This is a genomic window from Streptomyces sp. NPDC045678 (assembly GCF_056432085.1).
Window position 1 is genome coordinate 169556 of the sequence record NZ_JBWKJS010000003.1, and the last position, 114279, is coordinate 283834.

The 114279-nt window shown below is 69.6% G+C and carries 103 protein-coding genes (2 of these 103 only partly in view); 57 read left to right on the forward strand and 46 right to left on the reverse strand.

Going from position 1 to position 114279, the window contains the following annotated elements; all coding sequences use genetic code 11:
- Positions 1-1223 carry the 5' portion of a S1C family serine protease gene (locus AC07DO_RS11705; RefSeq protein ID WP_479058817.1) on the reverse strand. 391 nt of this gene lie to the left of the window's left edge, so 1223 of the gene's 1614 nt are visible here — the first part of the coding sequence; the start codon lies at positions 1221-1223; its stop codon lies beyond the left edge, outside the window.
- Between the two features lie 233 nt (positions 1224-1456).
- Between AC07DO_RS11705 and AC07DO_RS11710 the strand changes: the two genes are divergently transcribed.
- The 3 genes from AC07DO_RS11710 (at position 1457) to AC07DO_RS11720 (ending at position 4034) form a co-directional block, all read left to right on the forward strand.
- Positions 1457-2305, forward strand: coding sequence for a glycerophosphodiester phosphodiesterase (locus AC07DO_RS11710; RefSeq protein WP_479058818.1), 849 nt, complete (start codon positions 1457-1459; stop codon positions 2303-2305).
- A gap of 53 nt (positions 2306-2358) precedes the next feature.
- Positions 2359-2976, forward strand: coding sequence for an ATP-binding protein (locus AC07DO_RS11715; RefSeq protein WP_479058819.1), 618 nt, complete (start codon positions 2359-2361; stop codon positions 2974-2976).
- Between the two features lie 68 nt (positions 2977-3044).
- The gene (locus tag AC07DO_RS11720; protein WP_479058820.1) at positions 3045-4034 is read left to right on the forward strand and encodes a DUF5926 family protein; all 990 of its coding nucleotides are present in this window, start codon (positions 3045-3047) and stop codon (positions 4032-4034) included.
- A gap of 242 nt (positions 4035-4276) precedes the next feature.
- Here the strand turns inward: AC07DO_RS11720 and AC07DO_RS11725 are convergent, their stop codons facing one another.
- Complete coding sequence (locus tag AC07DO_RS11725) at positions 4277-4780, reverse strand: hypothetical protein (RefSeq protein ID WP_479058821.1); 504 nt, start codon at positions 4778-4780, stop codon at positions 4277-4279.
- Positions 4781-4835: 55 nt separating this feature from the next.
- Entirely contained in the window at positions 4836-5513 is a 678-nt protein-coding gene (locus AC07DO_RS11730; RefSeq protein WP_479058823.1) for a bifunctional DNA primase/polymerase, read from the reverse strand.
- Positions 5514-5966: 453 nt separating this feature from the next.
- Here AC07DO_RS11730 and AC07DO_RS11735 point away from each other — a divergent pair, with 453 nt between their 5' ends.
- Together AC07DO_RS11735 and AC07DO_RS11740 are read left to right on the forward strand one after the other, a co-directional pair.
- Positions 5967-7502: a PP2C family protein-serine/threonine phosphatase gene (locus AC07DO_RS11735; protein WP_479058825.1), complete on the forward strand. Its 1536-nt coding sequence runs from the start codon at positions 5967-5969 to the stop codon at positions 7500-7502.
- Positions 7503-7641: 139 nt separating this feature from the next.
- Complete coding sequence (locus AC07DO_RS11740; protein ID WP_479058826.1) at positions 7642-9102, forward strand: aminopeptidase P family protein; 1461 nt, start codon at positions 7642-7644, stop codon at positions 9100-9102.
- 54 nt (positions 9103-9156) lie between these two features.
- Here the strand turns inward: AC07DO_RS11740 and AC07DO_RS11745 are convergent, their stop codons facing one another.
- Positions 9157-9663 carry a carboxymuconolactone decarboxylase family protein gene (locus AC07DO_RS11745; RefSeq protein WP_479058828.1) on the reverse strand — a complete coding sequence of 169 codons (507 nt, stop codon included), beginning with the start codon at positions 9661-9663 and terminating at the stop codon, positions 9157-9159.
- Between the two features lie 47 nt (positions 9664-9710).
- Between AC07DO_RS11745 and pdxR the strand changes: the two genes are divergently transcribed.
- Positions 9711-11177: a MocR-like pyridoxine biosynthesis transcription factor PdxR gene (gene pdxR, locus AC07DO_RS11750; RefSeq protein WP_479058830.1), complete on the forward strand. Its 1467-nt coding sequence runs from the start codon at positions 9711-9713 to the stop codon at positions 11175-11177.
- 56 nt (positions 11178-11233) lie between these two features.
- Here the strand turns inward: pdxR and AC07DO_RS11755 are convergent, their stop codons facing one another.
- Positions 11234-11710, reverse strand: a complete 477-nt coding sequence (locus AC07DO_RS11755) for an ATP-binding protein (protein WP_479058832.1) — start codon at positions 11708-11710, stop codon at positions 11234-11236.
- Between the two features lie 252 nt (positions 11711-11962).
- Between AC07DO_RS11755 and AC07DO_RS11760 the strand changes: the two genes are divergently transcribed.
- The 9 genes from AC07DO_RS11760 to AC07DO_RS11800 all read left to right on the forward strand — a co-directional run bounded on the left by AC07DO_RS11760 (position 11963) and on the right by AC07DO_RS11800 (position 22078).
- The gene (locus AC07DO_RS11760; protein WP_479058833.1) at positions 11963-12871 is read left to right on the forward strand and encodes a hypothetical protein; all 909 of its coding nucleotides are present in this window, start codon (positions 11963-11965) and stop codon (positions 12869-12871) included.
- Between the two features lie 170 nt (positions 12872-13041).
- A complete protein-coding gene (locus tag AC07DO_RS11765; RefSeq protein ID WP_479058835.1) occupies positions 13042-13767 on the forward strand; it encodes a YcnI family copper-binding membrane protein in 726 nt (241 codons plus the stop codon).
- An 88-nt stretch (positions 13768-13855) separates the two neighbouring features.
- Complete coding sequence (locus AC07DO_RS11770) at positions 13856-14521, forward strand: SCO family protein (RefSeq protein WP_479058837.1); 666 nt, start codon at positions 13856-13858, stop codon at positions 14519-14521.
- Positions 14518-15060, forward strand: coding sequence for a copper chaperone PCu(A)C (locus AC07DO_RS11775; RefSeq protein ID WP_479058839.1), 543 nt, complete (start codon positions 14518-14520; stop codon positions 15058-15060). Before AC07DO_RS11770 ends, AC07DO_RS11775 begins: the two co-directional genes overlap by 4 nt.
- Positions 15061-15074: 14 nt before the next feature.
- Complete coding sequence (locus AC07DO_RS11780; RefSeq protein WP_479058841.1) at positions 15075-17108, forward strand: copper resistance CopC/CopD family protein; 2034 nt, start codon at positions 15075-15077, stop codon at positions 17106-17108.
- A 14-nt stretch (positions 17109-17122) separates the two neighbouring features.
- Complete coding sequence (efeB, locus tag AC07DO_RS11785; protein WP_479058842.1) at positions 17123-18373, forward strand: iron uptake transporter deferrochelatase/peroxidase subunit; 1251 nt, start codon at positions 17123-17125, stop codon at positions 18371-18373.
- 88 nt (positions 18374-18461) lie between these two features.
- Complete coding sequence (gene pheA / locus AC07DO_RS11790; RefSeq protein WP_479058843.1) at positions 18462-19397, forward strand: prephenate dehydratase; 936 nt, start codon at positions 18462-18464, stop codon at positions 19395-19397.
- 582 nt (positions 19398-19979) lie between these two features.
- Positions 19980-21257, forward strand: a complete 1278-nt coding sequence (gene serS, locus AC07DO_RS11795; protein WP_479058845.1) for a serine--tRNA ligase — start codon at positions 19980-19982, stop codon at positions 21255-21257.
- Positions 21254-22078 carry an HAD family hydrolase gene (locus AC07DO_RS11800; RefSeq protein WP_479058847.1) on the forward strand — a complete coding sequence of 275 codons (825 nt, stop codon included), beginning with the start codon at positions 21254-21256 and terminating at the stop codon, positions 22076-22078. The genes serS and AC07DO_RS11800 overlap by 4 nt, the downstream gene beginning before the upstream one ends.
- Positions 22079-22375: 297 nt before the next feature.
- On the opposite strand, the gene AC07DO_RS11805 is transcribed toward AC07DO_RS11800, so the two are convergent.
- The 4 genes from AC07DO_RS11805 to AC07DO_RS11820 are packed head-to-tail and all read right to left on the reverse strand — an operon-like array spanning position 22376 to position 25903.
- Positions 22376-23095 (reverse strand): ABC transporter permease, encoded by a 720-nt coding sequence (locus tag AC07DO_RS11805; RefSeq protein ID WP_479058849.1) that lies wholly within the window; start codon positions 23093-23095, stop codon positions 22376-22378.
- Positions 23096-23106: 11 nt separating this feature from the next.
- A complete protein-coding gene (locus AC07DO_RS11810; protein ID WP_479058850.1) occupies positions 23107-24018 on the reverse strand; it encodes an ABC transporter ATP-binding protein in 912 nt (303 codons plus the stop codon).
- On the reverse strand, positions 24015-24899 hold the full coding sequence (locus AC07DO_RS11815) for an ABC transporter permease (protein ID WP_479058851.1): 885 nt from the start codon (positions 24897-24899) through the stop codon (positions 24015-24017). The genes AC07DO_RS11810 and AC07DO_RS11815 overlap by 4 nt, the downstream gene beginning before the upstream one ends.
- Positions 24896-25903: an ABC transporter ATP-binding protein gene (locus AC07DO_RS11820; protein WP_479059715.1), complete on the reverse strand. Its 1008-nt coding sequence runs from the start codon at positions 25901-25903 to the stop codon at positions 24896-24898. Before AC07DO_RS11820 ends, AC07DO_RS11815 begins: the two co-directional genes overlap by 4 nt.
- Positions 25904-26163: 260 nt before the next feature.
- Between AC07DO_RS11820 and AC07DO_RS11825 the strand changes: the two genes are divergently transcribed.
- From AC07DO_RS11825 to AC07DO_RS11845, 5 genes are all read left to right on the forward strand, one after another.
- Positions 26164-27015: a M24 family metallopeptidase gene (locus AC07DO_RS11825; protein WP_479058852.1), complete on the forward strand. Its 852-nt coding sequence runs from the start codon at positions 26164-26166 to the stop codon at positions 27013-27015.
- Complete coding sequence (locus AC07DO_RS11830; RefSeq protein ID WP_479058854.1) at positions 27012-28814, forward strand: SDR family oxidoreductase; 1803 nt, start codon at positions 27012-27014, stop codon at positions 28812-28814. Before AC07DO_RS11825 ends, AC07DO_RS11830 begins: the two co-directional genes overlap by 4 nt.
- A complete protein-coding gene (locus tag AC07DO_RS11835; RefSeq protein WP_479058855.1) occupies positions 28811-29743 on the forward strand; it encodes a metal-dependent hydrolase in 933 nt (310 codons plus the stop codon). Before AC07DO_RS11830 ends, AC07DO_RS11835 begins: the two co-directional genes overlap by 4 nt.
- An 80-nt stretch (positions 29744-29823) precedes the next feature.
- The gene (locus AC07DO_RS11840) at positions 29824-30729 is read left to right on the forward strand and encodes a MerR family transcriptional regulator (RefSeq protein ID WP_479058856.1); all 906 of its coding nucleotides are present in this window, start codon (positions 29824-29826) and stop codon (positions 30727-30729) included.
- Between the two features lie 168 nt (positions 30730-30897).
- Positions 30898-31485 carry an RNA 2'-phosphotransferase gene (locus AC07DO_RS11845; RefSeq protein WP_479058858.1) on the forward strand — a complete coding sequence of 196 codons (588 nt, stop codon included), beginning with the start codon at positions 30898-30900 and terminating at the stop codon, positions 31483-31485.
- 54 nt (positions 31486-31539) lie between these two features.
- On the opposite strand, the gene AC07DO_RS11850 is transcribed toward AC07DO_RS11845, so the two are convergent.
- Entirely contained in the window at positions 31540-32451 is a 912-nt protein-coding gene (locus AC07DO_RS11850; protein WP_479058860.1) for an LLM class flavin-dependent oxidoreductase, read from the reverse strand.
- Between the two features lie 94 nt (positions 32452-32545).
- Here AC07DO_RS11850 and AC07DO_RS11855 point away from each other — a divergent pair, with 94 nt between their 5' ends.
- Entirely contained in the window at positions 32546-33478 is a 933-nt protein-coding gene (locus AC07DO_RS11855; RefSeq protein ID WP_479058861.1) for a Cof-type HAD-IIB family hydrolase, read from the forward strand.
- 89 nt (positions 33479-33567) lie between these two features.
- On the opposite strand, the gene AC07DO_RS11860 is transcribed toward AC07DO_RS11855, so the two are convergent.
- The 5 genes from AC07DO_RS11860 to AC07DO_RS11880 form a co-directional block, all read right to left on the reverse strand.
- On the reverse strand, positions 33568-34602 hold the full coding sequence (locus tag AC07DO_RS11860; protein WP_479059716.1) for a M23 family metallopeptidase: 1035 nt from the start codon (positions 34600-34602) through the stop codon (positions 33568-33570).
- Between the two features lie 133 nt (positions 34603-34735).
- A complete protein-coding gene (locus AC07DO_RS11865; RefSeq protein WP_479058863.1) occupies positions 34736-36475 on the reverse strand; it encodes a sensor histidine kinase in 1740 nt (579 codons plus the stop codon).
- Positions 36476-36539: 64 nt separating this feature from the next.
- Complete coding sequence (gene cydD / locus AC07DO_RS11870) at positions 36540-40205, reverse strand: thiol reductant ABC exporter subunit CydD (protein WP_479058865.1); 3666 nt, start codon at positions 40203-40205, stop codon at positions 36540-36542.
- Positions 40206-40253: 48 nt separating this feature from the next.
- Positions 40254-41258 (reverse strand): cytochrome d ubiquinol oxidase subunit II, encoded by a 1005-nt coding sequence (cydB, locus tag AC07DO_RS11875; RefSeq protein ID WP_479058867.1) that lies wholly within the window; start codon positions 41256-41258, stop codon positions 40254-40256.
- Positions 41259-41277: 19 nt separating this feature from the next.
- Complete coding sequence (locus AC07DO_RS11880) at positions 41278-42822, reverse strand: cytochrome ubiquinol oxidase subunit I (RefSeq protein ID WP_479058869.1); 1545 nt, start codon at positions 42820-42822, stop codon at positions 41278-41280.
- Between the two features lie 320 nt (positions 42823-43142).
- Between AC07DO_RS11880 and AC07DO_RS11885 the strand changes: the two genes are divergently transcribed.
- A complete protein-coding gene (locus AC07DO_RS11885) occupies positions 43143-43511 on the forward strand; it encodes a cyclophilin-like fold protein (RefSeq protein WP_479058871.1) in 369 nt (122 codons plus the stop codon).
- Between the two features lie 26 nt (positions 43512-43537).
- Here the strand turns inward: AC07DO_RS11885 and hisC are convergent, their stop codons facing one another.
- Positions 43538-44620, reverse strand: coding sequence for a histidinol-phosphate transaminase (gene hisC, locus AC07DO_RS11890; RefSeq protein WP_479058873.1), 1083 nt, complete (start codon positions 44618-44620; stop codon positions 43538-43540).
- A 410-nt stretch (positions 44621-45030) separates the two neighbouring features.
- Here hisC and AC07DO_RS11895 point away from each other — a divergent pair, with 410 nt between their 5' ends.
- The 3 genes from AC07DO_RS11895 to AC07DO_RS11905 all read left to right on the forward strand — a co-directional run bounded on the left by AC07DO_RS11895 (position 45031) and on the right by AC07DO_RS11905 (position 48526).
- Complete coding sequence (locus AC07DO_RS11895; RefSeq protein WP_479058875.1) at positions 45031-46152, forward strand: LacI family DNA-binding transcriptional regulator; 1122 nt, start codon at positions 45031-45033, stop codon at positions 46150-46152.
- A 225-nt stretch (positions 46153-46377) separates the two neighbouring features.
- On the forward strand, positions 46378-47448 hold the full coding sequence (locus AC07DO_RS11900; protein WP_479059717.1) for a metallophosphoesterase: 1071 nt from the start codon (positions 46378-46380) through the stop codon (positions 47446-47448).
- A 181-nt stretch (positions 47449-47629) separates the two neighbouring features.
- Positions 47630-48526: a hypothetical protein gene (locus AC07DO_RS11905; RefSeq protein ID WP_479058877.1), complete on the forward strand. Its 897-nt coding sequence runs from the start codon at positions 47630-47632 to the stop codon at positions 48524-48526.
- 78 nt (positions 48527-48604) lie between these two features.
- Here AC07DO_RS11905 and thiC read toward each other — a convergent pair whose 3' ends face one another.
- A complete protein-coding gene (thiC, locus tag AC07DO_RS11910; protein WP_479058879.1) occupies positions 48605-50392 on the reverse strand; it encodes a phosphomethylpyrimidine synthase ThiC in 1788 nt (595 codons plus the stop codon).
- A 219-nt stretch (positions 50393-50611) separates the two neighbouring features.
- On the opposite strand from thiC, the gene AC07DO_RS11915 reads away from it, so the two are divergent.
- Positions 50612-51997, forward strand: a complete 1386-nt coding sequence (locus AC07DO_RS11915) for a YibE/F family protein (protein WP_479058880.1) — start codon at positions 50612-50614, stop codon at positions 51995-51997.
- Positions 51998-52088: 91 nt separating this feature from the next.
- Here AC07DO_RS11915 and AC07DO_RS11920 read toward each other — a convergent pair whose 3' ends face one another.
- The 4 genes from AC07DO_RS11920 to AC07DO_RS11935 all read right to left on the reverse strand — a co-directional run bounded on the left by AC07DO_RS11920 (position 52089) and on the right by AC07DO_RS11935 (position 54420).
- Positions 52089-52532, reverse strand: coding sequence for an SsgA family sporulation/cell division regulator (locus AC07DO_RS11920; RefSeq protein WP_479058882.1), 444 nt, complete (start codon positions 52530-52532; stop codon positions 52089-52091).
- 114 nt (positions 52533-52646) lie between these two features.
- A complete protein-coding gene (locus tag AC07DO_RS11925) occupies positions 52647-53372 on the reverse strand; it encodes an IclR family transcriptional regulator (RefSeq protein WP_479059719.1) in 726 nt (241 codons plus the stop codon).
- A gap of 262 nt (positions 53373-53634) precedes the next feature.
- On the reverse strand, positions 53635-53856 hold the full coding sequence (locus AC07DO_RS11930) for a DUF5326 family protein (protein ID WP_479058884.1): 222 nt from the start codon (positions 53854-53856) through the stop codon (positions 53635-53637).
- 246 nt (positions 53857-54102) lie between these two features.
- Entirely contained in the window at positions 54103-54420 is a 318-nt protein-coding gene (locus AC07DO_RS11935) for a cupin domain-containing protein (protein WP_055565768.1), read from the reverse strand.
- 130 nt (positions 54421-54550) lie between these two features.
- On the opposite strand from AC07DO_RS11935, the gene AC07DO_RS11940 reads away from it, so the two are divergent.
- The 4 genes from AC07DO_RS11940 (at position 54551) to AC07DO_RS11955 (ending at position 57904) form a co-directional block, all read left to right on the forward strand.
- Entirely contained in the window at positions 54551-54928 is a 378-nt protein-coding gene (locus AC07DO_RS11940; RefSeq protein ID WP_479058886.1) for a phage holin family protein, read from the forward strand.
- A 91-nt stretch (positions 54929-55019) separates the two neighbouring features.
- Positions 55020-56189 carry a cystathionine gamma-lyase gene (locus tag AC07DO_RS11945; protein WP_479058888.1) on the forward strand — a complete coding sequence of 390 codons (1170 nt, stop codon included), beginning with the start codon at positions 55020-55022 and terminating at the stop codon, positions 56187-56189.
- A 267-nt stretch (positions 56190-56456) separates the two neighbouring features.
- Entirely contained in the window at positions 56457-57362 is a 906-nt protein-coding gene (locus tag AC07DO_RS11950; protein WP_479058890.1) for a LysR family transcriptional regulator, read from the forward strand.
- 59 nt (positions 57363-57421) lie between these two features.
- Positions 57422-57904 carry an NUDIX domain-containing protein gene (locus AC07DO_RS11955; protein ID WP_479058892.1) on the forward strand — a complete coding sequence of 161 codons (483 nt, stop codon included), beginning with the start codon at positions 57422-57424 and terminating at the stop codon, positions 57902-57904.
- A gap of 4 nt (positions 57905-57908) precedes the next feature.
- On the opposite strand, the gene AC07DO_RS11960 is transcribed toward AC07DO_RS11955, so the two are convergent.
- Together AC07DO_RS11960 and AC07DO_RS11965 are read right to left on the reverse strand one after the other, a co-directional pair.
- A complete protein-coding gene (locus AC07DO_RS11960; protein ID WP_479058894.1) occupies positions 57909-59285 on the reverse strand; it encodes a globin domain-containing protein in 1377 nt (458 codons plus the stop codon).
- Between the two features lie 411 nt (positions 59286-59696).
- Positions 59697-60329 carry an HAD family hydrolase gene (locus AC07DO_RS11965; protein ID WP_479058896.1) on the reverse strand — a complete coding sequence of 211 codons (633 nt, stop codon included), beginning with the start codon at positions 60327-60329 and terminating at the stop codon, positions 59697-59699.
- Positions 60330-60470: 141 nt separating this feature from the next.
- Here AC07DO_RS11965 and AC07DO_RS11970 point away from each other — a divergent pair, with 141 nt between their 5' ends.
- Positions 60471-61352, forward strand: a complete 882-nt coding sequence (locus AC07DO_RS11970; RefSeq protein ID WP_479058898.1) for a GNAT family N-acetyltransferase — start codon at positions 60471-60473, stop codon at positions 61350-61352.
- A 130-nt stretch (positions 61353-61482) separates the two neighbouring features.
- Here the strand turns inward: AC07DO_RS11970 and AC07DO_RS11975 are convergent, their stop codons facing one another.
- Together AC07DO_RS11975 and AC07DO_RS11980 are read right to left on the reverse strand one after the other, a co-directional pair.
- Positions 61483-61911, reverse strand: a complete 429-nt coding sequence (locus tag AC07DO_RS11975) for a GlcG/HbpS family heme-binding protein (protein ID WP_479058900.1) — start codon at positions 61909-61911, stop codon at positions 61483-61485.
- A gap of 74 nt (positions 61912-61985) precedes the next feature.
- Entirely contained in the window at positions 61986-63194 is a 1209-nt protein-coding gene (locus AC07DO_RS11980; protein WP_479058901.1) for an MFS transporter, read from the reverse strand.
- Between the two features lie 139 nt (positions 63195-63333).
- Here AC07DO_RS11980 and AC07DO_RS11985 point away from each other — a divergent pair, with 139 nt between their 5' ends.
- Positions 63334-63786 (forward strand): MarR family winged helix-turn-helix transcriptional regulator, encoded by a 453-nt coding sequence (locus AC07DO_RS11985; protein WP_479058903.1) that lies wholly within the window; start codon positions 63334-63336, stop codon positions 63784-63786.
- A gap of 23 nt (positions 63787-63809) precedes the next feature.
- Positions 63810-64262 (forward strand): N-acetyltransferase family protein, encoded by a 453-nt coding sequence (locus tag AC07DO_RS11990; protein ID WP_479058905.1) that lies wholly within the window; start codon positions 63810-63812, stop codon positions 64260-64262.
- A 108-nt stretch (positions 64263-64370) separates the two neighbouring features.
- On the opposite strand, the gene AC07DO_RS11995 is transcribed toward AC07DO_RS11990, so the two are convergent.
- The 3 genes from AC07DO_RS11995 to AC07DO_RS12005 form a co-directional block, all read right to left on the reverse strand.
- A complete protein-coding gene (locus AC07DO_RS11995; RefSeq protein WP_479058907.1) occupies positions 64371-65747 on the reverse strand; it encodes a serine hydrolase domain-containing protein in 1377 nt (458 codons plus the stop codon).
- A gap of 51 nt (positions 65748-65798) precedes the next feature.
- Positions 65799-66263 carry a carboxymuconolactone decarboxylase family protein gene (locus AC07DO_RS12000; protein WP_479058909.1) on the reverse strand — a complete coding sequence of 155 codons (465 nt, stop codon included), beginning with the start codon at positions 66261-66263 and terminating at the stop codon, positions 65799-65801.
- 63 nt (positions 66264-66326) lie between these two features.
- Positions 66327-66806, reverse strand: a complete 480-nt coding sequence (locus AC07DO_RS12005; protein WP_479058911.1) for a MerR family transcriptional regulator — start codon at positions 66804-66806, stop codon at positions 66327-66329.
- A 70-nt stretch (positions 66807-66876) separates the two neighbouring features.
- On the opposite strand from AC07DO_RS12005, the gene AC07DO_RS12010 reads away from it, so the two are divergent.
- On the forward strand, positions 66877-67830 hold the full coding sequence (locus tag AC07DO_RS12010; protein WP_479058913.1) for an SDR family NAD(P)-dependent oxidoreductase: 954 nt from the start codon (positions 66877-66879) through the stop codon (positions 67828-67830).
- Between the two features lie 32 nt (positions 67831-67862).
- Here AC07DO_RS12010 and AC07DO_RS12015 read toward each other — a convergent pair whose 3' ends face one another.
- Positions 67863-68477 (reverse strand): TetR/AcrR family transcriptional regulator, encoded by a 615-nt coding sequence (locus AC07DO_RS12015; protein ID WP_479058915.1) that lies wholly within the window; start codon positions 68475-68477, stop codon positions 67863-67865.
- Between the two features lie 70 nt (positions 68478-68547).
- On the opposite strand from AC07DO_RS12015, the gene AC07DO_RS12020 reads away from it, so the two are divergent.
- On the forward strand, positions 68548-69456 hold the full coding sequence (locus AC07DO_RS12020; RefSeq protein ID WP_479058917.1) for an NADP-dependent oxidoreductase: 909 nt from the start codon (positions 68548-68550) through the stop codon (positions 69454-69456).
- A gap of 315 nt (positions 69457-69771) precedes the next feature.
- The gene (locus tag AC07DO_RS12025; RefSeq protein ID WP_479058919.1) at positions 69772-70335 is read left to right on the forward strand and encodes a dihydrofolate reductase family protein; all 564 of its coding nucleotides are present in this window, start codon (positions 69772-69774) and stop codon (positions 70333-70335) included.
- A 24-nt stretch (positions 70336-70359) separates the two neighbouring features.
- Here AC07DO_RS12025 and dnaB read toward each other — a convergent pair whose 3' ends face one another.
- Positions 70360-71841 carry a replicative DNA helicase gene (gene dnaB / locus AC07DO_RS12030; protein ID WP_150185078.1) on the reverse strand — a complete coding sequence of 494 codons (1482 nt, stop codon included), beginning with the start codon at positions 71839-71841 and terminating at the stop codon, positions 70360-70362.
- 451 nt (positions 71842-72292) lie between these two features.
- On the opposite strand from dnaB, the gene AC07DO_RS12035 reads away from it, so the two are divergent.
- Complete coding sequence (locus AC07DO_RS12035; RefSeq protein WP_479058921.1) at positions 72293-73639, forward strand: MATE family efflux transporter; 1347 nt, start codon at positions 72293-72295, stop codon at positions 73637-73639.
- Positions 73640-73767: 128 nt separating this feature from the next.
- Here the strand turns inward: AC07DO_RS12035 and rplI are convergent, their stop codons facing one another.
- The 4 genes from rplI to rpsF form a co-directional block, all read right to left on the reverse strand.
- Positions 73768-74214, reverse strand: coding sequence for a 50S ribosomal protein L9 (rplI, locus tag AC07DO_RS12040; RefSeq protein ID WP_359352905.1), 447 nt, complete (start codon positions 74212-74214; stop codon positions 73768-73770).
- A gap of 18 nt (positions 74215-74232) precedes the next feature.
- Entirely contained in the window at positions 74233-74469 is a 237-nt protein-coding gene (gene rpsR, locus AC07DO_RS12045; protein ID WP_003949403.1) for a 30S ribosomal protein S18, read from the reverse strand.
- A gap of 73 nt (positions 74470-74542) precedes the next feature.
- Positions 74543-75139 (reverse strand): single-stranded DNA-binding protein, encoded by a 597-nt coding sequence (locus AC07DO_RS12050; RefSeq protein ID WP_362988287.1) that lies wholly within the window; start codon positions 75137-75139, stop codon positions 74543-74545.
- A gap of 78 nt (positions 75140-75217) precedes the next feature.
- Positions 75218-75508, reverse strand: a complete 291-nt coding sequence (rpsF, locus tag AC07DO_RS12055) for a 30S ribosomal protein S6 (protein ID WP_016644628.1) — start codon at positions 75506-75508, stop codon at positions 75218-75220.
- A 266-nt stretch (positions 75509-75774) separates the two neighbouring features.
- Here rpsF and AC07DO_RS12060 point away from each other — a divergent pair, with 266 nt between their 5' ends.
- From AC07DO_RS12060 to AC07DO_RS12070, 3 genes are all read left to right on the forward strand, one after another.
- A complete protein-coding gene (locus AC07DO_RS12060) occupies positions 75775-76089 on the forward strand; it encodes a hypothetical protein (protein WP_479058923.1) in 315 nt (104 codons plus the stop codon).
- 147 nt (positions 76090-76236) lie between these two features.
- The gene (locus AC07DO_RS12065; protein WP_479058925.1) at positions 76237-77358 is read left to right on the forward strand and encodes a lipid II:glycine glycyltransferase FemX; all 1122 of its coding nucleotides are present in this window, start codon (positions 76237-76239) and stop codon (positions 77356-77358) included.
- 61 nt (positions 77359-77419) lie between these two features.
- A complete protein-coding gene (locus tag AC07DO_RS12070; protein ID WP_479058927.1) occupies positions 77420-78451 on the forward strand; it encodes an alanine racemase in 1032 nt (343 codons plus the stop codon).
- 76 nt (positions 78452-78527) lie between these two features.
- On the opposite strand, the gene AC07DO_RS12075 is transcribed toward AC07DO_RS12070, so the two are convergent.
- Positions 78528-80051, reverse strand: a complete 1524-nt coding sequence (locus tag AC07DO_RS12075) for a glycosyltransferase family 87 protein (RefSeq protein ID WP_479058929.1) — start codon at positions 80049-80051, stop codon at positions 78528-78530.
- 136 nt (positions 80052-80187) lie between these two features.
- Positions 80188-82959: a transglycosylase domain-containing protein gene (locus AC07DO_RS12080; RefSeq protein WP_479058931.1), complete on the reverse strand. Its 2772-nt coding sequence runs from the start codon at positions 82957-82959 to the stop codon at positions 80188-80190.
- 373 nt (positions 82960-83332) lie between these two features.
- Between AC07DO_RS12080 and AC07DO_RS12085 the strand changes: the two genes are divergently transcribed.
- From AC07DO_RS12085 to AC07DO_RS12100, 4 genes are all read left to right on the forward strand, one after another.
- Positions 83333-84019 (forward strand): PadR family transcriptional regulator, encoded by a 687-nt coding sequence (locus AC07DO_RS12085; protein ID WP_479058933.1) that lies wholly within the window; start codon positions 83333-83335, stop codon positions 84017-84019.
- A 59-nt stretch (positions 84020-84078) separates the two neighbouring features.
- Positions 84079-85161: an inositol-3-phosphate synthase gene (locus tag AC07DO_RS12090; protein WP_479058935.1), complete on the forward strand. Its 1083-nt coding sequence runs from the start codon at positions 84079-84081 to the stop codon at positions 85159-85161.
- Positions 85162-85240: 79 nt separating this feature from the next.
- A complete protein-coding gene (locus AC07DO_RS12095; RefSeq protein WP_479058937.1) occupies positions 85241-86497 on the forward strand; it encodes an MFS transporter in 1257 nt (418 codons plus the stop codon).
- 114 nt (positions 86498-86611) lie between these two features.
- Positions 86612-87136: an LppU/SCO3897 family protein gene (locus tag AC07DO_RS12100; RefSeq protein WP_479058939.1), complete on the forward strand. Its 525-nt coding sequence runs from the start codon at positions 86612-86614 to the stop codon at positions 87134-87136.
- 112 nt (positions 87137-87248) lie between these two features.
- On the opposite strand, the gene AC07DO_RS12105 is transcribed toward AC07DO_RS12100, so the two are convergent.
- Entirely contained in the window at positions 87249-88691 is a 1443-nt protein-coding gene (locus AC07DO_RS12105) for a CCA tRNA nucleotidyltransferase (RefSeq protein ID WP_479058941.1), read from the reverse strand.
- A gap of 189 nt (positions 88692-88880) precedes the next feature.
- On the opposite strand from AC07DO_RS12105, the gene AC07DO_RS12110 reads away from it, so the two are divergent.
- The 7 genes from AC07DO_RS12110 to trxA all read left to right on the forward strand — a co-directional run bounded on the left by AC07DO_RS12110 (position 88881) and on the right by trxA (position 98971).
- Positions 88881-91289: a DUF6049 family protein gene (locus AC07DO_RS12110; RefSeq protein ID WP_479058942.1), complete on the forward strand. Its 2409-nt coding sequence runs from the start codon at positions 88881-88883 to the stop codon at positions 91287-91289.
- Between the two features lie 46 nt (positions 91290-91335).
- Positions 91336-93786, forward strand: a complete 2451-nt coding sequence (gene murJ / locus AC07DO_RS12115; protein WP_479058944.1) for a murein biosynthesis integral membrane protein MurJ — start codon at positions 91336-91338, stop codon at positions 93784-93786.
- Between the two features lie 118 nt (positions 93787-93904).
- A complete protein-coding gene (locus tag AC07DO_RS12120; protein WP_479058946.1) occupies positions 93905-95617 on the forward strand; it encodes a protein kinase family protein in 1713 nt (570 codons plus the stop codon).
- 42 nt (positions 95618-95659) lie between these two features.
- The gene (gene sigM, locus AC07DO_RS12125) at positions 95660-96406 is read left to right on the forward strand and encodes an RNA polymerase sigma factor SigM (protein ID WP_479058948.1); all 747 of its coding nucleotides are present in this window, start codon (positions 95660-95662) and stop codon (positions 96404-96406) included.
- A complete protein-coding gene (locus AC07DO_RS12130) occupies positions 96403-97401 on the forward strand; it encodes an anti-sigma factor family protein (RefSeq protein WP_479058950.1) in 999 nt (332 codons plus the stop codon). The genes sigM and AC07DO_RS12130 overlap by 4 nt, the downstream gene beginning before the upstream one ends.
- A gap of 238 nt (positions 97402-97639) precedes the next feature.
- Positions 97640-98599, forward strand: coding sequence for a thioredoxin-disulfide reductase (gene trxB, locus AC07DO_RS12135; RefSeq protein ID WP_479058952.1), 960 nt, complete (start codon positions 97640-97642; stop codon positions 98597-98599).
- A 42-nt stretch (positions 98600-98641) separates the two neighbouring features.
- Entirely contained in the window at positions 98642-98971 is a 330-nt protein-coding gene (gene trxA, locus AC07DO_RS12140; protein ID WP_150217426.1) for a thioredoxin, read from the forward strand.
- Between the two features lie 68 nt (positions 98972-99039).
- On the opposite strand, the gene AC07DO_RS12145 is transcribed toward trxA, so the two are convergent.
- The 9 genes from AC07DO_RS12145 to rpmH form a co-directional block, all read right to left on the reverse strand.
- A complete protein-coding gene (locus tag AC07DO_RS12145) occupies positions 99040-99657 on the reverse strand; it encodes a GNAT family N-acetyltransferase (protein WP_479058954.1) in 618 nt (205 codons plus the stop codon).
- Between the two features lie 306 nt (positions 99658-99963).
- Positions 99964-101085 (reverse strand): ParB/RepB/Spo0J family partition protein, encoded by a 1122-nt coding sequence (locus tag AC07DO_RS12150; protein ID WP_479058956.1) that lies wholly within the window; start codon positions 101083-101085, stop codon positions 99964-99966.
- Complete coding sequence (locus tag AC07DO_RS12155; RefSeq protein ID WP_479058957.1) at positions 101082-102158, reverse strand: ParA family protein; 1077 nt, start codon at positions 102156-102158, stop codon at positions 101082-101084. Before AC07DO_RS12155 ends, AC07DO_RS12150 begins: the two co-directional genes overlap by 4 nt.
- A 262-nt stretch (positions 102159-102420) precedes the next feature.
- Entirely contained in the window at positions 102421-103137 is a 717-nt protein-coding gene (rsmG, locus tag AC07DO_RS12160; RefSeq protein WP_479058959.1) for a 16S rRNA (guanine(527)-N(7))-methyltransferase RsmG, read from the reverse strand.
- A 99-nt stretch (positions 103138-103236) separates the two neighbouring features.
- Positions 103237-103752 carry a Jag family protein gene (locus AC07DO_RS12165; protein WP_479058961.1) on the reverse strand — a complete coding sequence of 172 codons (516 nt, stop codon included), beginning with the start codon at positions 103750-103752 and terminating at the stop codon, positions 103237-103239.
- Positions 103753-103766: 14 nt separating this feature from the next.
- Positions 103767-105092: a membrane protein insertase YidC gene (yidC, locus tag AC07DO_RS12170; protein WP_479058963.1), complete on the reverse strand. Its 1326-nt coding sequence runs from the start codon at positions 105090-105092 to the stop codon at positions 103767-103769.
- Between the two features lie 3 nt (positions 105093-105095).
- The gene (gene yidD / locus AC07DO_RS12175) at positions 105096-105452 is read right to left on the reverse strand and encodes a membrane protein insertion efficiency factor YidD (protein ID WP_479058965.1); all 357 of its coding nucleotides are present in this window, start codon (positions 105450-105452) and stop codon (positions 105096-105098) included.
- Positions 105449-105820: a ribonuclease P protein component gene (rnpA, locus tag AC07DO_RS12180; RefSeq protein WP_479058967.1), complete on the reverse strand. Its 372-nt coding sequence runs from the start codon at positions 105818-105820 to the stop codon at positions 105449-105451. Before rnpA ends, yidD begins: the two co-directional genes overlap by 4 nt.
- 21 nt (positions 105821-105841) lie before the next feature.
- Positions 105842-105979, reverse strand: coding sequence for a 50S ribosomal protein L34 (rpmH, locus tag AC07DO_RS12185; protein WP_006381191.1), 138 nt, complete (start codon positions 105977-105979; stop codon positions 105842-105844).
- Between the two features lie 367 nt (positions 105980-106346).
- Between rpmH and dnaA the strand changes: the two genes are divergently transcribed.
- The 6 genes from dnaA to gyrB all read left to right on the forward strand — a co-directional run.
- Positions 106347-108212, forward strand: coding sequence for a chromosomal replication initiator protein DnaA (gene dnaA, locus AC07DO_RS12190; RefSeq protein ID WP_479058968.1), 1866 nt, complete (start codon positions 106347-106349; stop codon positions 108210-108212).
- A 909-nt stretch (positions 108213-109121) separates the two neighbouring features.
- Positions 109122-110252: a DNA polymerase III subunit beta gene (gene dnaN, locus AC07DO_RS12195; RefSeq protein ID WP_150169944.1), complete on the forward strand. Its 1131-nt coding sequence runs from the start codon at positions 109122-109124 to the stop codon at positions 110250-110252.
- Positions 110253-110341: 89 nt separating this feature from the next.
- Positions 110342-111226, forward strand: a complete 885-nt coding sequence (gene gnd / locus AC07DO_RS12200; protein WP_479058970.1) for a phosphogluconate dehydrogenase (NAD(+)-dependent, decarboxylating) — start codon at positions 110342-110344, stop codon at positions 111224-111226.
- Positions 111227-111305: 79 nt separating this feature from the next.
- Positions 111306-112427 carry a DNA replication/repair protein RecF gene (gene recF / locus AC07DO_RS12205; protein ID WP_479058972.1) on the forward strand — a complete coding sequence of 374 codons (1122 nt, stop codon included), beginning with the start codon at positions 111306-111308 and terminating at the stop codon, positions 112425-112427.
- Entirely contained in the window at positions 112424-113011 is a 588-nt protein-coding gene (locus AC07DO_RS12210) for a DciA family protein (protein ID WP_479058974.1), read from the forward strand. Before recF ends, AC07DO_RS12210 begins: the two co-directional genes overlap by 4 nt.
- A gap of 265 nt (positions 113012-113276) precedes the next feature.
- Positions 113277-114279 carry the 5' end (the start) of a DNA topoisomerase (ATP-hydrolyzing) subunit B gene (gyrB, locus tag AC07DO_RS12215; RefSeq protein WP_479058976.1) on the forward strand. Its footprint extends 1067 nt past the window's final position, so the window shows 1003 of its 2070 coding nt (coding positions 1-1003); it begins with the start codon at positions 113277-113279; the stop codon falls past the right edge of the window.

Genomic DNA, 114279 nt, shown 5'->3' on the forward strand with positions numbered 1-114279 from the left:
CCCTGGCCGCCCAGGCCGCCGCTCTCGGCGGGCTTGATCGCGGAGTTGATGCCGATGACCGCGCCGCGCGCGTCCAGGAGCGGACCGCCGGAGTTGCCGGGGTTGATCGACGCGTCGGTCTGCAACGCGCTCATGTACGAGCTCTTGCCGCTCTGCCCGCCGTCGCTGGAGGTCACCGGACGGTTCTTCGCGCTGATGATGCCGGTGGTGACCGTGTTCGAGAGGCCGAAGGGCGCGCCGATCGCGATGGTCGAGTCGCCGACGGCCACCCGGTCGGAGTTGCCGAGCTTGAGCGGTTGCAGGCCGGACGGGGCGTTCTTGAGCTTGATGACCGCCACGTCGTACCCCTCGGCGCGGCCGATGACCTCCGCGGCGTACTTCTTGCCGTTCGAGAACGTCACCTGGAGCTTGCCGCCCTCGGCGGCCGACGCCACGACGTGGTTGTTGGTGAGGATGTGGCCCTGCGTGTCGTAGACGAACCCGGTGCCCGTGCCGCCCTCGCCGCCGCCGCTCTGCGCCTCGATGGTGACGACGCTGGGCAGGGCCTTGTTCGCGATGTCGGAGACCGATCCGGGCTCGCGCTTCAGGTCGGCGGGCGTGTCGGGCGCGGAGACCGTGGTCGAACTCGTGTCGCTGTCGCCGCGCTCGGCCGCCCAGTAGCCGACGCCGCCGCCGATGCCGCCCGCGAGCAGGGCGGCCGCGAGCACCGCGGCGACCAGCCCGCCGCGTCGGCCGCCGGGCTTCGGCTCCTGCGGGTGGTACGAGGCGCCCCAGCCCGAACCGGAGCCGCCGTCCGTGGCGTACGACGGCACTGCGGGAGGCTGCGGCGGAGGCCAGTTACCGGCGCCGGAAGCGGCCTGCGGGGCGGGGTGCGGGGTGGGGTGCGGCGCGCCGTGGTGAGGGTGAGCGGTGCCGTGCGGAGCGCCGTGCGGAGTGTTCTGCGGCGCGCCCTGAGCCGCACCGTACGGCGCGCCCTCCGGAGCAGCCGCCGACGGAGTCGCCGGAGCATGGCCCGGCGTCTGACCGGGAGCCGCCTCGGCGGGAGCGTGCGCGGGGGCGGAAGGCGCCCCCGCGTGCCCCTGCTGCCCGGCGGACCCGACGGACCCGGAGGCGGCGGAGTCGGTGGAGGCGGCGGAGTCTGCGGGAACAGCGGGAGCGTCCACCGGCGCAGGGGGCGCGGACGGGGCCTGGGGTACCTCGTTGCCCTCGTTCTCGGTGCTCACAGCTCTTCTCCTCGGTCCATGCTGTCGTTACGGCGTTCTCGGTCACGGCCTGGTGGTGCCGGCTGTGCGGACCCTGCGGCTGTCATGCGGTCGCACGGTTACCTTCGCAGTTGTCTGCAGTCAGCTTTTCCCATGGGCTGTCAGGGCACCATAAGCCGATCCTGTGTGTCCGGCTCCCCCGGAGGGCCTCGCCCGGCGAGCCTCCGGGTACCCCGTGATGGCACCATGACGCGGTGACCCTCGCACGACAGCACCAGATTCAGGTCGTCGCCCACCGCGGAGCCTCCGAGGACGCTCCCGAGCACACGCTCGCCGCCTACAAGAAGGCGGTCGAGGACGGTGCCGACGCCCTCGAATGCGATGTACGGCTCACCGCCGACGGCCACCTCGTCTGTGTCCACGACCGGCGCGTCAACCGTACGTCGAACGGCCGCGGCGCCGTCTCCGCCCTCGAACTGGCCGACCTCGCCGCCCTGGACTTCGGCTCCTGGAAGAAGCACCACGGAGAGGCCGAGGAAGACCCGGACTGGGCGTCCGCCACGGGGGAGGCCACGGGTGCGGACACCTCGGTCCTGACCCTGGAGCGCCTCCTGGAGCTCGTGGCCGAAAGTAATGCCTCGGGCCGCCGCGTACGGCTGGCGATCGAGACCAAGCACCCCACCCGCTGGGCGGGACAGGTGGAGGAGCGCCTGCTCCTGCTGCTCAAGCGGTTCGGCCTGGATGCGCCGCCCGCGGAAGGCCCTTCGCCGGTACGTGTCATGAGCTTCTCGGCACGTTCGCTGCACCGTGTCCGGGCCGCTTCCCCGACGCTGCCGACCGTTTACCTGATGCAGTTCGTCTCGCCGCGCCACCGGGACGGACGCCTCCCCGCGGGAGTACGCACCGCTGGTCCGGCCATGCGGATCCTGCGCAGCCACCCTTCGTACGTCGCGAAGCTGAAGCGCGCGGGACACCAGGTGCACGTGTGGACGGTGAACGAGCCGGAGGACGTCGAACTCTGCGCCGAACTGGGTGTCGACGCGATCATCACCAACCGCCCGAAGCAGGTTCTGTCACAGCTGAACCAACTGGGACTCCATTAACTCCGGTTACAGGGAGTGCACCGGCGCGTTCGGTCCGTATTCGATCGTCACGAGTGCGTCACCGGACGTGGATTGGCCGGTTTCCGGTCCAGTCCAATGGGGCATCCACACCGTGGCGTGGGGCGAAGGAGGTCTCGGGGGTGGCGTTGGTGGTGGCACGGGAGGTGCCCACGTCGTCGAGCATGGCCGTTCCCCATGGCCCTGCGGGCGTGGGGGAAGCAAGGCACCACATGCGCAATCAGCTGCGCATGAGCGGGGTGTCCGAGTCGGTCGTCGACGATGCCGTACTGATCCTGTCGGAATTGCTCAGCAACGCCTGCCGGCACGGCAGGCCGCTGGGCCGAGGAATGGTCGGCGACGGCGACGTGCGCGTGGCGTGGCACGTCGACGAGGCGGGCCGGCTGACGGTCGAAGTGACGGACGGCGGCGGCCCGACCCGCCCGGTGCCGGCGACTCCGTCGGTCACGGCGCACGGCGGCCGTGGGCTCAACATCATCACGGCGCTCTCCGACGCCTGGGGCGTCCGCGACGACGTGCACGGCGAGGTCACCGTGTGGGCCGTCGTGCAAGGAGGACACCACCACGAGGATTTCGCTACGCGCGTCGCCGCTCCGTCGGCGGCCGCGATATCCGAGCTCGCCTTCGTGGACCCCTTCGACGATCTGGACTGAATCCGTGAACGGCTAGGCTCGCGCCCGTACGGAAGAGTGCAACAGAGCCGCAGCCGGGAGACACCCAGATGGCCAAGAAGCGCCCTCAGACCAAGGGCAAGCAGCAGTCGCAGGTCAAGGACGGAGCCCGCACCGGCGGCGCTGAGAACTATCCGGTCGTCGGCGCCCGTGAACCCTGCCCCTGCGGCTCGGGCCGGCGCTACAAGGCGTGTCACGGCCGGGCCGCCGCGCACGCGGTGACCGAGCTGGTGCAGCGCCCCTTCGAGGGCCTGCCCGGCGAGTGCGACTGGATCGCGCTGCGCGAGCTGGTGCCCGCGGCTACGGTCGAGCTGACCCTCAAGGAGAAGCTGCCCGACGGCATTCCGTCGGTGTCCCTCGCCACCGTGCTGCCGATGGCGTGGCCCGCGCTGCGTCGCGACGACGGTTCGGTCCTGCTCGGTCTGCAGAACGACACCTCGTCCGGCGACATCAGCCGCGACCTGGCCGACACCCTCCAGCGCGCCCTGGAGGCCGAGCCGGGTACGCCGGTGAAGGGCCGCCGCGCCCCGGCCGACGGTCCGCGGCTGCAGGACCTGATCGACCCGGAGGGCCGTTTCGAGCCGGTCGTGCACGCGGGCTTCGAGTTCTGGGTGCCGGACGCGGAGAACGCCACGCCGGAGGTGACCGCCTCCCTCGAACGGGCGAACGACGCCGCCATTCCGACGGTGAAGCTGACCGGAGTGGACGCCGCGTACTGGTGCGAGGCGACGGACAAGAACCACCTGCGCTGGGTCATGCCGCACCCCGAGGAGCAGCTCCTCGACGCGCTGGCCCGGCTGCACGCGGCCGGTACGTCGAGTCTCGGCGAGGGCACCCGGCTGGTCGGTTCCTTCCGTGCGCACGGTCTGACCGTTCCGGTGTGGGACCTGCCGAGCGGTGTCACGGCGGCGGATGTCGAGAAGCCCGCGGCGGAGTTCGCCGAGCGGCTCGCGACGGCGCTCGCCTCGCAGACCCCGCTGACCGCGGACGAGCGCCGGGCGCGCGGTGGCCTCACCAACCGCCAGGTCACGCTCAGCTGACCGCACCGTTCCCACGCTTACCGTCCCGTACCGGCTGACGCACCAGTCAGTCGGTACGCCTATGAACGGAATCGGTGACTCCAGTCACAACTCCCCGTAGCGGTAAGTAAATCCCTGTCCGGATAACTTGGATCGAATTTGCCAAGAGCCGATCTCTTGTTACCGTTCAGGTAGCCCGGTTGCTGGTGCATCCCCCGTCGCCAGCAACCGGGCCCTTTCATGCCCGGGAACCGGTCAAGGGCTCAACTGTCCTGCGGGGCTGCCGAGTTGCTGCCCGAGCGCAGCAGCAGTCCGTCCGCCTGGCCCGCCGCGTACTCCGCCACGGCCGAGTACGCCGCCGCGGCGCCCGCCGACCGCTCGCGCGGGGTCTCGCACGCTGCCGGTTCGTCACCCGCCTCCACCTCGCAGTGCATCTGCACGGTGCGTCCGCCGGGGCCCATCAGGGTCAGGACGGCGGTCAGCTCGTCGCCGGTGGCGTTGCGGTAATAGGTACGCGCCCAGGTGTCGCGGCCCAGGGTGAGCACACAGGTCTGGGCCTCGATGCCGTCGGGTGAGGAGAGTTCGGGGCCGCACCGGGAGGCGCTTTCCGCGCGCGGCTCCGAAGAGGCGTTCGAAGGGGCGGTTGCGGGGGTGGGGAGGGCCGACTTCGCGTCACCTTCGCCCACCGGCCCCGCGGACGCCCCGGCGAGCGGCAGGAGAACCGTGACGGCCGCGACGCCCAGGAGCATGATCAGGCGGGGTTGCATGAGCCGAAGATAACGACAGTGGGCGCGCGGTCGGCTCGCCGCGCGCCCAATTCCCCTACAACTCGGGCGCGCTCACACCCGTACGAGTGAGGGCGTCGACGACGGCGTCCACGACGGCCTCGACGTCCGGCACCCAGGGTGCGGCCGATCCCGGCAGCGGCGCGCGCTCCCAGCGGACCGGACCCTGGCCGGTCACGGAGGGCGGCAGGGCGATGTAGCCCCCTTCTCCGTGGAAGCGCAGGGAACCCGGGACGTAGTCCTTCGTGTAGAGGAGTTCGCCCAACTGGGCCATGGAGTACGGCGCGACCAGGATGTGGAGTCTGGCGTCGGTGGCGACCACCGGGCCGAGCCTGATGCCCGCCTCGTCGAGCACGGCGAGGGCGCGCGCGCCGGCTTCCGCGGGGAGGCTGACGGCGCACGGGGCGCGGTCTCCGGTGGCGAGGACGATGGGCGCGCCGGGTCGGTTGGTCCACCACCAGCGGACCATCCGCTCGTCGGTGGTGGCGGCGAGGAGGCCGGGGTCGAGGGGGTGCGCGCCCGGTACCGCGCAGTCGGGGTCGGGGCAGGCGCACCGGGTGCCGTCGCGTCGGTCGAGACCGACTCCTGGCAGTACGGGCCACCGCCATGCGGTCGCGAAGGTCAGAGCCGCGCCGAGCTGTCCGGCGCTCCGGCCGGGCTTCCTTCCGATTCGCCAGGACAGGAGCCTGCGTCGCCTTCCGAGGATCTCGCGCATGAGCGCTCGTTCCTTTCCGTTGCACGCCGGCGTTAGCCGGGGAGACTGCGGGCCACATCACACCATGTGTGGATCACTTCGCTGTACGTACGAGCTGGCACATCTGCACCCAGCCTGCGGCATGGGGAACCACTCTGAACCGAGCGTTGACGTGGCGTGGGGTGGCGGCGCCTGGCGTTTGCCGTCCCGCGATATTGCTTGCCGCCTCCGCCACGGGAGGATGGGGCACGGTCGTCGTGAGTTAGGACGCCCGGGTCCTTCGACAGGTTCCGGATCGATCCCAACTGCCCCTGGCCATCACTGAGTACGTACCCAGCGCGACCACTGCAACGCTTTACCGAGCAACCTCAGTCGATCCTAATATGCCCCAACCCGGCGCTATTTTCAGCCATCTTTCCAAGATCTTTTACAGTTCACCGAACTCCCCCGAACACCATGAATCCCGGCAGGGCAATGCTGGACATCCCCTCACCAGTGCGTGTACATCTGGAGACATTGCTAGCGGCGCATAACGACATGGGGGTTTGCGATGCTTTTGAGCATTACGCACCGGCCGGAAAGCCGTCAGCCATGAACGCCCCGCACCTTCCGAAAGTGGCCGGAATCGATTCCACAGTTCCGCCACCGGCACACACTGTCGCGCCCACCGCGCAGACCACACCCGCCGCGGCACGCCCGGAGGGCACTCCCGCCGCCGGCGCACCCGGCGCCGTGATCCAGGACCGGCTCGCGGGCTGGGTCTCCGACCTCACCACCCTGCACGAACTCACCGAGCGCCTCGCCCGCACGGCCACCCTCGACGAGGCGCTGCGCGAGCTCCTGCGCGCCGGAGCGGCCCTCGTGGGCGCCCGGCGCGGCCTCGCCGTCATCGAACCGGCCGACGGCCTCGGCCCCGAGACCACGATCGGCCTGGGACTCGGCCGCGCCGACCTCGGGCACATCGAGACGGTGCCGCGCCGCGCCACCTCGTACGGCAGGATCCTGGACGCCGCCGAGGGCAGACCCGGCACCGTGCCGGACGAGATCGCGCAGCCCGACCTCCTCGCCGACGAGAGCCTCGACCCCCGCCACCGCGAGGTCGCCGCCGTCCTCGGCTACGCCGCGAGCTACGCACTGCCCCTGGCCACCGGGACGGCAGGCCGGCTCGGCGCCGCCGTCTGGCTGTACGACGAACCCGCGGAGCCCGACGAGCGCCGACGCCACCTCGTGGGGCTCTACGCACGCCAGGCCTCCGAGCACGTGGCGCAGCTGCTCGTCCTGGACCGCGCCCGCACGACCGAGGCCACGCTCCGCGAGGAGCTCATGCCCTCGCGGCTGCCGCGGGTCGCCGGAGTGCGGCTCGCCGCCCGGCACCGCACCGGGCCGCGCGGCGGCGGCGACTGGCACGACGCGCTGCCGCTGCCCGACGCGGCACTCGGCCTCGCGGTCGGCTCCGTCACCGGGTCGGGCCCCAGCGCCGTGGCCGCGATGGGCCGCCTGCGCGCCTCCCTGCGGGCGTACGCGGTGATGGAGGGCGAGGACCCCGTGGCCGTCCTCTCCGACCTGGAGCTGCTGCTGCGGCTGACCGAGCCCGCGCGGTCGGCGACGGCACTCTTCGCATACTGCGAGCCCGCCCAGCGCAAGATCGTCCTCGCCGGCGCCGGGCACAGCCCGCCACTGATCATCGGGGAGCGGCGCACGGAGTACGTGGAGACCTCCCTGTCCGCGCCGCTCGGCATGCTCGCCTGCTGGGAGGCGCCGAGCGTGGAGTTCTCTCCGGAGCCCGGAGAAACGGTGCTTCTCTACACCGACGGTCTCCTGCACCGCACCGGCGACCCGATGAACCGGGCCTTCGCGCGGCTGCACGCGGCGGCGGCGAGCGTCCCCAAGAGCATCAGGGACGACCCCGGGGCGATCGCCGACCACGTGCTGCACACCGTCCTGCCCGACGGGCTCGACGCCGTGGACAGCGACGAGGACGTCGTGCTCCTGGCGGCACGCTTCGAGTGACCGCGCGTGGGCACGCGCGCGTGGCGGGCTTCCGGGTGAGACTCCGGGCACGCTGTGTAAGTGGCCTTCCGGCCCTGGGACCCCTTCCGTACGCCCGTACGATGGAGGGTGGCCCAGTGTCGTACATAGGAGGCAGATCGTGTCGGAGGCGCTCAACCCGGCGACCCCGGAAGAGACCGAAGAAGAGCCGATCAAGCAGCGCAAGAACGGCCTGTACCCGGGCGTTTCCGACGAGCTTGCCGAGAACATGAAGTCCGGCTGGGCCGACACGGAGCTGCACGACCTGCAGCCGGTCGCGCAGGCCGACAACACCGCCGCCCGCCGCGCCGCGCTCTCCGCGCGCTTCCCGGGCGAGCGTCTGGTGATCCCCGCCGGGAACCTCAAGACCCGCTCGAACGACACCGAGTACGCCTTCCGCGCCTCCGTCGAGTACGCCTACCTCACCGGCAACCAGACCGAGGACGGCGTCCTCGTCATGGAGCCGGTCTCCGACGGGCACAAGGCCACGATCTACCTGCTGCCGCGCTCCGACCGCGAGAACGGCGAGTTCTGGCTGGACGGCCAGGGCGAGCTCTGGGTCGGCCGCCGCCACTCCCTCACCGAGGCCGAGCGGCTCTACGGCATCCCCGCGTCCGACGTGCGCGAGCTGGCCGGCAAGCTGCGCGAGGCCACCGGCCCCGTCCGTGTCGTGCGCGGCTACGACGCCGGCATCGAGGCGGCCCTGACCGACAAGGTCACCGCCGAGCGCGACGAGGAGCTGCGGGTCTTCCTCTCCGAGGCCCGCCTGGTCAAGGACGACTTCGAGATCGGCGAGCTCCAGAAGGCCGTCGACTCCACCGTCCGCGGCTTCGAGGACGTCGTGAAGGTCCTCGACAAGGCCGAGGCCACCAGCGAGCGCTACATCGAGGGAACGTTCTTCCTGCGCGCCCGCGTCGAGGGCAACGACATCGGCTACGGCTCGATCTGCGCCGCGGGCCCGCACGCCACCACCCTGCACTGGGTGCGCAACGACGGCGCCGTCCGCTCCGGCGAGCTGCTCCTGCTCGACGCGGGCGTGGAGACGCACTCGTACTACACCGCGGACGTCACGCGCACGCTGCCGATCAACGGCCGCTTCGACGCGCTGCAGAAGAAGATCTACGACGCCGTATACGAGGCGCAGGAGGCCGGCATCGCGGCGGTGAGGCCCGGCGCCAAGTTCCGGGACTTCCACGACGCGTCGCAGCGCGTGCTCGCCGAGAAGCTGGTCGAGTGGGGCCTCGTCGAGGGCCCCGTCGAGCGCGTCCTCGAGCTGGGTCTGCAGCGCCGCTGGACGCTGCACGGCACCGGTCACATGCTCGGCATGGACGTCCACGACTGCGCCGTCGCGCGCACCGAGACGTACGTGGACGGCACGCTGGAGCCCGGCATGTGCCTGACGGTCGAGCCCGGCCTGTACTTCCAGGCGGACGACCTCACCGTGCCCGAGGAGTACCGCGGCATCGGCGTCCGGATCGAGGACGACATCCTCGTGACGGCCGACGGCAACAAGAACCTGTCAGCCGCGCTGCCGCGTACGTCCGACGACGTCGAGGCGTGGATGGCGCGGCTCAAGGGCTGAGCATCCACGGCTGTACGGCGGAAGGGCCGGTCCCCCGGAGGGGGACCGGCCCTTTCAGTGCGCGACCCGCTCGTCCTCTACCGCGACCTTCGCGGTGCTCAGAGCGATGCGGTTCCAGGTGTTGATCGTGAAGATCAGGGCGAGGACCCGGGCGAGTTCGGACTCGTCGAAGTGCCGAGTGGCCTCTATGTAGACATCGTCCGGGACGCCGCCCTGCGCCACGAGAGTGACCGACTCGGTCAGGGCGAGGGCGGCCTGCTCCTTCTCCGTGAAGAAGTTACGGGCTTCGCGCCACACACCGATCATGTGCAGCCGCGCCTCGTCCTCGCCTGCCTTGCGGGCGTCGGAGGTGTGCATGTGGAGGCAGTACGCGCAGCCGTTGAGGAGCGAGGCGCGGATCTGGATGAGCTCCACGAGCGCCGGGTCGAGGCCGTCGCGGGCGGTGGCGTCGAAGCCGATGAGGGCCTTGAAGGCCTTGGGGGCGGCCTGGGCGAAGTTGAGGCGGGGGGCGGGGGCGGAGGTTGCGGTGGCGGTCTGAGTGGTGTTCGTGGTGTTCGTCATGACTATGAATCTAGGCGTGTGAAAGACCTCCAGTAGGGTGCATTCTCATGCCGGATTCATGGGTCAATTTGGCGGAGCGCATCGGCAGTGACCTGCATGTCGACCTGTCAGGTCCGGGCAGCCGCCGGGCCGTTCTCACGCGCGCGCTGCGGGATGCCGTACGCGAGGGCAGGCTCGCCCCCGGCACCCGTCTGCCGCCCTACCGTTCACTCGCCGCCGACCTCGGCCTGGCGCGCAACACGGTCGCCGACGCCTACGCCGAACTGGTCGCCGAGGGCTGGCTGACGGCGCGCCAGGGGTCGGGAACGCGCGTGGCGGAGCGCGCGAAGCCGCCCAAGCGCCCGCGGCAGCCGAAACCCGCCCCCACGCGCCCCGCGGCACCCGCGTACAACCTGCGCCAGGGCCAGCCGGACGCCTCCTCCTTCCCCCGCACGGCCTGGCTCACGGCCGCCCGGCGCGCCCTGAACGCCGCGCCGGGCGACGCCTTCGGACCCGGCGACCCGCGCGGCCGCGTCGAGCTGCGCACGGCGCTCGCCGACTATCTGACGCGGGCGCGCGGAGTGCGCGCCGACCCCGAACGCGTCGTGGTCTGCTCGGGGGTCGCGCACGCGCTGCGGCTGCTCTTCGCGGGCGCGCGCGGGGCGGGCGGCGGTGCGCTGCGCGGCCCGTTCGCCGTGGAGTCGTACGGCCTCGGATTCCACCGCGAGATCCTGGAGGACTCGGGCGTACGGACGGTGCCGTTGGGTCTGGACGAACAGGGCACGCGCGTGGCGGAGTTGACCGGGAGAGCGGCGGCGACGACCGGGAAACAGGCTCCACGCGTGCGTGGCGTTCTGCTCACGCCCGCCCACCAGTTCCCGACCGGCGGCCCGCTGCACCCCGCCCGGCGCGCGGCGATCGTCGACTGGGCGCGTACCGGTGGCGGCCTCGTCCTCGAGGACGACTACGACGGGGAGTTCCGTTACGACCGCGAACCGGTCGGCGCCGTGCAGGGCCTGGACCCCGAACGGGTCGTCTACCTCGGCTCGGTCAGCAAGAGCCTGTCCCCCGCGGTGCGCATCGGCTGGATGGTCCTGCCCGAGCACCTCGTGGCGGGCGTCCTCGCGGCCAAGGGGGAGCGGGAGGCGTGGGCGGGCGTCCTCGATCAGCTCACGCTCGCCGAGTTCATCGCCTCCGGACAGTACGACCGGCACATCCGCCGGATGCGGCAGCGCTACCGGCACCGCCGCGACCGGCTCGTCACCGCCCTCGCCGAGCGGGCCCCGCACATCACGGCCACCGGTATCGCGGCGGGCCTGCACGCGGTGCTGCGGCTGCCGCCGGGGACGGAGGCGTCCGCGGTCAAGGCGGCGGCCTGGCAGGGGGTCGCCCTGGACGGACTCGCGGCGTTCCGTCACCCCCGGGCGACGATGCCCGCCGGGGACGGGCTCGTCGTCGGCTACTCGACGCCGACGGAGCACGCGTACGGGGCGGCACTGGAGGCACTGCTGCGGACACTGCCGCCGGCCTCCTGAGGCATGCGATGCGCGCGGGTCACTCCCCGGAGCGGACTCCTCGAAGCACGTGACGCCTACGCCGTGAGCAGCGGCATCATCAGCGGCGCGTCCTCGCGCCACTTGAGCATCTTGTCGAAGCTGATCACCGCTCCGCCGCCCCTGCCCGGCGTGTTGCCGAGGTGGACGTGGTCGGCGAGCTCCTCGATCAGGCCGAGGCCCCGGCCGTGCTCGTCCGTCTCCGTGGCGGCGGGCCGCGGCGCCGGACAGCCCCGTGGCGTACCGGGGAAACCGGGCCCGGAGTCGGTCACCTCGATGCGGCACTTCTCGCCGTCGAGGTAGGCGGTGACCCGGTATCCGCCCGGCGTACTCCCGGGGGCGCCCGGGCCCCCGTGCTCGACGGCGTTCGCGCACGCCTCGCTGAGGGCGACCGACAGGTCGTAGGAGACGTCCGGGTCGACGCCCGCGGTCTCCATCGTGCCGATCAGCAGGCGGCGGGCGAGCGGGACGCTCGCGGCTTCGCGCCGCAAATGGAGAGACCACCACATGCTCATGCTCCAGCCTCCTGGCTGCGGCTCGACATACCGATACGTATTGCCGCCCGCGCACCCGAATAAGCGCGCGATGGACGTGATGCCGCCCATACGGCGGACGCGCGCCACCCGCCACTCGGTGTAGGACGCCGGGGCGAGGGCGGCCCGACATGCCCCGTCTGTTCCCCGTCCATGCCCCACCTATCACCTGGAACGGGACCTTCCGGACCTGCCGTGTGCACGGGGTGGGCCCAGTGCGATGATGGCCCGGCCATGACTGCCCCCCACCAGCGCCAGCCGCGCGACGGAGCCGATTTCCGGCTGTTGAGGGCCGCGACGTTCGCCGCGGTCTGCGTCGCGCTGTCCGCCGGGGGCCATGTGCTCGCCTCCTGCGCCACCGTCCCGCTGTGGACGCTGGGCGTGGGCTTCCTCGCCGTCTTCGCCGTCGCACTGCCGCTCGCCGGGCGGGCCCGCTCGCTGCCCGGCATCGCCGCTCTGCTCGCGGCCGGACAGCTGGGCCTGCACGCACTGTTCGGGCTCGGCCAGCACGGCACGGCGGTGACGTCCGCCGCGGGCGGTGACGCCTCCCTGGTGGAGCGGGCCGCGCGCCTGGTCTGCGGGGCGGGCGCCGCGACGATCACTCCGGCGCAGGCCCACCGGATCCTCACCACCGCCGGGCTCGGCCCCGGCGGAGCGGGGGGTTCCGGAGCGGCCGGGGCCGGCGCGGGCGGTTCCGCGGGGCACCAGCACGGCAGCTCCGCCGCCGCGGCCGCGGACTCGGCACTGGACTCGATGACGGCCGGTACGCCGGGCGGAGGCATGGGGTCGATGGGCGGCATGGGACTCGTGCCGTCCCTGCCGATGCTCATCGCGCACGTCCTCGCGGCCCTCGCCGCGGGGTGGCTGCTCCGGCGCGGCGACCTCGCGCTGCTCCGCCTCGTCCGGCTCGCCGACGGGGCGCACGGGGTGGCCGAAGGGGCGCTCGTACGTTCCCTGCGCTCGGCGCTCACTCTCGTACGCGCCCTCCGGGCGGGTCTGCCCGGCGCACCCGAGACGACCGGGCCGCCCGCTCCCCGCACCGCGCTGCTCGTCCCCGCGAAGCCGCGCACGGTCGCGCTCGAGGACGCGGTGATCAGGCGCGGTCCCCCGGCCGGCGCCCGCGACGTCGAACTCGCCGCCTGAGCGACACACTCCACAGCGCAGTACGGAGGGGTCGCTCGGCGCGCACGCGAGCGTGCCTCCCGCGGCCGCACGCATGATCCCCGTATCCCGTACTACGCATCCCGTACCCGGCACGGTGCCCTTCGCGCGCCCTGCCCGGTCACCACTGACGAAAGTGGAGTGTTCCTGTCATGAAGATGTCCCGTATCGCCGCCGCAGGCACCGTCGCCGCCTCCGCCGTTCTCGTTCTCTCGGCGCCCGCGTTCGCGCACGTCAGCGTCTCGCCGGAGGGCCAGGCCGCCAAGGGCGGTTACGCCACGGTCAACTTCAAGGTTCCGAACGAGATGGACGACGCCTCGACCAACAAGCTCGAGGTCTCCTTCCCGAGCGAGCACCCGCTCGCCTCCGTCATGACGACGCCCGTCCCCGGCTGGACCGCGAAGGTCACCAAGACCAAGCTCGACAAGCCGCTGGAGATCCACGGCGAGAAGATCGACGAGGCCGTCTCCAAGGTCACGTGGACCGCCGACGGCAAGGGCATCCAGCCCGGCACCTTCCAGAAGTTCCCGGTCTCCCTGGGCCAGCTCCCCGAGGACGCCGACGAACTGGTCTTCAAGGCCGTCCAGACGTACGACAACAAGGAGGTCGTCCGCTGGATCGAGCCGCAGCAGAAGGGCCAGGAGGAGCCGGAGCACCCGGCGCCCGCCCTCGCGCTGACCGCCGCGTCCGACGGACACGGCGCCGCCGCCGACACCGCCAAGGCGGACGACAAGGGCGGCAAGACCGAGAACGCGTCGTCGGACTCCTCCGACAGCAGTGACACCACCGCGCGCGTGCTCGGCATCGTCGGCATCGTCATCGGTGTCGCGGGTGGCGCGTTCGGCGTGCTCGCGAACCGTCGCCGCGCCACGAGCTGAGCCGCCGGCTGAGCCCCTCGGGGTGCGCCGACGCGGCCCACAGCCGCCCCGGCGCACCCCGGCCCCCTCACATCTGGGACATTTTCGTATGCGCACCAAGAGCACGAACAAGAAGCTCGCCGCCGCTGCCCTGCTGGCCGTGGCCGCCCTCACCCTGACCGCCTGCGGCGGCGGTGACGACAACAAGAAGCCGGTCGCCGAGGTCTCCGTGGAGACCGACTCCGGCAAGGCCGCCACGGTCCTGGACAAGCCGTACAAGAAGCCGAACCTCGTCCTCACCGACACGCACGGCAAGAAGTACGACCTGCGCGAGGAGACGAAGGGCAAGCCGACGCTCATCTACTTCGGCTACACGCACTGCCCCGACGTCTGCCCGCTGACGATGAACAACATCGCGGTCGCCAAGAAGGCGCTGCCCAAGGCCGACCAGGACAAGCTCAAGGTCGTCTTCGTCACCACCGACCCCGAGCGCGACACCCCCGCCGAGCTCGGCAAGTGGCTCAAGGGCGTGGACGCCGACTTCGTCGGTCTGACGGGTGACTTCGCCACCATCCAGGCCGGCGCACGCCAGCTCGCCATCAGCATCGAGCCGTCCAAGAAGGACAAGAACGGCAAGATCGTCTCGATGCACGGCACGCAGGTCCTCGCCTTCTCGCCGAAGAACGACGCGGGATACGTCCTCTACGGAGAGGACGCCACCGCCGGCGACTACACCAAGGACCTCCCCAAGCTCCTCAAGGGACAGACTCCGTGAACCACCGCACCACCAGGCACCGCGCGCTGACCGGCGGGGCCCTGGCACTGACCGCCGTCCTCGCCCTCGCCGGCTGCAACGACGACTCGGGCTCCGGCTCCGGCTCCGGGGACACCGCGAAGAAGCCCGACCTCAAGGTCAGCGGGGCTTACGTCCCCGAGCCCACCATGGCCGGCATGGCGGCGGGCTTCTTCACGCTGACGAACGACGGCGGCGCCGACAAGCTCACCTCCGCCACCAGTGACATCGCGGGATCCGTCACGCTGCACAGCACCAAGGGCGGCGCGATGAAGGAGGAGAAGTCCTTCGCCGTGCCCGCGAACGGCGAGCTCTCGTTCGTGAGCGGCGGCAACCACGTCATGTTCGAGAAGCTCGACCACAAGCCGAAGAAGGGCGAGAAGGTCGCCCTGACGCTGCACTTCCAAAAGTCGGACCCGATCACCGTCGAGATGCCGGTCAAGGAAGCGACGTACAACCCGAAGCAGCACGGCGACGCCACCGCCTCGCACGGCTCAAACGCCTCGCACAAGTCGCACTGAGGGACGGACCGTTGATGCAGACCATCGCTCCCCGCTCCAGGCACGCCCTCCGCACCGCGCACGCCCCCCACTCCGGGCCGGCCGCCCGGACCGGGACCGCTCCGCGTCTGTGGCGGCTCCTTCTGGTGCTCATCGCCGCGACCGGCGTCTTCTTCGCCGGCGCCGCGCCGTCGTCCGCGCACGCCGCGCTGACCGGCAGCGACCCGAAGCAGGGAGCGGTGGTCGAACGGGCCCCCGACCAGGTCAAACTCACCTTCTCGGAGAAGGTCGCCATGTCGGACGGCTCCGTGCGGGTGCTCGACCCGTCCGGCAAGCGCGTCGACACCGACAAGACGACCGACCTGGGCTCCAACACGTACGGCGTGAAGCTGCGCGCGGGCCTGCCCGACGGCACCTTCACCGTCGCCTACCAAGTCGTCTCCGCCGACAGCCACCCGGTCGCCGGCGCCTACACGTTCTCCATCGGCGCGCCCTCCGACACGAAGGTCGCGCTGCCCGACCAGGAGGCCGGCGGCGGCCTGGTCGGCGCGCTCTACGACCTCGCGCGCTACCTGTCGTACGCCGGGTTCATCCTCCTCGTCGGCGGCGCCGCGTTCGTCCTCGGCTGCTGGCCGCGGGGCGCCGGGGCGCAGCCCGTGCAGCGGCTCGTGACGGGCGGCTGGGTCACGCTCGCCGCCTCCACCCTGGCCCTGCTGCTCCTGCGCGCCCCCTACACAGGCTCCGGGAAGCTCGCGGACGCCTTCGACATGGGCAAGCTCGGCGACGTACTGAACACCAAGACCGGTGCGGCCCTGGTCTCCCGGCTGCTGCTGCTCGCCGCCGCCGCGCTGTTCATCGCGGTGCTCTTCGGGGCGTACGTGAAGCGTGAGGGGCCCGGTCAGGCTGCCGAGAAGAAGGACCTCACCTTCGGGCTCGCCATCGGCGGCACCGTCGTCGCCCTCGGCATCGCCGCCACGTGGGCCATGGCCGAGCACGCCTCGACCGGCATCCAGGCGGGCATCGCCATGCCCGTCGACGTGCTGCACCTGCTGGCCGTCGCCGCCTGGCTCGGCGGGCTCGCGGCGCTGCTCGTCGCGCTGTTCCGCACGACCGCGGTGGACGCGTCGGCCGTGCGGCGGTTCTCGACCGTCGCGTTCACCAGCGTCGTCGTGCTGGCCGCCACCGGCACCTACCAGTCGTGGCGGCAGGTCGGCTCGTGGTCGGCGCTGACCGGCACCTCGTACGGGCAGCTGCTCCTCGTCAAGATCGGTCTGGTCGCCGTCCTGGTGGGCGTCGCCTCCGTGTCGCGGCGGTGGACCGGGCGGATCGCCGCCGAGGCGAGCGGTCTCGCTCCGGAGGCCGCGGCCGCCGCGGTCGTCGAACAGCGCACGAAGCAGGCGTCCACGCAGACGGCGAAGCAGACGGCGAAGAAGCCCCAGAAGAAGGCGGCCATGAAGCCGGTCACCGTGCCGGCCTCCGGGCGGGACGGTGACGACCCCGAGCGCTCCGCCCAGCTGGCGCGCCAGCGGGCCGCCATGGACAACGCCCGCGAGAAGCGCATCCGCGACGCCGACCCGCACCGCTCCGGCCTGCGTCGCTCGGTGCTCACCGAGGCGGGCATCGCCGTCGTCCTGCTGGGCGTCACGACGTTCCTCACCACGACCGAGCCGGGCCGCACCGAGGAGGAGGCCGCCAAGGCCACGTCCGCGGCGGCCGCGCAGCGCTCGGGCCCGCTCCAGCTCAAGATCCCCTTCGACACGGGCAGCACGGACGGCAAGGGCACCGTGCAGCTGGACCTCGACCCCGGCCGTACCGGCAGCAACACCATGCACCTGTACGTGAAGCGGCCCAACGGCAGCGCCTTCGACGTCCCCGAGGTGAAGGTCTCCCTCACCAACGAGGCCAAGGACGTCGGCCCGCTGCCCGTCGCCCCGGACCACATCGCCACCGGACACTGGAGTGCGAACGGCGTGCAGGTCCCGATGGCAGGCACATGGAAGATCGCGGTGACGGTGCGGACCTCCGACATCGACCAGATCACCGTGAAGAAGAACGCGCAGATCGGCTGAACGGAACAACCACCATGGCGGACAACGGGATTTCCAGGCGGCAGCTGATCGGCACCGCCGGCGCGACGGGCCTCGCGCTCGGCGTGGCGGGCGGCGCCGTCGGGTACGCGGCGGCCCCCTCGGACGACGCGGAGGCCACGGCCGCCGCCGGCTCGCAGGCCGAGCTGGCCTCCCTGGGCTCCGATCAGGTGATGTTTCACGGGAAACATCAGCCCGGCATCACCACGCCTCTGCAGTCCCGCGGCCATCTGATCGCCTTCGACCTGACGGCCGGAGCGGGCCGCAAGGAGGCGGCGGCCCTGCTGCGCCGCTGGTCGGCCACGGCCGAGCGGCTGATGGCGGGCGAGGCCGCCGACGGCCGGGACACGGCGGTCGCCCGGGACGCGGGTCCGTCCTCGCTGTCGGTCACGTTCGGGTTCGGCGCGTCCTTCTTCTCCCGTACGGGTCTGGAGAAGCAGCGTCCGGCCGCGTTGGATCCGCTGCCCGACTTCTCCTCCGACCATCTGGACAAGGCGCGCAGCAACGGCGACCTGTGGGTGCAGATCGGCGCGAACGACCCGCTCGTCGCGTTCCACGCCCTGCGCGCCGTCCAGCAGGAGGCGTCGGGGACCGCGCGGGTGCGCTGGCAGATGAACGGCTTCAACCGTTCACCGGGCGCCACCGCGCGGCCGATGACGACCCGCAACCTGATGGGCCAGGTCGACGGCACGAACAACCCGAAGCCTTCGGAGAAGGACTTCGACGAGCGGATCTTCGTGCCCCCGAACGGCGACCCTTCCTGGATGGCGGGCGGTTCCTACGTCGTCGTACGCCGCATCCGGATGCTCCTCGACGACTGGGAGAAGCTCGGCACGAAGGCGCAGGAGGCGGTGATCGGCCGGCACAAGTCGGACGGCTCGCCGCTGACCGGCGGCACGGAGACGACCGAGCCGAAGCTCGACAGGACCGGCCCGGACGGCAAGGTCGTCATCGCGGCCAACGCGCACGCCCGCATCACCCGCCCCGACCAGAACGGGGGCGCCGCGATGCTGCGCCGCCCGTTCTCGTACCACGACGGCTTCGACGACAAGGGCGAGCCGGACGCGGGGCTGCTCTTCGTCTGCTGGCAGGCGGACCCGATGCGCGGCTTCGTGCCGGTGCAGCGCAAGCTCGACCGGGGGGACGCCCTGTCGGAGTTCATCCGGCACGAGGCGAGCGGGCTCTTCGCGGTGCCGGGCGGCGCGGGGAAGGGCGAGTACGTGGGACAGCGGCTGCTGGAGGGGTAGGCGCGCGCCCGGAGTGCGCCTACTGAGGGCCGGTGCCGGTTCGTGAGACGCGTGAGCCGCGCCACGTCGGGCCCATTAGGGTGACGGTATGTCGGCGACGCGCTATACGTTCCTGGGCCCCGAGGGCACCTTCACCGAGGCGGCTCTCCGTACGCTGCCCGAGGCCGCCACCCGGGAGCTCGTCCCGATGGTCTCCGTCCCGGCCGCGCTGGACGCGGTCCGCAGCGGTGAGGCGGCGGCCGCGCTGGTGCCGATCGAGAACTCGGTCGAGGGCGGTGTCACGACGACGGTCGACGAGCTCGCCAAGGGCGGGCCCTTGATGATCTACCGCGAGGTGGTCCTGCCGATCGCCTTCGCGCTGCTCGTGCGGCCCGGCACGAAGCTCAAGGACATCAAGACGGTGACGGGTCACCCGGTGGCCCAGCCGCAGGTCCGCAACTGGCTGGCCGCTCATCTGCCGGACGCCGTGTGGGAGTCGGCGGCCTCGAACGCGGACGGTGCCCGGCTGGTCCAGGAGGGCCGGTTCGACGCGGCCTTCGCGGGGGAGTTCGCGGCGGCCACGTACGGCCTGGAGGCGCTGGTCGGCGAGATCCACGACGCGGCGAACGCCGAGACCCGCTTCGTGCTGGTCGGCCGTCCGGCCCGGCCCGCCGCGCCGACGGGCGCCGACAAGACCTCCGTCGTCATCTGGCTGGGCGACGACCACCCCGGTGCCCTGCTCGAACTGCTCCAGGAATTCGCCGTGCGCGGCGTCAACCTGATGCGGATCGAGTCGCGGCCCACGGGTCAGGGCATCGGCAACTACTGCTTCTCGGTGGACGCCGAGGGTCACATCACGGACCGCCGGGTCGGCGAGGCCCTGATGGGGCTCAAGCGGATCTGCCCGCAGGTGCGCTTCCTCGGGTCGTACCCGAGGGCCGGGGTGGCGACGGAGGACGTCCGACCGCCGCGGCCCGGTACGACGGACCCCGAGTTCATGGCGGCGTCGGACTGGCTGACGCGCTGCCAGGACGGCCGTTTCTAGCCAGTCCCTGCGGTCCTACCTGCAGATTTACGTTATCCACAGAAGTTATCCACAGGCTTGCGTCTCGACCTGGGGACAAGTCGACAACGAAGCGTGACATGGTCGACAAATCGCCCTGGAGCACCTAAGACCGTCCACAGTCCCGCACGTCACCCCTCGTCCACTCTTTTCCATTGATCAACTCTTTGGGGCGAGGTATTTACACTCGAAAGTGGGTGTGTGCGTGGTTTGGGAAGGGAATCCCTGGGTGCACGAACGGCTGACGGAATGGGACGTTCCAGCATCCACAGATCTTTCGCACACCCTGTGGATAACCGTCCGGATCCCTTGACTCCTGTGGACAACGGCGGTGGACAAGCGGCCCAAGTCCCGCTCCGCGCAAGGCCTTCCGGTCAAAGCACCGCGCGCACTCTGCCCCGTTTCGGGGAATGGCGCCCTTTTTATTGACCGAGGGATTCCAGACCTCTCGGGAACCGCCCGGAGACCCGCAACCCGGGAATTCACATTCCGGCAAATCGGGCATACCGCGCACACTGGAATATGGAGTCGTGGGCCGGAACCGCGCGACGGTAGCCTTGAGGGGTGATTGACCTTCGCCTGCTCCGTGAGGACCCCGACCGTGTTCGCGCCTCCCAGCGCGCCCGTGGAGAGGACGTCGCGCTCGTCGACGCCCTGCTCTCCGCCGACGAGCGGCGCAGGTCGTCCGGCCTCCGCTTCGACGAGCTCCGCGCCGAGCAGAAGGCGCTCGGCAAGCTCATCCCCAAGGCCGCGCCCGAGGAGAAGCAGGAGCTCCTGAAGAAGGCGGGCGAGCTCTCCGCCGCCGTCAAGGCCGCGGACGCCGCCCAGGACGAGGCCGATGAGGAGACCAAGCGCCTGCTGCAGCAGCTCGGCAACCTCGTCCACCCGGACGTCCCGGTCGGCGGCGAGGAGGACTTCGTCGTCCTCGACACCATCGGTACCCCGCGCGACTTCGCCGCCGAGGGCTTCGAGCCCAAGGACCACCTGGAGCTCGGCGAGGCGCTCGGCGCCATCGACGTCGAGCGCGGCGCGAAGGTCTCCGGCTCGCGCTTCTACTACCTGACGGGTGTCGGCGCCCTCCTGGAGCTGGCCCTCGTCAACGCGGCGATCGCCCAGGCGACGGAGGCCGGGTTCATCCCGATGCTGACGCCGTCGCTGGTCCGCCCCCGCGCCATGGAGGGCACTGGCTTCCTCGGCCAGGCCGCGGAGAACGTGTACCACCTGGAGAAGGACGACTACTACCTGGTCGGCACCTCCGAGGTCCCGCTCGCGGCGTACCACATGGACGAGATCATCGAGGCGGGCAAGCTCCCGCTGCGGTACGCGGGCTTCTCGCCCTGCTACCGCCGCGAGGCCGGCACGTACGGCAAGGACACCCGCGGCATCTTCCGCGTCCACCAGTTCGACAAGGTCGAGATGTTCTCGTACGTCGACCCCGAGGACGCGGAGAACGAGCACAAGCGCCTCCTGGAGTGGGAGAAGCAGTGGCTGACCGGCCTCGGCCTGCCCTTCCAGGTGATCGACGTGGCGACGGGTGACCTGGGCGCTTCGGCCTCGCGCAAGTACGACTGCGAGGCGTGGATCCCCACCCAGGGCAAGTACCGCGAGCTGACCTCGGCCTCGAACTGCGACAGCTTCCAGGCCCGGCGTCTCTCGGTGCGCATGCGCGAGGGCAAGAAGGTGCAGCCCCTCGCGACGCTGAACGGCACGCTGTGCGCCGTCCCGCGGACGATCGTGGCCCTCCTGGAGAATCACCAGCAGGCCGACGGCTCCGTGGTGGTGCCCGAGGTCCTGCGTCCGTACCTCGGGGGTCGAGAGATTTTGGAGCCCATCGCCAAGTGAGCCACCCAGCTCCGGTCACGCCCTCCTTCCCGTACAAGCTGGTCGCCACCGACCTCGACGGGACGCTGCTGCGCCCCGACGACACGGTGTCGGAACGTACGCGCCACGCGCTCACCGCGGCCACCGCGGCGGGCGCGGCGCACATCGTCGTCACCGGCCGTGCGGTGCCCTGGACCCGCCACATCCTCGACGACCTCGGCTACGACGGCATCGCGGTCTGCGGCCAGGGCGCGCAGGTCTACCACGCGGGGGAGCACCGTCTGCTGACCTCGGTGACGCTCGACCGCCAGCTGGCCGGGCTGGCGCTCGCCAAGATCGAGGCGGAGATCGGCCCGCTGGCTCTCGCGGCGAGCCGTGACGGCATCGACGGCGAGGTCCTGGTCGGGCCGGGGTACGCGGTCCAGGACGGTCCGCTGCCCGCGACCCCCTTCACGGACATCGCCGACCTGTGGGCCGCGCCGCTGAACAAGCTCTACATCCAGCATCCCGGCCTGGGCGATGACGCGCTCACCGACGTGGCGCGGCAGGTCGCGGGCGACCTGGTCGGCGTGACCATGGCGGGCGAGGGGATAGTCGAACTCCTCCCGCTTGGCCTCTCCAAGGCGACGGGGCTCTCGCTCGCGGCGCGGCGTCTGGGCGCGAAGGCCGTGGACACGATCGCGTTCGGCGACATGCCCAACGACATCCCGATGTTCGCCTGGGCGGCGCACGGTGTGGCGATGGCCAACGCCCACGAGGAGCTCAAGGCGGTCGCCGACGAGGTGACGACGTCGAACGAGGCGGACGGCATCGCGGTGGTGCTGGAGCGGTTGCTCGGCTGAGGCCCCCCGGTCCACTCCGGCTGAGGTTCTGGCCCCCTCTGGGGAGGGGCGGCCCGCGCAGCGATGCGGATTCTGCGCGCTCGAAGCGGCCGCCCCGGGCAGCTCCCCCGTGCGCGGGACCCGACGGAGCGAGTAACTGCTCCGGAGCCTCTCACGGCTGCCCTGCCGGGAACTCGACGGACCGTGCTGACGGTCGCGTCGGCTCCTCTCCCAGAAGGTGAGCGCCAGATGTGCCTGGCGCGCCGGCACCAACTACTCTGCCCGCGCGCCGACTTCACCGCCACCGAATAAAATCGGTTACTCCTCGCCCGCCAGCGTCAGCGAACGGAGCTTCTGGCCCGCGTACCAGGTGGCGGCCGCCGTGACCGCGAGCAGCAGGACCGTCGCGGTCGTCAGGCCGACGTCCGAGGTGATCAGGTCGCCCTCGCCGACCTTCTGTGCCACGGCGAGGGACCACTGCTGGACGCTGAGGGTGCGTGCTCCGGAGACCAGCGAGCCGAAGAGGGCCTCCCACACCAGGGCGTAGACGAGGCCGAAGACCACGGCGTGCCGGGTGATCGTGCCGAGGAGCAGGAAGATCGCGGCGTACGTGATGGAGGCGACGAGCGCCGCGATCGTGTAGGCGATGGCGATCTGCTGGCCGTTGCCGTTGAGGATCATCCCCGCCACGAACGTGGGGATCGCGGAGAACGCCATGGTCACGGCGATGGCGACGATCAGCTTGGTGAAGATGATCGTGGGCCGCTTGATGGGCTTGGAGAGCAGGTAGACGACCGAGCCGTCGTCGATCTCCGGGCCGATCGCGCCCGTGCCCGCGATGACGCCGATGATCGGCACCATCGTGGCGAGCGCGAATCCGCCGAGGACGTCGACGGCCACTTGGTCGTCGGCGCCGCTGAAGCCGCGTACCGCCGCGGAGATGGCGATCAGCAGGACGGGCAGGGCGAAGAGGATGAGTGCCCGGCGGCGGCCGAGCAGGGCCCGGTAGGTGAGCCGGGCGACAGTGGGGTCGTACATGATGGCTCCCTTCAGGCCGCGACGAGGTAGGAGAAGACCGACTCGAGGGACTCGTCCGAGGGCGAGACCGTCAGGAGCCGGATGCCGTGCTCCCGGGCGACCCGGGGCAGCAGTGTCGTGAACCGCCCGAAGTCGACTGCCTGGATGCGCAGGGCGCCTTCCTCGAGGTCGACTTCGATGCCGGCCGTCGAGGGGTCGGCGATCAGCGCGGCGGCCAGGGCGCGGTCGTCGCTCGAGCGGATCAGATAGCGGTGGGGCCGGTCGGTCATGAGCCGGCGGATCCGGCGGAAGTCACCGCTGGCCGCGTGCCGTCCGGCGACGATCACCTCGATGTGGGAGGCCAGTTGCTCGACCTCTTCGAGGATGTGGGAGGAGAAGAGGACCGTGCGGCCCTGGTCCCCCATGGTCCGCAGGAGCTCCATCAGCTGCATGCGCTGGCGCGGGTCCATGCCGTTGAAGGGCTCGTCGAGGAGCAGCACGGCCGGATCGTGGACCAGGGCGGACGCCATCTTCACGCGCTGGCGCATGCCTTTGGAGTACGTGGAGATCTTCCGGTCCTGCGCGTACTCCATCTCGACCGTGGCCAGCGCCTTCCGGGCGGCCCGCTCGTCGAGCCCGTGCAACTCGGCGTTGGCGACGACGAATTCGCGGCCCGTGAGGAAGTCGTACATGGCCTCCCGCTCGGGGACGATGCCGATGTTCTTGTAGATCTGTTCGTTCCGCCAGATCGGCTTGTCGTCGAGGGTGACGCTGCCGGTGGAGGGGGCGAGGAAGCCGCCCATCATGTTGATGAGGGTGGACTTGCCCGCGCCGTTCGGGCCGAGGAGGCCCGTGACGCCCGGGCCGATGTTCATGGTGATGTCGTTGACGGCCACCACGTTCCCGAACCAGCGGGAGGCGTGGTCGATGTTGATCGTGCTCACAGCCCGACCTTTCGGTAGCGGCGCATCATCGCGCCGTAGCAGCCCGCGATGAGGCCGAGGACGACGACTACGTAGACCACGCCCACGCCGGACGAGGGGCCTTCCCCTCCGGGGAAGGCGGAGGTCGCGCCGAGGAACGCGGTCTGCACGCCGTCGATGAGCGTGATCGGCGAGAAGAGTCCGAGCCAGCTGATGGCGTCGGCGCTGCTGCCCTGCTCGAACGCGATGGCCTGGACCGTGGACACCGCTCCGTAGGTGATGGTCAGGACGGCGATGACGGCGGCGATGCCGAATCCGCGACGGGGTGTGATCGCCGAGATGACGAGGGCGATGCCGGAGAAGAGCAGGGAGAGCAGCGCCACGGAGACCAGTCCCTGGGCGAATCCCTTGCTCTGGTCGGCGAAGTCGAGCTTGGCGAGCAGTGCCCCTGCGTAGAGCACGAGGAGCGGGGCGGCCGTGAGGACGAAGAGCGCGGAGGTCATCGCGGCGAACTTGGCCAGGACGTAGTCACCGCGCTCGATGGGCCGTGAGAAGTAGAGCGGGACCGTCTTGAAGCGCAGGTCGCGCGACACGGTCTGGGGGGCCTGGGCGGCCAGGAAGAGGCTGATGACGGCCTGCATGACGATGGCGTAGCGCGTGTAGTCCACGGGGAGGTCGTCGGCCTTGGTGGCCACGGCTACGGCCACCATGATCGCCGCGGGCAGGCACATCACCGCGAAGAGGATCATCGGCAGGACCTTGGACTTGGCGGAGCGCCCGAGTCCGTACGCGCCGCGCAGGCTCTGTGAGAAGAGCGAACGGCGGGCGTAGGCACGGCCGAGGCGGGGGCCGTCGTAGTTCCGGTAGCCGATGTTGTGGATCTGGGTGGACTCGGTGCTCATCGCGCCCCTCCCTCCTTCTGCTGTGCGGCGGCGGTGGCCACCTGGGCGGCCGCGCGCCCGGTCACGGGCTCCTGCCGCGGCTCGTCCTTGAAGACCTCCGCGATGTGGTGCCTGCGCTGTTCCATGCGGACCAGGCCGAGGCCGAGGTCGGCGGCGAGGTCGCGCACGGTGTCGTACGTCTCCTCGCCCTCCGCGGTGAGCAGGATCGTGTGCCCGGCGCCGGGCAGTTCGCCGCCGGTCTCCGTGTCGATGCCGCGCGTCCGGAGCGCGTCGCGCAGCGCTCGGGTGCCGTCGGGGTGTTCGTCGTTGTCCGTGACCTCGACGGCGAGCGTCGTCGTGGTCTGGGTGAAGTCGGTGGTCGAGCTGGACCGCAGGAGCTTGCCGCCGTCGATGACGACGACGTGGTCGCAGGTGCGTTCCAGCTCGCCGAGGAGATGGGAGGTGACGAGGACCGAGATGCCGAAGTCGGTGTGGACGCGGCGGATCAGGCCGAGCATCTCGTCGCGCCCGACCGGGTCGAGGCCGTTCGTCGGCTCGTCGAGGAAGACCACCTGTGGGTCGTGGACGAGCGCCTGGGCGAGCTTCACGCGCTGCTTCATGCCGGTGGAGTAGCCGCCCATGGGGCGGTACCGCTCTTCGTAGAGCCCGACGTGGCGCAGGGTGTCCGCGGTGCGTTCGCGGGCCGCGGTGGGCGGGAGGCCGGACATGCGCGCCATGTGGACGACGAACTCGGTGGCCGAGACGTCGGGGGGCAGGCAGTCGTGTTCCGGCATGTACCCGACGCGTTCGCGGATCTCGCCGCCGCGGGTGGCGACGTCGAGTCCGAGCACGGCGGCGCGGCCCTCCGTGGCGGGCGACAGACCCAGCAGGATCTTGATCAGTGTGGACTTGCCGGCTCCGTTGGCTCCGACGAGTCCGGTCACACCGGGCCCGATATCCATGGAGAGCCGGTCAAGGGCGGTCACCCTCGGGAACCGCTTGCTCAGGCTTTCGGTCACGATCACAGTCACGGTTCGACCGTAGTGGCGCGCACCACATCGGGTCGTCAGACCATGGGCTTGCCCTGCCCTCACTCTGGAGTATTACGGGCCCGTAAGGGTCGTCCTGAAGTCGACCCCTGAGGGTTCTTCCGGACCTTGCCCGCAGGGTTGGACAGAACTATTGACGTAGCCGCCGGGCATTGTCACATTCATCAGTGTCAAGTTACGACCGCGTACGGCGATGGACCGGACACGGGAAGACCGGACTCGGGACGGACGGTGGCATGACCTCAGCAGTGGCAGGCGAACTCTCCGCGGACCTGCGGGGGTTCAGAGAGGTTCAGACTCTGGCGTACGCATGCGCGGAGGCGGTCGCGGCACAGCTCAAGCCGGGTGTGACGGAGCGCGAGGCGGCGCGGATGCAGCGCGAGTGGCTGCGCGAGCGGGGCGTGCGGGACTGGTTCCACCTGCCCTTCGCCTGGTTCGGTGACCGCACGGCGTTCGTGAACTTCCGTGTCCCGCTGCAGTTCTTCCCGACCAACCGCAGGCTGGAGCCGGGGATGCCGTTCATCCTCGACTTGGCTCCGGTCCACAAGGGGTTCACTGCGGACATCGGCTATTCCGGCTGTCTCGGCCTCAACCCGGTGCACGACAAGCTCCTCGCCGACCTGGAGGCACACCGCGAGCTGATCCTGAGGGAGGTCCGCGAGCGGCGCCCGCTCCGTGAGATCTACGAGGACGTGGACCGCCTCATGGTCCGCCAGGGGTACGCGAACCGGCATCGGGCGTATCCGTTCGGCGTCATCGCGCACAAGGTCGACCGGGTCAAGGAGCGCCGGCTGACCCCGCACCTGTTCGGGTTCGGCACGCAGTCGCTGAAGGGCCTGGCGAGCGACGCCCTCCGCGGTCACCGGGACGGCTGGTCGCCGCTGTGGTCCCCGTACAAATTCTCCGACCACCCGCCCCGGAAGGGGCTCTGGGCGGTCGAACCGCACCTCGGCTTCAGGGGTACGGGCGCGAAGTTCGAGGAGATCCTCGTCGTCACCGACTCCAAGGATCCCGAACAGAGCGCGTTCTGGCTGGACGACGACCTGCCGCATGTGCGGCGCTGGGCTGAGGAGAGGGCCGCCGCATGACGACCGGAGACATCGCCAAGGGCACCGGCAGGGGCCTGCGGGACGCGCGTGAACGCTGGGTGCGGACGGGCGGCGTGGAGCTATGCGTCGCCGAGCTCGGCGACCCGGAGCGGCCCACGGTCCTGCTGGTGCACGGCTATCCGGACTCCAAGGAGGTGTGGTCCGAGGTCGCGGAGCGCCTGGCCGACCACTTCCACGTCGTGCTGTACGACGTCCGGGGACACGGCAGGTCGACCGCTCCGCGGCCGCTGCGCGGTGGCTTCACCCTGGAGAAACTGACCGACGACTTCGTGGCGGTCATCGACGCGGTCAGCCCGGACGAGCCGGTGCACGTGGTCGGGCACGACTGGGGTTCGGTGCAGTCCTGGGAGTTCGTCACGGTCAAGCGGACGGAGGGCCGCATCGCGTCCTTCACGTCGATGTCGGGGCCCTCGCTCGACCACTTCGGTCACTGGATCAAGAAGCGCGTGGCACGGCCGACCCCCCGCCGGGTCGGCCAGCTCCTCGGCCAGGGCGCCAAGTCCTGGTACGTGTACATGCTGCACACGCCGGTCCTCCCCGAGCTGGCCTGGCGCGGACCGCTCGGCAAGCGGTGGCCGAAGATCCTGCAGCGCATGGAGAAGGTCCCCGCGGGCGACTATCCGACGGCGTCACTGCCCCAGGACGCCGCGAACGGCGCCTGGCTCTACCGGGACAACATCCGCGCGCGGCTGCGCAGGCCGCGCACCGATGCGTACGCCCACGCGCCCGTGCAGCTCATCACGCCCTCCGGGGACATCTTCCTGTCCGAGCGGCTCTACGACGAGCTGGAGCTGTGGGCCCCGCGGCTGGTCCGGCGCACCTTGCCGGCCAAGCACTGGGTGCCGCGCACCAGGCCCGACCGGCTCGCGGCGTGGATCGGGGAGTTCGTGACGGCGCACGAGGGCGGCCCGGACGGCCTGCCCACCCGGGCCGGCGCGGCCACCGGGAAGCACGCCGACCGGTTCGGCGGCCAGCTCGTCCTGGTCACGGGGGCCGGCAGCGGCATCGGGCGGGCCACCGCCTTCGCGTTCGCCGAGGCGGGCGCGCGTGTGGTGGCCGTCGACCGGGACGCGGAGAGCGCGTCCCGTACGGCGGAGATGTCCCGCCTGATAGGCGCTCCGGACGCCTGGGGCGAGGCGGTCGACGTCTCCGACGAGCAGGCCATGGAGAAGCTCGCGGCCCGGGTCGCCGCGGAGTACGGCGTGGTGGACGTCCTGGTGAACAACGCGGGCATCGGTCTCGCAGGATCCTTCCTCGACACCACTGGTGACGACTGGAAGAAGGTCCTGGACGTCAACCTGTGGGGCGTTATCCACGGCTGCCGGCTCTTCGGCAAGCAGATGGCCGAGCGCGGGCAGGGCGGTCACATAGTGAACACCGCGTCGGCCGCGGCGTACCAGCCGTCCAAGACCCTGCCCGCCTACAGCACCTCGAAGGCGGCGGTCCTGATGCTCAGCGAGTGCCTGCGCGCGGAGCTCGCGAACCAGGGCATCGGCGTCTCCGCGATCTGCCCGGGCTTCGTGAACACCAACATCACGTCGACGTCCCGTTTCGTGGGTGTCGGGGCGGAGGAGGAGAAGCGCCGCCAGAAGAAGTCCGCCCGGCTGTACGGCCTGCGGAACTACCCGCCGGAGAAGGTCGCCGACGCGATCCTGCACGCCGTGGTCAAGAACCAGGCGGTGGTCCCGGTCACCCCCGAGGCGCGCGGCGCCCGCTTCATGTCGCGCTTCAGCCCGAAGGCCCTGCGTGCGATCGCCCGATTGGAGCCGCCGTTGTGAGCACGGAGGAGCGGCCCGGCACACACGCCGAGGAGCACTACGCGATCGTTCCGCGCCGGGTCTCGTTCGACTGGGACGGGACACCGCTGCACTGGATACCGGACGAGCCGACCGCCACGCACGTCATCAACGTCCTGCATCTGCTGCTTCCCGCGGGGGAGCGGTGGTTCGTGAAGGTCTTCAAGGAGGGCCTTCCGCTGATCACCGATCCGGTGCTGCGGGGCGACGTGAAGGGGTTCATGGGCCAGGAGGCCACGCACAGCGTGCAGCACGCGCACGTGCTGGACCATCTGGCGGCCCAGCGCCTCGACACCGCCGCCTTCACCAAGTACGTCGACTTCCTCTTCGAGAAGCTCCTCGGGGAGAGGCCGCCGCTGGGGGCGCCGGTGCCGACGCAGGAGTGGCTGCGTTTCCGGCTGTCGATCATCGCCGCGATCGAGCAGTTCACGGCGGTCCTCGGCAACTGGGTCCTGCACGCCGAGGGTCTCGACCGCGCGGGGTCCGACGAGGTGATGCTCGACCTGCTGCGCTGGCACGGCGCGGAGGAGGTCGAGCACCGCGCGGTCGCCTTCGACATGTTCCAGCACTGCGGCGGGCGCGGCCTGCCCCGGTATGCCCGACGCGTCGCGGGCATGACGGTCACGGCGCCGGTGATGCTGTACCTGTGGGTGTGGGGCACCGCCTATCTGATGCGCCACGACCCCCAACTGGCGGGCCTCTTGCGGTACTCACCGGCCGAACACAACAGGGCGGTCCGGAAGGGCCTGCTGCCCACCTGGCGGGAGCTCGGCACGGCGATACCGCGCTACCTGCGACGGTCGTACCATCCCTCGCAGGAAGGCTCGTTGCGCAAGGCCGTCGAGTATCTGGCGCAGTCGCCCGCGGCGCGGGTGGCGGCGGGCGCGATCGGCCGGACGGCCACCGCCTGAGTCCCTGCGCCCGGGAACACGCTTCGGCGCAGGGCTTCGGCACAGGGCCACGGCACGAGTCATCACGGAGGACGGGCAGCGTGGAGTACCGCATCGAGGACCTGGCGCACCACAGTGGTGCGACGGTCCGGACCATCCGCGCCTATCAGGACCGCGGTCTGCTCCCCCGCCCGGAGCGCCGCGGCCGGGCCAATGTGTACGGGGACGCCCACCTGGCACGGCTGCGGCAGATCGCGGACCTGCTGGACCGCGGCTACACCCTGGCCTCCATCAAGGAGCTCCTGGAGGCCTGGGATGCCGGGCGCGGCCTCGGTGGGGTGCTCGGTCTGGTCGCCGAGGTCGACGGGCCGTGGACGGACGAGAAGGCCGACCGGATCACCCGGGCCGAGCTCGACGCGGCGTTCGGCGGCACCCCGGACGAGGCGGCGGTGGCCGACGCGGTCGCTCTGGGCGTGCTGGAGCCGGTGCCGGGGCGCGAGGACGAATACTTGGTGCCAAGCCCTCAAGAGCTTTCTGTTGCGGTGGAGTTGTATGCGGCCGGTGTTCCACTACTTGCGATCTCGGGGCATTTGCGTGAGTTGAGGGGACAGGTCGAGCACATAGCGTCTCGTTTCCTGGAGTTCACGACCGAGCACGTCTTCGCCCGCTATCTCGACCATCACCCGCCGACGGAGGCGGACGCGGCCGAGGCGGCGTCTCTCGTACGCAAACTGCGTCCGCTCGCCCAGCAGTCGGTCGACGCCGAACTGGCCCGCGCGATGAGGTTGTTCGCCACGCAGCACCTGCGTCGACACCTGGAGCCGGGTGCCGCCCCGACCGTGTCGGACGAGCCGCATTATGTGGAGCTTCCCCGCTCCACAATGCGGGCTGTTCAGGCATTGGTTGGCGATGAGAACGCGGCGGCGTTCATCGCCGCGGCCGCCGAACGCGAGGTCCAGACACGGACATTGGACGCGCTCGCCGTAACTCGTGGTGAAAGTGGCTAACTTGGGCAAATGGCGTTTATCGACTGCGAGTTGTCCACAGAATTGTCAACTGGCCTGTGGATAACTCGACTTGGTTGTGGATCAAACCTTTGGGCCGGAATCTCTCGATGAAAAAACGATGGACGAAAATCGAGTGCGCGGAGAACGGGTGACCGGGACGCTGAACGCATGAAAGAAAGACGTACCGCAGAAAAGGGGCCCCGAGCGGCGGACGAACAGCGCACCGTGAAGGTGTCCAAGTACCTGTCGAGACACCTGCGTCACAGCCCGGACCGAATCGGACTCACCCTCGACGCGAACGGCTGGGTGGAGATCGACGCGCTCCTCGCCGCGGCCGCCGCCCACCGCTTCCCGGTCACCCGGGCCGAGCTCGACCACGTGGTGGCCGTCAACGACAAGCAGCGCTTCGCCGTCGAGGGCGGCCGGATCCGCGCGAGCCAGGGCCACTCCGTGGAGGTCGACCTGGACCTGCCCTCCTCGGCCCCGCCCGCGTACCTCTACCACGGCACCGTCGCCGCCCACCTGGCCGCGATCCGCGCCGAAGGCCTGCGCCCCATGAACCGGCACGCCGTGCACCTCTCGCCCGATCGCGCGACCGCGACCCGCGTCGGCGCCCGCAGGGGACGGCCCGTCGTCCTGTCCGTCGACGCGGGCGCGATGCACCGCGCCGGGCACGTCTTCCAGGTCAGCGCCAACGGAGTCTGGCTCACGGCCGCGGTACCGCCCGCCTTCCTGCGGCTTCCGGAATCGCGCTGAGTGTCTCCTCCGGCCGGGGCCTTCGGCGGGGTCCTTCGGCGGGAACCTTCGGCCTCAGCCGAGCTGGGCGGTCGCCTCGGTGGCGATCTGCTCGAACACCGACTGGTCCGCGGCGAAGTCGGAACCGGGGATCGGCCAGTGGACGGCGATCTCGGTGAAGCCGAGCTCCTGGTGGCGACCCGCGAAGTCCACGAAGGCGTCCAGCGACTCCAGCGGGCGGTTGCGGTCCGGGGTGAAGCCCGCCAGAAGGATCTTGTCGAGCTCGGCCACGTCGCGGCCGGCCTCCGCGCACGCCTTGCCGAGCTTGTCGACCTGGCCGCGGATCGCCTCGCGGGACTGCTCGGGCGTACCCGACTCGTAGAGCTTCGGGTCCCCCGTGGTCACCCACGCCTGCCCGTGCCGGGCCGCGAGCCGCAGACCGCGCGGGCCGGTGGCCGCGACCGCGAAGGGCAGCCTCGGCCGCTGCGCGCAGCCCGGGATGTTGCGCGCCTCACGGGCCGAGTAGAAGGTCCCCTCGTACGTCACCGCGTCCTCGGTGAGCAGCCGGTCGAGCAGCGGCACGAACTCACCGAAGTGGTCGGCGCGCTCGCGCGGGGTCCACGGTTCCTCGTCGCCCTTGAGGAGCGTCGTCGCGTCGAATCCGTTGCCGCCCGCGCCGATGCCGAGCGTGATCCGGCCGCCGGAGATGTCGTCGAGCGAGATGAGTTCCTTGGCGAGCGTCACGGGGTGCCGGAAGTTGGGCGACGTGACGAGCGTCCCCAACCGCAGCCGCTCGGTGACCGTCGCGGCGGCCGTCAGCGTCGGTACGGCGCCGAACCACGGGCCGTCACGGAACGAGCGCCAGGCCAGGTGGTCGTAGGTGTACGCCGTGTGGAAGCCGAGCTCCTCGGCCCGCAGCCACTGATCGCGGCCACCCTCGTTCCAGCGGTGCACGGGGAGAATCACGGTGCTCAGGCGCAGACTCATGCCTCAGAGCTTACGGGGGCCCGGCGCGCGCCCGCCCACTCAGATGTGCGCCCCAGCGCACGCCCGTGCAGACATGTGCGGGACAATCGGCGGCGTGACCTCAGCTACCCCTGGGCCCCGGACCCCGGCCCCCTCCGCCCCCGCAGCCGGCAGCCCGGCCGCACCGCGGCCGCGGCCGCGGCCGCGGCTGATCGCGACGGACCTGGACGGCACGTTGCTGCGCGACGACAAGACGGTCTCCGACCGCACGGTCGCCGCCCTCGCCGCCGCCGAGGCAGCGGGGATCGAGGTCTTCTTCGTGACCGGCCGCCCGGCCCGCTGGATGGACGTCGTCAGTGCTCACGTCCACGGTCACGGCCTCGCCATCTGCGGCAACGGCGCCGCGGTCGTCGACCTGCACGGCGGCCCCGGCACCCACAGCTTCGTCAAGATCCGCGAGCTGTCGCGGGAGTGCGCGCTCGACGTCGTGCGCCGGCTGCGCGCCGCCGCACCGGGCACGTCCTTCGCGATCGAGCGGACCGGGGGACTGCACCACGAGGAGACGTACCCGCCGCTCCACATGGAGCCGGGTGAGAGCGTCGCGCCCGCGGAGAAGCTCCTCGCCGAGACCCTCGCGGACTCCGCGGTCGCCGAGCAGCCCGTCCTGAAGGTGCTCGCCTTCCACCCCGGCCTCGCGCCCGACGAGTTCCTGGTCCTCGCCCGCGCGGCCATCGGCGACCGGGCGACGGTCACGCGGTCGAGCCCCAGCGCCCTCCTGGAGATCAGCGGCCCCGGCGTCTCCAAGGCGAGCACCCTGGAGCTGTGCTGCGCCGAGCGCGGCATCACGCCCGCGGAGGTCGTCGCCTTCGGGGACATGCCGAACGACATCGAGATGCTCGCCTGGGCGGGTACGTCGTACGCGATGGGCAACGCCCACCCGGACGTCATCGCCGCGGCCTCCGGGCGCACGGTGGCCAACAACGACGACGGGGTAGCGGTCGTGATCGAGCGGATCCTGGCGGACCGCAGGGCGTCGGACGGCGTCTGACACCGGCTGGTACCGGGCGTCCTGCGGGAGCTGACACCGGCTGGTACCGGGCGTCCCGCGGGAGCTGACACCGGCTCGGAACGCGCGCTTCACAGAACGACCCCCCGTTCCGCAAGCCACTTCCTGGGGTCCACCCCCGAACCCAGGTAGGGCGTGAGCCGGACCTCGAAGTGCAGGTGAGGACCGGTCGAGTTGCCGGTGGTGCCTGCCTGCCCGATCCACTGTCCCGTCCGCACCCGGTCCCCCTGGTCGACGGTGACGGCCGCGAGGTGCGCGTACTGCGTGAAGTACCCGCCCGCGTGCCGCACCACGACCTCGATGCCGAAGCCCCCGCCGCACGACACACTCACGACCCGTCCGGCACCGACCGACCGCACCGGCGCCCCGATGCCGACCGCGAAGTCCTGCCCGGTGTGCCGGTGCGCCCAGCGCTCACCGGCACTGTCGAAGCCCGCCGAGAGCTCGTACGACGCCACGGGCGTCACCCACGCGCGCGTGGCGGGCGTCCGCCGCTGGTTCAGCCGTACGGCACCACGGCAGCGCCCCGCGGCGACCGACCGGTCCGCCTCGCCCTGCAAGGTCCACCGCGCCGTCTCCAGCTTCCGTTCGATGCCGCGTTTGAGGTCCCCCAGGCGCGCGTTGCGCCGGTCGAGGGAACGTTTGGCGCGGTCCGCCCTGCGCTGGGCGACGGCGAGGCCCGACGCCGCACGCCGGGTCCTGGCGACGGCACTGTTGACGGCCATGTCCGCCTGCAACATGGCCTGCTTGCCGCGCATCAGAGCGTCCGGGCTGTCGGCCAGGAGGAGTTGCACGGTGTAGGGCAGGTCGCCTCCGGAGCGGTACTGGGCGCTGGCCAGCCTGCCCAGGTCGGTGTGGAGCACCGCCATGCGGCGCCGCTTCGCCGCGAGCAGTCGGTCCAGTTTCCGAACTTTCGTCTTCTGGGCGCGGGCCGCCCGACGCCCCTCTACGTAGCGTGCGGTCGCGGCAGAGGCCTCTTCGTAGAGCCGCGCCACGTCGGCGCTCGTGCCCGGTCCCTCGGAGGACGATGCGGGCAGGGCTGACCCGAGCAGCGCGCACAGCAGCACCGGCACACAGACGAACGGGTGCGGACGGCGGAGGCGCAGAGGCATGACACGGATCGTTTCCCGCCGGGGCGGCACGGGTCCCGTGGCACTCGTGCACCGGGGGACGCGGTACCCCGTACGGCCCAGACACGTACCGCCGAACAGGGGCGGTCGGCACGGCGCGCAGAGACGCTCAGTACGGCGCTTCCCACACCACCGTCGTACCGCCCCCGTCCTCACCGAGACCCGGCCCGTACCAGCTGTCGCCGCCCAGCGACTCGGCGCGCCGCTTGAGGTTCTTCAGGCCGCTGCGCCGACCGCCCTCCGCGATGCCCACGCCGTCGTCGGCGACCGTCAGGCGCACGCCGTGCTGCCCGTCCGCGAGGACCACGGTCGAGTCGACCACGACGTCGATACGGGCGGCCTGCGCGTGCCGGAACGCGTTGGACAAGGCCTCCCGCAGCGCCGCGATGAGGTTCTTGCCCGTCAGTTCGCCGACCACCGCGTCGACGGGTCCCACGAAGTGGTGGGAGGGCTTGAAGCCCAGCGGCACGGCGGCCATGTTGATCTCGCGCAGGACGCGGGTGCGCAGCCCCGAGGGCGCCTCCGCGGGACCCTGCTGCAGCGCGAAGATCGCCGTGCGGATCTCCTGGATCGTCACGTCCAGCTCGTCGACGGCCCTGCCGACACCGACCTGCACCTCTGGCACGACCGACCTGCGCTGCGCGCTCTCCAGCATCATCCCGGTCGCGAACAGCCGCTGGATGACGAGGTCGTGCAGGTCCCTGGCGATCCGGTCGCGGTCCTCGTACACCGCGAGCCGCTCCCGGTCCCGCTGGGCCTCGGCCATCATCAGCGCGAGCGCGGCCTGCGAGGCGAACTGGGTGGCGAGGGTCCGCTCCGCCTCGCTGAAAGGGCGTGCCCCACGCGCGCGGGGCGTCACGAGCGTCCCCAGAACGCGGCCGTCGCTCTGGAGGGGCAGCATCATGACGGGGCCGTAGGCGCGGGCGATCTCGGTCATGATGCGGGGGTCGGACGCGGCGTCGTCGATGAAGACCGACTCTCCCTCGAGGAGGTCGGCGACGATGCGGCTCTCCGGAGGGACGATCACGCCGAGCGCCCCGTTGGGCTCGTCGGAGGAGACCGCGACGATCTCCATGCCACCTTCGTCGTCGGGCAGCAGCACGATGCCGGCGGCGGAGTCCGCGAGATGTCGGGCCTGCTCGGCGACGACCGCGAGCGCCTCCTCGGCGTCGCTGCCGGACAGCAGCGCGGTGGTGACCGCCACGGAGCCGTCGATCCACCGTTCGCGCTGTTTGGCTGCCTCGTAAAGGCGCGCGTTGCCGATGGCGATGCCCGCCTCCGTGGCGAGGACACGGACCATGTGCACGTCGTAGTCGTTGAATTCCGCGCCGTCGCGCTTCTCGGTCAGGTAGAGGTTTCCGAAGATCTCTCCCTGTACGCGGATGGGGACGCCGAGGAACGTCCGCATCGGCGGGTGGTTGGCCGGAAAGCCGCAGGAGCGCGGGTCGGCGGAGAGGTCCGCCAGGCGCAGCGTCCTCGGCTGGTGGATGAGGGCGCCGAGGAGCCCGCGGTGCCCGTCCGGCAGGCGCCCGATCCGCTCCGCCGTCGCCCCGTCGATGCCGTGGTAGACGAAGTCGGAGAGGCCCTCACCGTCCTCGGCGACGACGCCGATCGCGGCGTAGTGCGCGTCCGCGAGCTCGGCGGCGGTCTCGCAGATGCGGTCCAGGGTGATGTGCAGTTCGAGCCCGGTGCCGACCGACCGCATGGCTTCGAGCAGCTGCGGCACCCGCGACGTCAGCTCGGGGGACAGCCCTTGGAGGCTGCGGGTCGCCCGCGCCGCCGCGCCTTCCACCGTGTCCGGTGAGCCGTCGGGGGGCGGGGAGTCGGCGGAGGCCGAGGGTGCTGACATGCCTTTGAGCCTAGTAAGTCCTATTTACTGGGGAAAGTCGAAGCCGTACGCACCGAGCCGCCCATCACCCGGCCACCAGCAGATCTGCCGCCCTCTCCACGTCCAGCATCCGCCGCAGCGGCCCCTCCACCGCCGCCAGCTCCGCGTACGTGCCGCGCTGCACCACCCGGCCCGCGTCCAGGACGATCACCTCGTCCACGGCTTCGAGCCCGGCCAGCCGGTGCGTGATGAGCAACGTGGTGCGCCCCTCGGTCGCGGCCAGGAGGTCCGCGGTCAGGGCGTCGGCGGTCGGCAGGTCGAGGTGTTCGGCGGGCTCGTCCAGTACGAGGACGGGGAAGTCGGCGAGGAGCGCGCGGGCCAGCGCGAGCCGCTGCCGCTGTCCTCCGGAGAGCCGCGACCCGTGCTCGCCGACGAGCGTGTCGAGACCGTCGGGCAGCGCGTAGGCCCAGCCGTCGAGCCGTGCCCGCTCCAGGGCGTCGCGCAGTTCGTCGTCCGTGGCGTCCTTCTTGGCGAGCAGCAGGTTCTCGCGCACCGAGCTGTCGAAGATGTGGGCGTCCTGCGCGCACAGGCCGACCATGCGGCGCACGGTGTCGCCGTCCAGCGCGGCCACGTCACCGCCACCGGACGCGTGCGCCCCACTGAGCGCATGCGCCCCACTGAGCGCGTGCGTTCCACCGAGCATGTACGTCCCTTCGTACGCTCCGAGGAACCCCAGCAGCACCTGCGCCAGCGTCGTCTTGCCGGATCCGGACGGGCCGACGACGGCGATCCGCCGCCCCCGGTCCAGCGTGAGGCCGACGCCCGCGAGCGCGTCACGGTCCTGGCCCTCGTGGCGTGCGCGCAGCCCTTCGACACGGAGCGGGAAGGGCGTCTGTGGCGCCTGTGCGGGCTCGGCGGGCTCGGGTACCGGCACGGGCGCGTCGAGGACTTCGTAGACCCGCTCAGCACTCTTCAGGACCCGCTGGCGGTACTGCATCGCGAGCGGCAGGCCCATCACCGCTTCGAAGGCGGCGAGCGGGGTGAGGACGACCGCGGCGAGGGCGACGCCGCTGAGCCGGCCGTCGTGGACACCCTGCACGCCCACGAGCGCGGCCGCGGCCACGGTGAGCCCGGTGACGAGGGCGCCGAGTCCGTCACCGAGGGCGGTGGCGGTGGCGCCCCGTGCGGCGATGCGGGTCAGCTCGGCGTCGGCCTCACCGGCCCTGGCCGTACGCCGCTTCAGCGCACCGGCGACGGTCAACTCGGCGGTCCCCGTGAGCAGATCGGCCACCCGCGTGGCGAGCACCCCGCGCGCGGGAGCCAGCTTCCGCTCCGCACGGCGGGCCACGGCGCCGCTCACCAGCGGCACGGCGACACCCGCGGCGAGCAGTCCTGCGGCGAGCACGGCGCCCGCTTCGGGCAGCAGCCAGGCGGTGAACCCGACGGCTCCCGCGCCGACGACGGCGGCGGAGGCGGCGGGAAGCAGCCAGCGCAGCCAGTAGTCCTGCAGCGCGTCGACGTCGGCGACCAGCCGGGAGAGGAGATCGCCGCGTCGGGCCCCGCGCAGTCCTGCCGGGGCAAGGCGCTCCAGGCGCCGGTAGACGGCGACCCGGGTGTCGGCGAGCATCCGCAGCACGGCGTCGTGCGAGACGAGGCGCTCGGCGTACCGGAAGACGGCGCGGCCGATGCCGAAGGCGCGGGTCGCCGTCACGGCGATCATCAGGTACATCACCGGGGGCTGTTCCGAGGCGCGCGAGATCAGCCACCCGGAGGTGGCCATGAGCCCGACGGCGCTCGCGAGCGCGAGGCTTCCCAGGAGCAGAGCGAGTGCCAGCTGCCCACGCCGCGCCTGGGCGGCGTCCCGGACCCTGGCCAGCACGGCACTCGAAGGAGACGCTTCGCCCGTGGTCCCGCCCTTCGAAACGTCAGGCGTCACCGTCCCGCCCTTCGAAACGACAGGCGTCACCGTCCCGCCCTTCGAAACGACAGGCGTTACCGTTCCGCTCCTCGCAACGTCAGGAGTCACCGCGTCACCGACCACGGCCTCCGCACCACGAGCGGCCGGACCGGCCTTGCTGCCGGCAGCCGGGGAGGCGGCCCCGTCGCCTGCTGCCACTGCGTCCACTGCGTCCAGCCGCACCACACGATCCGCCACGGCCAGCAGCGCGGGCCGGTGCACGACCAGCAGAACCGTCCGCCCGACAGCCAGTCGGCGAACCGCCTCCACCACGCCCGCCTCGGTCCCGCCGTCCAGCGCCGCAGTCGGCTCGTCGAGCAGCACCACGGGACGGTCCGCGAGGAACGCGCGGGCCAGCGCGAGCCGTTGCCGCTGCCCTGCGGAGAGTCCGGCGCCGTCCTCCCCGAGCAGCGTCTCCGCCCCGTCGGGCAGCGCGTCCACGAACTCCAGGGCACCGGCGTCCCGAAGGGCGTCCCGCAGCCGCGCGTCGTCCGCGTCCGGCCGCGCGAGGCGTACGTTCTCCGCGACGCTCCCGGCGAACAGGTGCGGCCGCTGCGGCACCCACGCGACGCGCTCGCGCCACCGTTCCGGCGAGACGTCCGCCAGGTCGACGCCCCCGACACACACCCGCCCCTCGACGGGCCGCACAAAACCGAGCACCACGTTCAGCAGCGTCGACTTGCCCACCCCGCTGGGCCCCACGAGCGCCACGGTCTCCCCCGGCGCCACCTCGAAGGACGCCCCGGAGACGGCATCGGCCGTCCGCCCCGGATACCGGACCGTCACGCCCTCCACGCTCAGGACACCGGCCGGCGCCGCCCCGCTCCCGGCAGTCGGCACCGGAGTCTCCAGGACCTCGAAGATCTCCTCGGCCGCCGAGAGCCCCTCCGCCGCCGCGTGGTACTGCGCACCGACCTGGCGCAGCGGCAAGTAGGCCTCAGGAGCGAGGACGAGGACGACGAGTCCGTCGTACAGCTCCATCTCGCCGTGGACGAGCCGCATGCCGATGGTCACCGCGACGAGCGCGACCGAGATCGTCGCGAGCAGCTCCAGGGCGAACGACGACAGGAAGGCGATGCGCAGCGTCCGCATCGTGGCCTGCCGGTACTCGCCGGTGATCTTGCGGATCGACTCGGCCTGCGCCTTGGCGCGGCCGAACACCTTCAGGGTCGGCAGCCCCGCGACCACATCGAGGAAGTGTCCCGACAGGCGCGAGAGGAGCCGCCATTGGCGGTCCATCCGGTTCTGTGTGGCCCAGCCGATCAGCATCATGAAGACCGGGATGAGCGGCAGCGTCACGACGATGATCGCCGCCGACACCCAGTCCTCGGTGACGATGCGGGCGAGCACCGCCACCGGCACCACCACCGCGAGCCCCAACTGCGGCAGGTAGCGCGAGAAGTAGTCGTCGAGCGCGTCCACGCCGCGCGTCGCGAGCGACACGAGCGAACCGGTCCGCTGACCGGTGAGCCACCCCGGCCCGAGCTCCCCCGCCCGCTCCAGAAGCCGCCCCCGCAGCTCGGACTTGACCGCCGCGCTCGCCCGGTGCGCGGCGAGCTCGGTCAGCCAGGAGACCAGCCCCCGCCCCGCGGCGACCACCGCGAGCAGCACCAGGGGAGTAGCCAGGTCGCCCACGGAACGCCCGTCCTGGAAGGCGCCCACCACGATCTCGGCGATGAGCATCGCCTGTCCGACGACCAGGCCCGCTCCGGCCAGCCCCAGGACCACGACCGCGACAAGGAAGAAGCGAGTGGCGCGGGCGTACCGGAGCAGACGCGGGTCGATCGGTTTCACGTGAAACACACCCTCCGAAGAACAGAGAACCGTCAGGTCGAAGCAGCCTCAGTGCGCGGCATCCGCGATGTGCTGCGTCCCGATCCGCTTGCGGAACACCCAGTACGTCCACGACTGGTAGAGCAGCACGACCGGCGTCGCGATGCCCGCGCACCACGTCATGATCTTCAGGGTGTACGGGCTGGACGAGGCGTTGGTGACCGTGAGGCTCCACTCCTCGTGCAGCGACGACGGCATGACGTTCGGGAAGAGCGTGAGGAAGAGCATCGCGACGGCCGCCGCGATCGTGATCCCCGACAGCGCGAACGACCACCCCTCACGGCCGATCCTGATCGCCGCGATGGCTCCCACCAGGGCGACCGCCGCCACGACCATCGCGATCAGGCTCTTTCCGTCGCCCTGGTCGGCCTGGGTCCAGATCATGAAGCCCAGGGCGAGCACGGCCGTGACGAGACCCAGACCGAGCGCTGTCTTCCGCGCCCGCATCCGGATGTCACCCACGGTCTTCAGCGAGGCGAACACCGCGCCGTGGAACGTGAACAGTGTCAGGGTGACCAGGCCGCCGAGGATCGCGTACGGGTTGAGCAGGTCCCAGAAGTTGCCCACGTACTCCTTGTGGGCGTCGATCTTCACGCCCCGCACGATGTTGCCGAACGCGACGCCCCACAGCACCGCCGGGATCAGCGAGGTCCAGAAGATCGCGTGCTCCCAGTTGGTCTGCCAGCGCTCCTCCGGCCGCTTGGCGCGGTACTCGAAGGCCACACCGCGCACGATCAGGCAGATCAGGATGATCAGCAGCGGCAGGTAGAACCCGGAGAACAGCGTCGCGTACCAGTCGGGGAAGGCGGCGAAGGTCGCGCCGCCCGCGGTGAGCAGCCAGACCTCGTTGCCGTCCCAGACGGGCCCGATGGTGTTGATGAGGACCCGCTTCTCGACCCGGTCGCGGGCGAGCAGCTTGGTCAGAATGCCGATCCCGAAGTCGAAGCCCTCCAGGAAGAAGTAGCCGATCCACAGGACGGCGATCAGTACGAACCAGACGTCGTGAAGTTCCATGTCCTCGTCACTCCTTCCTTCAGTACGAGAAGGCCATGGGCCGGTCGGCATCGGAATCGGAGTCGGAGTCCGAGCCGGTGCCCGCTCCGGGTCCGCCGATCTTGGTGGGCGGGTTGAGGTCCGCCTCCGTCAGCTCGGGCGGGCCCTTCCTGACGTACTTGAGCAGCAGCTTCACCTCGATCACGGCGAGGATCGCGTAGATCAGCGTGAACCCGATGAGTGAGGTGAGCACCTCGCCCTGCGAGACCCCGGGGGAGACCGCGTCCCGGGTGCGCAGGACTCCGTAGACCACCCAGGGCTGGCGTCCCGTCTCGGTGAAGATCCAGCCCCAGGCGGTGCCGATGAGGGGGAAGATCAACGTCCACTGCGAGAGGCGCCACCACCAGTTGCCGAGCTTCGGCGAGAGCTCCGTGTTCTTGGTGAGCATCAGTTTGGGGATGTCGTCGGCGCCGGTGCGGTGCTCGGGCGCGAGCCAGAACTTCTTCCGCGTCAGCCACAGGCCCGCGGTGCACAGCGCCATCGAGACCCCGCCGAAGCCGATCATCCAGCGGTACGACCAGTAGGCGGTGGGGATGTTGGGCCGGTAGTCGCCGGGCCCGTACTTCTCCTGCGCCTGCTTGTTCAGGTCGTTGATGCCGGGGATCTCGGCGTTGAAGTTGTTCTTGGCGAGGAAGGACAGGACGCCGGGCACCTCGATGGCGACGTCGTTGTGTCCCTTGGCGACATCGCCGTACGCGAAGAGCGAGAAGGGGGCCGGCTTCTCGGTCTCCCACAGCGCCTCGGCGGCCGACATCTTCATCGGCTGCTGCTCGTACATCACCTTGCCGAGGGTGTCGGCGCTGACGACGGTGAGCAGGGTGCCGACGAACGCGGTGACCAGACCGAGCCGCATCGACATCCGCATGGTGCGGATGTGCTGCTTCTTGCGCAGGTGGACGATGGCGATGCCGGTCATGAAGGCGCCGCCGACCAGGATGGCCGCCGAGATGACGTGGAAGAAGTTGACGAGCGTCGTCTCCTGGAAGAGCACCTTCGCGAAGTCGGTGAGCTCCGCGCGCTTGGTGCCGTCCCTTTCCACGATCTTGTAGCCGACCGGGTGCTGCATGAAGGCGTTGGCGGCGATGATGAAGTACGCCGACAGGACGGTGCCGATGGAGACGATCCAGATCGTCGCGCAGTGCAGCTTCTTCGGCAGCTTGTCCCAGCCGAAGATCCACAGGCCGATGAAGGTCGACTCGAAGAAGAAGGCGATCAGCGCCTCGAAAGCGAGCGGCGCCCCGAAGACGTCACCGACGAAGCGGGAGTAGTCGGACCAGTTCATGCCGAACTGGAACTCCTGCACGATGCCCGTGACGACACCCATGGCGATATTGATCAGGAACAGCTTTCCCCAGAACTTCGTCGCTCTGAGGTAGTGCTCCTTGCCCGTCCGCACCCACGCCGTCTCGAGGATCGCCGTCAGTGCGGCGAGCGAGATCGTCAGGGGAACGAACAGGAAGTGGTAGACGGTCGTGATGCCGAACTGCCATCGCGCCAGGGTTTCCGGCGCCAGAGCCAGGTCCACTGCGGCTTCTCCTTACTCACCGTGCCCGCGGCACCTCCGTGCCGGCAGCGGTCGGGTTGCCCCTTATGTCCCGCTGATCTCCGGACGAACCGGTACACGCTTGTGAACGCGTTCACATTCACAAGCATTATGTCGTACGAGCTGCCGAAACCCGAAAGGGGGGTCCCCTTACCGACAGGAACGACCGTCCCGAACGGCCGGACCGAACGGCCGGCTGCCCGACCGGACCGAATAGCCGGACTGCCAGAGGGCGCGAAAGAAGGCCCCGGGCATCGCCCGAGGCCTTCCCAAGAACTTCAACATATTGTTGAATCCGCGCCATGCAGATACGGATCTCCTGGCCTGCGGGCCACCTCACCGCGACCCTCGCCGAGACTCCGACCAGCCAGGCGCTCGGCACGGTCCTGCCGCTCTCCGCCACCGCCAACACCTGGGGCGAAGAGGTCTACTTCGACACAGGCGTGAGCGTCCCGCGCGAACCCGACGCCCAGCAGATCGTCGAGCCCGGCACGGTCGCCTTCTGGACCGACGGCGACGCCCTCGCGCTCCCCTACGGACCCACCCCGATCTCGCGCGGCGACGAGTGCCGCCTCGCGAGCCCGTGCAACCTCCTGGGCCGGATCGACGGCGACCCGGGGAAGCTGGCCTCCGTGCGCGCCGGCGACCCCGTACGGGTCGAACTCGTCTGAGACTCCGCAGGCCCTACGGGAAGGCCCTATAGCTCCTTGCGGAAGGCCTCCGCCGCCTGCAGGAAGATGTCGTTGGCCTCGGTCTCACCGATCGTGGCCCGCATGCCCTCGCCCGCGAACGGCCGCACGACCACGCCGGCCTTCTCGCACGCCGCCGCGAAGTCCGCCGTACGGTCCCCGAGCCGCAGCCACACGAAGTTCGCCTGCGTCTCGGGCACCGTCCAGCCCTGCCCGCGCAGCGCCTCGACCACCCGCGTGCGCTCGCCGACCAGCGAACCGACCCGGCCCATCAGCTCGTCCTCGGCGCGCAACGACGCCACCGCCGCGTCCTGCGCCAGCTGGCTCACGCCGAAGGGCACCGCCGTCTTGCGCAGCGCGGCGGCCACCGGCTCATGGGCGACCGCGAAGCCGACGCGCAGCCCCGCGAGTCCGTACGCCTTCGAGAACGTACGCAGGACGCAGACGTTCGGACGGTCGCGGTAGATCTCGATGCCGTCCGGCACCTCGGGGTCACGGATGAACTCGCGGTACGCCTCGTCCAGGACGACCAGGACGTCGCCCGGCACCCGGTCGAGGAACCGTTCCAGCTCGGCCCTGCGGACGACGGTGCCCGTGGGGTTGTTGGGGTTGCAGACGAAGATGAGCCGGGTGCGCTCGGTGATGGCGTCGGCCATCGCGTCGAGGTCGTGCACCTCGCCGTCCGTCAGCGGCACCCGCACCGACGTCGCACCGCTGACCTGCGTGATGATCGGGTACGCCTCGAAGGAGCGCCACGCGTAGATCACCTCGTCGCCCGGACCCGAGGTGGCCTGCAGCAGCTGCTGGGCGACGCCGACGGAACCGGTGCCGGTGGCGATGTGCGACGTGGGCACGCCGAAGCGGTCGGCCAGCTCGCTCATCAGGGCCGTGCACGCCATGTCGGGGTAGCGGTTGAAGGCCCCGGCGGCGGCGAGCGCGCTCTCCATCACACCGGGCAGCGGCGGATAGGGGTTCTCGTTGGAGGACAGCTTGTAGGCCGCGGGACCGTCGGCCGCCGCAGCGGGCTTGCCCGGCTTGTAGGTGGGGATCCCCTCCAGCTCGGCGCGCAGCCTCGGGTTCGTCTCGCTCACCGCAGTCCTCCTCTGAGCCATTCACACTCGTGCCGTCACATCAGTTCGAATACTGCTTACCTTATGAGGATTCGGCCCCGGTGCGAATGGGCTGCCGGAATCCGCGTACGAACCCCGGATCCGTCCCCCGCGCAAGGCGCGCGGAGAGGGGGGAGCGCCCCATGCTCCCCCACGCGCCGGTGGCTCACTCCGTGGCGCGCGTCCCTCGTGAAGGTGAGTTGAGACCTCTTCGAGACCTGACACCTTTGGCAGGCCCGCGCGCGACGATCAGGGGCAGCTACCCATTGCACCCACCAACTCCCTTGCATTCCAAGGTCATTGACCCGCTTTCGCCATGCAGAAACGTGCCTGTCAACGAGTGAATATGCGCCCCTGCTACCCACCCTCATGAGCCCTACTATCGGCTCGCCATGACAGCAGCAGGGAAGCACCAGGTGAGCCGAGCGGAGACCGCGCGCCGGGGCAACCGGCAGAGTCGAGCGGGCATCAGAGACGTCGCCGCCGCCGCCGGTGTCTCCATCACGACTGTCTCCGACGCCCTCAACGGCAAGGGTCGGCTGCCCGACGCCACCCGACGCCACGTCCGCGAGGTCGCAGAACGGCTGGGCTACCGCCCGTCCGCCGCGGCCCGCACCCTCCGTACCGGCAAGTCCGGCCTCATCGGCCTGACCGTGACGACGTACGGGGATGAACCTTTCACCTTCACCGAATTCGCCTACTTCGCCGAGATGGCCAGAGCCGCCACCTCGGCCGCCCTCGCCCGGGGCTACGCCCTGGTCATCCTGCCCGCCACCTCCCGCCGCAGCCCCGTCGACGTGTGGTCCAACGTCGCGCTCGACGGCACCGTGGTCGTCGACCCCTCCGACCACGACCCCGTGGTCAGCGAGCTGGTCCGACAGGGCCTGCCCGTGGTCTCCGACGGCCGCCCGGCGGGGTCCCTGCCGGTCACCGCCTGGGTCGACAACGACCACGAGGCCGCGGTCCTGGAGATCCTCGACCACCTGGCCGCCGCCGGCGCCCGCCGGATCGGCCTGCTCACCGGCACCACCACGGACACGTACACCCACCTGTCCACGACCGCCTACCTGCGCTGGTGCGAACGCGTCGGCCAGGACCCGGTCTACGAGTCCTATCCCGCGCACGATCCCTGCGCGGGCGCCGTCGCCGCCGATCGGCTGCTCGCCAGACCCGACCGGCCCGACGCCGTCTACGGCCTCTTCGACCCCAACGGCACCGACCTGCTCGCCGCCGCCCGGCGGTACGGCCTGCGCGTCCCCGACGACCTGCTGCTCGTCTGCTGCAGCGAGTCGACGGTGTACGCCACCACGGAACCGCCCATCACCACGCTCTCCCTCAAGCCGCGGCGCATCGGCACGGCCGTCGTCCAGCTGTTGATCGACGCCATCGAGGGCCTCGATTCGGGGCATCCCGTCGAGCAGGTGATACCGACCGAACTGATCGTGCGCACCTCGTCCGAGCGACGTCCGCCGCGCACGACGGTCAGCCCGCCCCGCTCGCCCGGCTCCGGCTGATCACTCCCGCCCACACCCCGATCCGGGCAGAGGTAGGTGTCCAACCCGCCACCAGCGGGGAAACCTCTGCCCAATTCGGGAGAAAAGCGCGGTGAATCGTGGTCCGGCACCGATTCACCACCCCTGGTGCACCACACAGCGGGAGCCGCATTCCTATGATGGGCGGACGACACCGCGGGCCGCTGCGACCAAGCAGTCCGATCTCGGTGCAGATGCGGCGCAATGGTGGTGGAGGGGTCGATGACTCAGGGGGCCGGTCAGGGACCCGATGTGCGGACGGCGACGCTGCGCGACTTCCGCGTTCCCGCGTACATCCATGAGACGGCCGGACCCGCCCCGGTGAGCCCCGGCGCGCCAGGTGCGGCGCCGGAGGAGGGGTACACCCCGACCCAGCGCGACCTGCCCGTCATCAACCGCGGCGACACCGTCCAGGTGCAGGTCATGCCGGAGCCTCCGCAGCCGCGGGCGAGCGAGGAGTACGGCCCGCTGTTCGTCGTCGGCGACGTCCACGGCTACCTGGACGAGCTCGTCGCGGCCCTCCAGGAGCAGGGTCTCCTCGACGCCGAGGGCAACTGGTCCGCGGGGAACGCGCGCCTCTGGTTCCTCGGCGACTTCACCGACCGCGGGCCCGACGGCATCGGCGTCATCGACCTCGTGATGCGGCTTTCCGCGGAGGCCGCCGCCGCCGGCGGCTACTGCAAGGCGCTCATGGGCAACCACGAGCTGCTCCTGCTCGGCGCCAAACGCTTCGGCGACACCCCGGTGAACTCGGGCGCGGGCACCGCCACCTTCCAGGCCGCCTGGCTCCTGAACGGCGGACAGAAGACCGACATGGAGCGCCTGGAGGACCACCACCTTCAGTGGATGGCCCGCCTCGACGCGATGGAGGAGGCCGACGGCCACCTGCTCGTGCACTCCGACACCACCGCCTATCTGGATTACGGTGACTCGATCGAGGCGGTGAACGACACCATCCGGGAGACCCTCACGCGCAACGACGCGGACCAATGCTGGGACCTCTTCCGCAAGTTCACCAAGCGCTTCGCGTTCCGCGACGAGTCGGGCCCCTCGGCCGTGCGCGAACTCCTCGACATGTACGGCGGCACACGCATCGTCCACGGTCACAGCCCCATCCCCTACCTCCTGGGTGACGTCGGCTCCGAGGACGAGTCGGACGGCGCGGGGCCGGTCATCGAGGGTCCGCACGTGTACGCCGACGGTCTGGCGATCGCCATGGACGGCGGAGTGACCATGGCCGGAAAGCTGCTGGTCTGCCAACTCCCGCTGTCCGTCTGAGCGTTCCACGAGCAGCCGCCCCCCCTACACGATCACGCTGGCCAGGGGGGCAATTTCCGGAAACCCCCTGTCACCGCGTGCCGTCACGGCTCTACCATCGGCTTATCCGTAGCAGGCTCCCCTCCGTTTCTGCCCAACGGCTCGTAGCCATGCGAGCCTCAGCCCTACGGAGCATCGGGGGATGCACATGAACAGCGCTCCACACCTGCTCAATGAGGACCGCCCCGAGTACGAGCGGATCCTCGACGAGGCGCTGCGCACCGCACCTGACCGTCCCGAACTCGCCGCAGTGGGCCGGCGGCTCAACACCGAACAACTGCGCACCATGGCCCTGAACGCGACAGCACTGATCACGGCCGCTGCCGCGGCCGAGTACGCGCACTACGTGAAGGTTCGCGAGGAGTTGCGCGAACCTCGACCGTCATCCACCTCGATCCGCGAAGGGAGCGGACAGAGCGCCGCGGAGTCGGGCTCCGGCGGCGTGGGCCTCGCCACCACGATGGGTGAGGTCGCCGAACCGGCGGCAGCGGCGGGCGCCGGAGCGATCGCCGTGGTCGCGGTGCTCGCACCCGTCCTCGCGGGGACGGCCGCCGCGATCTTCCTGCTCGTCGGCTACATCCTGAAGATGCTCAACCCCGAGCCCGCCTTCGCGGACACCCTGCTCACCGCGGGATGGCTGTTCGGCGCGCTCACCGCGGGGGGCATCCTGGTCGCCGCGGTCGGTCTGCTCCTGACCGCCCTGCGCAACGGGTCCACCTCGCTCCCGGCGGGGCTCCACGGCGAGCAGCACGAGGAGGTGTCCCGGGCCAGGGAAGACTGGGGCCGGGCTCTCCTCGAGCGGGGCGTCGTGCCGTTCCTCCGGGAGGCCCTGACGGAGCCGGGCGGCGCTCCCGCCGTCCGTACGTCGTCGGGGAAGCCCAGCGGCTCCGGCAACCATGGCCGTATGCCGCAACTCGGCTACAACAGGCCGGGGTTCAGCAGCCCGGACGGCGGCGGCCCGGCGGGCCCGCGGCCGAGCTACTCGAGCCCCGACTTCTCCAGCCCCGACTTCGGCGGGCCCGACCACAAGCCGGAGTAACGGGCCAAACCGAACCGCCTCGGGGCCGCACCACCGCTTCGTGGCCCCGCCACCCATCGGGGGCGGGACCACGGAGCCTCAGTCGGCGATCGGCAGATAGACCCGGTTGCCGGAGGCCGCGAACTCCTTGGACTTCTGCTCCATGCCCGCCTCGATGTCCTCGGAGCCGAGGTCACCGCCGTGCTGGCGCCTGATGTCCTGCGAGATCTTCATCGAGCAGAACTTCGGGCCGCACATCGAGCAGAAGTGCGCCGTCTTCGCGGGCTCGGCCGGCAGGGTCTCGTCGTGGAACTCCCGCGCCGTGACCGGGTCGAGGGCCAGATTGAACTGGTCCTCCCAGCGGAACTCGAAGCGCGCGTCCGAGAGCGCGTCGTCCCAGTCCTGTGCGCCGGGGTGCCCCTTGGCGAGGTCTGCCGCGTGCGCCGCGATCTTGTACGTGATGACGCCCGTCTTCACGTCGTCGCGGTTGGGCAGGCCCAGGTGCTCCTTCGGCGTGACGTAGCAGAGCATGGCCGTGCCCCACCAGCCGATCATCGCGGCGCCGATGCCGGAGGTGATGTGGTCGTAGGCGGGCGCGATGTCCGTGGTCAGCGGGCCGAGCGTGTAGAACGGCGCCTCCTCGCAGATCTCCTGCTGGAGGTCGATGTTCTCCTTGATCTTGTGCATCGGGACGTGACCGGGGCCCTCGATCATCGTCTGCACGTTGTGACGCTTGGCGATCGTGTTGAGTTCCCCGAGCGTCCGCAACTCGGCGAACTGCGCCTCGTCGTTGGCGTCCGCGATCGAACCGGGCCGCAGGCCGTCGCCGAGCGAGTACGTCACGTCGTACGCCGCGAGGATCTCGCAGAGCTCCTCGAAGTGCTCGTAGAGGAAGCTCTCCTTGTGGTGCGCGAGGCACCAGGCGGCCATGATCGAACCGCCGCGCGAGACGATGCCGGTCTTGCGGCGCGCGGTGAGCGGTACGTACGGGAGGCGCACGCCCGCGTGGACCGTCATGTAGTCCACGCCCTGCTCGGCCTGCTCGATGACCGTGTCCTTGTAGATCTCCCAGGTCAGCTCCTCGGCCTTGCCGTCGACCTTCTCCAGGGCCTGGTAGAGGGGGACGGTGCCGATCGGCACGGGGGAGTTGCGCAGGACCCACTCGCGGGTGGTGTGGATGTTGCGGCCGGTGGAGAGGTCCATGACCGTGTCGGCGCCCCACTGGGTCGCCCAGGTCATCTTGTCCACCTCCTCCTCGATGGAGGAGGTGACGGCGGAGTTGCCGATGTTCGCGTTCACCTTCACCAGGAACTTCTTGCCGATGATCATCGGCTCGATCTCCGGGTGGTTCACGTTGGCGGGGATCACCGCGCGGCCCGCGGCGACCTCTTCCCGCACGATCTCCGGGTCCATGCCCTCGCGGATCCCGATGAACTCCATCTCGGGCGTGATCTCGCCACGCCTGGCGTACGCGAGCTGCGTCACCGCCTGACCGTCGCGGCCGCGTCGCGGCTGTCGGGGGCGGCCGGGGAAGACCGCGTCGAGGTTCTTGAGCCCGCCGCGGGGCGAGGTGTGCTTTATGCCGTCGTCCTCGGGACGCGGCGGACGGCCGACGTACTCCTCCGTGTCGCCGCGGGCGATGATCCAGTTCTCCCGCAGCGGCGGCAGACCGCGGCGGACGTCGGTCTCGGCCGACGGGTCGGTGTACGGGCCCGAAGTGTCGTACAGGGTGACGGCCTTGCCGTTGGTGAGGTGCACCTGGCGGACCGGCACACGCAGATCGGGGCGCGAACCCTCGACATACGCCTTGTGCCAGCCGATGGACTTCCCGGCCTCGTCGCCCTGGTTCTGCGTCGAGGCAGGCGTGCGTGCGTCCGATGTGGTCATGAGACCTACTCCCTACGCCGGCATTACCCGGTAACAGGTTCGGCGGTCGACGCAGCGAGTCCCGTACGGCTCGTGCACTTTTTGTGCCGCTTCGTACGGAGGTCAGCGCCCTCTCAGCCCGGTGCTCCGAGCTCCCGCGATTGCAAAGGTGGCTCCACGCTAGCGTCATGTCGGGCGCGCTGAACAGAGGGCCCCTCCCGTTCTTGCGATGATCGGTCAGTGACCACCACAGAGCCGCCGCCCCCGCCGCCCTCGCAGCCGCCCGTCTCCGGGACGCCTCCGGAGGGGCATGGACACGGCCACGGACACGGGCATTCCCACAGCCACGGCCCGGCCGCGCCGGTCTCCCAGCACCTGCGCAAGGTCATCGCCGCGGTACTGATCCCCTTCGCCGCCGCGGTCGTCGTCGGCCTCATGGTGCTCTGGCCCGGCGGCACACCGAGCCACGAACGCACCGGCGTCGGCTTCGACCGGCAGACGCAGTCGGCGAAGGTCACGAAGGTGCAGGAGCTGCCCTGCAAGGACCTCAGCCCCTCGCAGACCCCGCCGAACGGCGACACCTCCACCGCCGAGGGCCAGTCCGCGCAGTCCACGGCCACGGGCATCTGCAAGAAGGCGACGATCGAGGTCACCAGCGGTGAGGACGAGGGCCGCACCTTCACGGAGATCATCCAGCCGGACTCGCCGCGCCAACTGAAGCAGGGCCAAGAGGTGGTGGTCGCCTACGAGCCCAAGGCCCCCGAAGGACTGCAGTACTCCGTCACCGACGTGAACCGCAAGATCCCGATGGCGCTGCTCGCCGGCATCTTCGCGATCGCCGTCGTCGTCGTGGGCCGGCTCCGTGGCGTGATGGCCCTGGTCGCCCTCGCCATCAGCTTCATGGTGCTCACGTTCTTCATCCTGCCGGCGATCCTCCAGGGCTCGAACCCCCTGGTCGTGGCGGTGGTCGGGGCGAGCGCGATCATGCTGATCGCGCTCTATCTCTGCCACGGCCTGACGGCCCGGACCTCGGTCGCGGTACTCGGCACGCTCATCTCCCTTCTCCTCATCGGCCTGCTCGGCTCTCTCTTCATCGGCTGGGCCGCGCTCACCGGCAACACGGACGACAACACCGGACTCATCCATGGCCTGTATCCGTCCATCGACATGAGCGGTCTGCTGCTCGCGGGCGTCATCATCGGCTCGCTCGGCGTCCTCGACGACGTGACGGTCACCCAGACCTCTGCGGTCTGGGAGCTGCATCAGGCCAACCCGACGATGGGCTGGCGCGGCCTGTACCGCGCGGGCATCCGCATCGGCCGCGACCACATCGCCTCGGTCGTCAACACCCTCGTCCTCGCCTACGCGGGTGCCGCACTGCCCCTGCTGCTCCTCTTCTCCATCGCCCAGTCCAGCGTGGGCACGGTGGCCAACAGCGAGCTGGTCGCCGAGGAGATCGTGCGCACCCTGATCGGCTCCATCGGCCTGGTGGCCTCGGTGCCGGTGACCACCGCGCTGGCCGCCCTGGTCGTCTCGGCGGACCGCTCCACCCCTCCTGGTCGGACCGCGACGGGCGGGGCGACCCGGACTTCCCGAGGAGGGAAGGGACGCCGCCGCAAGCATTAGCTCTGAGGACCCGGCTGCGCCGGTGACGCAGAGCGTCGGCTCTCGAAATGCACCAAAATGCCGTAAGCCCCTGTCCGTTGCGGTCGGCGGTTCAACCCGCGTTCTGCTCCTCCGCGAGGATGCGGTCGAGCGTCTCGTCGAGGTGCGCCTCGAAGTCGGCGAACGCCCGCTCCTGCCCCAGCGGCACCAGCTTGTCCGTACGGTCGAGGAAGGCGAGCAGCGGAGGGATGCCCACCCTGAACAGCGCCTGGTCACCGCCGACCTGAAGCCTGATCAGGGCCTCGTCCAGCATCGGGGAATCGGCGGGTTCGACGCGCACGTCCCCGTCCCCGCACGGCCTGCCGACCCCGTCGATCAACAGCTCCCGGCCGAAGGCCCAGGTCACCGGGGCGTCTCCCGGCAAGTGGAACGTCAGCCGCACGGCATAGGGATCCCCGAGCTCGTAGCGCAGCTCCACCGGGATGCGAAACGCCAGCTCCTCGGAAACGAGGAAGCTCATCATGACCTCTGCCTGCACCGTCTCGGTCTCGCCCATCGCGCGTCCTACCCCGTCACTTGGCCCTCGAGGCCCTCACGTGGCCAGGAACCAGCTCCCTGACACCCCTCGAATCTTGCTTAACGTAAGCGCCAAATAACAAGGAGTGAGTTTTCAGATGCTGATAGAGAAAGCGAGTGTCCCTAGTAGCTTTCCGATCTCCCGCTGCAACCTCTCGGCTGTCGGCAACAGTCGGTCGGCCTGCGAGGAGGGGACGGAAATGGCCATGGTCGCCGCGGTGTCACCGGCCATGATCGGGACGGCCGCGCACAGTGTCCCGAGTGCGTACTCCTGCCGCTCCACGACGGGCCGCATGCGCTCCATCGAGTCGAGTCGTCGGATGAACGCGCGGTCGTCCCGGACCGAGTAGCGCGTGATCGACCGAACCGGGTAGCGGTCGAGGTGGTCCTGTCGCGCCTCGTCGTCGAGCTGGCCCAGCAGGCACTGCCCGATGGCGTGGGCGTGTCCGGTCTCCCTGAAGTCCGCCCACTCCTCGACGGCGGGGTTGCCCGGGGTGTCCGCGACAGACACGACATCGATCTCCCCCTCCCGATAGACGGCGAAGTACACGGGGACGCCGAGGGTGTCGCGCAGGTGTGCCATGGCCTGGTTGACCCGTGCGCGCCGGTTCTGCTGCGCTGCGCTGCTGCTCAACCGCTCGGCTGCCTCGCCGAGCACGAACAGGCCCTTGTCCCGGCGTAGATATCCCTCGTGGGTCAGGGTGCGGAGCAGGTGGTACGCGGTGGGGAGCGCGAGGCCCGCTTCCCGCGCCAACTGCTTTGCGGGAGCCCCGCTCTGGTGCGACGCGGCGGCTTCCAGGAGCCGCATCGCCCGCTGCACGGAGCCGATGAGGGTGGGGCCGGCGGCGGGGTCGGCGCTGGTGTCGACCGATGAGCTGGTGGTGTCGACCGCGGCCAAGGTTCACTCCCGAAGCGCGTGGAAGCCCGCCCGTGCCCGGGTAGCGACGGAAGAGCGGTGCACGTACGTACGCTCGTCCGCGGGGATCGACCCCCACGTCCGCTTCCGGACTCTAATCCTCGGCCACCGCCTTACGGCGCCCCATCGGGAAACTTCCCCCGCCCGAGGGAACGCTTGCGAAAACTCACCAGTCCGTGCGCGACGAGGACGAGCCGGATATGAACTTCCGTACGACATAGATGAGCCCGCCGACCAAGGCCACGAATAGAAGCGCCTTGAAGAGCAACCAGACCACGAATCCGACCACGGTCGCTATCAAGCTGCCGAACACGACGAGTGCGACGACCGGAACGGCCACCCACTTCACCCACCACGGCATTCCCGCAAAGATCTCCTTGGCTGCCATCGTCCTTACCTCTCCGCTCTGTTTCCTGAATCTCCGCAGGTTCTCGGCTTCTTGCATTCGATGCTAGAACGCCGCAGGGCTCGGCGGGGGCCTCGGAGCCCTTGTCCTCCCCTGATCCGACCCCTAGGGAACCCCGAGGTCGCAGCCCTGATGGAGGTCAGCCGGAGGAGGCAGAACAGGCCGCGGTGGACGTGACAGAAGCCGCGGTGGACGTGACAGAAGCCGCGGTGGACACGGCAGAAGGTGTCAGGACTCCGGGGGAGAGAACACCACGAGCACCCGCAAGTCCTCGCTGATGTGATGGAACTTGTGGGCCACACCGGCCGGCACATAGACGACGCTGCCCCGCGCCACCTGCGTCGTCTCCATTCCTACGGTGATCGCCGCGCGGCCGCTGACGACCATGTACACCTCGTCCTGCCCGTGCGGCTGCTGTGGATCGGTGTCCCCGGCATTGAGCGCGTACAGCCCGACCGACATGTTTCTCTCCCGCAGGAACTGCAGATACGCGCCGTCGTTCGCGGCACGCTCCGCCTCCAGCTCGTCCAGTCGGAAAGCCTTCATCGCCTTCGTACACCCCTTGCTGATGACCGTGTTGCCGCTGCTCGCCCTGGGCTGCTCGCGGTGCTTCGTGGGCCTTCGTGGGCCTTCGTGGGCCGACCGTTCCCGGCCCGTGTCTGCCACGATCAGACACATGAAGAATTTCGTAGTCAAGACGATCGCCAACGCCGCGGCCCTGGCCGTCGCCGTGTGGCTGCTCGACAAGATCACCCTGACCGGGGACAGCACAGGCAAGAAGGTCGGCACGCTCATCGTGGTCGCCCTGCTCTTCGGCCTGGTGAACTTCCTGGTCAAGCCGGTGGTGAAGGTCCTCACCTTCCCCCTGTTCATCCTGACCCTCGGCCTGATCACTTTTGTGGTCAACGCCCTGATGCTGCTGCTCACCTCGTGGCTCGCCGACAAACTCGACGTCAGCTTCCACGTCGAGGGCTTCTGGACCGCCGTTCTGGGCGGCCTGATCATCTCGATCGTGTCCTGGGCCATGAACGTCGTCCTGCCCGACGACGACTGACCGAGCGGTCCCGGGCGTATCCGAGAATGGTGGAGGCGGCGAGCGAAGGCCTGCTCGACGCTGTATGTGCAGCAGTGGAAAGGCGGGCGGCATGACGGAATCGGGACGCATGGACGGCAGCGGAGCCGGCCTCGGCGACGGCACGCGAGCGGTCCGGGCCGGGCTGCCCGAGCCGGTGAAACACGAGCCGACGCTGCCGGGACCGGTCTTCGCCGCACACTTCCACCTGCCGGGCGACCCGACGGGCGGATACGCGTACGGGCGTGACGAGAACCCCACCTGGACGCATCTGGAGCGGGCCATCGGCGAGCTCGAGGCGCCGGACGCGGAATCGGACGTCGAGTCCTTGGTCTTCGCCTCCGGCATGGCGGCGATCTCAGCGGTCCTGTTCTCGCAGCTGCGCGCGGGGGATGCGGTGATCCTGCCGGACGACGGTTACCAGGTCCTGCCACTGGTCCGCGAGCAGCTCACGGCGTACGGCATCGAGGTGCGCACCGCTCCGACCGGCGACGACGCACAGCTCGACGTCCTGGACGGTGCCAAGCTGCTGTGGATCGAGACGCCGTCCAACCCCGGCCTCGACGTGTGCGACGTGCGGCGGCTCGCCGACGCGGCGCACGCGCGTGGCGTGCTGGTCGCGGTCGACAACACCCTGGCGACGCCGCTCGGCCAGCGTCCTCTCGAGCTGGGCGCGGACTTCGCGGTGGCCAGCGGCACCAAGATGCTCACCGGTCAAGGCGACATCCTCCTGGGCTACGTCGCCTGCCGAGACGCGGAACTGACGGCGGCGGTGCGGCGCTGGCGCAAGATCGTCGGAGCGATTCCGGGACCCATGGAGGCCTGGCTCGCGCATCGCTCACTGGCCACGCTGCAACTGCGGGCCGATCGGCAGAACGCGAACGCCCTCATCCTCGCCGAGGCCCTGCGCGGGCGCGCCGAGGTGTCGGGGCTGCGCTATCCCGGGCTGCCTGACGACCCCTCGCACAAGGTCGCCTCGCGGCAGATGCGCCGCTTCGGATGCGTTCTCTCGTTCACGCTGCCCACGCGTGCGCGAGCCGAGCGTTTCCTCGAAGCGCTGCGGCTGGTCGACGACGCGACGAGCTTCGGCGGTGTGCGGTCGACGGCCGAACGCCGCGGACGCTGGGGCGGAGACGCCGTTCCGGAAGGCTTCATCCGCTTCTCCGCGGGCGCCGAGGACCCCGATGACCTCGTGACGGACGTACTGCGCGCGCTGGACGAGGCGGCCGCGACGGCCGACTGACCGGCAGCTTCAGTCGCGTCGTCAGGTGCGAGGAAGGCGTCCGGCGCGAGGAGCCCGACCGGTGCGAGGCACTCGCCCCGGCTACGCACAACGAACGGTCCGAGCCTCCCCCCTCGTGGCTCGGACCGTCCCGGTTCCGCGCGCGAAGAACCGCCCCAACTAGGCTAGTTGACTCTGTGTCAGTGTCCAATCACAGTAGCGACAGAAAGCTATCGACATATTTATAGTTGGGCGCACCCTGAGGGCACGAAGGGGAGGCACGTCGCCATGGATCTGGCCCTGCTGCGCACCTTCGTGACGGTGCACCGGGCCGGGTCCTTCACACGTGCCGCGGCTCTTCTCGGGCTCTCCCAGCCCGCCGTCACGTCCCAGATACGCACGCTGGAGCGGCAGTTGGGCCGCCCGCTCTTCTTGCGTCAGGCCCGCGGGGTGACCCCGACCACCATCGGCGACGAGCTCGCGCACAAAGCCGCTCCGCATCTGGACGCCCTGGTGGAGATCGCCGAGACCGGACTCGAAGAGGACTCGTCGGTACGCACCCTCCACCTCGTGGGACCGCCGGAGTTCACCGCCGAGCGCGCCCTGCCCGCACTCACCGCTCTGACCGGCCAGGACGGCCACAGTCACGCCCTGCGCGCCTCGTTCGGCACCGCAGAGGAGGCCCTGGAAGGACTGGCCGCCGGCCGCCACGACCTGGCCATCGCCACGGCCCGGCCACGCGGCCCGCTGCTCACCTCGACACCGCTCTGCGACGAGGAGCACGTTCTGGTCGCGGAGGAGCGCTGGACGGACCGCATCGGAGGCGGCAGGCTGCGTCGCCGGACAGCGGCGTCGTTCCGGGACATCCCGGTGGTCGAGGTCCACGAGTCACTGCCGTTCGTCTCCCGCTACTGGAACGCCGTCTTCGACGCTCGGCCCACGGCGTCGGGCGCCGTCATCGCACCGGATCTGCGTGCCGTCCTCGCCTGCGTGGCCGCTGGTGCGGGACTCGCCGTTCTGCCCCGCTACCTGTGCGCGTCGGCACTGGAACGCGGCGACATCGTGGCTCTGCTCGACCCCGCTGTGCCCCCTTTGCGTACGTACTTCTTGGCGGTGCGCACCGGAACACTCGTCATGCCGCACATTGCGCGGGCGCACGATTGGTTGGTGCGTGCCGCGGTCGACTGGGCTTGATGGGGGGCGCGGCTGGTTCACGATGTTTCACGTGGAACAGTCCGGGCCACATTTCCCCCATGACCGTCCGACCCGTGGTCAAGCGCACCGCACGCGCCGTCCTGCTGGACGGAGACGACCTGATCCTGATCAAGCGCAGCAAGCCGGGCGTCGATCCGTACTGGATCACTCCGGGAGGCGGCGTGGAGGCGGAGGACGACTCTGTCGTCGACGCACTCCACCGTGAGGTCCATGAAGAACTCGGCGCCAAGATCACCGACGTCGTGCCGTGCTTCGTCGACACCGTGGAGCACATCGGCGAGGACGGCGGCGCGACCGGCGTAAAAGTGCAGCACTTCTTCGTCTGCCGCTTGGAGTCCATGGACCTCGGTCAGCGGCACGGCCCCGAGGTCGAGGAGCCGTGTGGCGAGTACGAGGTCGTGCACGTGCCGTTCACCAGAGTCGGGATCGCATCGGTCCACCTCGTACCGCTGTCCCTGCGGCACTACCTGGACGGCAATATCGAGGGCGTACGCGCGATGCACGCCCCCGATCTGGGCTAAGGCCCTAGTCCGAGGCCACCAGTTCCTCTACCGAGTCGTGGCGGATTCGGCCCTCCGGAATGCCGATGTCCCGCAGAGCGTCCACGCCGTTGCGGATCATGCCGGGCGGACCCGAGAGGTACGCGTCGTACTCGTTCCACGGGCCGTACTCGCGGACAGCGTCCGGCAGTTGTGCCCGCTGGTCGACGACCGGCCGGACGGCGAGCCAAGGGTGGGACTGCTGCAGGCGGAGCATCGTGTCGATGTCGTACAGGTCGTGGTCGGTGCGTGCTCCGTAGAAGACCTCCACGGGGCGTCGTCTCCCGTGCTCGGCGACGTCCTCGACCAGGGCCTTGATGGGTGCGATGCCCGTGCCGCCGCCGAGGCAGAGCAGTCCGCTGTCGGTGGTGTGGTCGACGGTCATCGAACCGGTGGGCGGGCCGAGCCGCAGGATGTCGCCCGGGCGGGCGTGGTGCACCAGGGCGTTGGAGACCCAGCCGGCCGGCACGGCCTTGACGTGGAAGGACAGCAGTCCGTCGGGGCGCGGGGCCGACGCGAAGGAGTAGTGCCGCCAGACCCGGGGCCACCAGGGGGTCTCCAGGCTTGTGTACTGCCCCGCGAGGAAGGGGTACGGCTGGTCGGGCCGGACCGTGACGACAGCGATGTCAGGCGTCCTGAGATCGTGCGAGACGACCTCGGCGAACCACCAGGCGGGGGCGCGCATCTCGTCCTCGGCGGCCGCGTCGATCATGATTTGGGAGATCGTCGTGTATGTCCGGACCCAGGCGGCCTCGGTCTCCTCGTCCCAGGTCGCGCTCGCGTACCGGCTCAGCGAGCCGATGAGGCACTCACCGACAGCCGGGTAGTGCTCGGCCTGGGTGCCGTACTTGCGGTGTCCGCGCCCGAGGTTCTTCAGATAGGCGACGAGCACGTCGGTGTGGTCGATGTGCTCGGCCGCGGTCAGCAGCGCCTTGAGGATGCGGTCCCGCTGGGTGTCCATCGCCGCGGGGAACAGGGCGCGGAGGTCCGGGTGCCGGGTGAAGAGCAGCGCGTAGAAGTACGAGGTGACCTTGTCGGCGACGGGCGATATCTCAGCCATCGTGCGCTGCACCAGGAGGGCATCGGCGGAGGCCTTCTGCGTCGGCTTCGCCTGCTGGACGGAGATCGGGGGCGCGGTGGACTGCGCCTGAGGGGGCGGGGCCTGGTGCTGTGTCGCTTCCTGGCCTCCGGAGCCTTCCGGGGCTTGTGGCCGACTCTCCGGCGCTTGTGTCGCCTGGGGGGCTTCCGGAGTGGTGGATATTCGCCCGTCTTCCGGCCCCTGCGGCGGCTTGCGCGGGGTGAACCAGCCGCCTCCGTCGCCGGACGTGCCGTCATCGGCCGACGTGGTGGTCGGAGCGTCCATGTTGTGCCTCGCCTCGAACATCTCTCGGTCGGTCTGGGCACTCCCTGCCGGAAGCTGCCTACTGTCCCCGCTCTGCGTCTGTCCTCGCTCTTCTGCCTCGATGGCCGATACGGCCACATTGAACCCCGACCCCCCGGACCCTACGGACAAGTAGGGCGAGAATGTGACATTGGCCGCAGCCCCCCTCATCGCAGCATCCCATTCCCCGCAGCCGCGTCGGCCGCATAACAGGAAGTACGGGTTCTGGATCTCTATGCCCCGTTAGGCTTCATTCACCTGCGCGCCGCGCTCCGGAGTGTGGAGAGACGCACCCGGCGCGGACCTTGATCGACCATACCGGCAGCCGCCGGACGCACAAGTACCTCTCCCCCTCGGCCTCAATTCGCAGGGCCTGCCTGCCAATTGCCTCAATTACCGGTCGTGCCGGACCAATTCGTACGCCTTACGCAGATCACGGCCGACATAGGAGTGGGTGGCCAGGCTCACCAGCCGTTGATCCGCATTGACCGCCACGGATACCGGCACCGCACCGAACAACTCCAGGTCGGAAAGCGAGTCCCCGTACGCGACACAGTCGCTCCTGCCCACCCTGAACTCTTCACACAGACGGTCCGCGATCTTCACCTTGGCCGCGGCGTTGAGAATGCCCGTCGGGTTCACGGGTTCGGTGAACGGCACGGCCGGGAAGAGCGACCCGTGCGCTGCGTGCGCTCCCCAGCCGGCGAGCCTCTCCACGAAGAACGACGGCGAGAGGGAGATGACCGCGCAGTAGTCACCGCCGTCACGGATCTCGGCCCAGGTCTCCTGGATGCCGTCGAGCCAGGGGGCTCCCTCGAAGGCCGCCGTCACGTGTGCCTCCGTGAGCTCCGCCCACAGGGCGTGCACCCGCTCCGCATACTCGGGTGAGCCCAGGTGCCCCGTCACGAACTCCCGCTCCAGTTCGGCGATCTCCGCGTCCAGGCCGAGCTGCCGCGATATCTCGACCGGAGCTGCCGTGCCGTGCAGCAGCGTCCCGTCCAGGTCGAAGAGGTGTAGGCGTGCCATGTAGGCCGAGGCTAGTGCCCCCGGTTATCGCTCGTCGTCGTGTTTCACGTGAAACGAGCAGCTGAACCGTGGCCGAAAGCTACGTGGTTCTGCCCACAAACGGCTGGACGCCGAGGATGTACGTCAGACAGCCTGGCCCGCGTGTCGACACCTTCCCTCTCCGCACCGCCCATCCGCCGACTGACCCCCCGCGATCTGCAGGTCTGCGCCGATCTGTCCGAGGACCGGGGCTGGCCGCGTGAAGAACACAAATGGGGCCTGCTGCTGTCGGCCGGAACGGGCTACGGCATCGACGCCCCTGACGGCAACGGCCTCATGGGCGCCTACGTAGTGACCCAGTACGGCCCTCCCGGGCGCCCCGCCCTCGCGGCGATCGGCATGGTCCTCGTAGCCGAGCGGTACGCCCGCCAGGGCGTCGGCCGCAGACTGATGCGGAACGCCGTCGAGGAGGCGGGCTCCGTGCCCCTGACCCTCCACGCGACCCCGAACGGCCTGCCCCTCTACGAACAGCTCGGCTTCGAGGTGATCGGCCGGGCCGAGATGGTCTGGGGGCACTTCGCCCCGGTGGGAGGCCGGGGAGCTCTGCCCGATGTCGCCACCACCCGGCCGGCCACCGCGGAAGACCTGCCTTCCCTCCTCCGGCTCGACACCGAGGTCTTCGGCCACGACCGCATGCACGTCATCACCCGGCTCCCCGCCTTCACGGACCAGCTGCGGGTCGCGGAGGCCGACGGCGAGATCGTCGGATACGCGGGCGCCTGGCCCAACATGGCGACCCATGTCGTGGGCCCGCTCGTCGCGCGGGACACCGAGACCGCGAAGGCCCTCATCGCCTCCCTCGCCGCCGGGACCGACCGGCCGCTGCGCACCGACATCGACGTACGGCACGAGGAGCTGCTGACCTGGTTGAAGGAGAGCGGCCTCGAATCCGTCGCCTTCAACGCCGTCATGGCGTACGGCATGCCGGAGCTGCCGGGCGACTGGACCCGCCGTTTCGCTCCGCTGACCGTCGCGGCGGGTTGATCCCACCCCAGACCGCACTCCGACGCAGAGCAGAAAGGCCCGCCCCCGAGATCGTCGGGAGCGGGCCTTCTCATACGCACGTACGCGCACGCCCGTGTTCACTCACACATGCACGTACGCCTCGGACCTGCTACGCGAGGGCCTCCACGGCCGCCGACGCGAAGCCGTGGTCCTGCTCCGGCGCACCGCCGCCGACACCGATCGCGCCGACCAGACGGCCGTCACGGTGGACCGGCACGCCGCCCGCGATGAAGAGCAGGGGGCGGTCGAGCGCGGTGGGCAGGGTGTGGAAGAGGCCGCCGGGCTGGACCGCGTCGACGAGGTCGGCGGTCGGGGCGTTCAGCTGGAGGGCGGTGTACGCCTTGCGGGTGCTGGTCTCACCGGAGATCAGGACGGCGCGGTCGTCGCGTCGGAAGGCGAGGAGGTGGCCGCCCGCGTCGAGGACGGTGACGCTGACCGTGACACCGGCTTCCTCGGCGGCGCGGTGGGCCGCGGCGACGAGGGCTTCTGCGTCCCCGATGGTCAGCGGGGCGACGGCCGTGGGGGTGGTGGTGCTCATGAGGGGGTTCTCCTTGCGGGGTTGTGCTTGGGGGTACTGCAAGCGGGGTTGTGGGGGGGGCTGGCGGTGTGGGGTCAGTGGTGGGCGGGTGTCCGCTGCTCGACAGGGGCCGCGCTCGCCACGATCGGGCCGGGCACTGCGGAGCGACGCTCCAGGGCGGCCGACACGAGGGCCAGGACGAGGGCGGATGCGGCGAGCACCGCGCCGACCCAGTTGGGGGCGGTGTAGCCGAAGCCGGCGGAGATGACGAGACCGCCGAGCCAGGCCGACAGTGCGTTGCCCAGGTTGAAAGCGCCGATGTTGACGGCGGAGGCGAGCGTCGGGGCGCCCGAGGCGTAGTCCAGGACGCGCTTCTGCAGCGGCGGCACCGTCGCGAAGCCCAGCGCTCCGATCAGCAGCACCGTCACGGCGGCCGCGACCTTGTTGTGCGCGGTGAGGGTGAACAGAGCGAGCACCAGGGCGAGGGAGCCGAGTGACACGTACAGCATCGGCATCAGCGCACGGTCCGCGAACCGGCCCCCGACGAGGTTCCCGCCGACCATGCCGAGCCCGAAGAGAACGAGCAGCCAGGTGACGGAGGAGTCCGCGTAACCGGCGACGTCCGTCATCATCGGTGTGATGTAGGTGATGGCCGCGAAGACGCCGCCGAAGCCGAGCACCGTCATCGCCATGGCGAGCAGCACCTGTACGTTGCGGAAGGCACCGATCTCGTCGCGAAGCCGTACGCCTTCGGGCTTGGGCAGGTCCGGTACGAGCCGGGCGACACCGAACAGGCCGAGCACGCCGAGGGCGGCGACGATCACGAAGGTGATCCGCCAGCCGATGGCCTGGCCCACGAGCGTGCCGAGCGGAACGCCGACGACGTTGGCGACCGTGAGACCGGAGAACATCATGGCGATCGCTCCGGCCTTCTTCTCGGGTGCCACCAGCTCGGCCGCGACGACCGAGCCGATGCCGAAGAAGGCGCCGTGGGCGAGGGAGGCGACGACGCGGCCGGCCAGCATCACGCCGAAGACGGGAGCCACGGCGGAGAGCAGGTTGCCGACGATGAAGAGACCCATGAGCAGCATCAGCATCCGCTTGCGCGGAATCCGGGTGCCGAGGGCGGTCATCAGGGGAGCGCCGAGCACGACGCCGAGGGCGTAGCCGGTCACGAGGAAGCCGGCCGTCGGGATGGAGACGCCGAAGTCACCCGCGACCTCGGGAAGCAGCCCCATGATCACGAACTCGGTGGTTCCGATTCCGAAAGCCCCGATCGCGAGGGCCAGAAGCGCGAGAGGCATGGATCTACCTTCCAAACGATTGCAGGTGCGCTTAACGTGCGTCCACAATAGTTGCAGACGCGGGCTATATGCAACCGCTGGATATTGCAGTGGTGGACTACCCTGGGTGCAGCCGCTCCGGGACGGAGGACCAAGAGCCATGACAGCGACAGACCCCGCACTGACCGCGCTCTCCCAAAGCTGGTGCGCCCTTTCCTTGCTCCACGGGAAGATCGAGGCCCACGTAGAGCGCGCCCTGCAGGCCAAGCACGGCCTGAGCGTGCGGGAGTACAGCCTTCTGGACGTGCTCAACCGCCAGCACGACGGCGAGGGGGGCCACCTGCAGATGAAGCAGGTGGCCGATGCCGTGGTGCTGAGCCAGAGCGCGACCACGCGCCTGGTGACCCGGCTCGAGGAGCGCGGCCTGCTGGCCCGCTACCTGTGCCCCACGGACCGCCGCGGTATTTACACCGACGTCAGCGAGGCCGGTGCCACGCTCCTCGCCGAAGCGCGCCCCACGAACGACGGCGCCCTGCGCGAGGCGCTCGACGAGGCCGCACGGAACCCGGAGCTCGCCCCGCTGGTCAACGCCGTCGAAACGCTGCGCGCGTAGGTTGCGCGCATAGGCTGCGCACCATGGGAGATCTTGAGATACGACCCGCCACCGCCGCGGACCTGCCCGCCATCGTGGGCATGCTCGCCGACGATGCCTTGGGCGCGACACGTGAATCGCCGGACGACCTCACTCCGTACGTCACGGCATTCGAGCGACTGACCGACGACCCGAACCAGCACTTGGTCGTAGCCGAGCGCGAGGGCCGCGTCGTCGGCACGCTCCAGCTCACGATCGTTCCGGGGCTCTCCCGGAAGGGCGCCACCCGCTCGATCATCGAAGGCGTGCGCGTGCATGCCGACGAGCGGGGCAGCGGGCTCGGCACGCAGTTCATCGAATGGGCCGTAGCGGAATCCCGGCGCCAGAACTGCCAGTTGGTGCAGCTGACGTCCGACGCCACGCGCACCGACGCCCACCGCTTCTACGAGCGGCTCGGGTTCCAGGCCTCGCACGTGGGCTTCAAGTTGTCCCTCTGAGGCTGTACTCAGCCGGAGCAGCAGTAGGGAAGGGCCTGTTTCACGTGAAACAGGCCCTTCCCCCATACGTATCGCGAAGAACCGAAGAACCCGAGAAGGACCGAAGGACTAGAAGCCGCGCCATCCCTGCGGGTCCACCCCGCCCGGGATCGGCGCGCCCCCGTCGTACGGCTTGCGGGTGAAGACGAACGACCCCAGGTCGAGATGGCTCACCGAACCGTCGGGGCGCCGCACGGCCTTCAACAGCTCCCCCGCGTAATACCCGTTGAGCCCCGTCCAGGTGCCGTCACCGTTGGGCCGGAACCGGGCCTGACGCCCCCACCCGGACAACGGCCCCAGCTCCAAGCCGCCGTCGGCCGTCAGGCGCAGCACGAGCACCTGAGTCCCCCAGTACCAGGGGCCTGCCAGCTCCAGCACCTTCTGGTCGACTTCGGGCAGCGGCCGCCACGGCTCGGGAATCCGGGGCTCGGCCTCGGAGACGATCTTCACAAGGTCGATGGCCAGCGCCGCCACCGGCGGCCCGGACGTGCAGTTGGCGAGCGCCACCGCGGCCAAGCCGTCCGCCTCGCTCACCCACAGGGCGGCCAGAAACCCCGGCAGCGATCCACCGTGGCCCGCCAGGCTGCCTTTGTCCCACCGCAGCAGGTCCACTCCCAGGCCGTACGCCCTGTCCCATTCACCCGTCGGCAGTGGCGCCGACGGAGTCCGCATCTCCCGTACGGAATCCGCACTGAGGACCCGCTCGTCGCCCGTGACCAGGAAGTGGCCGAACCGCACCAGATCGGCCGTCGTGGACCACAGTTGTCCGGCCGGAGCCATCAGGCCCAGGTCCTCGGAGGGCTCCGGCATCATCACGTCCGCCCACGGGTGCACGGCCCAGCCGCCGGCGTGCGGAGCCCGGGGCTGAGCACTGGTACGGGTCAGCCCCAGCGGTTCGAGGACCTCGCGGCGCAGCACGTCCTCCCACGGGGCGCCCCGCAGCCTCTCGACCAGTGAACCCAGCAGCGTATAGCCGGGGTTGGAGTAGTGGTGGCGCCTGCCGACGGGGTGCTTGAAGGGCTCCTCACCAAGGACGTCCGAAAGCTCCGGGCGAGTCGTCCCCGGTGTGCGCTCCCACCACTCTCCTGGCGTCTCGGCCGCCAGCCCAGCGGTGTGGGCGAGGAGTTCGGCGATCGTGGCCTCTCCCGCTCCGGTGCCCGGCAGATGCTTCTCCAGCGGGTCGTTGAGCTCCAGTACACCCTCGTCACGCAGCCGCATCACGAGTACGGCGGTGAAGGTCTTGGTGATCGAACCGATGCGGTACTGAACGTTCTCGTCCGGCTCGTGCCCGTCCACCATGCTGCGGCCGCCGGCCCACACCAGCTCACCGTCCCGGGCCACAGCGGCCACCAGCGAGGGGGACCTGCCCTCCGTCTGAGCGGTGGCGACGCGGTGCAGCAGGGCTCGGCGGGTGGAGGGGAGCAGCTCTTCACGGGGTGTTGTCATGGCACCAGTTCACCCGGGAGGCGCCCGCGCGTCGAGCGATTTCGGCCCCTGTCAGCACTCCCAGGGCTGGGAGCCGGCGTGCCGCCGCGTGATGATGTTGATCCTGTTGAGCATGTTGGCCACTCCGATGGTGAGGACGAGTGCCGCCAGTTCCTGCTCGGTGTAGTGCCGCGCCGCCTCGTTCCAGACCGCCGCCGGCACCGGATCGGGCCGGTCGGCGAGCCGGGTGGCCGCCTCCGCGAGGGCGAAGGCGGAGCGTTCCGCGGCCGTGAAGCAGGAGACATTCCGCCAGGCGGCCACCGATGAACACTGCACGTCCGTGGCGCCCGCCACGTCGGCACTGCGCGCGTTCCCCTCGACGCAGACGCTGCTTCCGTTGATCTGGCTCACGCGCAGCTGCACCAGCTCGATCGTCGCCTGGGACAGCCCCTGCTGCCTGGAGATACGGGACAGGCTCAGCACGGCCTTCAGGGCCTCAGGGATGATCGTGGTGGGGTTCTGCATACGAGCCTGCATGAGTTTTCTCCTCAAGCGTCTGCCCGGCGCCGCTGTTGGCCGCAGAGGCGTCGTTTTCGTCCGTCATTGCACCGACGAATCGCGACGCGGAGATGTGAGCGGCCGCGGTGACCAGAGGCCGGCGGCCGTTCCGTCGCGCAGGTGCTGCTCGTAGGTGGTGACCTTGCCGTGGATGACCTCCAGGCAGGCGTTCAGGTCGTCGATCTTCGCGCGTACGTCGCGCTCGTGCTCCCGCAGCAGCGCCAGACGTTCCCGCTCGTTGCCGGGACCGGAACGTACGAGCGCCGCGAACTTCTTGACCGTGGCGATCGGCATGCCCGAGACGCGCAGCCGCCCGCACAGCAGGAGCCAGTCCACATCCGTCTGTTCGTAGACCCGCTGCCCTCCGCCGGTCCGCGGAATGTCGCGCAGGAAGAGCCCTTCCCGCTCGAAGAACCGCAGGGCGTGCACGCTCAGGCCGGTCGCTTCGGCGACCTTTCCTATGGACAGCCCGCCCGTGCTTGCACTGCTCTCTTCGGGCACAGCGCCCGGATACTCGCTCATGGCGTGACCGTACGCCCCGCGGCGGGCGGCTCTTGACCTAGCGCACGCTCTAGGTTTTAGCGTCGAAAGCATGATCACTGAACAGCGGAAGCTCGGCACGGGCTTCGGCGCCCACAGCACGGCCGAAGACGTCCTCGCCGACGTGAACCTGGCGGGCACAACGGCGCTCGTGACCGGCGGCTACTCCGGCCTCGGGCTCGCCACGACCCGCGCTCTCGTCCACGCGGGCGCCCACGTCGTCGTCCCCGCCCGGCGCCCGGAAACCGCCGAACACGCCCTGCGCGGCCTGCCCCGGACCGAGGTGCACGCCCTCGACCTCGCGGACCTGGACAGCGTCCGCGTCTTCTCCGAACGCTTCCTCGACACCGGCCGCCCGCTCGGCATCCTCATCAACGGCGCGGGCGTGATGGCTTGCCCCGAAACACGCGTCGGTCCCGGCTGGGAGGCGCACTTCGCCATCAACCACCTCGGGCACTTCGCGCTGACCCACCGCCTGCGTCCCGTCTTCGCACCGGACGGCACCCGTGTTGTCACCGTCGCCTCCTCGGGACACTTCCTCTCCGACATCCGCTGGAGCGACCTGCACTTCGACACCGGCTACGACCGTTGGTCGGCCTACGCCCAGTCCAAAACCGCCAATGCCCTCTTCTCCCTGCACCTGAACCGCCTCGGTGCCGACCACCACCTGCGCGCCTTCGCCGTGCACCCCGGCAGCATCCTCACCCCGCTGCAGCGCCACATCCCGCGGGACGAGTGGCTCGCGCAGGGCTGGGTGACTCCGGACGGGGCGCCTGCCGTCGGCTTCAAGAGCCCTGAGCAGGGCGCGGCGACGGCTGTGTGGGCGGCTACCTCACCGCTGCTGGAGGGCCGGGGAGGGGCGTACTGCCAGGACTGCGACATCGCCGAACCGGCCACCACCGACGACATGCTGATCGGCGGCGTGAAACCCTGGGCGGTCGACCCCGACGCGGCGGCGCGACTCTGGGACCTCTCCAGCGAACTCACCGGACTCAGCGCGTTCTGAGCCCCGGACGCTCCGCAGACCGAACGCTGAGGTCAGCTGACGTCCCAGGCTGCCTCGATCATCCGGAAGATCTCGTCCACGGCGGCCTGCGGGTCGTCCGCCTCGCGGGCCAGGGCATAGGCGTCGACCACGAACCGCGCAATCGCGCGGCACTCCGTCGTGGTCCGCGCCAGCTCGGGATCGGCGGCGATGGCCGTCGCCAGGGACTCCGCGTGGCGCAGCCGCATCGACTCCTCGTACTCCCGCAGGGTGCGGGTCTCGTCGATCATGCGGTAGACCGCCGCCGTGCCGTCCGCCGTGCAGTGCCGGACCATCGCGTGGATCTCGTGGCGCAGCGCGGGAATGAGCGGCTCGTGCGGCGCCCTGTCGGTAACCGCCTGCGTGAGGCGTTGTTCGAAGTGGTCGTCCTGCTCGAACACCAGGGCCTCTTTCGAGGCGAAGTGGGAGAAGAGCGTGGTGACGGCCACGTCGGCCTCGGCTGCCACGTCCCGGATGCCCACCGTGTCGTACCCGCGTTCCAGAAAGAGCCGCATGGCGGTGTCGGCGATCTTCTGGCGGGTCGCGGCCTTCTTGCGTTCACGACGTCCGGGCGGCGTGCTCGAGCCGTTCTGCGAGGTCGGTCCGGTCGGCGTCGTCGGGACGGTCATGGCGGTTACGCTACCAAATCCTAAGGTGTAACTGTTTCAAAAAGCTAACCGGTAGTGCTACGTTCAGCGCATGAAGAGAGTGAGCTTCGCCGAGTTCGGTGGCCCCGATGTCCTGCACCTCACCGAGGCCGAGGAGCCCCACGCGGGCCCCGGTCAGATACGTATCGCCGTACGCGCGGCGGGTGTGAACCCCGTCGACTGGAGGATCCGCGAAGGCCAGTTCCACAAGCCCGACGGGGTTCCGTCCCATACCGTCGAGCTGCCCTCCGGGACAGGGCAGGACGCCGCCGGACTGGTGGACGAAATCGGCCCGGACGTCACCACGGTCGAGGTCGGCGACCGCGTGTTCGGGCGAGGCTCCAGCACGTACGCCGAGTTCGCCGTGCTGTCGGCCTGGGCCCCGATGCCCGAGAACCTGACCTTCGAAGAAGCGGCCGGGTACCCCTCCGTGGTGGAGACCGCGCTGCGCATCATCCACCAGACCGGTGTGCAGCCCGGACAGACGCTGCTGGTCAGCGGCGCGTCCGGGGGCGTCGGCTCAGCGGTGCTGCAGATCGCGCGCGACCGCGGCATCACGACGATCGGCACGGCCGGGGCCGCCAACCAGGACTACGTGCGCGGCCTGGGTGCGCTCGCCACGACGTACGGAGAGGGCTGGGTCGAGCGGGTCCGACAGTTCGGCCGCGTGGACGCCGCACTCGATCTGGCCGGCTCGGGCGTGATCCCCGACCTCGTCGAACTGGTGGGAGACCCGCAGAAGGTGATCTCCATCGCCGACCTGACCGCACCGGAACACGGCGTCCGCTTCTCCGGCGTGACCGGGAACGTGCCGCAGGCCCTCGCCGAGGCCGGCGACCTCATCGCGCGGGGCCGACTCCACATCCCGGTCGAGAAGACGTACCAGCTCGCCGAAGCGGCCGCGGCACAGGCGGACAGCCAGGCCGGACACACACGCGGACGTCGGGTCATCGTCATCTGAACCCCTTCCGGCCCCGCGGGCCGGTCAGGTCCGCATCGCGGTGCGTGCCACCGGCGTCGGGAGACGGGTGGCCGGCACCGCCGCGGGAGCGTCTTCGGCCTCGTCCCCCTCGCCGGTCGGTGAGGGACGCGGCCCAGTACGCCGTCCTGGGGTCGTGGGCCCACGAACCCCGGGCGCGGTCTTTATCACCGTGCGATGACCGGGGCGGGGCGAGGCTCTCCGAGGGTCTCCGTGTGGGCCCGGATCGCGCACCGATGAGTTCCCCGCCCCGCGCCGGTCTGTACGCCTGAGACCGACTCGGGGAAGGCTGGCGGCATGCGGAAACTGATCTACGGCATGAACGTGACCCTGGACGGCTACATCGCCGCACCCGGCGACGACATCGGCTGGAGCGAGCCGAGCGACGAGCTGTTCCAGTTCTGGTCCGACCAGTTGCAGGCGACCGAGCTGACGCTGTACGGGCGCAAGCTGTGGCAGACGATGAGCTGCTACTGGCCGACCGGCGACCGGCAGCCCGACGCCACCCCGGCGGAGATCGAGTTCGCGCGCCGCTGGCGGGACATGTCGAAGGTGGTGTTCTCCTCGACGATCGACAAGGTCGACTGGAACACCCGCCTGGTCACCGGCGACGCGGTCGCCGAGATCGCCCGGCTCAAGGCCGAGGACGGCGGCCCGATGGACATCGGCGGCGCGACGCTCGCCGGGGCGGCCATGCGCGCCGGGCTGATCGACGAGTACGTGCTGGCCACCGCGCCGGTCCTGGCGGGCGGCGGCACGCCGTTCTTCACCGCGCTGGACAACTGGGTGAACCTGAACCTGGTGGAGACGCGGCCGTTTCCCGGCGGCGTGGTCCTGACCAGGTACGAGACGAAGCGCTGAGCGGCTTCCCCACACCTGGAGCTGTCAGGTCTGTGCCATGTCCACGAAGCGCGAGTAATGGCCCTGGAAGGCAACGGTGATCGTCGCTGTGGGGCCGTTACGGTGCTTTCCCACGATGATGTCCGCCTCGCCCGCGCGCGGCGACTCCTTCTCGTACGCGTCCTCGCGGTGCAGCAGGATGACCATGTCCGCGTCCTGCTCGATCGAGCCGGATTCACGCAGGTCGGAGACCATGGGCTTCTTATCGGTGCGCTGCTCGGGGCCACGGTTCAGCTGCGAGAGCGCGATGACCGGCAGCTCCAGCTCCTTGGCGAGCAGCTTCAGGTTTCGCGACATGTCCGAGACTTCCTGCTGGCGGCTCTCGGACCGCTTGGATCCGCCCGACTGCATCAGCTGCAGGTAGTCGATGACGACGAGCTTCAGGTCGTTCCGCTGCTTGAGGCGGCGGCACTTGGCCCGGATCTCCATCATCGACAGGTTCGGGGAGTCGTCGATGTAGAGCGGGGCGGCCGAGACGTCCGGCATGCGCCGGGCGAGACGCGTCCAGTCCTCGTCGGTCATCGTGCCGGAGCGCATGTGATGCAGGGCCACACGCGCCTCGGCGGAGAGCAGACGCATGGCGATCTCGTTGCGCCCCATTTCGAGCGAGAAGATCACGCTCGGCATGTTGTGCTTGATCGAACACGCCCGCGCGAAGTCGAGGGCCAGTGTCGACTTACCCATGGCGGGACGGGCCGCGATGATGATCATCTGGCCCGGGTGCAGACCGTTGGTGAGCTGGTCGAGGTCGGTGAACCCGGTCGGCACACCGGTCATCTCGCCCGACCGCGAACCGATCGCCTCGATCTCGTCGAGAGCGCCCTCCATGATGTCGCCGAGCGGAAGGTAATCCTCCGTGGTGCGCTGCTCGGTGACCGCGTAGATCTCGGCCTGGGCGCTGTTGACGATCTCGTCGACGTCGCCGTCGGCCGCGTATCCCATCTGGGTGATCTTCGTGCCAGCCTCGACGAGCCGTCGAAGTACCGCCCGCTCGTGGACGATCTCCGCGTAGTACTCCGCGTTCGCCGCCGTCGGCACCGTCTGCACGAGCGTGTGCAGATAGGAAGCGCCGCCGACCTTGGTGATCTCGCCCCGCTTGGTGAGCTCGGCCGCCACGGTGATCGGGTCGGCCGGCTCGCCCTTCGCGTAGAGGTCGAGGATCGAGGCGTAGATCGTCTCGTGTGCGGGCCGGTAGAAGTCGTGGCCCTTGAGAACCTCGACGACATCGGCGATCGCGTCCTTGGAGAGCAGCATTCCGCCGAGCACGGACTGCTCCGCGTCGAGATCCTGCGGGGGGACCCGCTCGAACGACGATCCCCCGCCGTCCCAGCCGCCCTCGCGGCCACGATCGTGCTGTTCGTCGCGGCCCCGGCCGCCACCACCGTCGCGGCGCTGGCGGGAGACGGGCAGACGGTCACTGGGACCGCTGTCGGCCCAGGGGTCGTCCAAAGGCTCGGAAATACTCACCGGGCCACCTCCTCCCGTCCGCCGCGCGGACCTCGCCGTGCCCCTCTTTCGTACGGCACGACACTGACAAATAAGCGGGCCCAACTCCGGTTCTGACGCGTCGGTTTTCCGGGGTTTCCGAGGTCGTACGACGAGGCGGGCGCCGGACCACGGTAGGCCTGTGGGCACCGTCAGCCAATCTGGTTATCCACAGGCGGTGTGGATGACGGGCCGGATGCTGTGGAGAACTCCGTCAAACCTGTGCACGGGTCGGTGGACAGGCCTGTGAACAAGCCCTCAGCACGTTCTCAAAAACCGACCTGACCTGCACCTTTCCCGTCCACTGGCTGTGCAGAAGAAAAAGTTTCCCAGTCGGACCAAGATCGTCTGAAACGCCACGTGACGGCCCACTCGACGGGCGGCTGAGTAAGGGTCCCAATAGCATTGCATCTCTTACCTGTGGAAGATTAGATTGGTGTGCATGACACAGGCTCCCGCGGCACCCAAGGCCGCACGGCGAAGGCATGACCGAGAGATCATCGCGCTCGCCGTCCCCGCGTTCGGCGCGCTCGTGGCCGAGCCCCTTTTCGTGCTCGCCGACAGCGCCATCGTCGGTCACCTCGGCACCGCCCAACTGGCCGGCCTCGGCGTCGCCTCGGCGCTCCTCACCACCGCGGTGAGCATCTTCGTCTTCCTCGCGTACGCCACCACGGCCGCCGTCGCCCGGCGGGTCGGCGCCGGGGATCTCCAGGCCGCCATCCGACAGGGCATGGACGGCATCTGGCTCGCGCTGCTCCTCGGTGCCGCCGTCATCGCCGTCGCCCTGCCCACCGCCCCCGCTCTCGTGGACCTCTTCGGCGCCTCCGACACCGCGGCCCCGTACGCCGTCACATACCTGCGGATCTCCTCGCTCGGCATCCCCGCCATGCTCGTCGTGCTCGCCGCCACAGGCGTACTGCGCGGCCTTCAGGACACCAAGACCCCGCTGTACGTCGCCATCGGCGGCTTCGTCGCCAACGGCGTCCTCAACGTCGGCCTGGTCTACGGCGCGGACCTCGGCATCGCCGGCTCCGCCTGGGGCACCGTCATCGCCCAGTGCGGCATGGCTGCGGTGTACCTCTACGTCGTCGTACGCGGCGCCAAGCGCCACGGCGCCTCACTGCGCCCCGACGCCGCCGGAATCCGGGCCTGCGCACAAGCCGGCGCGCCACTCCTCGTCCGTACGCTCTCGCTGCGCGCCATCCTGATGATCGCGACCGGCGTCGCCGCCCGCCTCGGCGACTCCGACGTGGCCGCTCACCAGATCGTGCTGTCCCTGTGGAGTTTGCTGGCCTTCGCGCTCGACGCCATCGCCATTGCCGGACAGGCGATCATCGGGCGCTATCTGGGCGCCGACGATCCTGACGGCGCCCGAGCCGTCTGCCGACGCATGGTGCAGTGGGGCGTCGCCTCTGGGGTCGTCCTCGGTCTGTTGGTCGTCCTCGCACGGCCCGTGTTCATCCCGCTCTTCACCGGCGACGGCGACGTCCAGGACGCGGCCCTGCCGGCTCTCGTCGTCATCGCGCTCGCCCAGCCCATCTGCGGCATCGTCTTCGTGCTGGACGGCGTCCTGATGGGAGCGGGCGACGGCCCGTACCTCGCCTGGGCAATGATCGTCACGTTGGCCGCCTTCACCCCCGTCGCCCTGCTCGTACCGACCTTCGGCGGCGGCCTGACCGCGCTGTGGGGAGCGATGACGCTGATGATGGCGGTCCGGATGCTGACCCTGTGGCTGCGCTCCCGCTCCGGCCGCTGGCTCGTCACGGGCGCCACACGCTGAGGGTTGCGGACGACACCCGGCTCTGTTTCACGTGAAACAGAGCCGCGCTACACGTTCCGCGAAGCACGTTGGGCCGCACCCCAGGGGGTGCGGCCCAACGATTGCTTCAACTCTGCCAAGCGCAGTGCTTAGGCGGAGACGACCTCGACGTTGACCTTCGCGGCAACCTCGGGGTGCAGACGCACGGACGTCGCGTGGGCGCCCAGCGTCTTGATCGGCGCGCCCAGCTCGACACGGCGCTTGTCGACCTTCGGACCACCAGCAGCCTCGATCGCCGAAGCGACGTCGGCCGGGGTGACGGAACCGAAGAGACGACCGGCGTCGCCGGAGCGGACGGCCAGGCGGACCTTGACGCCCTCGAGCTGGGCCTTGATCTCGTTGGCCTGCTCGATGGTCGCGATCTCGTGGATCTTGCGAGCACGACGGATCTGCTCGACGTCCTTCTCGCCACCCTTGGTCCAGCGGATCGCGAAGTTCCGCGGGATCAGGTAGTTGCGGGCGTAGCCGTCCTTGACGTCTACGACCTCGCCGGCGGCGCCGAGGCCGGAGACCTCGTGGGTGAGGATGATCTTCATTAGTCGGTCACCCTTCCCTTATCGCGCGGTGGACGTGTAGGGCAGCAGCGCCATCTCACGGCTGTTCTTCACGGCCGTGGCGACGTCACGCTGGTGCTGCGTGCAGTTGCCGGTCACGCGGCGGGCACGGATCTTGCCGCGGTCGGAAATGAACTTCCGCAGCATGTTCGTGTCCTTGTAGTCCACGTACGTGACCTTGTCCTTGCAGAAAGCGCAGACCTTCTTCTTAGGCTTGCGCACAGGCGGCTTCGCCATGGTGTTTCTCCTGTGTGATCAAGAAGTGGGGTTACGGCCCACCCTCGGCCCGAAGGCCTGAAAGCCCTGAGGCTTAGAAGGGGGGCTCGTCCGAGTAGCCGCCACCGGAGCCGCCGGAGCTTCCGCCCCAGCCGCCACCGCCGCCGCCCTGCTGCTGGCCGCCGCCGGCCGGCGCACCGGTCGCCCAGGGGTCGTCGGCGGGAGCACCGCCGCCACCCTGCTGCTGACCGCCGCCGGAGCCACCGCCCCAGCCGCCGCCCTGCTGGCCGCCGCCACCGCCGCCGTAACCGCCCTGGCCACCTCGACCGGTGGTCTTGGTGACCTTGGCCGTGGCGTTCTTCAGGCTGGCGCCGACTTCCTCGACGTCCAGCTCGTAGACCGTGCGCTTGATGCCCTCACGGTCCTCGTAGGACCGCTGCTTCAGCCGGCCCTGCACGATGACGCGCATGCCTCGCTGGAGCGACTCCGCGACGTTCTCCGCCGCCTGACGCCAGACCGAGCAGGTCAGGAACAGGCCTTCGCCGTCCTTCCACTCATTGGTCTGCTTGTCAAAGATGCGGGGGGTGGACGCGACACGGAACTTCGCGACCGCCGCACCGGAGGGGGTGAAGCGCAGCTCGGGGTCGTCGACAAGATTGCCGACGACCGTGATGACGGTCTCGCCTGCCATGGGGGAACCTCTCGGCGGGTTTGCTGCTGGCTGCTTGTTGCTGCTACTCGATTCCCGGGTGCTGCTGAGCTAGAGAGCTCAGTGCATCTCGGGACGGAGGACCTTGGTCCGGAGGACCGACTCATTCAGGTTCATCTGTCGGTCGAGCTCCTTGACGACCGCAGGCTCGGCCTGCAGGTCGATGACCGAGTAGATGCCCTCGGGCTTCTTCTTGATCTCGTAGGACAGACGACGACGGCCCCAGGTGTCGACCTTCTCGACCTTTCCGTTGCCCTCACGGACGACGGAGAGGAAGTTCTCGATCAGCGGGGAGACAGCGCGCTCCTCGAGATCGGGGTCGAGGATGACCATCACTTCGTAGTGACGCATGTGGAACCCACCTCCTTTGGACTCAGCGGCCACGGTCGTTCCGTGGCAGGAGGGTCGTGATGCGTACGCAACGGTATCGGCCACCACTGACAATCGACTCCCGCGAGCGGGGGTCCATGCCGTGGCCAGGGCAGACACCGGTGCAGACGGTACAGAGTACCCGCACCGAGGCTTCCGGTTGAAATCCGGCGGGGGACGGGCAGAATCTGTACACATCGGGTGTCTATGGCGCTACGATGCGCCGCCTTCCGCAGGAGGTGCCTCCCATGGCACAGGCAATGCGACCGAACTCCGCCACTTCCCTCTTCGCCACGGACGGCAAGGCCCATCCGCTCCAGGACGCGCTGCTCGGCGTGACCCTGGTGCTCGGGGCCATCGCCTTCGTCACGGCGATGTTCCACAACCTCCACCTGATCAGCTCGTGGACGGGCCTGGTCGGGATCGCCACAGGTGCGTACGGCCAGTACATCTCGGCGACGACACGTGAACGCTTCGGCCTGATCCTCGGCATGGGAGCCGCCGCGATCGGCTTCTTCCTGGGCATGGCGCACGGCGGACTCTTCGGCGGCGTCGTCGGCTGACGGCCGCGACGCACCCCGGTCGCGCGAGCGGCCGGGGGCCTTAGTTCCGTACGCCCAGACGGGGCGCTCGCAGGGCGCAGTAGGCTTCGGCGCGAGAGCCGGAGCCCCTGAACCCATGGGGACACACCAGCCCGAGGAGCGCCCCGAATGAGTCTGACCCTGAGGACCATCAGTCGCGAGCAGCATCTGGCGTATATCCAGACACTGCCGTCGGCGAGTCATTGCCAGGTCCCGGCATGGGCTGACGTGAAGAGTGAATGGCGTTCGGAGAACCTGGGTTGGTTCGACGACAGGACCGGCCAGCTCGTCGGTGCCGGCCTGGTGCTCTACCGGCAGCTGCCCAAGCTGAAGCGTTATCTCGCGTACCTGCCCGAGGGCCCGGTGATCAACTGGTACGCCCCGAACCTCGACGAGTGGCTGCAGCCGATGCTGGCGCATCTGAAGCAGCAGGGCGCCTTCTCCGTGAAGATGGGTCCGCCGGTCGTGATCCGTCGCTGGGACGCTCCGGCGATCAAGGCGGGCATTCAGAACCCGGACGTGAAGCGGCTGCGGGACGTCGAGGCCACGTACATCGAGCCGCGTGCCTTTGAGGTCTCCGACCGGCTGCGCCGGATGGGCTGGCAGCAGGGTGAGGACGGCGGCGCCGGCTTCGGTGACGTCCAGCCCCGCTTCGTCTTCCAGGTGCCGCTGGCCAACCGCTCCCTGGACGAGGTCCAGAAGGGCTTCAACCAGCTGTGGCGGCGCAACATCAAGAAGGCCGAGAAGGCCGGCGTCGAGGTCGTCCAGGGCGGCTACCACGACCTTCCCGAGTGGCAGCGCCTCTACGAGATCACCGCGGTGCGCGACAAGTTCCGCCCGCGGCCGCTCGGCTACTTCCAGCAGATGTGGCAGGCCCTCAACTCCGAGGACCCGAACCGCATGCGGCTGTACTTCGCGCGGCACAACGGCGTGAACCTGTCGGCCGCCACGATGCTCGTCGTCGGCGGGCACGTCTGGTACTCCTACGGCGCCTCGGACAACATCGGGCGCGAGGTCAGGCCCTCGAATGCGATGCAGTGGCGGATGCTGCGCGACGCGTACGCCATGGGTGCCACCGTCTATGACCTGCGCGGCATCTCCGACTCCCTGGACGAGACGGACCACCTCTTCGGCCTGATCCAGTTCAAGGTCGGCACCGGTGGCGAAGCCGCCGAGTACATCGGCGAGTGGGACTTCCCGCTCAACAAGCTGCTGCACAAGGCGCTGGACATCTACATGTCGCGCCGCTGATCCCGCACAATTCCATCACTCTGATACACCGCAGACACGAGAAAGGTTCCGGGATCCAGCCATGGCGCTCACGCTCTATGTCGACACCGCGCGCTGGCGGGCACACCAGAAGCACACGCTGGAGCAGTTCCCGGGCATCGTCCCGGTCTGCAAGGGCAACGGCTACGGCTTCGGTCATGAGCGCCTCGCCGAGGAAGCCACGCGCTTCGGCTCCGACGTGCTCGCCGTGGGCACCACCTACGAGGCCGCTCGGATCAAGGACTGGTTCAGCGGCGACCTGCTGGTCCTGACCCCGTTCCGGCGGGGCGAGGAACCGGTGCCGCTGCCCGACCGCGTCATCCGTTCCGTGTCGTCGCTCGACGGCGTGCACGGCCTCGTGGGCGCCCGCGTCGTCATCGAGGTCATGTCCTCGATGAAGCGCCACGGCGTCACCGAGCAGGAGCTTCCGCAGCTGCACGCCGCCATCGAGGACGTACGCCTCGAAGGCTTCGCGATCCACCTGCCGCTGGACCGCACCGACGGCTCCGACGCCGTCGAGGAGGTCATCGGCTGGATGGACCGCCTGCGCGCGGCCCGCCTGCCGCTGCACACGATGTTCGTCAGCCACCTCAAGGCCGGTGAACTGGCCCGTCTGCAGCAGCAGTTCCCGCAGACGCGCTTCCGTGCCCGCATCGGCACGAACCTCTGGCTCGGCGATCACGAGGCCACCGAGTACCGCGGTGCCGTCCTCGACGTCACCGCCGTCGCCAAGGGCGACCGCTTCGGCTACCGCCAGCAGAAGGCCGCCTCCGACGGCTGGCTGGTCGTCGTGGCCGGCGGCACCTCGCACGGCGTGGGCCTGGAGGCCCCGAAGGCGCTGCACGGCATGATGCCGCGGGCCAAGGGCGTGGCACGGGCGGGTCTCGCGACCGTCAACCGCAACCTCTCGCCGTTCGTCTGGGCGGGCAAGCAGCGCTGGTTCGCGGAGCCCCCACACATGCAGGTCTCGATCCTCTTCGTGCCCTCGGACGCCCCGGAGCCGAAGGTCGGCGAGGAACTGGTGGCCCATCTGCGGCACACCACCACGCAGTTCGACCGCATCATCGACCGCTGAGGCGGATCGATCCAGCACGCGGAAGGGCCGGTACGACGACGCCTCGTACCGGCCCTTCCGCGTGTGCGCACACTCCTCAGCCCGGCACGTCGGCCGCCGATCCCCACTTCACGGCGGGAGCCTCCGCGGTGTGCAGGGCGGCCCGGCCCCTGTGCCCCGCGGTTCCCAGCACGAAGACGTCCCGCGAGCCGTCCAGGACACCCCCTGAGGGGTCGTCGTCCCCGGCCAGCCGCACGACGTCCCGCTCCGGCATCAGAATGTCGCGCACCACCACGGCGCAGAGGTACAGCGTGCCCATGAGGTGCACGACGATGGCGAGCTGGTACCCCTCGGTCGGCAGCCCCTTGTGGGCGTCTCCGCTCGTCGTGTACGCCAGGTAGAGCCAGATCCCGAGGAAGTACGCGACCTCGCACGCCTGCCAGATCAGGAAGTCGCGCCAGCGCGGCCGGGCCAGAGCGGCGAGGGGGATCAGCCACAGGACGTACTGCGGCGAGTAGACCTTGTTGGTGAGGATGAAGGCGGCGACCACCAGGAAGGCCAGCTGGGCGAAGCGCGGGCGTCGTGGCGCGGTGAGCCCCAGGGCGCCGACGCCCAGACAGGCCAGGAGCATCAGCGCGGTGGCCAGGGTGTTGACCGTGTCGGTGGTCAACGGGGAGTCCATCCGCTGGGAGAGGATCAGCCAGAAGGAGCCGAAGTCGACGCCGCGTTCCTGGCTGAACGTGTAGAACTTCGACCATCCGTCGCTCGCGAGCAGCATCACCGGCAGGTTCACGACCAGCCAGGCGCCCACCGTGCCCAGCAGCGCGGTGCCGAACGCCCGCCATCTGCCCGCGCGCCAGCACAGGATCAGCAGCGGCCCCAGGATCAGCACCGGATACAGCTTGGCGGCCGTGGCTAGCCCGAGGAGCACGCCGAAGGCGACGGGGCGCGAGCGTGACCACATCAGCATCGCGGCGGCTGTGAGCGCGACGGCGAGCAGATCCCAGTTGATGGTGGCGGTCAGTGCGAAGGCCGGCGCGAGGGCGACGAGCAGTGCGTCCCAGGGGCGGCGCCGGTGGGTGCGGGCCACGCACACGGCGACGACCGCGGTGCAGGCCATCAGTATCCCGGCGTTGACCATCCAGTAGATCTTCTCCTGGTGCTGGATGGATCCGCTGCCGGGCGTCACCCAGGACGCCATCTCCATGAACATCCCGGTGAGGACCGGGTACTCGAGGTACTCCATGTCGCCGGGCAGCCGGTCGAAGTACGGCACCAGGCCGTCGGCGAAGCCGCGTCCCTGGTAGAGATGCGGGATGTCGGAGTAGCACGCGTGCGTGTACTGCGAACTGGCGCCGAAGAACCAGGCGCCGTTGTAGCACGGCATCTTCTGGATCATCCCGAGCGCGAACATCCCGAGCGCGACGAGAGCGATGATGCGCACGGGGGTCCACCAGGACGCCGTGAACAGCACTCTTCGGCCGACCGGGCCGCCCACCAGCTCACTGCCGGACCGGGCGACCTCGTCCTCCCTCGAGGGACGTACCGGCTCCTGCTGCGGGCTCACAGGCTCGTACGCGCTCGTGCGCGGCGTCTCTGCGCTGGGGTCTGCACTGGGCATGCCCGCCATCCTGCCGTACGCGACTGGGAACGCGGAGAGGGCCGCCGCACCCATCGGTGCGACGGCCCTCGTTTCACGTGAAACATCCGTGGGGGAGTGCCTCGGCGGCCTGGCGGGACGCCCCGGCGGCCTCGGCTCAGTCCGAGGGGCCGCCGAAGATTCCGCCCCCTCCGTTGCCGTTGCCATTTCCGCCGTTGGCGCCACCACCGCCGACCGGGTCCTCCGTCGGAGGCGGAGACTCACCGCCGGGCCCGCCGTCGACGCCGCCGTCGGCACCGCCGTTCTCCTGACCACCGTCGTGGTTGCAGTCCCAGTCGAACGGGTCACAGGACTCGCCGGGATCGGGCGAGTGCGACGGTGGCTTCGAGGTCTCGGACTTCGTGGGCGTCGGAGAGTGGGTCTCCTCCGGCTCCTTGGTCTTGGTCGGGGTCGGCGGCGGAGGCGGAGTCTCGCCGACGACCTTGCCGATCGGGCCGGGCACCGGGAAGTTCACGACAGCCTTGCCCTTGAGCGCGTGCTCCATGTAGTCCTGCCAGATCTGCGCGGGGAACGAGGCGCCGTGGATCTTCGCCTCGCCACCCGTGCCGAACATCTCCAGGAACTTGCGCTTCTTGTTGGTCTCGTCGTCGTCGAGGCGGTACATGCTGACCGCGGTCGACAGCTGCGGGGTGTAGCCGACGAACCAGGCGGACTTGTTGCCGTCGGTCGTACCGGTCTTGCCGGCGACCTGGCGGCCGGTTAGCTGGGCGGAGGTACCGGTGCCCTTCTCCACGACGGTCCGCAGCACGTCGGTCACGTTGTCGGCGACCTCCGCGCTGAACGCCTGCTTGGTCTGCTTCTCGTGCCGGAAGACCGTGTCACCCTCGTGCTCGACCTCCTTGACCGAGTACGGCTCGTTCTGCTTGCCGCTCGCCGCGAAGGTGGAGTACGCGCCGGCCATCCGGATCGCGCTCGGCGACGAGGTACCGAGCGAGAAGGACGGGTAGGTGGCACCGGCCATGGAACTGTCGTCCTTGAGACCGGCCTCCATGGCGGCCTGCTTCACCTTCTCCAGGCCGACGTCCATGCCGAGCTGCACATAGGCCGAGTTGACCGACTCCCTCATCGCCTCACGAAGGTCGATCTGGAAGCTGGGACGGTTGTAGGACTGGTTACCGTCGTTCTTCTGGTTCCACTGCTTGCCGTCGCGGTCCGTCCAGATCTGACCGTTGTACTTCTGGATCTTCAGCTCGTTCTTGCCGCTGTAGAGACTCTTCGGGTTGACGATGGTGCGCTCGGACTCCGTCTGCTCTTCCGGCCCGTCCGGGTCACGCACGCCGTACTTGAACGCGGCCGCCAGCACGAACGGCTTGTACGTCGAACCGACCTGGGCACCGGTCTGGTCGGCGTTGTTGGTGAAGTGCTTGGTCGCGTCCTCACCGCCGTAGATGGCCTTGATCGCGCCGTCCTTCGGGTCCACCGAGGCGCCGCCGAACTGAACGTGCGTGTCCTTGTCCGGACGCACCTTCGGCTTGATCCTCTCCTTGCGGACCTTGTTCACCGCGTTCTCGAGCTCCTTGACCTTCCTCCTCTCGAAGGTCGTGTGGATCTCGTAGCCGCCCCGCTGGAGCTGCTCGGCGGTGATGTTGGTGTTCCTGATGACGTACGCCTTGGCCAGGTCCACGAGGTAACCGGTCTGGCCGGCCAGGTCCATGTTCGACCGCGGGTTCTGCAGCTTCGGGAACTTCGTGAACCGGGCCCGCTGCTCGCTGGTCAGGCGGCCGTCCTTGACCTCCTCGTCGAGGATCCACTTCCAGCGCTTCTTGGCGCGCGTGGTGTTGTCCTGCTTGTTGGCCGCGGGATCGATCTCGGGGTAACCGGCGGGGTCGTAGTACGTGGCGCCCTTCAGCACGGTCGCCAGGAAGGCGCACTGGCTCGGGTCCAGCTTGCTGGCTTCCTCGTTGAAGTACGCCCGGGCCGCCGCCTGGATGCCGTAGGCCCCACGACCGTAGTAAGCGGTGTTGAGGTAGCCGGCCATGATGTCCTCCTTGGACACCGTCCGGCCGACCTTTATGGAGATGAAGAGCTCTTTGAACTTCCTGGTGAACGTCTGCGACTGATCGCCGAGTCGCGCGTTCTTCACGTACTGCTGGGTGATCGTGGAGCCACCCTGCGTCTGCCCGCCCTTGGCCATGTTGACGAGGGCACGGGTGATGCCCATCGGGTCGACGCCCTTGTCCTTCTCGAACGTCTTGTTCTCCGCCGACATGACGGCGAAGCGCATCTCCTTGGGGATGTCGTCGTAGTCGATGATCTGACGGTTGCGCTCACCACCGGTCGCGACCATCTGCTTGCCGTCGGCCCAGTAATAGACGTTGTTCTGGGCCTTGGCGGCCTTGTCGACCTCCGGCACCTCCACCAGGGCGTACGAGATGCCGGCGACCGCCATCAGACCGCCGAAGAAGCCGAGGAACACGCCGGTGACCAGACGCCACGAAGGGACCCAGCGGCGCCCGCCCGACTTGCCCGCTCGCGGGTAGTCGATGAACCGCTTCTTGCGGGGAGGCTCCGCGCCACGGCCCCTGCCACGGCCGGGCCCGGGCGGTCCGCCGGACCCGCCGCCGCCACGACGGCCGCCACCGCCGCCCGCGCGCCCGCCGCCGTCGGGCGCCCTGCGGCGTCCGCCGCCCGCGCCCACCGAACCACTGCGCTGTGCGGCGCGACGGGCCTCGGCCCTGCCGCCATAAGGGCGGCCCCCGTCGTCGGGTGCCCCGGAACCGGGCCCCGGTCCTCCGTAGGAGGCAGAGGGTGATCCTGTGTCGCCCCGTGGTGCCGCGCGTCGGCCGGACGGCGCCCCTGGGGTGCCACGCCTGGCCGCGGCGCGTCCGCCGCCCTGCGGCTGCGGCGGTTTGCGACGGTGCTCGCTCATCGAACGATTACTCCTCGGGCAGGCGCAGCTGTCCACGCCTGGAAACGGCGGCTGGTTTCCGGTCCCCCCGAAGTGCGGAAGCGCCCGTTCCTGAACGCGCCCGCACTACACCGAGGACCACGACGCTCCCTGACGTCACTTGGTTCCCGGCGGCATGCATGGCGCACAGACTACGCACCGTCAAAACCCTCTTAGAGCCGAAGTTCACCCCAAATCAGGCAAGTTACTTCCTACGAATCGGTGATGTGACGCCGTTCACCGTGCTCCCTCTTGTCTCATCCGGATCGCCGTTCTATCGTCTCGATGTATCGAGTCGATACATCAGCTCGGCATAAAGGCCGTACTGAGGGACCGTGGCAGACGGGAGGCGAAGATGAGCAGGCGCTCCGGCATCCTGGAATTCGCCGTCCTCGGCCTGCTGCGCGAATCCCCGATGCACGGCTATGAGCTGCGCAAACGACTCAATACTTCGCTGGGAGTGTTCCGTGCCTTCAGCTACGGGACGCTCTACCCGTGCCTCAAGACGCTGGTCGCCAACGGCTGGTTGATCGAGGAGTCGGGCAGCACCCCGGAAGACGCCCTCGCAGCGCCGCTCGCGGGACGTCGCGCCAAGATCGTCTATCGATTGACGGCGGAAGGTAAGGAGCACTTCGAGGATCTGCTCTCGCAGACCGGCCCCGACGCGTATGAGGACGAGCACTTCGCCGCCCGCTTCGCCTTCTTCGGGCAGACCTCGCGAGACGTCCGGATGCGGGTGCTCGAGGGCCGCCGCAGCCGCCTCGAAGAGCGCCTGGAGAAGATGCGCGCCTCCCTGGCCCGTACCCGGGAGCGCCTTGACGACTACACGCTTGAGCTGCAGCGGCACGGCATGGAATCCGTGGAGCGCGAAGTGCGCTGGCTGAACGAGCTCATCGAGAGCGAGCGAGCGGGACGGGACCAGCAACGGTCCGCCCCCGACAGCTCCGCTCAGCAGAACAGCACATCTGGGGAGTCGGCGGGCCTGCCCCGGCGGCGGGAGACCAACCCGCCGCCGGATCCGTCCGATGACCCCACCAAGTGAGACCCAGCGTTCCGCGGGGTTTCATCCGGAATACCGAGATCACACAGGGAGCAACCGGAATGGGTTCGGTTCGCGTAGCCATCGTCGGCGTGGGCAACTGCGCCGCCTCGCTGGTCCAGGGCGTCGAGTACTACAAGGACGCAGACCCGGACACCAAGGTCCCGGGCCTGATGCACGTCCAGTTCGGCGACTACCACGTCGGTGACGTCGAGTTCGTCGCCGCGTTCGACGTCGACGCGAAGAAGGTCGGCCTCGACCTCTCGGACGCCATCGGCGCCAGCGAGAACAACACCATCAAGATCTGCGACGTGCCGAACAAGGGCGTCACCGTCCAGCGCGGCCACACCCACGACGGCCTGGGCAAGTACTACCGCGAGACCATCGAGGAGTCCTCCGAGGCCCCGGTCGACATCGTCCAGATCCTCAAGGACCGCCAGGTCGACGTCCTCGTCTGCTACCTGCCCGTGGGCTCCGAGGACGCCGCGAAGTTCTACGCGCAGTGCGCCATCGACGCCAAGGTCGCGTTCGTCAACGCTCTCCCGGTCTTCATCGCCGGCACCAAGGAGTGGGCGGACAAGTTCACCGAGGCCGGTGTCCCGATCGTCGGCGACGACATCAAGTCGCAGGTCGGCGCCACCATCACGCACCGCGTGATGGCGAAGCTGTTCGAGGACCGCGGTGTCCGTCTCGAGCGCACCATGCAGCTCAACGTCGGCGGCAACATGGACTTCAAGAACATGTTGGAGCGCGACCGCCTCGAGTCCAAGAAGATCTCGAAGACGCAGGCCGTCACCTCGCAGATCCCGGACCGTGAGCTGGGCGAGAAGAACGTCCACATCGGCCCGTCGGACTACGTGGCGTGGCTCGACGACCGCAAGTGGGCGTACGTCCGCCTCGAGGGCCGCGCCTTCGGCGACGTCCCGCTGAACCTGGAGTACAAGCTCGAGGTCTGGGACTCCCCGAACTCGGCCGGTGTCATCATCGACGCCCTGCGCGCCGCGAAGATCGCCAAGGACCGCGGCATCGGCGGCCCGATCCTCTCCGCGTCGAGCTACTTCATGAAGTCCCCGCCGGTCCAGTACTTCGACGACGAGGCCTACGCGAACGTCGAGAAGTTCATCAAGGGCGAGGTCGAGCGCTAAACAGCTCTCTCCTTGTCGCTTGTCGAGGGTCCTCGGGCATTCCGCCCGGGGACCCTCCTCGTATGTGAGGCTGTGATTCATGGCTGTCGTCGGTGACCTGCGGATACTGCTGCGACTGCGGGACTTCCGACGGCTGCTCGCCGTACGGCTGGTCTCCCAGGGTGCGGACGGCGTCTATCAGGTCGCGCTCGCCACGTACGTCGTCTTCTCCCCCGAGAAGCAGGCCTCACCCGGAGCGATCGCCTCCGCCATGGCCGTACTGCTCCTCCCGTACTCCCTGGTCGGCCCCTTCGCGGGCGTCCTCCTGGACCGCTGGCCGCGCCGCCAGGTCTTTCTCTACGGCAACGTTCTGCGGGCCGCCCTGGCGTCCCTGACCGCCGTCCTGATGCTCAGCGACGTGCCCGACTGGCTCTTCTACGCCTCCGCGCTCTGCGTCACGGCCGTCAACCGCTTCGTCCTCGCGGGGCTCTCGGCCGCGCTGCCCCGCGTGGTCGACGCCGACCGTCTCGTCATCGCGAACTCCCTGTCACCGACCGCGGGCACGCTTGCCGCGACCCTGGGCGCCGGCCTCGCCTTCGTGATCCGTCTGGTGGCCTCGGACTCGGACGCGGCCGTGGTCCTCTGCGGCGCCGGCCTGTACCTCTGTGCGGCGCTCGCCTCGCTCCGCATGGCACGCGAACTGCTCGGCCCCGATCCGGATCTGGTGCGGCCACGGCTGGCGACCGCGCTGGCCGGCACGGCACGCGGCCTGGGAGCGGGGGTGCACCACCTGAGGCAGCGCCCCGCGGCCGCCCGCGCGCTGGCCGCGATGACAGTGCTGCGGTTCTGCTACGGCGCGCTGACCGTCATGGTCCTGATGCTGTGCCGGTACGCCTGGACGTCGACGGAAGCCGACGGGCTCGCGCTGCTCGGGCTGGCCGTGGGGATCTCCGGCGCGGGGTTCTTCGTGGCGGCCGTGGTCACGCCCGCGACGGTGGGGCGGCTGGGCCCAGGTGGCTGGATCGTCACCTGCGCGGCAACGGCGGCGCTCCTCGAACCCGCACTCGGTCTCCCCTTCGCACCCGCCCCTCTCCTCGTCGCCGCCTTCCTCCTCGGCCTGACGACCCAGGGCGCGAAAATCGCCACGGACACGGTGGTGCAGTCCTCAGTGGACGACGGCTTCCGCGGACGGGTCTTCTCGATCTACGACGTGCTCTTCAACGTGGCGTTCGTGGGCGCGGCAGCGGTGGCGGCCTTGATGCTGCCCCCGGACGGCCGATCGGTTCCGCTGGTCCTGGTGGTGGCTCTGCTCTACGCGGCGGTTGCTGGCGGTATGGCCCGTTTCGGCGCGCAATAAGTGTCACATCAATGACACAGAGCCCCTCTGGGCTACAGAGATGTCGATGGACCCGGATAACTTACGGGCGTCGTATTCGCGCCATCGCGCTCTCGTTCGAGGGGGACCCCCAAAGTGACCACTCCGCCGCCCCAGGGCCAGACTCCGTACCCGCCCCAGGGCCAGAACCCCTATGGCCAGCCCCAGGGCGGCGTCGCTCCGTACGGTCAGGCCCCCGCGGCTCCGTACCCGCCGCAGCAGGGTCAGCCGGGCGGACCGACGGCCCCGTACCCGGCCTTCAACCAGGGCGGTCCCGTCCCTCCGTCGGCCCCCACCCGCCGCGGTGGCGGCAAGAAGCTGCTCCTGCGTATCGGCGGCTTCATCCTGGTCGCGATCCTCATAGCCGTCGGCAAGTGGTACATGGGCAAGAGCGACGCCGAATCCACCAGCGTCGGCAGCTGCATGCACAACAAGGGCACGCAGATCCGGCCAGAACTGGAAGAAGTCGACTGCTCCTCGAGCGATGCCGAGTTCGAGGTCGTCGAGAAGTTCGACGGCACGAGCGACAGCTCCAAGTGCGAGACGGTCAAGACCTCAGAGATCGCCTACTACCAGCAGGGCAAGGGCCACAACGTCGTGCTCTGCCTGAAGAAGGCGTAGCAGGTACACCAGAACCAACCGAGGGGCGTTGTTTCACGGTTTCACGTGAAACAACGCCCCTCGGCGTATGTCAGGGAGCGGGTGTTTCACGTGAAACACCCGCCGGTCCGGCTCAGCTCTGGGCTGCCCACCACTCCTTGAGCGCCGCGACCGCCGCGTCCCGTTCCATCGGGCCGTTCTCGAGGCGCAGTTCCAGCAGGAACTTGTAGGCCTGGCCGATCACCGGGCCCGGGCCCACGTCCAGGACCTTCATGATGTCGTTGCCGTCCAGGTCGGGGCGGATCGAGTCCAGCTCTTCCTGCTCCTGGAGGCGGGCGATGCGCTCCTCCAGGCCGTCGTACGCGCGCGACAGGGCGTTCGCCTTGCGCTTGTTGCGGGTGGTGCAGTCGGAGCGAGTCAGCTTGTGCAGGCGCTCCAGGAGGGGACCCGCGTCGCGTACGTAGCGGCGTACGGCCGAGTCCGTCCACTCTCCCGTGCCGTAGCCGTGGAAGCGCAGGTGGAGTTCGACCAGGCGCGAGACGTCCTTCACGAGCTCGTTGGAGTACTTGAGCGCCGTCATGCGTTTCTTGACCATCTTGGCGCCGACCACCTCGTGGTGGTGGAAGGAGACCCGGCCGTCGCCCTCGAAACGCCGCGTCTTCGGCTTGCCGATGTCGTGCAGCAGCGCCGCGAGCCGCAGCGTCAGATCGGGGCCGTCCGTCTCCAGGGCCATCGCCTGCTCGAGGACGATCAGCGAGTGGTCGTACACGTCCTTGTGACGGTGGTGCTCGTCCCGCTCCAGACGCAGGGCGGGGAGCTCGGGAAGGACCCGCTCGGCGAGGCCCGTGTCGACGAGGAGAGCGAGGCCCTTGCGCGGGTGTGCGGAAAGGAGCAGTTTGTTCAATTCGTCCCGTACGCGCTCCGCGGAGACGATGTCGATGCGCTCGGCCATCGCCGTCATCGCGGCGACGACGTCCGGAGCCACCTCGAAGTCCAGCTGCGCGGCGAAGCGTGCGGCCCGCAGCATGCGCAGCGGGTCGTCGGAGAAGGAGTCCTCGGGGGTGCCGGGGGTGCGCAGAACACGGTCCGCGAGGTCGTCGAGCCCTCCATGGGGGTCCACGAACTCCTTCTCGGGGAGCGCCACGGCCATCGCGTTCACGGTGAAGTCACGGCGCACGAGGTCTTCCTCGATGGAGTCGCCGTAGGACACCTCGGGCTTGCGCGAGGTCCTGTCGTACGCCTCCGACCGGTACGTGGTCACCTCGATCTGGTAGCCGTCCTTCTGGCTGCCGACCGTGCCGAAGGCGATCCCGACCTCCCACACCGCGTCGGCCCACGGCCGGACGATCTTCAGTACGTCCTCGGGGCGGGCATCGGTCGTGAAGTCCAGGTCATTGCCGAGCCGGCCCAGCAGGGCGTCCCTGACCGAACCGCCGACCAGGGCGAGGGAGAACCCGGCCTCCTGAAAACGGCGGGCGAGGTCGTCCGCGACAGGGGACACACGCAGCAGTTCACTGACCGCGCGGCGCTGCACCTGACTCAGGGCGCTGGAATTGTCTTCATTGGCGTTCGGCACAACAGAAAAGGGTACGTGCCCCGCGCGCCCGCGGCCGACCCGATTACCGCCCGCCCGCGGGCCCGTGCAGCCGCCCCGGCGCGTCTTCCGATCACGTGGAGCAGTCCGCGGCACTTCGCCACAGCGCGCATCGTTACCATGCGTGGACGCACAACCGACGACCACTGACGACGAGGGACGGGCGAACGCGTGGCCGAGGCGGCAGACTTTCCGGGGACGAGCCCCTCACCTGCCCGCCGGTGGCTGCGGCGCGCCGCAGCACTGCTGGTGGGTACCCCTTTGCTAGCCGGACTGCTGCAGGCACCGGTGGGCCCCGTGGCGCATGCCACAGGACCCGGCGCGAAGACGGAAGCCGCGGCGTCGCGCGTGAAGGCCGACGCCACCGGATCACGCACCGTCGACGTCTCTCTCGACGCGCTCACCCCCACCGCCCCCGGTGAGGACGACACCCTCACGGTCTCGGGCACGGTGACCAACAACGGCAAGCAGACGGTGACGGGAGCGCAGGTCGGGCTCCGCGTCGGTTCGGCCCTCGGCAGCCGCAGCGAGATCGACAGCGCCGCGAAGCGCACGGGCTTCCAGCCGGGCGTCGACGGCTCGGAGGTGGGCGGGAAGTACGTCGAGAAGATCGCCAAGCTCACACCCGGCGTGCGACAGGACTTCAGCATCTCCGTACCGGTGAAGGCGCTGTCCCTTGGCGCCAACGGCGTCTACCAACTGGGTGTCACCCTCACCGGCCAGAGCGCCGCACAGCCCTACCCCCAGGTGCTCGGGATCGAGCGGACCTTCCTGCCGTGGCAGCCCGACGCCGCGGACACGAAGACGAAGACCACGTACCTGTGGCCCCTCACCACCGCCACGCACCTCACGGCGAGGACCGGCTCCGACGAACTGCAGACCCCCGTCTTCAAGAACGACGACCTCGCCGACGAGCTGGCCCCGGGCGGGCGCCTGGAACAGCTGCTGTCCCTCGGCAGCCGTCTGGACGTCACGTGGGTCATCGATCCGGACCTGCTCGCCTCGGTCGAGGCGATGACGAAGAACTACCGGGTCGAGAACCCCGACGGAAAGACCAGCAGGGCGGGCAAGCAGCAGTCGGTCGCCGGCCAGTGGCTCAACGACCTCCAGACCGCCGTCAAGGACAAGAAGGTCGTCGCGCTCCCCTTCGCCGACCCCGACCTCGCTTCCCTCGCGCACACCGGCAAGACGGTCAGCGGCTCCCTCGGCCACCTCAAGGAAGCCACCGACGCGGGCTACAAGGCGGTCACCACGATTCTTCAGGTGAAGCCCAGCACCGACTTCGCCTGGCCCGCGGACGGAGCCATCGACCCGTCCGTCGTGGACGTCGCCACCTCCGCCGGCGCGCACACGGTGATCGCCCGCAGCGACAGCCTGCGCGAGACCAACGGCCTGCAGTACTCGCCGTCCGCCGCCCGGCCCATCGGCGGCGGCACCACCGCGGTGGTGGCCGACGCGCGGCTGTCCACGGCCTTCCAGGGCGACATGACCGGGGCGGAGAACTCCACCCTGGCCGTCCAGGAGTTCCTCGCCCAGAGCCTGATGATCAACCTGCAGGACCCCGACAGGCAGCGGAGCATCGTCGTCGCTCCGCAGCGCATGCCCACGGTCAGCCAGGCGCAGACCATGGAGAAGGCGCTCAGCTCCCTCGCGGGCGGAAAGTGGTCGCAATCGCAGGACCTGGCTGCCGCCGCGAAGGCCAAGCCGGATCCGCAGGCCACCACCCAGGTGCCTTCGGCCGCCGCCTACCCGGCCGCACTGCGCAAGCAGGAGCTGCCTCGCACAGCCTTCGAGAAGATCCAGAACACCAAGAACTCGCTCGAACGCTTCCAGGTGATCCTCACCGCGAAGGACCGTGTGGTCACCCCCTTCGGGAGGGCCATAGACCGCGAGATGTCGACGTCCTGGCGCGGCCACCCGACGGAGGGGAATTCGTACCGGCAGAGCGTGTGGGCGTATCTCCAGGAGCTCACCAAGCAGGTCTCGCTGGTCCAGAGGTCCGACGCGAAGCTCTCCGGCCGCAGCGCGACCATCCCGGTGTCGGTGCAGAACAATCTGGTGCAGGGCGTCGACCACCTGGTCCTGCGCCTCTCCTCCAACAACCCCACCCGCCTGAAGATCGGCGACGGGCAGTTCGAAGAGAAGCAGATCAAGATCGCGGGCGGTCATTCCCAGTCCGTGAAGTTCACCACCACGGCCAACGCCAACGGCCCCGTCTCGGTGTATGCGCGGCTCTACACCGAGGACGGAGAGCCCTACGGCGAGCCCGTGCGCTTCGACGTCAACGTCACCGAGGTCACCCTCACCGTGATGCTGGTCATCGCCGGCGGACTCCTGCTGCTCGTGCTCGCGGGCTTCCGTATGTACACCCAGCGCAAGCGCGCGGCCCGCAAGCGCGCCCAGGAGGGCCCGGACGAAGGCCCGGGACAGGGCCCCGAGGACGGTCCGGGCCACGGCCCCGAAGGCGAATCCGGCGGTGACGCCGGGACGGATGACCCCGAGCACCCGAGTGACCCGACACCGGACACCGCTCCGGAAAGCACCGACCCGTCGGACACGGGTGAGAGAGTGGACCGTTGAGCGATGTCGTGGCCGGTGGGCCCGGGGACGATGAGGTGGGGTAACCATGAACGCGCCGTACGACGGTGACCGTGGCCAGGGTTCGGGCGGCTCCGCCTCGCCCGGAGGCCCGCCGCCCGGCTCCCCCGAGCACGGGCAGGTACCCCCGCAGCCCGCGCCGGACATCTATCTCCAGGACGCCTACGACCAGGACCCCTACCGGGCGCAGGACCTCTCCGCCCAGGACCCGGTGTCGGAGGCGCTCTACGACCGCGCGGCGCACCCCCCGCCGCCGCCCGGCACCTACCAGCAGCAGCCTCCGCTCTACGCCCAGCCGCCCTCTCCGCACCACGCCCCCGACCCGCGCGTGTGGGCGCAGACTCCGGCACCCGAGCCGGAGGGCCCGACCCGGCACCTCCCGTACGGCGACGACGCCCGTACGACCCAGTTCGTGGGCGTCGACGACCTGGTCACCCAGGCCGGCGAGGAGCACCACGAGCCGGACGCGTTCGCTCACCTCTACCGTGACCAGCAGCCGGGCGGTTACCGCGGCCAGCAGTCCGCCTATCAGCAGGACGAGTACCAGCAGGGCGGCTATCAGCAGGCCGGCCACCCGCAGGCCGGGTACCAGCAGGGCGGTTACCCGCAGGGGGCGTACCAGCAGGGCGGCTATCCCGAGAACGACGGCTATGCGCAGGGGGACGGCAACGGCTACCCCCAGGGCAGTGGCTACCCCCAGGGCAACGACTACCGGCAGCCCGTCCACGGCGGATACCCGCCGGCCGACCAGCCGATCGTTCCGAACCCCGCGGCCGCCCCGGCAGCCGCGCCCGTGACCGCCCCCGCGCCCGCGGCCGCACCGGCGTCCGCAGCCAAGACGGGCGGGCGCGCCTCGAGCCTGTTGAAGTCGAGCGCACTCATGGCGGCGGGGACGATCGTCTCCCGCCTCACCGGCTTCCTGCGCACCCTGGTCATGGCCGCCGCGATCGGCGTCGGCACGCTCAACGACTCGTACCAGGTCGCCAACGTCCTCCCGACGATGATCTACGTCCTCGTCGGCGGCGGCGCCCTGAACGCGGTGTTCATCCCGCAGCTCGTCCGGGCCATGAAGAACGACGACGACGAGGGCGAGGGCTACGCCAACCGCCTCCTGACCCTCGTGATGGTCCTGCTCGCGGCCGTCACCGTCATCTGCGTGGTCGCGGCGCCCATGCTCATCCGCATGATGTCGCCGACGATCGCCGACAACCCCGCGAAGATGGACGTCGCCGTCACCTTCGCCCGGTACTGCATCCCCACGATGTTCTTCATGGGACTGCACGTCGTGCTCGGTCAGATCCTCAACGCCCGCGGCCGCTTCGGCGCGATGATGTGGACCCCGGTCCTCAACAACATCGTGATCATCGCGACGTTCGGCGCCTTCATCTGGGCCTTCGGCAGCTTCACCGATTCCGAGGTCAACGCGGGCAGCATCACGCCCGACGGGGTGCGGCTGCTCGGCATCGGCACCCTGCTCGGCCTGACCGTGCAGGCGCTCTCGATGCTGCCGTACCTGCGTGAGGCGGGCTTCAAGCTGCGCCTCCGCTTCGACTGGCGCGGGCAGGGCCTCGGCAAGGCAGCGCGCCTCGCCAAGTGGACGTTCTTCTTCGTCCTCGCCAACCAGCTCGGCATGATCGTCGTGACCCAGCTGGCCACCAGCGCCGGCGCGACGGCCGAGGACCACGGGTACTCGGGCACCGGCATCACCGCGTACAACTACGCGCTGCTGCTGTGGCAGATGCCGCAGGCCATCATCACGGTCTCCGTGATGACCGCGGTCCTGCCCCGCATCTCCCGCTCCGCGAACGACGACGACCCCGCCGCCGTCCGGGACGACATCTCGTACGGCCTGCGGACCTCCGCCGTGGCGATCGTGCCGTGCGCCTTCGCCTTCCTCGCCCTCGGCGTCCCGATGGCCACGCTGCTGTACGCGGGCTCCGGCTCGGGCGCGCAGAACATCGGCTACACCCTGATGGCGTTCGGGCTCGGCCTGATTCCGTACTCGGTCCAGTACGTCGTCCTGCGCGGCTTCTACGCCTACGAGGACACCCGCACGCCGTTCTACAACACCGTGATCGTGGCGGCCGTCAACGCGGCGGCCTCGGCCCTGTGCTTCTTCGTCCTGCCCGCCCGGTGGGCCGTGGTCGGCATGGGCGCCTCCTACGGCCTCGCCTACGCCGTCGGCGTCGGTGTCGCCTGGCGGAGGCTGCGCGCGCGGCTGGGCGGCGATCTGGACGGCGCCCAGGTGGCACGTACGTACACCCGGCTCTTCGGCGCCTCGGTCCCGGCGGCGATCGTCGGCGGCGGCATCGGCTTCGCCATCCTGAGGGTGATGGGCACCGGCGCGTTCAGCTCCTTCGTGGCGCTGGTCGTCGGCGGCATCGCACTTCTCGGTGTCTTCTTCGTGGCCGCCCGGAAGATGCGGATCGCGGAGCTCAACTCCATGGTCGGCATGGTCCGCGGCCGTCTCGGTCGGTGAGATGAGCGGGCCCGCACAACCATCGTCGGCCACCGTGTGTCGTGCATAGCGCCGGACTGTGGGCACAATTGGCTTTGGCGTCTGACGAAGCGCAATGGATGGGGAGGCAGGAACGACGGTGGCGGAACGGAGCACGGCTGCCGTCGACGTGGCAGACAACAGCGGCGACGAGCCGCTGACCGCAGAGGCGGAACAGGCCACGGCCGACGGGGTGGCCCAGACCCGGGAGCGGGACACGGCAGCAGAAGAAGAGGCGGCGGAGACCGACAAGGCAGAGAGCCGCGGGGTCTCCTCACCCCCAGAACTGCACAGTGGCCACAAGCTCGCCAGACGCTACCGGCTCGAAGAGTGCGTCACCCGTCTGGACGGTTTCAGCAGCTGGCGTGCGGTCGACGAGAAGCTCCGCCGTGCCGTCGGCGTGCATCTCCTGCCCGCCGACCACCCGCGGGCCCGCTCGGTCCTCGCGGCGGCCCGTTCCTCGGCGCTGCTCGGCGACCCGCGCTTCGTGCAGGTCCTGGACGCCGTCGAGGAGAACGACCTCGTCTATGTGGTCCACGAGTGGCTCCCGGACGCCACGGAACTCACCGCGCTCCTCGCCGCGGGGCCGCTCGAGGCCCACGACGCCTACCAGCTGGTCAGCCAGGTCTCCCAGGCCATGGCCGCGGCGCACCGTGAGGGTCTCGCGCACCTGCGCCTGACCCCCGGCGCCGTGCTGCGCACGTCCACGGGCCAGTACCGCATCCGCGGCCTCGCCGTGAACGCGGCACTGCGCGGCATCACCTCCGAGACGCCCCAGCGCACGGACACGGAAGCGATCGGCGCTGTCCTGTACGCCTCGCTCACCCAGCGCTGGCCGTACGAGGACGATGCGTACGGCCTCTCCGGGCTTCCCAAGGACGTCGGCCTCATCGCCCCCGACCAGGTGCGCGCGGGCGTCCACCGCGGCCTGTCGGAGCTCGCCATGCGCGCGCTCGTCAACGACGGCGCGACCGCTTCCCGCCAGGACCCTCCGTGCACGACACCAGAGGAGCTGGTGAAGGCGATCGGTGAGATGCCCCGCATCCGCCCGCCGGAGCCGGTCTTCACCGCACCCCCCGAGTACCAGCGCACCACGTACCAGCAGGGCACGTACGGCCGCCCTGCGGCCCATCCCGGGGCCACCCAGCCCGTGCCCACCCCGCCGCCCCCGCTGCAGAGCCGCACCGGCAGAGTCCTGAAGTGGGGGGTCTCCGCGCTGCTCATCGCCGCGCTGGGCCTCGGCAGCTGGCAGTTGGCGGACGCCCTGATGGACCGGGAGAACTCCGGGGACTCCGGTACGTCGCACACCAACGACGGCGACGACAAGGGTCAGCCGAAGCCGGCGAAGCCGATCCGTATCGAGAACGGTCAGGAACTCGTCGTCGGAGGCAAGACACAGGACCCGTCGAGCGTCAGCCACACGTACGACAAGGACGCGTCCTCGCTCTGGCGCACGAAGACGTTCAGGGAGGGGCCGCGGCTGGCCCCGTTCAAGCCCGGCGTCGGTATCGTCTACGACCTCGGCTCGGAGCAGGACGTCTCCGAGGCGTCAGTGGCCCTCCGGTACAGCGGCGACCACACCAAAATCTCGCTGTACGCCGCGGACTCACTGACGCCCTCGGCGGACGTCGGCTCCATGAAGGAGATCGGCACCGCCACCACGACCAGCCAGACCTTGAAGCTCAAGGCCAAGAAACCGGTGAAGTCGCGGTACGTGCTGCTCTGGATGACCGAGGTGCCGAGGTCCCCTGTCGACGGGTACTACGGCGCCGGGTTCAAGCAAGCCATCACGGACGTGAAGCTCAAGGGCTGAGGGATCGGCCCGCCACGGCTCACTGGGGGAGGGGGTTCGACGATGGACAGCACCGCACACGGTGACATGGGCGATCAGGACCTCCTCGCCGCTCATGTCGCCGGCGACACCGACGCCTTCGGCGAGCTGGTGCGTCGCCATCGTGACCGGCTGTGGGCCGTGGCGCTGCGCACCCTCGGGGACCGCGAGGAGGCGGCCGACGCGGTGCAGGACGCCCTGGTCTCCGCCTACCGCGCGGCACACACGTTCCGCGGGCAGTCGGCCGTGACGACGTGGCTGCACCGGATCACCGTGAACGCCTGCCTGGACCGAGCGCGCAAGGCGGCCTCCCGCAAGACCTCCCCCATCGACGACGCCGAGCGCCTCGAGCAGCTCCTGGAACCGGAGGAGTCGGCCGCCGCCCCCGTCGAGCGCGGCGACCTCCACCGGGAGCTGGTGGAGGCTCTGGGCACCCTCCCTCACGATCAGCGAGCCGCCCTCGTCCTCGTGGACATGCAGGGCTATCCGGTGGCCGAGGCCGCCCGCGTCCTGGAGGTGCCCACGGGCACGGTGAAGAGCCGCTGCGCCCGCGGCAGGGCCAGACTCCTGCCGCTGCTCACTCATCTCCGCACGAGTCCGCCTCCGAGAGACGGGGACAGCAGCGACGGGGAGAGCGGCGACGGGAGAAAAGCGAAACCCCGCTCAGGAAGGAACCGGACGCAGGGGACATCCGTCCCACCGGCAGCAGAGCCACGGGATACAGGACCAAGTGATTCAGCTGCCGTGAAGGGCGGAGGTGGGCGAGCGTGACGGATACGACCGACTCGGCCGGGCACCCGGACGTCGCTGAGATCTCGGATCTGAGCGAGGGCCTGCTCTCCCCGTCGCGCACGAGTGACGTACGCCGGCACCTGGAGGACTGCGAGCTCTGCGCCGACGTCCACGCCTCCCTGGAGGAGATTCGCGGCCTGCTCGGCACGCTGCCAGGGCCGCCGCGTATGCCGGACGACGTCGCCGGGCGTATCGACGCGGCGCTGGCGGCCGAAGCGCTGCTCGACTCCGCCAGCTCCGAAGGCCTGCTCACGGGGAACGAGCCGTCCGGCCCGGTGTCCGTCGCCTCGTCCTCTCCCGCGTCGTCGTCCGACTCGTCGCTCTCCCCTTCACCCGCCCCGGTGCGTGTTTCACGTGAAACAACGTCCGCACCCGCCTCCTCCGGCGGCGCCGCTCGTCCTGCGGGCCATGCCCGTGCTGCCACCGGTCCGGGCCGCGGCAGCCGTCCGCGCGGCACACGTCGACGTACGGCGGTGCTGGGCGCTGTCTTCACCGCCGCCGCGATCGGTCTCGGCTCCCTGTTGATCCAGACCATGGGCGACGATTCCGACGGGACGACAGGGACGGCATCCGAGCGGCAGAACTCAGCGAGCAGCTCGTTCTCCGGACAGAAGCTCGACGGCCGTGTCGCCGACCTCCTCAAGAAGAACGGCCCGCACAAGACCGGCGGGAAGTCGGACACCTCGACACCGTCCTTCGACACTCGCTCCAGCCCGGAGTCCCCCGAGAAGAACTCCCCGAGGACCGCGGTCCAGGTGCAGGTGCCCGATTGCATTCAGCGCGGCATCGGCGACAGGACACCGCTCGCCGCAGAAGAGGGTTCGTACGAGGGCAAGCGCGCCTACCTCGTCGTGGTGCCTCATGACTCCGACAGCACCAAGGTGTCCGCCTACGTTGTCGACGCCGCTTGTGTGGGCAAGTCCTCGCCGTCCGTCGGCAAGGTCCTCATGACACACGCGTACCCGCAGAGCTGACGGCCCGGACTCCTTCCGGGGCACTTTTCTCCGGGTCGTTTCCCATGCCGTTCCTCCGCCGTTCAACGCTGCGGCCAGCGGTCTTGTGGCGTATGGCACTCCTCGCCGTGGCTCGCCTCCGTGTGCGCGGACACGGTGGGGAATGCATGCCCCGTAGGATCCGTTGGGTGGGGTGAGAGCCATGAGACAGGCACCCACCAGCAGTACGCAGCAGTCCCCAGAGACGAGGAATCAAGCCGTGACCGACGTCCGTAACGTGATCATCATCGGCTCCGGGCCCGCCGGCTACACGGCGGCGCTCTACACCGCGCGCGCGTCGCTGAAGCCGCTGGTGTTCGAGGGCGCCGTCACCGCAGGCGGTGCGCTGATGAACACCACCGAGGTGGAGAACTTCCCCGGCTTCCAGGACGGTGTCATGGGCCCCGAGCTCATGGACAACATGCGCGCCCAGGCCGAGCGCTTCGGCGCCGAGCTCGTGCCGGACGACATCGTCGCCGTGGACCTCACCGGTGAGATCAAGACCGTGACGGACACCGTGGGCACCGTGCACCGCGCGAAGACCGTCATCGTCACGACCGGCTCCCAGCACCGCAAGCTCGGTCTGCCGAACGAGGACGCCCTCTCCGGACGCGGCGTCTCCTGGTGCGCCACCTGCGACGGGTTCTTCTTCAAGGACCAGGACATCGCCGTGATCGGCGGTGGCGACACCGCGATGGAGGAGGCCACCTTCCTCTCGCGCTTCGCCAAGTCCGTGACCATCGTGCACCGTCGCGACACCCTGCGTGCGTCCAAGGCGATGCAGGAGCGTGCCTTCGCCGACCCGAAGATCAAGTTCGTCTGGGACAGCGAGATCGCCGAGATCAAGGGCGAGCAGAAGCTCTCCGGTCTGACGCTGCGCAACCTCAAGACGGGCGAGACGTCCGAGCTGCCGGTGACGGGCCTCTTCATCGCGATCGGCCACGACCCGCGTACCGAGCTCTTCAAGGGGCAGCTGACGCTCGACGACGAGGGCTACCTGAAGGTCGACGCGCCCTCGACCCGGACGAACGTGCCCGGTGTCTTCGGCGCCGGTGACGTCGTCGACCACACGTACCGTCAGGCGATCACAGCAGCCGGTACCGGCTGCTCCGCCGCTCTCGACGCCGAGCGCTTCCTCGCTGCGCTCGTGGACAACGCGACGGCCGCCGTCACCGTCTGACACCTCTTCCCCACCGCACCACCGAGTAAAAGGAGCCTTCCCGTGGCCGACCTGCAGAACGTGACCGACGACTCCTTCGAGGAGGTCGTCCTCAAGAGCGACAAGCCCGTACTGGTGGACTTCTGGGCTGCCTGGTGCGGCCCGTGCCGCCAGATCGCCCCCTCCCTCGAGGCGATCGCCAAGGAGCACGGCGACAAGATCCAGGTCGTCAAGCTCAACATCGACGAGAACCCCGGCACCGCCGCCAAGTACGGCGTCATGTCGATCCCGACGCTGAACGTCTACCAGGGTGGCGAGGTCGCCAAGACCATCGTCGGTGCCAAGCCGAAGGCTGCCATCGAGAAGGACCTGGCGGACTTCATCGCCGAGTAATCAGTGGGCGATGTTTCACGTGAAACACGAATGGACCAGTCCCTCCAAGGGCTGGTCCATTCGCCGTTTCACAACGGTCGGAGCGCCGGTTCCTTCTGCACCGCCCCCAGCAGTCGGTCGAGCGCCAGCTCGACGTCTTCCTTCCAGGAGAGCGTCGTACGGAGTTCGAGCCGCAGTCGCGGATAGGAGGGGTGCGGGCGGACCGTCTTGAAGCCCACCGACAGGAGATGCTCCGCGGGCAGCACACACGCAGGCTTCTCCCACCGTGCGTCCCCGAAGGCTTCGATCGCCTTGAAGCCCCTGCGCAGCAGATCCTTCGCGACCGTCTGAACGATGACTCGTCCCAGCCCCTGCCCCTGGTAGCCCGGCATGATCCAGGCTGTCATCAGCTGGACCGCATCCGGCGACACGGGACTCGTGGGGAAGGCCGTAGAGCGCGGAACGTACGCCGGAGGGGCGTAGAGCACAAAGCCCACTGGCACGTCATCGACGTAGACGACCCGACCGCAGGACCCCCACTCCAGCAGGACGGCGGAGATCCACGCTTCCTTCTCCAGCTCGGGCGTTCCGGCTTTTACCGCGGCCTGGCCGCTGACCGGGTCCAGCTCCCAGAAGACACAGCCCCGGCACCGGTTGGGAAGGTCCGGGAGGTTGTCCAGTGTGAGCGGTACGAGCCGACGCCCCATGTAGGCGGTTCCTCACTTCCGTCGGCCGCCGCGCTGCGGGCGGCTGTCAGCGCACTGCGTTCCCTGAGCAGGCTGCCGACGAAACCGCCGACCGCTCCCAGCCCGAGGCCCGCGGTCATCAGTCCGGTGCGGCTCATCGTTCGCATGACCCCCGCCTCCTCAATGAGGTGCCGTCAGGTGGATGCGCCATACCCGAACGCATCGTATCCACGATGAGATTGCATCGAAACCGTAGGAAAGCAAAGAGCGGGCCGTGTTCCGGACAGACCGGACACGACCCGCTTTCGCGGTACTGACCTCTGCGAATCAGGTGTGGTCGTCCTCGGTGTCGTCGCTGTCCGAGGTGTCTTCGGCCAGTCCGTTCTTCAGGACCGGTCCCTCGCCCGGAGCCAGCGTGCTGAGGATGCGCTCCAGGTCTTCCAGGGAGGCGAAGTCAACGACGATCTTCCCCTTCTTCTGGCCCAGGTCCACCCGGACACGGGTCTCGAACCGGTCGGAGAGCCGCGTGGCCAGCGTGCTGAGAGCCGGCGAGACCCGAGCCCCGGCACGCGGCCCCTTGGACTTCGGGGCGCTCTGTGGCCGTGAACCCATGAGGGTCACGATCTCCTCGACAGCACGCACCGAGAGGCCTTCAGCGACGATCCGGTGGGCCAGCCGGTCCTGCTCCTCCGAGTCCTCGACGGAGAGCAGCGCCCGGGCGTGCCCCGCGGAGAGGACTCCAGCGGCGACCCTGCGCTGCACGGCCGGCGAGAGCTTCAGCAGTCGCAGCGTGTTGGAGACCTGCGGGCGGGACCGGCCGATCCGGTCCGCCAGCTGGTCGTGCGTGCAGTTGAAGTCCTTGAGCAACTGGTCGTAGGCCGCGGCCTCTTCCAGCGGGTTCAGCTGGGCACGGTGCAGGTTCTCGAGAAGGGCGTCCAGAAGGAGCTTGTCGTCTTCGGTGGCCCGCACGATGGCAGGGATGCGCTCAAGGCCCGCCTCACGGCACGCCCGCCAGCGCCGCTCGCCCATGATGAGCTCGTAGCGCGCGGGACCCAGCTGCCGCACCACGACCGGCTGGAGAAGACCGACCTCCTTGATGGAAGTCACCAGCTCGGCGAGGGCATCCTCGTCGAACACCACACGAGGCTGCTGCGGGTTGGGCGTAATGACGTCGAGCGGCAGCTCGGCGAAGTGCGCGCCGGCCACGGTCTGGTTCTCGGGCGACTCCGCGGCTTGCTGGGGCAGCGGCTCCGCCGTTTCATGTGAAACAGGGCTCTGCGGGAGCGATGTCACCTTCGCGGCAGCCACGCCTCGCTCGGCGGTCAGTACCGGGACCGCCGTGGGGGAGGTCGATCCTCCGCCCACGCTCTGCGGGGCCTGCTTCTCCGTCGGGGCAGCGGGGATCAAGGCACCGAGGCCTCGCCCCAGCCCTCTGCGTCGTTCGCTCACTGCATCCCCTCCGTCATGCTGTGCTGGTCGTTCTTAGCGCCCATGTGGGCGTGCTGGACGTCGTAGTGCACCCCGATCCCTCGCAGCGCGATCTCACGTGCCGCTTCGAAATAGGAGAGGGCGCCGCTCGACCCCGGGTCGTAGGTGAGGACTGTCTGTCCGTAGCTCGGCGCTTCAGAGATGCGGACCGACCTCGGGATGCTGGTCCGCAGGACCTCCTTGCCGAAGTGGTTGCGCACCTCGTCCGCGACCTGCGAGGCGAGCCGGGTCCTGCCGTCGTACATGGTGAGCAGGATCGTCGACACATGCAGGTTCGGATTGAGGTGTCCCCGCACCAGATCGACGTTGCGCAGGAGCTGCCCGAGTCCTTCCAGTGCGTAGTACTCGCACTGAATGGGGATCAGCACCTCCGCGCCGGCCACCAACGCGTTGACCGTCAGGAGGCCCAGTGACGGCGGGCAGTCGATGAGGATGTAGTCCAGCGGCTGCTCGTACGCCTGGATGGCTCGCTGCAGTCGGCTCTCGCGTGCCACGAGTGACACGAGCTCGATCTCCGCACCGGCGAGATCGATGGTGGCCGGGGCGCAGAACAGCCCCTCGACGTCGACAACCGGCTGGACGACGTCGGAGAGCGGCTTGCTCTCGACCAGTACGTCATAGATGGACGGGACTTCGGCGTGGTGGTCGATACCGAGGGCCGTGGAGGCGTTGCCCTGAGGGTCGAGGTCGATCACCAGGACGCGTGCGCCGTGCAGAGCAAGTGAAGCGGCGAGATTGACGGTCGTCGTCGTCTTGCCCACTCCACCCTTCTGATTGGCGACCACCATGACGCGGGTCTGCTCGGGGCGCGGCAGACCTTCGCCGGCGCGGCCGAGCGCTTCCACCGCCAGTTGGGCAGCACGACCGATGGGTGTGTCGTCCATCGGGGTCGGAGTTTCACGTGAAACATCCTCCCCCGCCGATTCGGTACGGGGACCGGGGACCGGATCGGTCATCGGTCCCGCGATGTTGGCGTCGGACCGCAAGGATTCACTCTCCTCGACATCAGGCTCGCAATGAACAGAGCCTCCCATGCTTTGAGGGTCATGAACCAGCGAGGCCCGGTCTTCTGTGGACGAATCCACCTCTGTGGACAACTCCGTGCCCTTATCGAGGGAACCGAGTGGTCGACGGTCGCGGGGTTCCGCAGCGCGGCCGCGGCTGATGATGCCATGCAGCAGTGAGCGACGTTTCACGTGAAACACGATGCACGGCGGCCGGGGTGCCGCTGGTGCGACACCCCGGTATGGGTACGTTTGGCAGCTTTTGTGGAGTACGGCTCGCCGTCAGGACGGATCAGCGGCGGCGGCGTGCACGACCGGTACGAGCGGCCTTGGCGCGCTTCGCCGCGAAGCGCACACCGCCGGGGCTCTCCCCGACCTCGACCCGCACGACCGTGGAGAGCGGGTCCACCACGCCCTCGCCGACATGCAACACGGACGTGTCCACCGCACCGAGCTTGCTCAGAGCAGCGCCCGCCGCCTTCACCTCTTCCTCCGCGGTATCGCCCTTGAGGAGCAGCATCTCCCCGTACGGACGCAGCAGGGGGACGCCCCAGGCTGCCAGGCGGTCCAGCGGTGCGACGGCGCGAGCCGTCACCACGTGGACGGGCGGCAGCTTGCCGAGGACTTCCTCGGCCCGTCCCCGCACGACCGTCACGTGGTCGAGCCCGAGCAGCTCCACCACCTCGGTGAGGAAGTTCGTGCGCCGCAGCAGCGGCTCCAGGAGCGTGATCTTCAGGTCGGGCCGGACCAGCGCCAGCGGGATACCCGGCAGCCCCGCACCGGAGCCGACGTCGCAGACCGTGACGCCCTCGGGAACGACCTCGGACAGCACGGCGCAGTTCAGCAGATGCCGCTCCCACAGCCGCGGTACTTCGCGAGGGCCGATCAAGCCTCGCTGCACTCCCGCGTCGGCCAGCAGTTCCGCGTACCGGACCGCGTCCGAGAAGCGCTCGCCGAATACCGTCCGGGCCTCTTCCGGCGCCGGGGGGAGCTCCGCTGCCTCCGTCACGGGGACCGTCCTTCCGTACCGCACTGGGGTGGCTGTCTATCAGGCTGACAAAGATCGGCCCCGCCTGCGAACAGACGGGGCCGGTTAACGCTGTGCCTATCAGGCGGGGAGTACGACGACGAAGCGCTGCGGCTCCTCGCCCTCGGACTCGCTGCGCAGACCGGCGGCCTTGACCGCGTCGTGCACGACCTTGCGCTCGAATGGCGTCATCGGCTTGAGCTTGGCGGGTTCACCGCTGCTCTTCACCTCGGCCGCGGCCTTGGCGCCCAGCTCCGAGAGCTCCTCGCGCTTCTTGGCGCGGTAGCCCGCGATGTCCAGCATCAGGCGGCTGCGGTCACCGGTCTCACGGTGCACGGCCAGGCGCGTGAGCTCCTGAAGCGCCTCCAGGACCTCACCGTCATGGCCGACCAGCTTCTGCAGGTCGCGGCTGCTGCTGTCGCTGATGATCGAGACAGCGGCCCGGTCGGCCTCGACGTCCATGTCGATGTCGCCGTCGAGGTCGGCGATGTCCAGCAGACCCTCTAGGTAGTCCGCCGCGATCTCCCCCTCCTGCTCAAGGCGGGTCAGGGTGTCGCCGGCCTCAGCTGCGGCGGAGGTGGTGGTGCCTTCCGTCACTGGATGGGCTCCTTCTACTTCTTGGAGGACGGGTGCTTGGGCCGCTGCTGGCCCTTGCGCTGTCCCGACTTTGCTCGGCTGCGCTGACCGGAGCCGGGCGGGTTGCCCTGCTTGTTGCCACCGGCCTGCTTGGTCTTGGGGGAGTCGTCCTCGGGGTCGGCCGCGGTCTTCTCCAGCGAGGGCTTCGCATCGGAGGGTTCGTCCGCCCTGGTGGCGCCGGTCTCACCGGCTCCGACCGCGCCCTGGACGGCGCCGGACTGACGCTTGGCCTTGCTCTGACGCTTGGGCTGCTGGCGCTTCGGACCGCCGCTCGCGGGGGTGCCGTCCTCGGCCTCGGTGAGGACGGAGGACTCGCTCTCCACCACGGTGCCGTCGGCCTGGGCCGCGAGGCCCGCCTTGGTCAGCCCGTTGATGAACTTGCGCTCGAACTCGTTGCGGTCCCGGCCCTTGGCGACGATCGCCTTGATGACGTTCGTGTTGCCACGCCCGCGCACCTTCTTGTGGTGGGTGATCTGCTTCTGCAGGCGCTCCAGGAACGCGGCCTGGGCCTTGGAGCCCGGAGTGGGGTTCCGGCGGATCACGAACATCTGCTGGCCCATGGTCCACACGTTGGTGGTCAGCCAGTAGACGAGAACACCGACGGGGAAGTTGATGCCGAAGACGGCGAACATGATCGGGAAGACGTACATCAGCATCTTCTGCTGCTGCATGAAGGGCGTCTTGACCGTGGTGTCGACGTTCTTCGTCATCAGCTGGCGCTGCGTGAAGAACTGCGACGCCGACATCAGGACGATCATCACCGCGGTGACGACCCGTACGTCCGTCAGCGTGGCGCCGAGGGAGGCGACCTTGTCAGCGCTGTCCGTGAACTTCGCGGCCAGCGGGGCACCGACGATGTGCGCCTTCCGCGCGCTCTCGAGGAGCGGGCCGTCGATGACGCCGATCTCCTTGCCCGTCGCGATGCCGTTGAGCACGTGGTACAGGGCGAAGAAGAACGGCGACTGCGCCAGGATGGGAAGGCACGAGGAGAGCGGGTTGGTACCCGACTCCTTGTACAGCTTCATCATCTCTTCGGACTGGCGCTGCTTGTCGCTCTTGTAGCGCTCCTGGATCTTCTTCATCTCGGGCTGCAGCGTCTGCATCGCCCGAGTGGCCTTGATCTGCTTCACGAAGAGCGGGATCAGGCAGATCCGGATCAGGATCACCAGGGACACGATGGACAGGCCCCAGGCCCAGCCCGTGTCGGGACCGAAGATCTTCCCGTACACCGCGTGGAACTGGACGATGACCCACGAAACTGGTGTCGTGATAAAGCTGAAGAGACTGGCAATCGTGTCCACTAATCAGGCTCCTTGAGCATGGGACGGGGTCTCGGTCTCAGCGGCCGTGCCCGGGGGCAGATCCCCGCTCGGCTCGCTTGCGGCGGAGGTCCCGCCCTTGCGTTCGCGCCAGGAGGCGCGCAGCATCTCGTGCCACCGCGGACGCTTGCGCGGCGGAACATGGTCGACACCACCGAGCGACCACGGATTGCACCGCAGGATGCGCCAGGCCGTGAGCGCCGTTCCCTTGATCGCACCGTGCCGGTCGATGGCCAGGTAGCCGTAGCGGGAACACGACGGGTAGTACTTGCACACCGGGCCCAGGAGCGGACTGATCGTCCACTGGTACAGCTTGATCAGAGCCAGCAGCGGGTACTTCATCGCGCGCCCCCTCCCAGCAGCCGCTGCAGGGCGGCATCCAGGTCTCGGGCCAGCTGTGCATGGTCGGCGTCGCCCGCTCCGGGCAGCGCTCGTACTACCACCAGGCTACCGGGGGGCACCATGGCCAGCCGGTCGCGCATGAGGTGACGGAGTCTGCGCTTCACGGTGTTGCGTGTGACGGCTCCACCCACGGCCTTGCTGACGACGAAACCCGCACGTGTCGGGGGAGAGCTCTCCCCCGACACGTGCGGGTCCGTTGCGCCGCTACGTAGATGGACGACGAGAAGCGGGCGTCCGGCCCGGCGTCCTCGGCGTACCGCGGTCGCGAAGTCTTCGCGCCGCCTCAGCCGATGCTCGGTAGGCAGCACGACGTCATGACCTGACTGAAATCAGGCGGACAGGCTGGCGCGACCCTTGCCACGACGGTTCGCGAGAATCGCGCGGCCGGCACGGGTGCGCATCCGCAGGCGGAAGCCGTGGGTCTTGGCGCGACGGCGGTTGTTCGGCTGGAAGGTGCGCTTGCTCACTCGGGGGCTCCAGAAATGATTCGTTGGTGGCGGGACATCGCCTGGCTGTCACCGTGCGCCCACGAGAAGCTCGCGAATACGCACCGAGTGCACCGCTTCACAATCACAGATCGTGATCTTTGCCCATCGGAGGCAGGCGGCAGCAGCCATCGACAACTCGACCTGTTTACGGTACGCGGGGCTACGCCATCCGGTCAAACCGGCTGCGAGGGAGAGACACTGTGCACAGCCTGTGGACAACAACTTGAACCGCACCCGTCGCCCTGACTACCGTGACGGAACTCCGATTCGTTCCCTTCCTTCTCCCCATCCCTGTTTCCGTCCCAAGAACCACACGTTCGTGGGACCCCGTGAGAGAGCGTGCCCTGTGGCTGACGTACCTGCCGATCTTGCCGCAGTGTGGCCACGCGTTCTGGAACATCTGCTGGGGGAAGGCCGCGGACAGGGCGTCGAGGCGAAGGACGAGCGGTGGCTCCGGAGCTGTCAGCCCCTGGCACTCGTCGCGGACACCGCACTGCTCGCCGTGCCGAACGAATTCGCCAAGGGCGTACTGGAGGGCCGTCTCGCACCGGTGGTCAGCGAGACCCTGAGCCGGGAATGCGGGCGTCCGATCCGCATCGCCATCACGGTCGACGACTCCGTGGGCGAACCGGGGCCTCCGGCCCCTCCCGTCCAGCATCAGCAGGCACCGCAGCAGCCGTCCCACCAGCACCATTACGAAGAGCAGGAGCTGCCGCCCTCGGGGCAGGGACGCGACACGTACGAGAGCTACGGACGGCGCTCATCGGATGAGCACCAGGGCGGCTCGCGGCCCGACCAGATGCCGACCGCACGCCCGGCCTACCCGGACTACCAGCGTCCGGCCCCCGGCGCCTGGCCGCAGCCGCAGGACGACTACGGCTGGCAGCAGCAGCGGCTCGGCTTCCCCGAGCGCGACCCGTACGCGACGCCGGTGCAGCAGCCGCAGCACGACTACCGCTCGCAGCCGCCGCAGGAGCGCTCGCCGTACGAGCAGCGGCGTTCCGAGCCGCAGGACCGGCGTGAGCGTCATGACATGTCCGAGCAGCACGGCGGGCCCCGGGGCGGCGGGCACGGCGGCCACGGCGTGCACAGGGGCGGACCGGTCGGCCCCACCTCGTCCAGTGGCGCCCCCGGCCCGCTGGCCGCGCAGCCGGCGCCCGCCACGGGCCCGGGCGAGCCCACCGCCCGCCTCAACCCGAAGTACCTCTTCGACACCTTCGTCATCGGGGCGTCGAACCGTTTCGCCCACGCGGCCGCGGTCGCCGTCGCCGAGGCGCCGGCGAAGGCGTACAACCCCCTCTTCATCTACGGAGAGTCGGGGCTCGGCAAGACGCACCTCCTGCACGCGATCGGGCACTACGCCCGCAGCCTCTATCCCGGCACGCGCGTGCGGTACGTGAGCTCGGAGGAATTCACCAACGAGTTCATCAACTCCATCCGCGACGGCAAGGGCGACAGCTTCCGCAAGCGCTACCGCGAGATGGACATCCTGCTCGTCGACGACATCCAGTTCCTCGCGGACAAGGAGTCGACGCAGGAGGAGTTCTTCCACACCTTCAATACGCTCCACAACGCGAACAAGCAGATCGTGCTCTCCAGTGACCGGCCGCCCAAGCAGCTGGTCACGCTGGAGGACCGGCTGCGCAACCGCTTCGAGTGGGGACTGATCACCGACGTCCAGCCGCCGGAGCTGGAGACCCGTATCGCCATCCTGCGTAAGAAGGCGGTGCAGGAGCAGCTGAACGCCCCTCCGGAGGTGCTCGAGTTCATCGCGTCGCGCATCTCACGGAACATCCGTGAGCTGGAGGGCGCGCTGATCCGGGTGACCGCTTTCGCGTCGCTCAATCGACAGCCCGTGGATCTGGGGCTCACCGAGATCGTCCTCAAGGATCTGATCCCGGGCGGGGAGGACGCGTCTCCGGAGATCACCGCGCCGGCCATCATGGCGGCCACGGCCGACTACTTCGGTCTCACGGTGGACGACCTGTGCGGATCCTCGCGCAGCCGCGTCCTGGTGACGGCCCGGCAGATCGCCATGTACCTGTGCAGGGAGCTGACCGACCTCTCCCTGCCGAAGATCGGCGCGCAGTTCGGCGGCCGCGACCACACGACCGTGATGCACGCGGACCGCAAGATCCGCGCGTTGATGGCTGAGCGGCGCTCCATCTACAACCAGGTAACCGAGCTCACCAACCGCATCAAGAACGGCTGACTGGCTCCGTAGAACGTCGCTGAGGGCGCTCCAGGACTCCTCCTGGGGCGCCTTTTTGGCGCCCTTTCAGCATCAGCACGCGTGCGTGCGGGCCGTCGCAGGCACGTGGCGCCGGTCATCGCTGTTCGATTTCCCCAGCTCAGGCGGCCGTTCTCCACAGATTGGGCGACTTTTTCCCCTCCACACCCTGGGGACCGGGAAGTTGTCCAGACTCTGTCCACAGGGGACCCTGCTGAGAGATCATCAGGCCAGGTCAGGCGGTTGTGGATTCGTGGACGAAGACTGTCCACAGACTGTGGAGAAAAATTTCGTCCACAGGCTGTGCATGAAGTTGTCCACCGGCGACCCACAGGACGGAGCGTGTTGTCCCCAGCTTTGCCCAGCTTCTCCACACGGCTGTCCACTGTTCGGCAACGCAACGCGCGCTCTCACCGTGTCGAGTGAAAGGCGTCACACCAAGGTGGTCGGTTGGCCTGTGGGGAAGCTGGGTAAAGCTGGGGACAGCGCTGGGGAGAAGTACCCCCTGCCTGTGCACCGGGTGTGCAGAACTTTCGCCCGTCCACAGAAACGCCGGGTTGTCCACGGGTTCCGCCCACAGGGTCAGTGGATAAAAAACCGGGCCTGACCAGCGCTTTTGCTGTTATCCACGGTTTCCACAGCCCCTACTACTACTCCCAACTAGAGAGACCGGGGAAATGGTTTCGAAGCTGGGGCTGTGCACAACTCTCGCTCCGGAGCTCCGACACCTCTCGGCACGACTTGACCCCGACAGGCACCGACTGTCAGTGCGGTGCGTCAGACTGGACCCCGGTGTCCTTCCCACGGCATGGCTGAGAGACACCGAGTCAGACGACGAGGGCCACAGGCCCAGCGGGCGAGAGCAGCCAGCAACAGCAGGAGGCGGCTTAGGTGAAGATCCGGGTTGAACGCGACGTACTCGCGGAGGCAGTGGCCTGGGCGGCGCGCAGCCTCCCGGCCCGGCCGCCCGCGCCCGTCCTCGCGGGCCTGCTGCTGAAGGCCGAGGAAGGCGCACTGAGCCTGTCGAGCTTCGACTACGAGGTCTCGGCGCGCGTCTCGGTGGACGCGGAGATCGACGAGGAGGGCACGGTCCTCGTCTCGGGCCGGCTGCTCGCGGACATCTGCCGCGCCCTGCCCAACCGCCCGGTGGAGATCTCCACAGACGGTGTACGGGCGACGGTGGTCTGTGGCTCCTCGCGCTTCACACTCCACACCCTCCCTGTGGAGGAGTACCCCGCACTGCCGCAGATGCCGACCGCCACGGGCACCGTCCCGGGTGAGGTCTTCGCCTCTGCCGCTTCTCAGGTGGCCATCGCCGCGGGACGCGACGACACGCTGCCCGTGCTGACCGGTGTCCGCATCGAGATCGAGGGCGACACGGTCACCCTGGCCTCCACCGACCGCTACCGCTTCGCGGTCCGCGAGTTCCTGTGGAAGCCGGAGAACCCCGAGGCGTCCGCTGTGGCCCTGGTGCCCGCCAAGACGCTCCTGGACACCGCCAAGGCGCTCACGAGCGGCGACACGGTCACCCTGGCCCTGTCCGGCTCGGGTGCCGGTGAGGGCCTGATCGGCTTCGAGGGCGCCGGCCGGCGTACGACCACGCGTCTCCTCGAGGGCGACCTGCCGAAGTACCGCACGCTGTTCCCGACCGAGTTCAACTCGGTGGCCGTGATCGAGACCGCCCCCTTCGTGGAGGCCGTCAAGCGTGTGGCCCTGGTCGCCGAGCGGAACACGCCGGTGCGGCTGAGCTTCGAGCAGGGCGTGCTGATCCTGGAGGCGGGCTCCAGCGACGACGCACAGGCTGTGGAAAGGGTCGACGCCCAGCTGGACGGCGACGACATCTCGATCGCCTTCAACCCGACGTTCCTGCTCGACGGCCTCAGCGCGATCGACTCGCCGGTCGCCCAGCTGTCGTTCACCACGTCGACGAAGCCCGCTCTTCTGAGCGGCAAGCCGGCCGTCGACGCCGAGGCGGACGAGGCGTACAAGTACCTGATCATGCCCGTACGTCTGAGCGGCTGAGCCCACAGGTGTGTGCGTGCGTCCGGGCGTAGGCTCGGACGCAGGTACGAAAGTGCCGTAACGCCACCTCGCTAGTGAAGGAACCTCTGATGGAGCTCGGTCTCGTCGGCCTCGGCAAGATGGGCGGCAACATGCGCGAGCGCATCCGCCGCGCAGGTCACACCGTCATCGGATACGACCGCAACCCGGATCTCGCGGACGTCCCCAGCCTCGAAGCGCTTGTGGGCAAGCTCAAGGGCCCGCGCGTGGTGTGGGTGATGGTCCCGGCGGGGGCCGCGACCCAGGCCACCGTCGATGAGCTGGGTGAGCTGCTGCAGCCCGGCGACATCGTCGTGGACGGCGGCAACTCCCGCTGGACGGACGACGAGAAGCACGCCGAGGAGCTGAAGGCCAAGGGCATCGGCTTCGTCGACTGCGGCGTCTCCGGCGGCGTCTGGGGCCTCCAGAACGGCTACGCGCTGATGTACGGCGGCGACAAGGACGACGTCGCCAAGGTGCAGCCCATCTTCGACGCCCTGAAGCCGGAGGGCGACTTCGGTTCCGTCCACGCGGGCAAGGTCGGCGCCGGCCACTTCGCGAAGATGGTCCACAACGGCATCGAGTACGCGATGATGCAGGCCTACGCCGAGGGCTGGGAGCTCCTGGAGAAGGTCGACTCGGTCACGGACGTCCGTGAGGTCTTCCGCTCCTGGCAGGAGGGCACGGTCATCCGTTCCTGGCTGCTCGACCTCGCGGTCAACGCGCTGGACGACGACGAGCACCTGGAGAAGCTGCGCGGCTTCGCGCAGGACTCCGGAGAGGGTCGGTGGACGGTCGAGGCCGCCATCGACAACGCCGTGCCGCTGCCCGCGATCACGGCCTCGCTCTTCGCGCGGTTCGCCTCGCGTCAGGACGACTCCCCGCAGATGAAGATGATCGCCGCGCTGCGCAACCAGTTCGGTGGCCACGCGGTGGAGTCCAAGAGCGAGCACTGATCCACAGCCTGTGCGCAACCTCGGCGGTTGTGCACAGGCTTCAGTAAGAGAAGTAGGCCGGGGGAGGTCGGCGCACACCATGCACGTCACGCATCTGTCGCTGGCCGACTTCCGCTCGTACGCCCGGGTCGAGGTCCCTCTCGATCCGGGCGTCACCGCGTTCGTGGGCCCGAACGGGCAGGGCAAGACCAACCTCGTCGAGGCCGTCGGCTACCTCGCCACGCTCGGCAGTCACCGGGTCTCCTCGGACGCCCCGCTGGTGCGGATGGGCGCCGAGCGCGCCGTCATCAGGGCCCAGGTCCGGCAGGGCGAGCGCCAGCAGCTGGTCGAGCTCGAGCTCAATCCCGGCAAGGCCAACCGCGCCCGTATCAACAGGTCCTCGCAGGTCAGGCCCCGTGACGTGCTGGGCATCGTGCGGACGGTGCTGTTCGCGCCCGAGGACTTGGTGCTGATCAAGGGCGACCCCGGTGAGCGGCGCCGTTTCCTCGACGAGCTGATCACCGCGCGCTCCCCCCGCATGGCGGGGGTCCGCTCCGACTACGACCGGGTCCTGAAGCAGCGCAACACCCTCCTGAAGTCGGCCGCCCTCGCCCGACGCCACGGCGGCCGCTCCATGGACCTGTCCACACTCGACGTGTGGGACCAGCACCTCGCCCGCGTGGGAGCCGAGCTGCTCGCCCAGCGGCTCGACCTGATCTCCGCACTGCAGCCGCTCGCCGACAAGGCGTACGAACAGCTGGCACCAGGCGGAGGCCCGGTCTCCCTGGAGTACAAGCCGTCGGCGCCCGGCGACGGCCACACGCGCGAGGCGCTCTACGAGCAGCTGACCGCCGCCCTCGAAGAGGCCCGCAAGCAGGAGATCGAGCGCGGCGTCACCCTGGTCGGCCCGCACCGCGACGACCTGCTGCTCAAGCTGGGCCAGCTCCCCGCGAAGGGGTACGCGAGCCACGGCGAGTCCTGGTCGTACGCCCTGGCGCTGCGCCTCGCCTCGTACGACCTGCTCAGGGCCGAGGGCAACGAGCCGGTACTCGTCCTCGACGATGTCTTCGCGGAGCTGGACGCACGCCGCAGGGAGCGGCTCGCGGAGCTGGTGGCCCCCGGCGAGCAGGTGCTCGTCACCGCCGCCGTGGACGACGACGTGCCGGGTGTGCTCACCGGCACGCGGTTCAAGGTCACGGACGGCGAGGTGGACCGCGTATGAGTCCCCAGGAGCCTTTCGAGGGCGCCTCCGGGGCCGATTCTGCGGGCACCCCGGGCACCCCGGAAACGCCTGCTCCGAAGACCCCCGAGCCCTCGGGCGTCGACCTCGCCAGGGTCGCCCTGCGGGCCGCGAAGGAACAGGCACGCGCGCGTGGCGATGCCGCGCAGCAGAAGAAACAGGCACGGCGCGGCGGACTGAGGTCCGGCGCGCGCTCCGACGGACGCGACCCGCTGCCGCTCGGATCCGCGATCAACCGTCTGATCACCGAGCGCGGCTGGGAGACGCCCGCCGCGGTGGGCGGTGTGATGGGGCGCTGGCCGCAGATCGTCGGCGACGACCTGGCGAACCACTGCGTCCCCCAGCGGTACGACGAGGACGAGCGCGTCCTGACCGTGCAGTGCGACTCGACGGCATGGGCCACCCAGCTGCGCCTCATGGCCCCACAGCTGGTCGCACGCCTCAACGAGGACCTGGGCCACGGCACCGTGCGCCTCATCAAGGTCCTCGGTCCCGGCGGTCCCGCGCACCGCTTCGGCCCCTTGCGCGCACCCGGTAGCACGGGCCCCGGAGACACCTACGGCTGAGGCGGTCGGCGACGGTAGCTGGGGGTTGACGTCCCGAAGCGCTGAGTGCCGCTGTGAGCGTTCTGGAGCCCTGGGCCCCATATGGGGAGTCGGCCGAGGCCGGTTCAGGGCGGCACGTGAGGACTCAGGTACCGGCAAACCCCCATCACTGTCAGCGCTACCGGTAGACTGGAAGCTAATCCCGCCCCACTTGTGGGACGCACCGAGCAACGCTGACTATCGCTGAACGACGCAGCCGCTCCGGCCACCGCCGGGAGCTTGGCTTGTGCTGTGCCAGAAAGGGCGCTTCGTGGCCGATTCCGGCAACCCCAACGAGAACATCCCGTCCACCGCCGCAGGCGAGAACGGCGAGGCCCCGCCCTCGTACGACGCCAGCGCGATCACCGTCCTCGAGGGTCTGGACGCGGTCCGCAAGCGACCCGGCATGTACATCGGCTCCACCGGTGAACGTGGCCTGCACCACCTGGTGCAGGAAGTCGTCGACAACTCTGTGGACGAGGCCCTCGCGGGGCACGCGGACACGATCGACGTCACGATCCTCGCCGACGGCGGCGTGCGCGTGGTCGACAACGGCCGTGGCATCCCGGTCGACATGCACCCGGTGGAGAAGAAGCCGGCCGTCGAGGTCGTGCTGACCGTTCTCCACGCGGGCGGCAAGTTCGGCGGCGGCGGATACGCCGTCTCCGGTGGTCTGCACGGCGTCGGCGTGTCCGTCGTGAACGCCCTGTCGACCAAGCTCGCGGTCGAGATCAAGCGCGACGGCTACCGCTGGACCCAGGACTACAAGCTGGGCGTTCCGACGGCCCCGCTCGCCAAGCACGGGGCCGTCGAGGACTCGGGCACCACGGTCACCTTCTGGGCCGACCCGGACGTCTTCGAGACGACGGAGTACTCCTTCGAGACGCTGGCGCGGCGTTTCCAGGAGATGGCGTTCCTCAACAAGGGTTTGACGATCAAACTCACTGATGAGCGCGAGTCGGCGAAGGCCACGGCGGGTGCGGACTCGGCCGAGGCGACCGATGACGAGGCCGCCGAGGCCCGCACGGTCACGTACCACTACGAAGGCGGCATCGTCGACTTCGTGAAGTACCTCAACTCCCGCAAGGGCGAGGTCATCCACCCGACCGTCATCGACGTCGAGGCCGAGGACAAGGAACGCCTCCTCTCGGCCGAGATCGCCATGCAGTGGAACTCGCAGTACACCGAAGGTGTGTACTCCTTCGCGAACACGATCCACACGCACGAGGGCGGTACGCACGAGGAGGGCT

What these genes read in the sequence shown, in the direction of transcription:
- AC07DO_RS11980 (WP_479058901.1), bottom strand. Translation starts at nt 63,194, where the DNA reads ATGCCTCTCGCGCTTCTGGCCCTCGCGATCGGGGCTTTCGGAATCGGA.
- AC07DO_RS11845 (WP_479058858.1), top strand. Translation starts at nt 30,898, where the DNA reads ATGAAAGAAAGACGTACCGCAGAAAAGGGGCCCCGAGCGGCGGACGAA.
- AC07DO_RS12005 (WP_479058911.1), bottom strand. Translation starts at nt 66,806, where the DNA reads ATGAGCGAGTATCCGGGCGCTGTGCCCGAAGAGAGCAGTGCAAGCACG.
- thiC (WP_479058879.1), bottom strand. Translation starts at nt 50,392, where the DNA reads ATGACCACATCGGACGCACGCACGCCTGCCTCGACGCAGAACCAGGGC.
- efeB (WP_479058842.1), top strand. Translation starts at nt 17,123, where the DNA reads ATGGCGGACAACGGGATTTCCAGGCGGCAGCTGATCGGCACCGCCGGC.
- AC07DO_RS12155 (WP_479058957.1), bottom strand. Translation starts at nt 102,158, where the DNA reads ATGGGAGGCTCTGTTCATTGCGAGCCTGATGTCGAGGAGAGTGAATCC.
- AC07DO_RS11755 (WP_479058832.1), bottom strand. Translation starts at nt 11,710, where the DNA reads ATGAGCATGTGGTGGTCTCTCCATTTGCGGCGCGAAGCCGCGAGCGTC.
- AC07DO_RS12020 (WP_479058917.1), top strand. Translation starts at nt 68,548, where the DNA reads ATGAAGAGAGTGAGCTTCGCCGAGTTCGGTGGCCCCGATGTCCTGCAC.
- AC07DO_RS12000 (WP_479058909.1), bottom strand. Translation starts at nt 66,263, where the DNA reads ATGCAGGCTCGTATGCAGAACCCCACCACGATCATCCCTGAGGCCCTG.
- AC07DO_RS11765 (WP_479058835.1), top strand. Translation starts at nt 13,042, where the DNA reads ATGAAGATGTCCCGTATCGCCGCCGCAGGCACCGTCGCCGCCTCCGCC.
- AC07DO_RS12085 (WP_479058933.1), top strand. Translation starts at nt 83,333, where the DNA reads ATGAGCAGGCGCTCCGGCATCCTGGAATTCGCCGTCCTCGGCCTGCTG.
- AC07DO_RS11930 (WP_479058884.1), bottom strand. Translation starts at nt 53,856, where the DNA reads ATGGCAGCCAAGGAGATCTTTGCGGGAATGCCGTGGTGGGTGAAGTGG.
- AC07DO_RS12015 (WP_479058915.1), bottom strand. Translation starts at nt 68,477, where the DNA reads ATGACCGTCCCGACGACGCCGACCGGACCGACCTCGCAGAACGGCTCG.
- AC07DO_RS12025 (WP_479058919.1), top strand. Translation starts at nt 69,772, where the DNA reads ATGCGGAAACTGATCTACGGCATGAACGTGACCCTGGACGGCTACATC.
- AC07DO_RS11780 (WP_479058841.1), top strand. Translation starts at nt 15,075, where the DNA reads ATGCAGACCATCGCTCCCCGCTCCAGGCACGCCCTCCGCACCGCGCAC.
- AC07DO_RS12210 (WP_479058974.1), top strand. Translation starts at nt 112,424, where the DNA reads ATGAGTCCCCAGGAGCCTTTCGAGGGCGCCTCCGGGGCCGATTCTGCG.
- AC07DO_RS11940 (WP_479058886.1), top strand. Translation starts at nt 54,551, where the DNA reads ATGAAGAATTTCGTAGTCAAGACGATCGCCAACGCCGCGGCCCTGGCC.
- AC07DO_RS11735 (WP_479058825.1), top strand. Translation starts at nt 5,967, where the DNA reads ATGCTGGACATCCCCTCACCAGTGCGTGTACATCTGGAGACATTGCTA.
- AC07DO_RS11935 (WP_055565768.1), bottom strand. Translation starts at nt 54,420, where the DNA reads ATGAAGGCTTTCCGACTGGACGAGCTGGAGGCGGAGCGTGCCGCGAAC.
- AC07DO_RS11995 (WP_479058907.1), bottom strand. Translation starts at nt 65,747, where the DNA reads ATGACAACACCCCGTGAAGAGCTGCTCCCCTCCACCCGCCGAGCCCTG.
- gnd (WP_479058970.1), top strand. Translation starts at nt 110,342, where the DNA reads ATGGAGCTCGGTCTCGTCGGCCTCGGCAAGATGGGCGGCAACATGCGC.
- AC07DO_RS12090 (WP_479058935.1), top strand. Translation starts at nt 84,079, where the DNA reads ATGGGTTCGGTTCGCGTAGCCATCGTCGGCGTGGGCAACTGCGCCGCC.
- yidD (WP_479058965.1), bottom strand. Translation starts at nt 105,452, where the DNA reads ATGAAGTACCCGCTGCTGGCTCTGATCAAGCTGTACCAGTGGACGATC.
- AC07DO_RS11830 (WP_479058854.1), top strand. Translation starts at nt 27,012, where the DNA reads ATGACGACCGGAGACATCGCCAAGGGCACCGGCAGGGGCCTGCGGGAC.
- AC07DO_RS11990 (WP_479058905.1), top strand. Translation starts at nt 63,810, where the DNA reads ATGGGAGATCTTGAGATACGACCCGCCACCGCCGCGGACCTGCCCGCC.
- AC07DO_RS11960 (WP_479058894.1), bottom strand. Translation starts at nt 59,285, where the DNA reads ATGGACGCTCCGACCACCACGTCGGCCGATGACGGCACGTCCGGCGAC.
- AC07DO_RS11865 (WP_479058863.1), bottom strand. Translation starts at nt 36,475, where the DNA reads ATGTCAGCACCCTCGGCCTCCGCCGACTCCCCGCCCCCCGACGGCTCA.
- AC07DO_RS11955 (WP_479058892.1), top strand. Translation starts at nt 57,422, where the DNA reads ATGACCGTCCGACCCGTGGTCAAGCGCACCGCACGCGCCGTCCTGCTG.
- murJ (WP_479058944.1), top strand. Translation starts at nt 91,336, where the DNA reads ATGAACGCGCCGTACGACGGTGACCGTGGCCAGGGTTCGGGCGGCTCC.
- cydB (WP_479058867.1), bottom strand. Translation starts at nt 41,258, where the DNA reads ATGGAACTTCACGACGTCTGGTTCGTACTGATCGCCGTCCTGTGGATC.
- AC07DO_RS12070 (WP_479058927.1), top strand. Translation starts at nt 77,420, where the DNA reads ATGGCGCTCACGCTCTATGTCGACACCGCGCGCTGGCGGGCACACCAG.
- AC07DO_RS12080 (WP_479058931.1), bottom strand. Translation starts at nt 82,959, where the DNA reads ATGAGCGAGCACCGTCGCAAACCGCCGCAGCCGCAGGGCGGCGGACGC.
- rpsF (WP_016644628.1), bottom strand. Translation starts at nt 75,508, where the DNA reads ATGCGTCACTACGAAGTGATGGTCATCCTCGACCCCGATCTCGAGGAG.
- recF (WP_479058972.1), top strand. Translation starts at nt 111,306, where the DNA reads ATGCACGTCACGCATCTGTCGCTGGCCGACTTCCGCTCGTACGCCCGG.
- sigM (WP_479058948.1), top strand. Translation starts at nt 95,660, where the DNA reads ATGGACAGCACCGCACACGGTGACATGGGCGATCAGGACCTCCTCGCC.
- pheA (WP_479058843.1), top strand. Translation starts at nt 18,462, where the DNA reads ATGTCGGCGACGCGCTATACGTTCCTGGGCCCCGAGGGCACCTTCACC.
- AC07DO_RS11965 (WP_479058896.1), bottom strand. Translation starts at nt 60,329, where the DNA reads ATGGCACGCCTACACCTCTTCGACCTGGACGGGACGCTGCTGCACGGC.
- AC07DO_RS12075 (WP_479058929.1), bottom strand. Translation starts at nt 80,051, where the DNA reads ATGCCCAGTGCAGACCCCAGCGCAGAGACGCCGCGCACGAGCGCGTAC.
- AC07DO_RS12060 (WP_479058923.1), top strand. Translation starts at nt 75,775, where the DNA reads ATGGCACAGGCAATGCGACCGAACTCCGCCACTTCCCTCTTCGCCACG.
- AC07DO_RS11850 (WP_479058860.1), bottom strand. Translation starts at nt 32,451, where the DNA reads ATGAGTCTGCGCCTGAGCACCGTGATTCTCCCCGTGCACCGCTGGAAC.
- AC07DO_RS12145 (WP_479058954.1), bottom strand. Translation starts at nt 99,657, where the DNA reads ATGGGGCGTCGGCTCGTACCGCTCACACTGGACAACCTCCCGGACCTT.
- AC07DO_RS11905 (WP_479058877.1), top strand. Translation starts at nt 47,630, where the DNA reads ATGCACATGAACAGCGCTCCACACCTGCTCAATGAGGACCGCCCCGAG.
- AC07DO_RS11985 (WP_479058903.1), top strand. Translation starts at nt 63,334, where the DNA reads ATGACAGCGACAGACCCCGCACTGACCGCGCTCTCCCAAAGCTGGTGC.
- AC07DO_RS11895 (WP_479058875.1), top strand. Translation starts at nt 45,031, where the DNA reads ATGACAGCAGCAGGGAAGCACCAGGTGAGCCGAGCGGAGACCGCGCGC.
- AC07DO_RS11950 (WP_479058890.1), top strand. Translation starts at nt 56,457, where the DNA reads ATGGATCTGGCCCTGCTGCGCACCTTCGTGACGGTGCACCGGGCCGGG.
- AC07DO_RS11975 (WP_479058900.1), bottom strand. Translation starts at nt 61,911, where the DNA reads ATGAGCACCACCACCCCCACGGCCGTCGCCCCGCTGACCATCGGGGAC.
- AC07DO_RS11720 (WP_479058820.1), top strand. Translation starts at nt 3,045, where the DNA reads ATGGCCAAGAAGCGCCCTCAGACCAAGGGCAAGCAGCAGTCGCAGGTC.
- rpsR (WP_003949403.1), bottom strand. Translation starts at nt 74,469, where the DNA reads ATGGCGAAGCCGCCTGTGCGCAAGCCTAAGAAGAAGGTCTGCGCTTTC.
- AC07DO_RS12010 (WP_479058913.1), top strand. Translation starts at nt 66,877, where the DNA reads ATGATCACTGAACAGCGGAAGCTCGGCACGGGCTTCGGCGCCCACAGC.
- AC07DO_RS11945 (WP_479058888.1), top strand. Translation starts at nt 55,020, where the DNA reads ATGACGGAATCGGGACGCATGGACGGCAGCGGAGCCGGCCTCGGCGAC.
- AC07DO_RS11760 (WP_479058833.1), top strand. Translation starts at nt 11,963, where the DNA reads ATGACTGCCCCCCACCAGCGCCAGCCGCGCGACGGAGCCGATTTCCGG.
- pdxR (WP_479058830.1), top strand. Translation starts at nt 9,711, where the DNA reads ATGCCGGATTCATGGGTCAATTTGGCGGAGCGCATCGGCAGTGACCTG.
- AC07DO_RS11745 (WP_479058828.1), bottom strand. Translation starts at nt 9,663, where the DNA reads ATGACGAACACCACGAACACCACTCAGACCGCCACCGCAACCTCCGCC.
- AC07DO_RS11920 (WP_479058882.1), bottom strand. Translation starts at nt 52,532, where the DNA reads ATGGGCGAGACCGAGACGGTGCAGGCAGAGGTCATGATGAGCTTCCTC.
- AC07DO_RS11725 (WP_479058821.1), bottom strand. Translation starts at nt 4,780, where the DNA reads ATGCAACCCCGCCTGATCATGCTCCTGGGCGTCGCGGCCGTCACGGTT.
- AC07DO_RS11885 (WP_479058871.1), top strand. Translation starts at nt 43,143, where the DNA reads ATGCAGATACGGATCTCCTGGCCTGCGGGCCACCTCACCGCGACCCTC.
- AC07DO_RS12065 (WP_479058925.1), top strand. Translation starts at nt 76,237, where the DNA reads ATGAGTCTGACCCTGAGGACCATCAGTCGCGAGCAGCATCTGGCGTAT.
- AC07DO_RS11770 (WP_479058837.1), top strand. Translation starts at nt 13,856, where the DNA reads ATGCGCACCAAGAGCACGAACAAGAAGCTCGCCGCCGCTGCCCTGCTG.
- AC07DO_RS11815 (WP_479058851.1), bottom strand. Translation starts at nt 24,899, where the DNA reads ATGAGCACCGAGTCCACCCAGATCCACAACATCGGCTACCGGAACTAC.
- AC07DO_RS11805 (WP_479058849.1), bottom strand. Translation starts at nt 23,095, where the DNA reads ATGTACGACCCCACTGTCGCCCGGCTCACCTACCGGGCCCTGCTCGGC.
- AC07DO_RS12095 (WP_479058937.1), top strand. Translation starts at nt 85,241, where the DNA reads ATGGCTGTCGTCGGTGACCTGCGGATACTGCTGCGACTGCGGGACTTC.
- AC07DO_RS12050 (WP_362988287.1), bottom strand. Translation starts at nt 75,139, where the DNA reads ATGGCAGGCGAGACCGTCATCACGGTCGTCGGCAATCTTGTCGACGAC.
- AC07DO_RS11825 (WP_479058852.1), top strand. Translation starts at nt 26,164, where the DNA reads ATGACCTCAGCAGTGGCAGGCGAACTCTCCGCGGACCTGCGGGGGTTC.
- AC07DO_RS11730 (WP_479058823.1), bottom strand. Translation starts at nt 5,513, where the DNA reads ATGCGCGAGATCCTCGGAAGGCGACGCAGGCTCCTGTCCTGGCGAATC.
- rplI (WP_359352905.1), bottom strand. Translation starts at nt 74,214, where the DNA reads ATGAAGATCATCCTCACCCACGAGGTCTCCGGCCTCGGCGCCGCCGGC.